At 67.6% G+C, this 113,581-nt stretch carries 108 protein-coding genes (1 of these 108 cut by a window edge); 59 read left to right on the top strand and 49 right to left on the bottom strand.

Annotated features, from left to right (window positions below):
- From RJ1_RS02020 to RJ1_RS02005, 4 genes are all read right to left on the bottom strand, one after another.
- Positions 1–719, bottom strand: partial view of an MlaE family ABC transporter permease gene (locus RJ1_RS02020; RefSeq protein ID WP_073358221.1) — the 5' portion only. It extends 133 nt beyond the left edge of the window; only the first 719 of its 852 coding nucleotides appear in the window; it begins with the start codon at positions 717–719; its stop codon lies beyond the left edge, outside the window.
- Between the two features lie 20 nt (positions 720–739).
- Positions 740–1,504 (bottom strand): MlaE family ABC transporter permease, encoded by a 765-nt coding sequence (locus RJ1_RS02015; RefSeq protein ID WP_015888557.1) that lies wholly within the window; start codon positions 1,502–1,504, stop codon positions 740–742.
- Between the two features lie 618 nt (positions 1,505–2,122).
- Entirely contained in the window at positions 2,123–3,040 is a 918-nt protein-coding gene (locus tag RJ1_RS02010) for a 3-oxoacyl-ACP reductase (protein ID WP_073358355.1), read from the bottom strand.
- 104 nt (positions 3,041–3,144) lie between these two features.
- Positions 3,145–3,336: a ferredoxin gene (locus RJ1_RS02005; protein ID WP_073358220.1), complete on the bottom strand. Its 192-nt coding sequence runs from the start codon at positions 3,334–3,336 to the stop codon at positions 3,145–3,147.
- Positions 3,337–3,583: 247 nt separating this feature from the next.
- On the opposite strand from RJ1_RS02005, the gene RJ1_RS02000 reads away from it, so the two are divergent.
- From RJ1_RS02000 to RJ1_RS01990, 3 genes are read left to right on the top strand one after another with little or no spacing between them, the layout of a single operon-like run.
- Complete coding sequence (locus RJ1_RS02000; RefSeq protein WP_073358219.1) at positions 3,584–4,765, top strand: acyl-CoA dehydrogenase family protein; 1,182 nt, start codon at positions 3,584–3,586, stop codon at positions 4,763–4,765.
- Positions 4,766–4,775: 10 nt separating this feature from the next.
- Complete coding sequence (locus tag RJ1_RS01995; protein ID WP_073358218.1) at positions 4,776–5,897, top strand: acyl-CoA dehydrogenase family protein; 1,122 nt, start codon at positions 4,776–4,778, stop codon at positions 5,895–5,897.
- Positions 5,894–7,465 carry a long-chain-fatty-acid--CoA ligase gene (locus RJ1_RS01990; protein WP_073358217.1) on the top strand — a complete coding sequence of 524 codons (1,572 nt, stop codon included), beginning with the start codon at positions 5,894–5,896 and terminating at the stop codon, positions 7,463–7,465. The genes RJ1_RS01995 and RJ1_RS01990 overlap by 4 nt, the downstream gene beginning before the upstream one ends.
- A gap of 41 nt (positions 7,466–7,506) precedes the next feature.
- Here the strand turns inward: RJ1_RS01990 and RJ1_RS01985 are convergent, their stop codons facing one another.
- Both RJ1_RS01985 and RJ1_RS01980 read right to left on the bottom strand, forming a co-directional pair.
- Positions 7,507–8,622 (bottom strand): NAD(P)H-dependent flavin oxidoreductase, encoded by a 1,116-nt coding sequence (locus RJ1_RS01985; protein ID WP_073358216.1) that lies wholly within the window; start codon positions 8,620–8,622, stop codon positions 7,507–7,509.
- Positions 8,622–10,289: an acyl-CoA synthetase gene (locus RJ1_RS01980; protein ID WP_073358215.1), complete on the bottom strand. Its 1,668-nt coding sequence runs from the start codon at positions 10,287–10,289 to the stop codon at positions 8,622–8,624. Before RJ1_RS01980 ends, RJ1_RS01985 begins: the two co-directional genes overlap by 1 nt.
- 79 nt (positions 10,290–10,368) lie before the next feature.
- Here RJ1_RS01980 and RJ1_RS01975 point away from each other — a divergent pair, with 79 nt between their 5' ends.
- Both RJ1_RS01975 and RJ1_RS01970 read left to right on the top strand, forming a co-directional pair.
- The gene (locus tag RJ1_RS01975) at positions 10,369–11,193 is read left to right on the top strand and encodes a crotonase/enoyl-CoA hydratase family protein (RefSeq protein ID WP_005244558.1); all 825 of its coding nucleotides are present in this window, start codon (positions 10,369–10,371) and stop codon (positions 11,191–11,193) included.
- A 226-nt stretch (positions 11,194–11,419) separates the two neighbouring features.
- Complete coding sequence (locus tag RJ1_RS01970) at positions 11,420–12,322, top strand: hypothetical protein (RefSeq protein ID WP_240319787.1); 903 nt, start codon at positions 11,420–11,422, stop codon at positions 12,320–12,322.
- A 68-nt stretch (positions 12,323–12,390) separates the two neighbouring features.
- Here RJ1_RS01970 and RJ1_RS01965 read toward each other — a convergent pair whose 3' ends face one another.
- Complete coding sequence (locus RJ1_RS01965; protein WP_073358214.1) at positions 12,391–13,428, bottom strand: LLM class F420-dependent oxidoreductase; 1,038 nt, start codon at positions 13,426–13,428, stop codon at positions 12,391–12,393.
- A gap of 79 nt (positions 13,429–13,507) precedes the next feature.
- On the opposite strand from RJ1_RS01965, the gene RJ1_RS01960 reads away from it, so the two are divergent.
- Genes RJ1_RS01960 through RJ1_RS01940 form a run of 5 tightly spaced genes read left to right on the top strand, consistent with a single transcriptional unit; the run spans position 13,508 to position 18,044 of the window.
- On the top strand, positions 13,508–14,488 hold the full coding sequence (locus RJ1_RS01960) for a Zn-ribbon domain-containing OB-fold protein (protein ID WP_073358213.1): 981 nt from the start codon (positions 13,508–13,510) through the stop codon (positions 14,486–14,488).
- Between the two features lie 12 nt (positions 14,489–14,500).
- A complete protein-coding gene (locus tag RJ1_RS01955) occupies positions 14,501–15,565 on the top strand; it encodes a thiolase family protein (protein WP_073358212.1) in 1,065 nt (354 codons plus the stop codon).
- Positions 15,565–16,740: a thiolase family protein gene (locus RJ1_RS01950; RefSeq protein WP_073358211.1), complete on the top strand. Its 1,176-nt coding sequence runs from the start codon at positions 15,565–15,567 to the stop codon at positions 16,738–16,740. Before RJ1_RS01955 ends, RJ1_RS01950 begins: the two co-directional genes overlap by 1 nt.
- Before the next feature lie 16 nt (positions 16,741–16,756).
- Complete coding sequence (locus RJ1_RS01945) at positions 16,757–17,620, top strand: TIGR03619 family F420-dependent LLM class oxidoreductase (protein WP_073358210.1); 864 nt, start codon at positions 16,757–16,759, stop codon at positions 17,618–17,620.
- Between the two features lie 10 nt (positions 17,621–17,630).
- Positions 17,631–18,044: a nuclear transport factor 2 family protein gene (locus RJ1_RS01940; RefSeq protein ID WP_015888542.1), complete on the top strand. Its 414-nt coding sequence runs from the start codon at positions 17,631–17,633 to the stop codon at positions 18,042–18,044.
- Positions 18,045–18,054: 10 nt separating this feature from the next.
- Here the strand turns inward: RJ1_RS01940 and RJ1_RS01935 are convergent, their stop codons facing one another.
- Positions 18,055–19,308 (bottom strand): erythromycin esterase family protein, encoded by a 1,254-nt coding sequence (locus RJ1_RS01935; RefSeq protein WP_073358209.1) that lies wholly within the window; start codon positions 19,306–19,308, stop codon positions 18,055–18,057.
- A gap of 88 nt (positions 19,309–19,396) precedes the next feature.
- Positions 19,397–20,653 carry a cytochrome P450 gene (locus RJ1_RS01930; protein WP_073358208.1) on the bottom strand — a complete coding sequence of 419 codons (1,257 nt, stop codon included), beginning with the start codon at positions 20,651–20,653 and terminating at the stop codon, positions 19,397–19,399.
- Between the two features lie 160 nt (positions 20,654–20,813).
- Here RJ1_RS01930 and RJ1_RS01925 point away from each other — a divergent pair, with 160 nt between their 5' ends.
- The 3 genes from RJ1_RS01925 (at position 20,814) to RJ1_RS01915 (ending at position 23,257) form a co-directional block, all read left to right on the top strand.
- Positions 20,814–21,977 carry a steroid 3-ketoacyl-CoA thiolase gene (locus tag RJ1_RS01925; protein WP_073358207.1) on the top strand — a complete coding sequence of 388 codons (1,164 nt, stop codon included), beginning with the start codon at positions 20,814–20,816 and terminating at the stop codon, positions 21,975–21,977.
- A 9-nt stretch (positions 21,978–21,986) separates the two neighbouring features.
- Positions 21,987–22,472 (top strand): nitroreductase family deazaflavin-dependent oxidoreductase, encoded by a 486-nt coding sequence (locus tag RJ1_RS01920; RefSeq protein ID WP_073358206.1) that lies wholly within the window; start codon positions 21,987–21,989, stop codon positions 22,470–22,472.
- A gap of 119 nt (positions 22,473–22,591) precedes the next feature.
- Complete coding sequence (locus tag RJ1_RS01915; RefSeq protein ID WP_073358205.1) at positions 22,592–23,257, top strand: GNAT family N-acetyltransferase; 666 nt, start codon at positions 22,592–22,594, stop codon at positions 23,255–23,257.
- 43 nt (positions 23,258–23,300) lie between these two features.
- On the opposite strand, the gene RJ1_RS01910 is transcribed toward RJ1_RS01915, so the two are convergent.
- From RJ1_RS01910 to RJ1_RS01870, 9 genes are all read right to left on the bottom strand, one after another.
- Positions 23,301–24,911 (bottom strand): acyl-CoA synthetase, encoded by a 1,611-nt coding sequence (locus tag RJ1_RS01910; protein ID WP_073358204.1) that lies wholly within the window; start codon positions 24,909–24,911, stop codon positions 23,301–23,303.
- A 15-nt stretch (positions 24,912–24,926) separates the two neighbouring features.
- Positions 24,927–26,183 carry a hypothetical protein gene (locus RJ1_RS01905; protein ID WP_073358203.1) on the bottom strand — a complete coding sequence of 419 codons (1,257 nt, stop codon included), beginning with the start codon at positions 26,181–26,183 and terminating at the stop codon, positions 24,927–24,929.
- Positions 26,177–26,725, bottom strand: coding sequence for a nuclear transport factor 2 family protein (locus RJ1_RS01900; RefSeq protein WP_073358202.1), 549 nt, complete (start codon positions 26,723–26,725; stop codon positions 26,177–26,179). The genes RJ1_RS01905 and RJ1_RS01900 overlap by 7 nt, the downstream gene beginning before the upstream one ends.
- Positions 26,725–26,940 carry a ferredoxin gene (locus RJ1_RS01895; protein ID WP_073358201.1) on the bottom strand — a complete coding sequence of 72 codons (216 nt, stop codon included), beginning with the start codon at positions 26,938–26,940 and terminating at the stop codon, positions 26,725–26,727. Before RJ1_RS01895 ends, RJ1_RS01900 begins: the two co-directional genes overlap by 1 nt.
- Positions 26,940–28,292 (bottom strand): lanosterol 14-alpha demethylase, encoded by a 1,353-nt coding sequence (gene cyp51, locus RJ1_RS01890; RefSeq protein WP_073358200.1) that lies wholly within the window; start codon positions 28,290–28,292, stop codon positions 26,940–26,942. Before cyp51 ends, RJ1_RS01895 begins: the two co-directional genes overlap by 1 nt.
- A complete protein-coding gene (locus RJ1_RS01885; RefSeq protein ID WP_073358199.1) occupies positions 28,289–29,074 on the bottom strand; it encodes an SDR family oxidoreductase in 786 nt (261 codons plus the stop codon). The genes cyp51 and RJ1_RS01885 overlap by 4 nt, the downstream gene beginning before the upstream one ends.
- A complete protein-coding gene (locus RJ1_RS01880; protein ID WP_073358198.1) occupies positions 29,067–30,293 on the bottom strand; it encodes a cytochrome P450 in 1,227 nt (408 codons plus the stop codon). Before RJ1_RS01880 ends, RJ1_RS01885 begins: the two co-directional genes overlap by 8 nt.
- A 5-nt stretch (positions 30,294–30,298) precedes the next feature.
- Positions 30,299–30,862 carry a TetR/AcrR family transcriptional regulator gene (locus tag RJ1_RS01875; protein WP_073358197.1) on the bottom strand — a complete coding sequence of 188 codons (564 nt, stop codon included), beginning with the start codon at positions 30,860–30,862 and terminating at the stop codon, positions 30,299–30,301.
- A gap of 63 nt (positions 30,863–30,925) precedes the next feature.
- Positions 30,926–32,143: a cytochrome P450 gene (locus RJ1_RS01870; protein WP_073358196.1), complete on the bottom strand. Its 1,218-nt coding sequence runs from the start codon at positions 32,141–32,143 to the stop codon at positions 30,926–30,928.
- A gap of 84 nt (positions 32,144–32,227) precedes the next feature.
- Here RJ1_RS01870 and RJ1_RS01865 point away from each other — a divergent pair, with 84 nt between their 5' ends.
- Positions 32,228–32,830 (top strand): TetR/AcrR family transcriptional regulator, encoded by a 603-nt coding sequence (locus RJ1_RS01865; RefSeq protein WP_073358195.1) that lies wholly within the window; start codon positions 32,228–32,230, stop codon positions 32,828–32,830.
- A 21-nt stretch (positions 32,831–32,851) separates the two neighbouring features.
- Here the strand turns inward: RJ1_RS01865 and RJ1_RS01860 are convergent, their stop codons facing one another.
- Positions 32,852–33,316 (bottom strand): PAS domain S-box protein, encoded by a 465-nt coding sequence (locus tag RJ1_RS01860; protein WP_240319789.1) that lies wholly within the window; start codon positions 33,314–33,316, stop codon positions 32,852–32,854.
- Between the two features lie 594 nt (positions 33,317–33,910).
- Here RJ1_RS01860 and RJ1_RS01855 point away from each other — a divergent pair.
- Positions 33,911–35,428 (top strand): sensor histidine kinase, encoded by a 1,518-nt coding sequence (locus tag RJ1_RS01855; protein ID WP_073358193.1) that lies wholly within the window; start codon positions 33,911–33,913, stop codon positions 35,426–35,428.
- Here the strand turns inward: RJ1_RS01855 and RJ1_RS01850 are convergent.
- The 3 genes from RJ1_RS01850 to RJ1_RS01840 form a co-directional block, all read right to left on the bottom strand.
- Complete coding sequence (locus RJ1_RS01850; RefSeq protein ID WP_073358192.1) at positions 35,391–36,659, bottom strand: hemerythrin domain-containing protein; 1,269 nt, start codon at positions 36,657–36,659, stop codon at positions 35,391–35,393. The genes RJ1_RS01855 and RJ1_RS01850 overlap by 38 nt on opposite strands.
- Positions 36,660–36,689: 30 nt before the next feature.
- Positions 36,690–37,349 carry a TetR/AcrR family transcriptional regulator gene (locus tag RJ1_RS01845; protein ID WP_073358191.1) on the bottom strand — a complete coding sequence of 220 codons (660 nt, stop codon included), beginning with the start codon at positions 37,347–37,349 and terminating at the stop codon, positions 36,690–36,692.
- A gap of 63 nt (positions 37,350–37,412) precedes the next feature.
- Positions 37,413–38,309 carry an SDR family NAD(P)-dependent oxidoreductase gene (locus tag RJ1_RS01840; protein ID WP_073358190.1) on the bottom strand — a complete coding sequence of 299 codons (897 nt, stop codon included), beginning with the start codon at positions 38,307–38,309 and terminating at the stop codon, positions 37,413–37,415.
- A gap of 114 nt (positions 38,310–38,423) precedes the next feature.
- Between RJ1_RS01840 and RJ1_RS01835 the strand changes: the two genes are divergently transcribed.
- The 5 genes from RJ1_RS01835 to RJ1_RS01815 all read left to right on the top strand — a co-directional run bounded on the left by RJ1_RS01835 (position 38,424) and on the right by RJ1_RS01815 (position 42,632).
- Positions 38,424–39,893, top strand: a complete 1,470-nt coding sequence (locus RJ1_RS01835) for an aldehyde dehydrogenase (RefSeq protein WP_073358189.1) — start codon at positions 38,424–38,426, stop codon at positions 39,891–39,893.
- Positions 39,894–39,959: 66 nt separating this feature from the next.
- Positions 39,960–40,712, top strand: a complete 753-nt coding sequence (locus tag RJ1_RS01830; RefSeq protein ID WP_073358188.1) for an SDR family oxidoreductase — start codon at positions 39,960–39,962, stop codon at positions 40,710–40,712.
- Positions 40,709–41,584, top strand: a complete 876-nt coding sequence (locus RJ1_RS01825) for an NAD(P)-dependent oxidoreductase (RefSeq protein ID WP_073358187.1) — start codon at positions 40,709–40,711, stop codon at positions 41,582–41,584. Before RJ1_RS01830 ends, RJ1_RS01825 begins: the two co-directional genes overlap by 4 nt.
- Positions 41,581–41,973 carry a carboxymuconolactone decarboxylase family protein gene (locus tag RJ1_RS01820; protein ID WP_005244588.1) on the top strand — a complete coding sequence of 131 codons (393 nt, stop codon included), beginning with the start codon at positions 41,581–41,583 and terminating at the stop codon, positions 41,971–41,973. The genes RJ1_RS01825 and RJ1_RS01820 overlap by 4 nt, the downstream gene beginning before the upstream one ends.
- Positions 41,970–42,632 (top strand): class I SAM-dependent methyltransferase, encoded by a 663-nt coding sequence (locus tag RJ1_RS01815; RefSeq protein ID WP_073358186.1) that lies wholly within the window; start codon positions 41,970–41,972, stop codon positions 42,630–42,632. The genes RJ1_RS01820 and RJ1_RS01815 overlap by 4 nt, the downstream gene beginning before the upstream one ends.
- On the opposite strand, the gene RJ1_RS01810 is transcribed toward RJ1_RS01815, so the two are convergent.
- From RJ1_RS01810 to RJ1_RS01785, 6 genes are all read right to left on the bottom strand, one after another.
- Entirely contained in the window at positions 42,608–43,696 is a 1,089-nt protein-coding gene (locus RJ1_RS01810; RefSeq protein ID WP_073358185.1) for a prenyltransferase, read from the bottom strand. The two genes, RJ1_RS01815 and RJ1_RS01810, sit on opposite strands and share 25 nt — an antisense overlap.
- Positions 43,693–44,433: a class I SAM-dependent methyltransferase gene (locus tag RJ1_RS01805; RefSeq protein ID WP_073358184.1), complete on the bottom strand. Its 741-nt coding sequence runs from the start codon at positions 44,431–44,433 to the stop codon at positions 43,693–43,695. Before RJ1_RS01805 ends, RJ1_RS01810 begins: the two co-directional genes overlap by 4 nt.
- The gene (locus RJ1_RS01800; protein ID WP_073358183.1) at positions 44,427–45,674 is read right to left on the bottom strand and encodes a glycosyltransferase family 4 protein; all 1,248 of its coding nucleotides are present in this window, start codon (positions 45,672–45,674) and stop codon (positions 44,427–44,429) included. Before RJ1_RS01800 ends, RJ1_RS01805 begins: the two co-directional genes overlap by 7 nt.
- Positions 45,675–45,763: 89 nt before the next feature.
- A complete protein-coding gene (locus RJ1_RS01795; RefSeq protein WP_378382390.1) occupies positions 45,764–46,660 on the bottom strand; it encodes an LLM class F420-dependent oxidoreductase in 897 nt (298 codons plus the stop codon).
- Between the two features lie 122 nt (positions 46,661–46,782).
- Positions 46,783–47,697: an SDR family oxidoreductase gene (locus RJ1_RS01790; protein WP_073358182.1), complete on the bottom strand. Its 915-nt coding sequence runs from the start codon at positions 47,695–47,697 to the stop codon at positions 46,783–46,785.
- Positions 47,694–48,524 (bottom strand): SDR family oxidoreductase, encoded by an 831-nt coding sequence (locus tag RJ1_RS01785; RefSeq protein WP_073358181.1) that lies wholly within the window; start codon positions 48,522–48,524, stop codon positions 47,694–47,696. The genes RJ1_RS01790 and RJ1_RS01785 overlap by 4 nt, the downstream gene beginning before the upstream one ends.
- A gap of 64 nt (positions 48,525–48,588) precedes the next feature.
- Between RJ1_RS01785 and echA20 the strand changes: the two genes are divergently transcribed.
- The 4 genes from echA20 to ipdC are packed head-to-tail and all read left to right on the top strand — an operon-like array spanning position 48,589 to position 52,080.
- Positions 48,589–49,365 carry a (7aS)-7a-methyl-1,5-dioxo-2,3,5,6,7,7a-hexahydro-1H-indene-carboxyl-CoA hydrolase gene (gene echA20 / locus RJ1_RS01780; RefSeq protein WP_073358180.1) on the top strand — a complete coding sequence of 259 codons (777 nt, stop codon included), beginning with the start codon at positions 48,589–48,591 and terminating at the stop codon, positions 49,363–49,365.
- Between the two features lie 5 nt (positions 49,366–49,370).
- Positions 49,371–50,264: a cholesterol ring-cleaving hydrolase subunit IpdA gene (gene ipdA, locus RJ1_RS01775; RefSeq protein WP_073358179.1), complete on the top strand. Its 894-nt coding sequence runs from the start codon at positions 49,371–49,373 to the stop codon at positions 50,262–50,264.
- Positions 50,261–51,022 carry a cholesterol ring-cleaving hydrolase subunit IpdB gene (ipdB, locus tag RJ1_RS01770; RefSeq protein WP_073358178.1) on the top strand — a complete coding sequence of 254 codons (762 nt, stop codon included), beginning with the start codon at positions 50,261–50,263 and terminating at the stop codon, positions 51,020–51,022. The genes ipdA and ipdB overlap by 4 nt, the downstream gene beginning before the upstream one ends.
- Positions 51,019–52,080, top strand: a complete 1,062-nt coding sequence (ipdC, locus tag RJ1_RS01765) for a (3aS,4S,5R,7aS)-5-hydroxy-7a-methyl-1-oxo-octahydro-1H-indene-4-carboxyl-CoA dehydrogenase (protein WP_073358177.1) — start codon at positions 51,019–51,021, stop codon at positions 52,078–52,080. Before ipdB ends, ipdC begins: the two co-directional genes overlap by 4 nt.
- 48 nt (positions 52,081–52,128) lie before the next feature.
- Here the strand turns inward: ipdC and acmB are convergent, their stop codons facing one another.
- The 4 genes from acmB to RJ1_RS01745 all read right to left on the bottom strand — a co-directional run bounded on the left by acmB (position 52,129) and on the right by RJ1_RS01745 (position 56,238).
- Positions 52,129–53,310: a methyl acetate hydrolase AcmB gene (gene acmB, locus RJ1_RS01760; protein WP_073358352.1), complete on the bottom strand. Its 1,182-nt coding sequence runs from the start codon at positions 53,308–53,310 to the stop codon at positions 52,129–52,131.
- Between the two features lie 117 nt (positions 53,311–53,427).
- Entirely contained in the window at positions 53,428–54,438 is a 1,011-nt protein-coding gene (locus tag RJ1_RS01755; RefSeq protein WP_073358176.1) for an AraC family transcriptional regulator, read from the bottom strand.
- 173 nt (positions 54,439–54,611) lie between these two features.
- Positions 54,612–54,893 carry a DUF2277 domain-containing protein gene (locus tag RJ1_RS01750; RefSeq protein WP_073358175.1) on the bottom strand — a complete coding sequence of 94 codons (282 nt, stop codon included), beginning with the start codon at positions 54,891–54,893 and terminating at the stop codon, positions 54,612–54,614.
- Between the two features lie 118 nt (positions 54,894–55,011).
- Positions 55,012–56,238, bottom strand: a complete 1,227-nt coding sequence (locus RJ1_RS01745) for a glycosyltransferase family 87 protein (RefSeq protein WP_073358174.1) — start codon at positions 56,236–56,238, stop codon at positions 55,012–55,014.
- A 137-nt stretch (positions 56,239–56,375) separates the two neighbouring features.
- Here RJ1_RS01745 and RJ1_RS01740 point away from each other — a divergent pair, with 137 nt between their 5' ends.
- Entirely contained in the window at positions 56,376–56,969 is a 594-nt protein-coding gene (locus RJ1_RS01740) for a PadR family transcriptional regulator (protein WP_073358173.1), read from the top strand.
- A 28-nt stretch (positions 56,970–56,997) separates the two neighbouring features.
- Positions 56,998–57,123, top strand: a complete 126-nt coding sequence (locus RJ1_RS47480) for a hypothetical protein (protein WP_255284864.1) — start codon at positions 56,998–57,000, stop codon at positions 57,121–57,123.
- A 721-nt stretch (positions 57,124–57,844) separates the two neighbouring features.
- On the opposite strand, the gene RJ1_RS01730 is transcribed toward RJ1_RS47480, so the two are convergent.
- The 5 genes from RJ1_RS01730 to RJ1_RS01710 form a co-directional block, all read right to left on the bottom strand.
- Positions 57,845–58,957: a phosphotransferase family protein gene (locus RJ1_RS01730; protein WP_073358172.1), complete on the bottom strand. Its 1,113-nt coding sequence runs from the start codon at positions 58,955–58,957 to the stop codon at positions 57,845–57,847.
- 73 nt (positions 58,958–59,030) lie between these two features.
- The gene (locus RJ1_RS01725; protein WP_073358171.1) at positions 59,031–59,939 is read right to left on the bottom strand and encodes a DUF7064 domain-containing protein; all 909 of its coding nucleotides are present in this window, start codon (positions 59,937–59,939) and stop codon (positions 59,031–59,033) included.
- Positions 59,940–60,170: 231 nt separating this feature from the next.
- A complete protein-coding gene (locus RJ1_RS01720; protein ID WP_073358170.1) occupies positions 60,171–61,436 on the bottom strand; it encodes a helix-turn-helix domain-containing protein in 1,266 nt (421 codons plus the stop codon).
- Between the two features lie 396 nt (positions 61,437–61,832).
- Complete coding sequence (gene hutC, locus RJ1_RS01715; protein WP_073358169.1) at positions 61,833–62,603, bottom strand: histidine utilization transcriptional repressor HutC; 771 nt, start codon at positions 62,601–62,603, stop codon at positions 61,833–61,835.
- A gap of 95 nt (positions 62,604–62,698) precedes the next feature.
- Complete coding sequence (locus RJ1_RS01710; RefSeq protein WP_073358168.1) at positions 62,699–67,378, bottom strand: NAD-glutamate dehydrogenase; 4,680 nt, start codon at positions 67,376–67,378, stop codon at positions 62,699–62,701.
- 226 nt (positions 67,379–67,604) lie between these two features.
- Here RJ1_RS01710 and RJ1_RS01705 point away from each other — a divergent pair, with 226 nt between their 5' ends.
- The 4 genes from RJ1_RS01705 to hutG are packed head-to-tail and all read left to right on the top strand — an operon-like array spanning position 67,605 to position 73,007.
- Entirely contained in the window at positions 67,605–69,041 is a 1,437-nt protein-coding gene (locus RJ1_RS01705; protein WP_073358167.1) for a purine-cytosine permease family protein, read from the top strand.
- Positions 69,042–69,100: 59 nt separating this feature from the next.
- Complete coding sequence (gene hutU / locus RJ1_RS01700; protein WP_073358166.1) at positions 69,101–70,777, top strand: urocanate hydratase; 1,677 nt, start codon at positions 69,101–69,103, stop codon at positions 70,775–70,777.
- 47 nt (positions 70,778–70,824) lie between these two features.
- Positions 70,825–72,048, top strand: coding sequence for an imidazolonepropionase (gene hutI / locus RJ1_RS01695; protein ID WP_073358351.1), 1,224 nt, complete (start codon positions 70,825–70,827; stop codon positions 72,046–72,048).
- Positions 72,045–73,007 (top strand): formimidoylglutamase, encoded by a 963-nt coding sequence (hutG, locus tag RJ1_RS01690; RefSeq protein WP_073358165.1) that lies wholly within the window; start codon positions 72,045–72,047, stop codon positions 73,005–73,007. Before hutI ends, hutG begins: the two co-directional genes overlap by 4 nt.
- A gap of 20 nt (positions 73,008–73,027) precedes the next feature.
- On the opposite strand, the gene RJ1_RS01685 is transcribed toward hutG, so the two are convergent.
- On the bottom strand, positions 73,028–73,861 hold the full coding sequence (locus RJ1_RS01685) for an alpha/beta fold hydrolase (protein ID WP_073358164.1): 834 nt from the start codon (positions 73,859–73,861) through the stop codon (positions 73,028–73,030).
- Positions 73,862–74,087: 226 nt separating this feature from the next.
- Here RJ1_RS01685 and cspE point away from each other — a divergent pair, with 226 nt between their 5' ends.
- A complete protein-coding gene (gene cspE / locus RJ1_RS01680; protein WP_005244612.1) occupies positions 74,088–74,291 on the top strand; it encodes a transcription antiterminator/RNA stability regulator CspE in 204 nt (67 codons plus the stop codon).
- Positions 74,292–74,370: 79 nt separating this feature from the next.
- Here the strand turns inward: cspE and RJ1_RS01675 are convergent, their stop codons facing one another.
- On the bottom strand, positions 74,371–74,820 hold the full coding sequence (locus RJ1_RS01675; RefSeq protein ID WP_240319790.1) for a hypothetical protein: 450 nt from the start codon (positions 74,818–74,820) through the stop codon (positions 74,371–74,373).
- 108 nt (positions 74,821–74,928) lie between these two features.
- Between RJ1_RS01675 and RJ1_RS01670 the strand changes: the two genes are divergently transcribed.
- The 3 genes from RJ1_RS01670 to RJ1_RS01660 are packed head-to-tail and all read left to right on the top strand — an operon-like array spanning position 74,929 to position 77,943.
- Complete coding sequence (locus tag RJ1_RS01670) at positions 74,929–76,080, top strand: acyl-CoA dehydrogenase family protein (protein WP_083400523.1); 1,152 nt, start codon at positions 74,929–74,931, stop codon at positions 76,078–76,080.
- Between the two features lie 15 nt (positions 76,081–76,095).
- The gene (locus tag RJ1_RS01665; protein WP_073358162.1) at positions 76,096–77,244 is read left to right on the top strand and encodes a CaiB/BaiF CoA transferase family protein; all 1,149 of its coding nucleotides are present in this window, start codon (positions 76,096–76,098) and stop codon (positions 77,242–77,244) included.
- 36 nt (positions 77,245–77,280) lie between these two features.
- Entirely contained in the window at positions 77,281–77,943 is a 663-nt protein-coding gene (locus tag RJ1_RS01660; RefSeq protein WP_073358161.1) for an IclR family transcriptional regulator, read from the top strand.
- Between the two features lie 9 nt (positions 77,944–77,952).
- Here the strand turns inward: RJ1_RS01660 and RJ1_RS01655 are convergent, their stop codons facing one another.
- Complete coding sequence (locus RJ1_RS01655) at positions 77,953–78,843, bottom strand: LysR family transcriptional regulator (protein WP_073358160.1); 891 nt, start codon at positions 78,841–78,843, stop codon at positions 77,953–77,955.
- A 180-nt stretch (positions 78,844–79,023) separates the two neighbouring features.
- Here RJ1_RS01655 and RJ1_RS01650 point away from each other — a divergent pair, with 180 nt between their 5' ends.
- From RJ1_RS01650 to RJ1_RS01640, 3 genes are read left to right on the top strand one after another with little or no spacing between them, the layout of a single operon-like run.
- Positions 79,024–80,505, top strand: a complete 1,482-nt coding sequence (locus tag RJ1_RS01650) for a sodium:solute symporter family protein (RefSeq protein ID WP_073358159.1) — start codon at positions 79,024–79,026, stop codon at positions 80,503–80,505.
- Positions 80,506–80,539: 34 nt separating this feature from the next.
- Positions 80,540–81,166 (top strand): TetR/AcrR family transcriptional regulator, encoded by a 627-nt coding sequence (locus RJ1_RS01645; protein ID WP_073358158.1) that lies wholly within the window; start codon positions 80,540–80,542, stop codon positions 81,164–81,166.
- Positions 81,163–82,122 (top strand): C-terminal binding protein, encoded by a 960-nt coding sequence (locus tag RJ1_RS01640; RefSeq protein WP_073358157.1) that lies wholly within the window; start codon positions 81,163–81,165, stop codon positions 82,120–82,122. Before RJ1_RS01645 ends, RJ1_RS01640 begins: the two co-directional genes overlap by 4 nt.
- Positions 82,123–82,131: 9 nt before the next feature.
- Here RJ1_RS01640 and RJ1_RS01635 read toward each other — a convergent pair whose 3' ends face one another.
- Positions 82,132–82,917 carry a class II aldolase/adducin family protein gene (locus RJ1_RS01635; RefSeq protein ID WP_073358156.1) on the bottom strand — a complete coding sequence of 262 codons (786 nt, stop codon included), beginning with the start codon at positions 82,915–82,917 and terminating at the stop codon, positions 82,132–82,134.
- 169 nt (positions 82,918–83,086) lie between these two features.
- Positions 83,087–83,671 carry a TetR/AcrR family transcriptional regulator gene (locus tag RJ1_RS01630; protein ID WP_073358155.1) on the bottom strand — a complete coding sequence of 195 codons (585 nt, stop codon included), beginning with the start codon at positions 83,669–83,671 and terminating at the stop codon, positions 83,087–83,089.
- A gap of 98 nt (positions 83,672–83,769) precedes the next feature.
- Here RJ1_RS01630 and RJ1_RS01625 point away from each other — a divergent pair, with 98 nt between their 5' ends.
- The 3 genes from RJ1_RS01625 (at position 83,770) to RJ1_RS01615 (ending at position 87,375) form a co-directional block, all read left to right on the top strand.
- Entirely contained in the window at positions 83,770–85,167 is a 1,398-nt protein-coding gene (locus RJ1_RS01625) for a cytochrome P450 (protein ID WP_073358154.1), read from the top strand.
- An 80-nt stretch (positions 85,168–85,247) separates the two neighbouring features.
- Positions 85,248–86,789: an MFS transporter gene (locus tag RJ1_RS01620; protein ID WP_073358153.1), complete on the top strand. Its 1,542-nt coding sequence runs from the start codon at positions 85,248–85,250 to the stop codon at positions 86,787–86,789.
- The gene (locus RJ1_RS01615; RefSeq protein ID WP_073358152.1) at positions 86,779–87,375 is read left to right on the top strand and encodes an acyl-CoA-like ligand-binding transcription factor; all 597 of its coding nucleotides are present in this window, start codon (positions 86,779–86,781) and stop codon (positions 87,373–87,375) included. Before RJ1_RS01620 ends, RJ1_RS01615 begins: the two co-directional genes overlap by 11 nt.
- Positions 87,376–87,439: 64 nt before the next feature.
- Here RJ1_RS01615 and lhgD read toward each other — a convergent pair whose 3' ends face one another.
- Positions 87,440–88,645, bottom strand: a complete 1,206-nt coding sequence (gene lhgD / locus RJ1_RS01610; protein ID WP_073358151.1) for an L-2-hydroxyglutarate dehydrogenase — start codon at positions 88,643–88,645, stop codon at positions 87,440–87,442.
- Positions 88,646–88,687: 42 nt separating this feature from the next.
- On the opposite strand from lhgD, the gene RJ1_RS01605 reads away from it, so the two are divergent.
- From RJ1_RS01605 to RJ1_RS01560, 10 genes are all read left to right on the top strand, one after another.
- Positions 88,688–88,960: a helix-turn-helix domain-containing protein gene (locus tag RJ1_RS01605; protein ID WP_073358150.1), complete on the top strand. Its 273-nt coding sequence runs from the start codon at positions 88,688–88,690 to the stop codon at positions 88,958–88,960.
- Complete coding sequence (locus tag RJ1_RS01600; RefSeq protein WP_073358149.1) at positions 88,957–89,610, top strand: ATP-dependent Clp protease proteolytic subunit; 654 nt, start codon at positions 88,957–88,959, stop codon at positions 89,608–89,610. Before RJ1_RS01605 ends, RJ1_RS01600 begins: the two co-directional genes overlap by 4 nt.
- 145 nt (positions 89,611–89,755) lie before the next feature.
- On the top strand, positions 89,756–92,062 hold the full coding sequence (gene hypF, locus RJ1_RS01595; protein ID WP_073358148.1) for a carbamoyltransferase HypF: 2,307 nt from the start codon (positions 89,756–89,758) through the stop codon (positions 92,060–92,062).
- A 44-nt stretch (positions 92,063–92,106) separates the two neighbouring features.
- A complete protein-coding gene (locus RJ1_RS01590; protein WP_073358147.1) occupies positions 92,107–92,856 on the top strand; it encodes a HypC/HybG/HupF family hydrogenase formation chaperone in 750 nt (249 codons plus the stop codon).
- Entirely contained in the window at positions 92,853–93,545 is a 693-nt protein-coding gene (locus RJ1_RS01585; RefSeq protein WP_073358146.1) for a D-sedoheptulose-7-phosphate isomerase, read from the top strand. Before RJ1_RS01590 ends, RJ1_RS01585 begins: the two co-directional genes overlap by 4 nt.
- Positions 93,542–94,642 (top strand): hydrogenase expression/formation protein HypE, encoded by a 1,101-nt coding sequence (hypE, locus tag RJ1_RS01580; protein ID WP_073358145.1) that lies wholly within the window; start codon positions 93,542–93,544, stop codon positions 94,640–94,642. Before RJ1_RS01585 ends, hypE begins: the two co-directional genes overlap by 4 nt.
- Before the next feature lie 25 nt (positions 94,643–94,667).
- The gene (locus RJ1_RS01575) at positions 94,668–94,940 is read left to right on the top strand and encodes a HypC/HybG/HupF family hydrogenase formation chaperone (RefSeq protein WP_005244643.1); all 273 of its coding nucleotides are present in this window, start codon (positions 94,668–94,670) and stop codon (positions 94,938–94,940) included.
- Positions 94,941–94,965: 25 nt separating this feature from the next.
- Entirely contained in the window at positions 94,966–96,093 is a 1,128-nt protein-coding gene (gene hypD, locus RJ1_RS01570) for a hydrogenase formation protein HypD (protein ID WP_061697696.1), read from the top strand.
- A 24-nt stretch (positions 96,094–96,117) separates the two neighbouring features.
- Positions 96,118–96,909, top strand: coding sequence for a DUF6390 family protein (locus RJ1_RS01565; protein ID WP_083400728.1), 792 nt, complete (start codon positions 96,118–96,120; stop codon positions 96,907–96,909).
- A 36-nt stretch (positions 96,910–96,945) separates the two neighbouring features.
- Entirely contained in the window at positions 96,946–97,446 is a 501-nt protein-coding gene (locus tag RJ1_RS01560) for a hypothetical protein (protein WP_073358143.1), read from the top strand.
- A gap of 17 nt (positions 97,447–97,463) precedes the next feature.
- On the opposite strand, the gene RJ1_RS01555 is transcribed toward RJ1_RS01560, so the two are convergent.
- The 5 genes from RJ1_RS01555 to RJ1_RS01535 form a co-directional block, all read right to left on the bottom strand.
- Positions 97,464–98,231, bottom strand: a complete 768-nt coding sequence (locus tag RJ1_RS01555) for a DeoR/GlpR family DNA-binding transcription regulator (protein ID WP_073358142.1) — start codon at positions 98,229–98,231, stop codon at positions 97,464–97,466.
- A gap of 11 nt (positions 98,232–98,242) precedes the next feature.
- Positions 98,243–100,471, bottom strand: a complete 2,229-nt coding sequence (pdxA, locus tag RJ1_RS01550) for a 4-hydroxythreonine-4-phosphate dehydrogenase PdxA (protein WP_073358141.1) — start codon at positions 100,469–100,471, stop codon at positions 98,243–98,245.
- 76 nt (positions 100,472–100,547) lie between these two features.
- Positions 100,548–101,237, bottom strand: coding sequence for an SDR family NAD(P)-dependent oxidoreductase (locus RJ1_RS01545; RefSeq protein WP_073358140.1), 690 nt, complete (start codon positions 101,235–101,237; stop codon positions 100,548–100,550).
- Complete coding sequence (locus tag RJ1_RS01540) at positions 101,234–102,463, bottom strand: sialidase family protein (RefSeq protein ID WP_073358139.1); 1,230 nt, start codon at positions 102,461–102,463, stop codon at positions 101,234–101,236. The genes RJ1_RS01545 and RJ1_RS01540 overlap by 4 nt, the downstream gene beginning before the upstream one ends.
- Positions 102,464–102,518: 55 nt before the next feature.
- On the bottom strand, positions 102,519–104,093 hold the full coding sequence (locus tag RJ1_RS01535) for an ABC transporter substrate-binding protein (protein WP_073358138.1): 1,575 nt from the start codon (positions 104,091–104,093) through the stop codon (positions 102,519–102,521).
- A 289-nt stretch (positions 104,094–104,382) separates the two neighbouring features.
- Between RJ1_RS01535 and RJ1_RS01530 the strand changes: the two genes are divergently transcribed.
- Genes RJ1_RS01530 through RJ1_RS01505 form a run of 6 tightly spaced genes read left to right on the top strand, consistent with a single transcriptional unit; the run spans position 104,383 to position 109,785 of the window.
- Complete coding sequence (locus tag RJ1_RS01530) at positions 104,383–105,435, top strand: ABC transporter permease (RefSeq protein WP_240319791.1); 1,053 nt, start codon at positions 104,383–104,385, stop codon at positions 105,433–105,435.
- Entirely contained in the window at positions 105,432–106,379 is a 948-nt protein-coding gene (locus RJ1_RS01525) for an ABC transporter permease (protein WP_073358137.1), read from the top strand. The genes RJ1_RS01530 and RJ1_RS01525 overlap by 4 nt, the downstream gene beginning before the upstream one ends.
- A gap of 1 nt (position 106,380) precedes the next feature.
- Positions 106,381–107,196, top strand: coding sequence for an ABC transporter ATP-binding protein (locus tag RJ1_RS01520; protein WP_073358136.1), 816 nt, complete (start codon positions 106,381–106,383; stop codon positions 107,194–107,196).
- Complete coding sequence (locus tag RJ1_RS01515) at positions 107,193–108,050, top strand: ATP-binding cassette domain-containing protein (RefSeq protein WP_073358135.1); 858 nt, start codon at positions 107,193–107,195, stop codon at positions 108,048–108,050. The genes RJ1_RS01520 and RJ1_RS01515 overlap by 4 nt, the downstream gene beginning before the upstream one ends.
- On the top strand, positions 108,050–109,006 hold the full coding sequence (locus tag RJ1_RS01510) for an aldo/keto reductase (protein WP_073358134.1): 957 nt from the start codon (positions 108,050–108,052) through the stop codon (positions 109,004–109,006). Before RJ1_RS01515 ends, RJ1_RS01510 begins: the two co-directional genes overlap by 1 nt.
- Before the next feature lie 14 nt (positions 109,007–109,020).
- A complete protein-coding gene (locus RJ1_RS01505) occupies positions 109,021–109,785 on the top strand; it encodes an HpcH/HpaI aldolase family protein (protein WP_073358133.1) in 765 nt (254 codons plus the stop codon).
- A gap of 59 nt (positions 109,786–109,844) precedes the next feature.
- On the opposite strand, the gene RJ1_RS01500 is transcribed toward RJ1_RS01505, so the two are convergent.
- Positions 109,845–111,068: a lipase family protein gene (locus tag RJ1_RS01500; RefSeq protein ID WP_240319792.1), complete on the bottom strand. Its 1,224-nt coding sequence runs from the start codon at positions 111,066–111,068 to the stop codon at positions 109,845–109,847.
- 290 nt (positions 111,069–111,358) lie between these two features.
- Between RJ1_RS01500 and RJ1_RS01495 the strand changes: the two genes are divergently transcribed.
- From RJ1_RS01495 to RJ1_RS01485, 3 genes are all read left to right on the top strand, one after another.
- The gene (locus tag RJ1_RS01495) at positions 111,359–112,681 is read left to right on the top strand and encodes a cytochrome P450 (protein WP_073358132.1); all 1,323 of its coding nucleotides are present in this window, start codon (positions 111,359–111,361) and stop codon (positions 112,679–112,681) included.
- 68 nt (positions 112,682–112,749) lie between these two features.
- Positions 112,750–113,067 (top strand): 2Fe-2S iron-sulfur cluster-binding protein, encoded by a 318-nt coding sequence (locus tag RJ1_RS01490; RefSeq protein ID WP_073358131.1) that lies wholly within the window; start codon positions 112,750–112,752, stop codon positions 113,065–113,067.
- A gap of 1 nt (position 113,068) precedes the next feature.
- Complete coding sequence (locus RJ1_RS01485; protein ID WP_073358130.1) at positions 113,069–113,500, top strand: DUF2834 domain-containing protein; 432 nt, start codon at positions 113,069–113,071, stop codon at positions 113,498–113,500.
- Positions 113,501–113,581: the final 81 nt, after the last annotated feature.

Below are 113,581 nucleotides of genomic sequence, written 5' to 3'. Positions count from 1 at the left end.
GAGGCGTTGAAACCGTAGTAGGTGTGGATGAGCATGATCGCGATCGCCATAACGATGGCCTGGGCGAATGACCACAGGATGTCCGTGGGTATCAGGAACGTCGAGAAGTAGTGGTCGTACACGCCGGACGACTGGTCGTACAGCACCACGGTCGCGAACCGGCTCGCCATGAACGACGCGATCACCGCCAGGGCGTACAGCGGGATGATCGCGATCATTCCCGCCATCACGCGGGTGCTGACGAGGTACGGGATCGACGGGATCGCCATCGTCTCGAGCGCGTCGATCTCCTCGGAGACGCGCATGGCGCCGAGCTGGGCGGTGGAGCCGGCGCCGATGGTGGCGGCCAGCCCGATGCCCGCGATGACCGGGGCCGCGATGCGCACGTTGATGAACGCCGCGAAGAAGCCGGTGAGGGCTTCGACGCCGATGTTGCCGAGCGAGCTGTACCCCTGCACGGCGATGGTGCCGCCGGTGAACAGTGTCAGGAAGCCGACGATGACGACCGTTCCGCCGATGACCGCGAGCGCTCCCGTGCCCATGCTGATCTCGGCGATGAGCCGCAGCGTCTCCCTGGGATAGTGCATGATCGCGCGGGGTGCCGAGCCGATGGCACGCGCGAAGAACAGTGCCTGCTCACCGAGCCGGTCGATCGATCGGGACGCCGACGCGAACCGTTTGCGAGTTCGGGGAAAGCGCCCGGCCGCCGCTAGTGCCATCTACTCCACCACCATGTCGATCACCCTGCCGTCAGCTTGATACCGACGGCGGTGACGAGAACGTTGACCACGAACAGGGCCATGAACGAGAACACGACGGTCTGGTTGACGGCGTCTCCGACGCTCTTCGCGCCACCCTTGACGTTGAGTCCGAGGTAGGCGGCGACGAGACCGGCGATCATGCCGAACAGACCGGCTTTGACTTCCGAGATGACGAGCTCACCGAATCCGGTGAGCAGGGTGATGCCGTTGACGAACGCACCCGGGTTGACGTCCTGGATGTAGACCGAGAAGACGAAACCGCCGAGGATGCCGATGGTGCAGACGAGCCCGTTGAGGAGCAGGGCCACGACTGTCGACGCGAGCACCCGGGGGACGACCAGGCGGTGGATCGGATTGATACCCAGCACGCGCATCGCGTCGATCTCTTCGCGGATGGTGCGGGCGGAGAGGTCTGCGCAGATGGCGGTGGCTCCCGCGCCCGCCACGATGAGCACGGTGACGATGGGGCCGACCTGGGTGACGGTGCCGAGAGCGGCGCCGGCTCCGCTGAGGTCGGCGGCACCGATCTCGCGGAGGAGGATGTTGATCGTGAAGCTCACCAGAACTGTGAACGGGATGGCCACCAGGACCGTGGGCACCATGGAGACTCGGGCGACGAACCATGCCTGGTCCACGAACTCACGACGCTGGAAGGGCCTCGAAAAGACTGCCCTCAACGTTTCGCCCGACATCGTGAAGAACCCGCCGACCGCACGCAACGGCACCTCGAGGAGGTCTACCATCCGTCCTCCTCGTCCATGATCTCGCCCAGCACCGACTGTCAGTTCGAGCCCAGCCCCCCAACGGTCTGTGACTCAGGTCATATTAACTAGAACGTGTTCACCTGTCAAAGGTGGCCGCTCATCAGCATGAATCGTCCCACATTCAGCACGTCCGGAGGGGCTGATTCGGCCGAAATCCAGGGCGTGTCCACACGTTCCCGACGCCCTCTTCGCCACGTCGGGCCGCTCGGCCAGCTGATCCCCTAAGGGCTTATAGCACAAGAACTTTCGATGAACTTTGCGGGGTCCCGACACTGAGGGAACACACCGCCCGCCGGAAGCCTCCGACAGGACCGGGCGGCGACGAGTTCCGCGGCCCACGAACAGCGCCGATCGAGCGGGTCGGCGACGAAAAACTAGAACACGATCTAGTCAAATCCGGCACACCGCTCGAACACCGCACCACGGTCACTCGGCCCCGACACCGCCACTGTCCAGTTGTCCTCAGTATCGCCCATCGCGGGTGCATTACCTGCGGAAACGATACTGAAACCACGTTCGTGTCGGTTCGCGGCCCCGGAGCGGCAGATCAGCCCAGGTCGCGGAGCGGCAGATCAGCCCAGGTCGCGGAGCGGCAGATCAGCCCAGATCGCGTAGCGCCGCGGAGGCCGAGAACATGGCAGCCGGATCGCGGTCGCCGAAGTAGTTCCCGAGTTCGGCCGCGAGCGTGCCGGGCGTCCATCGACCGTCGGCCGCGTCGAAGCGCCGCTCGACGACCGGTGCCGCCATCAGTGCCACCATCGGGCCGTAGACGACGAAGACCTGCCCGTTGATCGAGTCGGCTGCCGGTGATGCGAGATAGGCGACCAATGCCGCCACGTGCTCGGGTGACAACGGGTCCATTCCCTCGGCGGGCGCCTCCCCGAAGACGTTCTCCGTCATCGACGTGCGGGCCCGGGGGCAGATCGCGTTGGCGCGGACGCCGTACCGGGACAGCCCTCGGGCCGCGGACAGCGTCAGCGCTGTGATGCCGGCCTTGGCGGCGCCGTAGTTCGCCTGCCCCTCGGGGCCCAGCAGTCCCGCCTCCGACGACGTGTTGACGATGCGCCCGTACACCGGCGCCCCGGCCTCCTTCGACTTCGCGCGCCAGTACGACGCGGCGGAGCGGCACAGCAGGAAGTGGCCGCGCAGATGAACCTTCAGCACGAGGTCCCAGTCTTCGTCGGACATGTTGAACAGCATGCGATCCCGCGTGATACCCGCGTTGTTGACCAGGATGTCGAGGCTGCCGAGCCGGCTCTGCGCAGCCTCCATGATCGCGTCGGCGGTGGCCCGTTCGCCGATGTCGCCGGCGACGAACTCGACCTTCGCTCCCTGTCCCCGGATCTCCTCGAGCGTCTCTTCCACGGCATCGTCGGCGACCAGGTCGTTGACGACGACGGACGCACCCGCGCGTGCCAGTGCGATCGCCTCGAACTTTCCGAGGCCGGATCCGGCGCCGGTCACGACACCGACCTTGCCGTCCAAGTTCACATCGTGATCGGTCGCAGCATTCATGAACACGCTCTCCTGGTTCTGTGCACTCGCGGCAGGTCGGAGACCACGCACGGCGGTAGGACGGACGTCACTGTAGAACGTGTTCTCATTCCGGGCAACAATCCTCAGGGATGCTCGGTCAGTGCGGCCCTCGGGCACTGGGCGATCGCGGTACGCACGTCTTCCTCCCGGTCAGCGGGAGGAATGGGACTGGAAATGTGCAGCTGATCGTCGTCGTCGAGCTCGAAGATGTCGGGTGCGATACCCACGCAGACACCATTGGCCTCGCAACGGTCGAAATCGACTCTGACCTCCATGGCAACCCTCACTTCTCCTCGTCTCGTTCCTCGGGGACCCGGGTGCAGCCGGACTGCGGCGCACACCGTTCCTGCGATAACACTAGAACCTGTTCCAGTCGTGTGCAATGATTCGTTCCACGACTGCGAGCACGCCCACCGGGCACGCTTCGGGGCCGGCCGGGGCCGACTCCGCCATTGCACCGCAGAGACTGGAACCTGTGCCAGATTTCAGCTGATTTCGCTCTCGGACTGGAGAGGTATTTCGATGCACATCACCTACACACCGCAGCAGCAACAGCTGCGGGAAGAGCTGCGCGCGTACTTCGCGAAGCTGATGACGCCGGAGCGTCGAGAGGCACTGGCCGCCACCACCGGCGAGTACGGCGAGGGCAACGTCTACCGCGACGTCGTGGCTCAGATGGGCAAGGACGGCTGGCTGACCCTCGGGTGGCCCAGGGAGTACGGCGGCCAGGAGCGGTCGGCCATGGAGCAGTTGATCTTCACCGACGAGGCCGCCATCGCGGGTGCGCCCGTTCCGTTCCTCACCATCAACTCGGTGGCGCCGACGATCATGCACTTCGGCACCCCCGAACAGAAATCGTTCTTCCTTCCCAGGATCTCGGCCGGCGAACTGCACTTCTCCATCGGCTACTCCGAGCCCGAAGCGGGCACCGACCTCGCCAGCCTCCGCACCACCGCCGTCAAGGACGGCGACGACTACGTCGTCAACGGCCAGAAGATGTGGACGAGCCTCATCGCGTACGCCGACTACGTGTGGCTGGCCTGCCGCACCGACCCCGACGCCAAGAAGCACAAGGGCATCAGCATGCTGATCGTCCCGACCACCGCCGAAGGGTTCTCCTACACCCCCGTCCACACGATGGCGGGCCCGGACACGAGCGCCACCTACTACCAGGACGTGCGGGTGCCCTCGTCCGCGCTCGTCGGCCCCGAGCACGGCGGCTGGGCGCTGATCACCAACCAGCTCAACCACGAGCGCGTCGCCCTGACCTCCGCCGGACCCGTTCTCACCGCCCAGCGCGAGGTCCGCGAATGGGCGCAGAACACCAAGCTGCCGGACGGGCGCCGCGTCATCGACCAGGAATGGGTCCAGATCAACCTGGCCCGGGTCCACGCCAAGGCCGAGTACCTCAAGCTGATGAACTGGGAGATCGCCTCCTCGACCGACCACGCCCCGGGCCCCGAGGCGGCGTCGGCCAACAAGGTCTACGGCACCGAGTTCGCCACGGAGGCATACCGGCTGCTGATGGAAATCCTCGGACCTTCCGCCACGCTGCGGCAGAACTCCCCCGGCGTCCTGCTGCGCGGGCGGCTCGAACGGATGCACCGGTCGTCGCTGATCCTCACGTTCGGAGGCGGAACCAACGAGGTGCAGCGCGACATCATCGGAATGACCGCACTCGGCCTGCCCCCAGCGAAGCGTTAGGACTACGACCATGGACTTCACCCCCACCGAGGCCCAGCAGGATCTGGCCGGGCTCACCCGAGGAATCGTCTCGGACCTCGTCACCAACGAACGACTGCGTGAACTCGACAAGGCGGAGGATCGCCTCGACCGCCGGCTGTGGTCGGCGCTCGCGTCGTCCGACGTCCTGAGCGCCGCACTGCCGGAATCGGTGGGCGGCGACGGTTTCGGCGTCCTCGAGCAGTGCAGCATCCTCGTCGAACTGGGCCGCGCCGTCGCGCCGGTCCCGTATCTGTCGTCGATCGTGATGGCGGCCGGAGCGATCGCGAAGTACGGGAACGAACAGCAGCGTTCCGATTGGGGCGTCCCCGCCGCGACGGGAGCGAAAATTCTCACGGTCGCCCTCGACGAGGAACTGAACGACACCCCGGCAGCGCCCGTCACGCGCGCCGAACCCGGCTCGGACGGCTGGACACTCGACGGCACCAAGATCGTGGTCGACGCGGCACCCTCCGCCGACCTGTTCCTGGTGCCGGCAACCACCCCGGACGGGGTGGCCGTCTTCCTCGTCCGCCCCGACGACGCCGGCGTGACCGTCACCCGTCAGCAGACCGTCGACCTGGCCAGCACAGGTGAGGTGAGTCTCCGCGGAGTCGCACTCGCCGGAGATCGACTGCTCGGCACCGTCGACCAGGGCACCGAGATCGTGGACTGGCTCGTCGAGCGTGGCTCGCTCGGCGCCTGCGCCTACCAGTACGGCGTGCTCGACGAAGCCCTGAAACTCACCGCGGCCTACGCCCGCGAGCGGGTCCAGTTCGGAAGGCCCATCGGCAGTTTCCAGGCCGTCGCCCAACGACTCGCCGACGGCTACATCGACGTGAAGGGTGTCCGGCTCACGCTCTGGCAGGCGGCGTGGCGACTCAGCGAGGGACTGCCCAGCGAAGGCGACGTCCAGACCGCCAACTTCTGGGCGTCCGACGCGGGCCACCGGGTGGCGCACACCCTCGTCCACGTCCACGGCGGCGTCGGACTCGACGAGGACCACCCCGTGCACCGGTACTTCCTCGCCGCCAAGGCACTCGAGTTCCGACTCGGTTCGGCCACGCAGCAGCTGCGGATCCTCGGCGCCGAACTGGCGACCGTCCCGGCATGACCGCCACGCTCGTCCGCACCGTGTCGGACCTGCTGCTGGGCGTCGCGGACGCCGACACCCAGGGGCTGTACTTCGAGGACCGATTCCTGTCGTGGTCCGAACACGTACGGGCGAGCCTGCGGCGCGCCGCCGTCCTCGAGGATCTGCTCGACGACACCCGTCCCCGCCACTTCGGTGTGCTGATGGACAACGTCCCCGAGTTCTCGCTCCTCGCCGGGGCGGCGGCATTGTCCGGCGCTGTCCTGGTGGGCCTCAACACCACTCGACGCGGCGACGCGCTGGCCCGCGACGTCGCACTGGCCGACTGTCAGGTGGTCTTCACCGAATCGGGCCGCTCCGACCTGCTGGACGATCTCGACCTCGGTGTTCCCGTCGTCGACGTGGATTCGCCGGCATGGTCCACGCTGCTCGCCGAGCCGCGCGCCGAGTTCACGCCGAGGGTCGCCGCAGCCGACGACCTGTTCATGCTCATCTTCACGTCGGGCACCAGCGGCGACCCGAAGGCGGTCCGGTGCACGCACGCGAAGATCACCGGCCCCGGCGTCATGCTCGCCGAGCGGTTCGGGCTGTCCCCGGACGACGTCGTGTACATGTCGATGCCGATGTTCCACTCCAACGCCATGATGGCGGCATGGTCCGTCGCGCTCGCCGGACACAGCTCGATCGCCCTGCGGCGCAAGTTCTCCGCGTCGAACTTCCTGTCCGACGTCCGGAAGTTCGGCGTCACGTACGCCAACTACGTCGGGAAGCCGCTGTCGTACGTGCTGGCGACCCCGGACCTGCCCGACGACGCCGACAACACACTCCGGGTGATGTACGGCAACGAGGGCTCCGCGCCCGCTGTCGCCGCGTTCTCGCGCCGCTTCGGCACCGCGGTGGTCGACGGGTTCGGTTCCACCGAGGGCGGCGTCGCCATCTCCGCCACGCCCGGGGCTCCCGCCGGTTCGCTGGGCAATCTCCCCGAAGGGATAGCCATCCTCGATCCCGCGACCGGAAACGCCTGTCCACCTGCCGAGTTCAATTCCTCCGGCCGGGTGGTCAACGCCGAGGCCGCGACCGGCGAACTCGTCAACCTGGCAGGGTCGGGGGCCTTCGCGGGCTACTACAACAACCCCGAAGCGGACGCCGAACGGATCCGCGACGGCCGGTACTGGAGCGGCGACCTCGCCTACCGGGACGCGGCCGGGTTCGTGTACTTCGCGGGACGCAGTTCCGGATGGTTGCGGGTGGACGGCGAGAACATCGGCGCGGCGCCCATCGAGCGCATCCTGCTGCGTTACGACGGGTTCGCGCAGGTGTCGGTGTATGCGGTATCCGACCCCGAGGTCGGGGACCGGGTGATGGTCGCCGTCGTCCCGACTCGCGACTTCGATCCCGTCGCGTTCGCCGAATTCCTCGACACGCAATCCGATCTGGGGCCGAAACAGCGTCCGAGCCTGATCCGGGTGTGCGCCGAGTTCCCGCGGACCGCCACGTTCAAGGTCCTCACCCGGGTACTGAGCGCCGAGGCGGCGAACTGTGCCGATCCGGTGTGGGTCCGCGAAGGTTCCGGCTACTCCCCCATGTGAGTGGCAAAGTGTGCTGACGCACACTTTGCCACTCACATGGACTAGCGGAAGCTGTCGAGGCGGGACACTGCCGAGTCGAACCCCTTGACAAGTTCGTCCATCACCTCGGCCACCGGACGGATCTCGTTCATCCGGCCCACGATCTGCCCCACCGGCATCGCGACGACATCCGGATTCTCGGACGCCGCGATCCGTTGATGCGCCTCGCTGACCAGAAGATTCTGCAGCGGCATCGGCAGAGGTGCCGGCGCGTCCGGCTTCGACCACGCGTCGGTCCACTTGGTCTTGAGCAGGCGCGCGGGCTTGCCCGAATAGATCCGGGACCGCACCGTGTCGGCGGACGTCGCACCGAGCAGGGCGCGCTGGATCGCGGACGGACCCTCGGACGAGGCGCTGCCGAGTCTGTACTCGGAGGTGGTGAGCCAGTACGACCCCATCCACACCCCGCCCGCCCCCAGCGACAGCGCGGCCGCGACCTGACGTCCACTGCCGATGCCACCGGCCGCGAGAACGGCGGCGGAATCACCGACGGCATCGACGATCTCGGGAACCAGCACCATAGACGCGATCTCACCGGTGTGCCCACCGGCCTCGTACCCCTGGGCGATGACGATGTCGACACCGTTCGCGACGTGCCTGCGCGCGTGCTCGACGGCGCCGGCCAGCGCCGCCACCGGAACACCCTTCTCGTGGGCCTGATCGATGACGTCCTTCGGCGGCGAACCGAGAGCGTTGGCGATCAATGCAATTCGATGATTCAGCGCGACGTCCACATGTGAGCGCGCCACCGAGTGCAGCCAGCCGAGCACACCGGTCGCGTGCTCGGCACCCGAATCCAGCGGCGGCACCCCCAGCTCGGCCAGGGTCCGGTCGACGAACGCCCGATGTTCCGCGGGGATCAGCGACTCGAGGTCCACCGACGTGCCCTCGGTGGGAACCTTGGCGGGCATCACGATGTCGACGCCGTACGGCTTGCCGTCGGTGTTCTCGTCCATCCACGACAGAACGGCCTCGAGCTCCTCCGGGTCGTTGAACCGAACGCAGCCCAGCACACCCAGGCCACCGGCCCGGGAGATCGCCGCGGCCACGTGCTCGGACGGGGTGAACCCGAAGACCGGGTACTCGATGCCGAATTTCTCGCTCAGACTGGTGTGCATCACGCGCCCCGGCTTTCCATCGCAGTGCTTTCGGGCGAGCCGTTGCCGTTGTGGTCGTCGGCCGGCCGGGTCTCGGTCTGTTCCTTGGCCCAGCGGTAGTCGGGTTTGCCTGCGGGCGAACGTTTGATCTCGTCGACGAACCACAGGCTGCGCGGAACCTTGTATCCCGCAATCTCCTTGCGTGCCGCGTCGGCGATCTCATGCAGGCTCGGGCGCGCCCCGCCTCGGGCCTGGATGACGGCGGCAACGCGCTGGCCGAAGCGTTCGTCGGGGATGCCGACCACGATGGCGTCGAAGACGTCGGGATGAGACTTGAGCGCACCCTCGACCTCCTCGGGGAAGATCTTCTCGCCGCCGCTGTTGATGGACACCGAACCGCGGCCGAGCATCGTCACCGTGCCGTCGGCCTCCACCTGCGCGAAGTCGCCGGGAATGGAGTAGCGGATGCCGTTGATCTCCTTGAACGTGGCTTTGGTCTTCTCTTCGTCCTTGTAGTAGCCGATGGGGATGTGCCCCTTGCGCGCCAGGATGCCGATCACGCCGGAGCCGGGTTCGACCGGGTTGCCATCCTCCCCGAGAACGGACGTGGACGCGTCGATCTTCACCGTCGGTCCGCCACCGTGCGAGTCGCCCTTCGCGACCACGCTGAGTCCGCCGAAGCCCGTCTCGGACGAACCGATGGAGTCGGTGATCATCCGGTTGGGCAGCAGTTCGAGGTACTTCTCCTTGATGCTGGGCGAGAACAACGCCGCCGAACTCGCCATCAGGAACAGCGAAGACAAGTCGTACGGTTCACCGCTCGCCGTGTTGCCCTCCACCAGTGCGTCGAGCATCGGTCGCGCCATCGCGTCACCGGTGATGAAGATGAGGTTGACCTTGTGCTGATCGACGATCCGCCACACGTCGTGACCGTCGAATTCGGGGTGCATGACACACTTTCCGCCGCCGAACAGGCTCTGGAACACCGCCCACTGGCTGCCGCCGTGGATCATCGGCGGGATCGGGAAACGGGTCATGCCGGGACTCTCGGCGCCCAGCTTCGCGAGGTCCCACTCGTCCTCGACGTATTCACCCGTCATGAAGTTGATGCCACCGCCGAGCACCCGCCAGACGTCCTCGTGACGCCACATGACGCCCTTGGGTTTTCCGGTGGTGCCGCCCGTGTAGAGCATGTACAGGTCGTCGTTGCTGCGCTCGCCGAAGTCGCGGTCGGGGGAACCCTGCGCCAGTGCGGTCTCGTATTCGACGCCCTCGTACTCGAGATCGGTGCCGTCTTCGACCACGACGGTGGTCTTCAGGAGCGGCGTCTCGGGCAGCACATTCGCCACCTTGTCGGCGTACCGGCGCTCGTGAACGAGCGCAACCATGTCCGAATTGTCGAAGATGTATTGCAACTCGTTCTCGATGTACCGGTAGTTGACGTTCACCATCACGGCACGGATCTTGAACACCGCCACCATGGCCTCGATGGCCTCGAGGGTGTTCCGGCAGTAGATGCCCACTTTGTCGCCGGGCCGGACACCCTGTTCGCGCAGGTAGTGGCCGAGGCGATTGGCCCTCTCCTCCATCTGCGCGTACGTCACTTCCCGGTCGTCGGACACCAACGCGACGCGGTCCGGAACGAGGTCGATTGCATGCTCTACGAGGTCTGCGATATTAAGGGCCACGTCAACAAAGTAGAACGTGTTACCGTTTCTGGCAAGACCCAATTTGAGAGCCAGCTCACACACCCTTCGGGAGACTTCAGTGTCCTCTACAACGACCGAGAAATCCGACATTTCGGCACAGTCGCCGCACTGCCTCGTCGAGAAGCGCGGGCACGTCCTGATCGTCACGATGAACCGCCCCGAGGCGAAGAACGCACTGTCCGGCGAAATGATGGCGATCATGCGGGACGCGTGGGATCAGGTCGACTCCGACCCGGACATCCGGGTCGCCATCCTCACCGGCGCAGGCGGCGCGTTCTGCGCGGGCGCCGACCTCAAGGCCATGACGTCGCAGCACCCCGGCGACTCCTTCTCGGGTGGCGGCTGGGACCTGTCCAAGATCGAGGCGCTCCTCAAGGGACGGCGCCTCACCAAACCGCTCATCGCCGCGGTCGAGGGTCCCGCCATCGCCGGCGGCACCGAGATCCTGCAGGGCACCGACATCCGCGTCGCCGGCGAGAGCGCCAAATTCGGTGTGTCCGAGGCCAAATGGGGACTCTTCCCACTCGGCGGCTCGGCCGTGCGCCTCGTCCGGCAGATCCCGTACACCGTCGCCGCCGACATCCTGCTCACCGGACGTCACATCAAGGCACCCGAAGCCAAGGAGATCGGCCTCATCGGACACGTCGTCCCCGACGGGCAGGCACTCGACAAGGCCCTCGAACTCGCCGACCTCATCTCCGCGAACGGGCCCCTCGCCGTCCAGGCCATCCTGAAGACCATCCGCGACACCGAAGGCATGCACGAGGAAGAGGCCTTCCAGATCGACGCCGCCCTCGGCACCGAGGTCTTCAAGAGCGCCGACGCGAAGGAAGGCCCCCGCGCGTTCTCCGAAAAGCGGGCGCCGAAGTTCGAGGGCCGCTAGCCCCCGGCCCCCGGTCCCTCCCCTTCCCGGGTGAATGTACCTTTCGGCGCATCTGAGGCGCCGAAAGGTACATTCACCCAGGGGTCTGGGGCTTATCCACAGCGCCCGACTTATCCACAGGCTCACCAAAACGCCTGGTGAATGACTCTGTCGCCGACCTTGGGTGGGCAATGATCGACTCCATGCGACGCGGAGAGTGGGGCATCGCCTCGAAGACCTGTACGGAGTGAGCCGATCCGGAATCATCCGCACCGCCGAACTGAGGCAGCGGGGAGTGTCGAATTCGGCGATCGACGCTCGATGCCGTCCGGGTGGGCCGTGGCAACGCATCCTTCCCGGCGTCGTGATGCTCGGCAACGGCCGGCCGACCGCACGTCAGTGTGCAGTGGCCGCGCTCGTGCTCAGTGGCGACAACGCCGTCCTCACCGGGCGGGCAGCGTTGCACGAATACGGGTACGGAACGTCGTACTCCGGCGATGCCCACGTCCTGATCGCCACGCATCGGCGCGTGCAGTCCACGGGTTTCGTCCTCGTCGAACGCACGACGCGGATGCCGACGCCGGTGATGCGCAACGGGCTTCCCTGCGCCCCGCTTCCGCGCGCGTTGCTCGACGCGGCGCGACGATGCCGCACCCTCGACAGCACGCGAGCACTCATCGCCGAGGTGATCCAGCGAGGCGGGGCGAGTGTGCCCGAGCTGATCGCGGAGTTGGACTCGGGTAGTGGCCGCGGTACAGCACTCCCCCGTGCGGTGCTGCGCGAGGTGAGTGCCGACGTCCACTCGGTGTCCGAAGCCGAAGCCCGCAGATTGTGGTTGCGGAGCGGACTACCCCGAATGGTCTTCAACCGCAAGATCGTCGACGCCGACGGGCAGTTCATCGCCATGCCGGACGGCTGGATCGACGAGGTCGCGTTCGCCTGGGACATCGACTCGCTCGACTGGCATCTCGCGCCCAAGGCCTACAAATCGACCGTCGAGCGACGAACCCGGATGCAGAATCACGGCATCATCGTGCTTCCGACGCTCCCGAGTGCCGTCCGTGACGACCCGGACCGCGTGATCGCCGACCTCCGGTCGCACTACCAGCTCGCGTCGTCCCGTCCCCGGCCGGAGGTCCGGATGCTCTGAGCGCCCGGGTGAATGTACCTTTCGGCGCACCTGAGGCGCCGAGAGGTACATTCGCCCGCCGCGGGAGGTCAGCCCAGGACCGCGGAGGACAGTTCGCGGACGTGGTCGGCGTCGCGGCAGGAGACGAGGAGCATGGTGACGCCGGCGTCGGCCCAGCGTTTGACGTCGGCGCGGACTTCGTCGACGTTGCCGATGATCATGGTCTCGGTGACCATGTCGTCGGGGACGACGGCGGCGGCCTCGTCTTTGCGGCCTGCGCGGAAGAGGCAGCCGATTTCCTCGACCTGTTCGCCGTAGCCCATGCGGGTGTAGACCTGGGCGTGGAAGTTGAGTTCGGGGGCGCCCATGCCGCCGACGTACAGCGCGGTGATCGGTTTGAGGCCGGCGATGGCGGCGGCGCGGTCGTCGGTGACGATGACCTGGCAGGTGGCCGCGACTTCGAAGTCTTCTCGGCTGCGACGGGCGCCGGGGCGGGCGAAGCCCTCGTCGAGCCATTCGTTGTACATGGGCGCGAGGCGGGGCGAGTAGTAGATGGCGAGCCAGCCGTCGGCGATCTCGGCCGTGAGCGCGACGTTCTTCGGACCTTCGGCGCCGAGCCAGATGGGGACGTCGGCGCGCAGCGGATGGGTGATCGGCTTGAGCGGTTTGCCCAGTCCGGTGCTGCCGGGTCCGGTGTAGGGCAGCGGGAAGTGCGGGCCGTCGCTGGTGACAGGACCCTCCCGCGACAGCACCTTGCGGACGATAGAGACGTACTCGCGCGTGCGGGCGAGCGGCTTCGTGAACGGCTGCCCGTACCACCCCTCGACGACCTGCGGCCCGGACACGCCGAGGCCGAGGATCGCCCGGCCGCCGCTGAGGTGGTCGAGAGTGAGGGCGTGCATGGCGGTACTGGTGGGTGTGCGGGCGGAGATCTGCACGACGGACGTGCCCAGACGGACGCGGTCGGTGCGCGAACCCCACCAGGCGAGGGGGGTGAAGGCGTCGGAACCCCACGATTCGGCGGCGAAGACGGCGTCGAATCCTTCGGCTTCGGCGGCGGCGATCAACTCCGGGGCGTTTGCCGGTGGCTGTGCGCCCCAGTATCCCAGTTGCAACCCGAGCTTCATCCTGTGCCTCCGCATCGACCGTCGTCAGAAGTGACCCTTGCCACAAACACTAGAACCTGTTCTACTCGAAGTTGTGAGCATGGGAAAGAGCGCAGTGGCCGAAAAATTCTCGAACAAACCGTTGAGCGCCCCGCTGAAACTTCAATTCGACTACACCCGGTCGGTGGGTCCGACCATCGGAGCCTTCGTGACCGCGCTGCGCGACCGCAAGGTCATCGGCGCCCGCGGCTCGGACGGACGCGTCTACGTTCCACCGCCCGAATTCGACCCGAACACCGCCGAACCCCTCACCGACTTCGTCGGGGTGTCCGACGCCGGGACCGTGGTGAGCTGGACGTGGATGCCGGAACCGATTGCCGGACAGCCACTCACCACCCCCTTCGCGTGGGCCCTGATCAAGCTGGACGGCGCCGACACGTCCCTGGTTCACGCCGTGGACGTGCCGTCCCCCGCCGGGATGAGCACGGGTATGCGGGTCCGGGCGCGATGGGCGGAGGAGCGCGTCGGGCGCATCCAGGACATCGTGTGCTTCGAGCCCGGGGAGTCGACCAACGAACCCGAGCCGTCGACGGAGTCGGAACCGGTCACGATGGTCACGACGCCGATCGACCTCGACTACATGCATTCCGCCTCCGCCGAGGAGAGCTACTACCTCCGAGGGTTGAAGGCGGGCAAGCTGATCGGCGGGCGCACCGGACCGGACGGCAAGGTGTACATCCCGCCGCGCAGCGCGAACCCCACCGACGGCATCCCGACGAAGGAGCAGGTGGAACTGCCGGACAGGGGCATCGTCACCACGTTCTGCATCGTCAACGTCCCGTTCCTCGGACAGCGGATCAAGCCGCCGTACGTCGCCGCCTATGTGCTGCTCGACGGCGCGGACATCGCGTTCCTGCATCTGATCCTCGACTGCGACGCCGCCGACGTGCGGATGGGTATGCGCGTGGAGGCCAAGTGGAAGCCCCGCGAGGAGTGGGACTACACCCTCGAGAACATCGAGTACTTCAGGCCGACGGGTGAGCCCGACGCCGAGTACGACACCTTCAAACACCACCTGTAAGGGCGCGGCACAATGACAGATATCGCAGTCGTCGGGTTCGCGCACGCACCACACGTGCGCGAGACCTCCGGCACCACCAACGGCGTCGAGATGCTGGTTCCCTGCTTCCAGCAACTGTACGAGGAGCTCGGGATCACCAAGTCCGACATCGGTTTCTGGTGTTCCGGGTCCTCGGACTACCTGGCGGGCCGTTCGTTCTCCTTCATCTCCGCCGTCGACTCGATCGGCGCGGTGCCGCCGATCAACGAGTCGCACGTCGAGATGGATGCCGCCTGGGCGTTCTACGAGGCCTGGATCAAGATCATGACCGGCGAGGTCGATACCGCGCTGGTCTACGGCTTCGGCAAGTCGTCGGCGGGCAACCTCCGCAAGATCCTTTCGATGCAACTGGACCCCTATCTCGTCACCCCGCTCGCCCTGGACTCGGTGTCGCTCGCCGGACTGCAGGCCCGAATCGGGCTGGACGCCGGGAAGTGGACGTCCGAGGAGATGGCGGCCGTGGCCGCCCGCAGCCGGGCCGCGGCGGAGAGCAATCCGAACACTCAGCTGTCGGGACACGTGGACATCAACGAATTGCTGGCCAGCCCGTTCGTCGCGGACCCGCTGCGCGCCCACGACTGCGCGCCGATCACGGACGGCGCCGCCGCCGTGGTTCTCGCGTCCGGCGACCGTGCGCGTGAACTCTGCGGGCGGCCGGCGTGGATCACCGGCATCGAGCATCGCATCGATTCGCCCAACTTCGGCGCCCGCGACCTGACGGTATCACCGTCGACGACGGCGTCCGCCCGCGCCGCCACCGGAGGGGACGTCGGCGGAATCGACGTAGCCGAACTGCACGGACCGTTCACCCATCAGGAACTGATCCTGCGCGAGGCCATCGGACTGTCCGATGCGACGACGATCAACCCCTCGGGTGGCCCGCTGAGCGGGAACCCGATGTTCGCCGCGGGTCTGGAACGCATAGGTTACGCAGCCAAGGCCATCATGGACGGCAACGCCGGGCGCACGCTGGCGCACGCCACGAGTGGTGCTGTGCTGCAACAGAATCTGGTCGCAGTCTTGGAGGGACGCAACTGATGGCGAATCAATTGGCCGCCGTACTGGGCACCGGTCAGACCCATTACGTGGCGAAACGGCACGACGTGTCCATGGCCGGGTTGGTGCGCGAGGCGATCGACCGCGCCATGGAAGACGCGCGGGTGGGCTGGGACGACATCGACGCGGTCGTGATCGGGAAGGCCCCCGACCTGTTCGAGGGGTCGATGATGCCGGAACTTGCGATGTCCGACGCGCTCGGCGCCAACGGCAAACCGCTGCTGCGCGTGCACACCGCAGGTTCGGTCGGTGGATCGACCGCGGTGGTGGCGTCGAGCCTCGTGAAGTCCGGCGTGCACAAGCGGGTTCTGACGGTGGCGTGGGAGAAGCAGTCCGAGTCGAACGCCATGTGGGCGCTGTCCACCCCCATCCCGTTCCACATGCCGGTCGGCGCAGGCGCGGGCGGATACTTCGCCCCGCACGTCCGCTCCTACATCCGGCGGTCCGGGGCACCCGACCACATCGGTGCGATGGTGGCGGTGAAGGACCGGCTGAACGGCAGCCTCAACCCGTACGCCCACCTCAAGCAGCCCGACATCACCCTCGAATCCGTCCAGGCCTCGCAGATGTTGTGGGACCCCATCCGCTACGACGAGACCTGTCCGTCCTCGGACGGCGCCTGCGCGATGGTGATCGGCAACGAGGAGGCCGCCGAGCAGGTCACCGCCGACGGTCGTGAGGTCGCGTGGATTCATGCCACCGCGATGCGCACCGAACCCACCACCTTCGCCGGACGCGACCAGGTGAATCCCCAGGCGGGCCGGGACGCCTCGGCCGCGTTGTGGAAGGCCGCCGGGATCAGGGATCCGCTCGACGAAATCGACGTGGCCGAAATCTACGTCCCCTTCTCCTGGTTCGAGCCGATGTGGCTCGAGAATCTGGGCTTCGTCGCGGAAGGTGAGGGCTGGAAGCTGACCGAGGCGGGCGAGACGGCCATCGGCGGCCGGCTTCCGCTCAACGCGTCCGGCGGGGTGCTGTCGTCCAATCCCATCGGTGCGTCGGGCATGATCCGATTCGCCGAGTCGGCGATGCAGGTGATGCACCGCGCCGGCGATCACCAGGTGAAGGACGCACGCAAGGCACTCGGCCACGCCTACGGCGGCGGTTCGCAGTACTTCTCGATGTGGGTGGTCGGATCCGACCGGCCGAACAACTAGTAGCGGGGAAATCACCATGAAGTTCACCGTCGGCATCGCCATGAATCCCCTCGACCAACTGCCTGCTCTCGCGAAAACAGCCGAGGAGTGCGGATTCTCGTCCATCGCACTCCCCGACTCGCTGTTCTTCATGGAGAAGCAGAGCGCCGACTATCCGTACACACCGGACGGCTCACGGATGTGGAACGAGGAGACGCCGTGGGTGGATCCGCTGATCGCGGCGGCCGCGATGGGTGCGGTGACGTCGAAGATCGAGTTCTACACCCAGGTCCTCAAACTGGGTTCCCGCAACCCGGTGCTCCTCGCTCGCCAGGTGGGATCGGTGGCCAACCTCATCGGTAACCGGTTCGGCTTCGGCGTCGGGATCGGCTGGGCACCCGAGGAATTCGAATGGTGCGGAGTGCCGTACGCGAAACGCGGCGCCCGCGTCGACGAGATGATCGACGTCATCAAGCTGATTCTCGCCGGCGGGATGGTCGAGTATCACGGTGAGTTCTACGACTTCGACCGCCTGCAGATGAGCCCGGCGCCGACGAAACCGGTGCCGTTCTACGTCGGCGGGCACACCGACGTCGCCCTGCGCCGCGCCGCGCGGGTGGGCGACGGCTGGACGTCCGCGATGATCAAGTTCGACGATCTCGTCCAGGTCATCGCTCGATTGCGGGAACTCCGGAAGGAATACGGCCGGGCCGATCTGCCGTACGAGATCCAGACCGTCTGCATCGACCGTTTCGGGAAGGACGGTTACGCCGAGTTGGCGGGTGCCGGGGTGACCGACACGATCGTGGTCCCGTGGGTGTTCGACGGCATCGGCTTCGACGGACCACTCGAGGCCAAGCAGGATTCGCTGCGCACGTTCGCCGACCAGTACATCGGATAGGGGTGTGGACATGACGACGACCGACCATCCCGCCCGCCTCGCCGGGCAGGCGTCCCGAGAGGCGGCCAGCGGCAGGCGCAAGGACGAGTGGCTGGCCCTGTTCGCCGAGGACGCCTGCGTGGAAGATCCCGTCGGCCCTTCGGGTTTCGACCCCGAAGGCAAGGGTCACCACGGCCTCGACGCGATCTCCCGGTTCTACGACATGACGATCGCGACCACCGAATCGCTCGAGTTCCTCATCACCGATTCACTGGTCTGCGGCAACGAGAACGTGAACATCGGGACCATCCGGTCCACGGTGGCGGGATCGCAGATCGACGCCGAGGGCGTGTTCGTCTACCGAGTGAACGACGAGGGCAAGATCACGTCGCTGCGGGCCTTCTGGGAAGTCGAGCGGGCGATGAAGACCCTGCGCAAGGTCTGAGCGTTTCGGATCACCCGTCGGCATCGTCGATGCGCCGGACGAACAGGACGGCGTCGAGTTCGCCGAGGCCGGGGTCCAGCGGGAAGTACGTGGAGTTGCCCGACGCATCGGCACGCTTCTCCGTTCCTCCGATACTGCGCGCCACCGTCGCGGCCGGCACCAGACAGCTCTCCCCGACCGCGAAGAGCCCGTCCTCGAGGGTGCCGGGTGGCGGGGGTCCGATGCCGTGGCCCGGCGCCTCCCCGACGGCCGAACCGATGACCGTGTAGGCGTCGCCGAACCGCACGTCCAGGTGGGCGCCGGCGCACCACCAGCGCAGATGCAGTCCGGCGAGATCCCAGTGGGTTTCGCCCCTCAGCAGATGACCGTTGTGGGCGAAGACGAACGTCGGGCCCCGGTCGGCCTCCCTCTGCACCAGCGCGGACAGGTTGTCGGCCATGAGAGTGTCGCGGATTCCCAGGAGCCGGGCAATGCGGCGTGGGGAATTCTCTGCCATGCCGGCGTGATAGCCGAGCAGGCGCGTGGCGACGCGACCGTGAAGCTCGGCCTCCCACAAGTCGTCTCGCGCGCCTGCGGCCAGGAGGCGAGGCGCCTGCGCGGCGAGCAGGGTCCGGAGGTCGTCGGCGATGAGACGCAACTCGACGGCCTCGGGGGTGGCACCGACGGCCTGGGTCGGGTCCATGGCGACGGCCGGGTTGCTCCAGCGGCCGTCGTCGCCGATCAGTGCGGAGATCCGGTCCGGAGTGCAGGGCAGATCCTGCTCGTCGAGGTGGGACCGCAGGTAGGTGTCGACGAAGATCAGGGCCTGCCGGGGACTGTCGGCGGACGTCATCTCGATGGGGGCGTCGAATCCGAAGAATCGGAGGTGATCCTCCGGCCCGCGTCGACGGTTGTACTCGGCCATCCACCGGACCAGGTCGCGATTGGCCCGGGACTCTCCGAATCCGTGACTGAAACCGTGGACCATGACGTGGTCGAGCGTGTGATCCGTCCCGCCGCGCACGAAGGCGTCGACGAGCAGCCCCTTCAGGCAACTGCTTTCGAGCGCGATGGACCGGTAGCCCTCGTGTTCGACGAGGTACTGGAACATCTGATTGCGCAGCCGGAGAAATACCTCCTCCCCGTGCATGGGCTCCCCGAAGCCGAGCAGGCGAGGTGCGGGGTCGCGGCGCCGAAGGAACGCGCCCAGGGCCGCGGTCACGGCCGGGTCTCCCGGCGCCGGGAAACCGGCACCCAGGTCGTGGACGGTGGACTGCAATGTCATGATCTGCTCCCACCCTTCCTCGGACCGAAGGAGAACAGCGGCGTCGGAGAGGATGAGGGTGCCCTCCGACGCCGCTGAATCAGGGGGGTCAGTGTCTGACCGGGCAACCGCCTGACGCAGTCTTGTAATCGACCTGAAACTCCTTGATACCGTTGAGCCAGCCCGAGCGCAACCGCCGCGGATCTCCCAGCTTACTGATATCGGGCAGGTGATCCGCAATCGCATTGAAGATCAGGTCGATCTCGAGTCGCGCGAGGTTGGCCCCGAGGCAGAAGTGGGCGCCGGTGCCGCCGAAGCCGACGTGCGGGTTGTTCTCCCGCATGATGTCGAACTTCTCCGGGTTCTCGAACGCGTCCTCGTCGAAATTGGCGGAGCCATAGAGCATTACGACTCGCTGCCCCTTCTTGATCTGCACTCCGCCGAGTTCGGTGTCTTCCAGTGCGGTGCGCTGGAACGAGTTGACAGGGGTCGCCCACCGGACGATCTCGTCGGCCGCCGTCTTGGGACGTTCCTTCTTGTAGAGCTCCCACTGATCGGGATGGTCCAGGAACGCCATCATGCCGTGTGTGATCGCATTGCGGGTGGTCTCGTTGCCGGCGACCGCCAGCAAGATCACGAAGAAGCCGAATTCCTCGGGAGAAAGCTCATTTCCATCGATGTCCGCTTCGATCAGCGTCGTGACGATGTCTTCGGCGGGGCACTTCTTGCGCTCGTCCGCCATCTGATACGCGTAGCCGAGGATCTCCATCGACGCGGCCTGCGGATCGATGTCCAGTTCGGGGTCGTCGTAGCCCGTCATCTGGTTCGACCAGTCGAACACTTTCAGGCGATCTTCCTGCGGCACACCCAGCAGTTCGGCGATCGCCTGCAGCGGAAGTTCACACGCCACCTGGGTGACGAAGTCGCCGGCACCCGATTCGGCGGCGGCCTTCACGATCTTCTCGGCGCGCTCGGTGAGTTCTTCGCGCAGGCTGTTGATCGCACGGGGCGTGAAGCCGCGGGAGACGAGTTTGCGGAGCTTGGTGTGCTCGGGAGCGTCCTTGTTGATGAGGATGAAGCGCTGCATCTCGATGTTCTCGCGCGGAATGTCGTCGGCGAAGCGCACGATCGCGGTGTTCTCGTGTGTGGAGAAGACGTCGCTGCGCCGCGACACCTCCTTGACGTCCTCGAGCTTGCTGACGACCCAGTAGCCGTCGTCGTGGAAGCCACCGATCTCCGGCGGCTGCGGGTTCCACCAGATCGGCGCAGTCTTCCGCAGTTCGGCGAACTCCTGATAGGGGATGCGCTCTGCGTAGATGTCCGGGTCGGTGAAGTCGAAACCCTCTGGAAGATTGGGCTGCGCCACTGCTGTCTCCTGCCCTAAGCCATACACCACTCAGTGATGTGGAACACGTTCTACTAGCATTGAAGCACAAGCCGGGCGACTAGCAAAGGAAAGCTCATTCAGACCTTGCCCGGATGGCAGAACCTGTTCTATTTTCTGAGAACAAGGAAAGGAGCCCACCGTGGGCACACCCGTAATCGTCGAGGCCGTACGCACCCCGATCGGAAAGCGCGGTGGCTGGCTGTCCGGATTGCACGCCGCCGAGATTCTCGGCGCCGCTCAGCGGGGCATCCTCGACCGCGCCGGCATCGACCCCGAACTGGTGGAGCAGGTGATCGGCGGCTGCGTCACCCAGGCCGGTGCGCAGTCGAACAACATCACCCGGACGGCGTGGCTGCATGCCGGGCTGCCCTGGCAGGTCGGCGCCACCACGATCGACTGCCAGTGCGGTTCCGCCCAGCAGGCCAACCACCTGATCGCGGGGTTGATCGCCACCGACGCCATCGACGTCGGAATCGCCTGCGGCATCGAGGCGATGAGCCAGGTACCGCTCGGTGCGAACGTCGGTGAGAACGCCGGGCCGCGACGGCCGGCCGACTGGGACATCGACATGCCCAACCAGTTCGAGGCCGCGGAGCGGATCGCCCGTCGCCGCGGAATCACCCGCGCCGACGTCGAGGCGCTCGGGGTGCGTTCGCAGGCCCGCGCCAAGCAGGCCTGGGACGAGGGCCGATTCGACCGGGAAGTGCTGAAGGTGACCGCGCCCGTCGTGGACAAGGACGGCAACCTCACCGGCGAAACGCAGGTCGTCAGCCGAGATCAGGGTCTGCGCGACACCACCGCGGAATCGCTCGCCAAGCTGAAGCCCGTGCTCGAGGGCGGCATCCACACGGCGGGCACGTCGTCGCAGATCTCCGACGGCGCCGCCGCCGTGATGCTGATGGACGAGGCCCGGGCACGCGCTCTCGGTCTGACACCGCGGGCCCGGATCATCTCCCAGGCGCTCGTCGGCTCCGAACCCGAGTTCCACCTCGACGGACCCGTCCAGGCCACGGCACGCGTCCTCGAACGCAGCGGCATGAAGATCGGCGACCTCGACCTGTTCGAGGTGAACGAGGCCTTCGCGTCGGTGCTGCTGTCGTGGGCGTCGGTGCACGAACCCGACATGGATCGGGTCAACGTCAACGGCGGTGCGCTCGCACTCGGCCATCCCGTGGGCAGCACCGGGTCTCGTCTCATCACCACCGCGCTGCACGAACTCGAACGCACCGACGGGTCGACGGCACTGATCACGATGTGCGCGGGCGGCGCGCTCGCCACCGGCACCATCATCGAGCGGATCTAGGATCCGCTGATGAATGCGCCCACCGCCGCCCGACCGCCCGGCCTCGACTCGAAGTGGACCGTCTCCTTCATCAAGTGGATGTCCAGGATCAACGTCGTGCTGTACCGGCGGACGAGTGGCCTGCTGGGCAGCAAGTGGCGGGTGGGTAGCGCCTTTCCTCGCGGCTTGCCCGTCTGCCTGCTCACCACCACCGGCCGCAAGAGCGGCGAACCGCGAATCAGCCCGCTGTTGTTCCTCGAGGACGGCGACCGCATCGTCCTCGTCGCCTCGCAGGGCGGCCTCCCGAAGCACCCCATGTGGTACCTGAACCTGCGCGCGAATCCCGAGGTGACCGTTCAGGTGAAGTCGCGGGTCCGGCCGATGACCGCCCACGTGGCGGATGCCGAGGAACGCGCGCAGCTGTGGCCGCGGCTCGTCGACATGTACGCCGACTTCGACAACTACCAGGCCTGGACCGACCGGACGATCCCCGTCGTCGTCTGCAGCCCCCGATAGCACTGCCGTCCCCGACAGCACTGTATGTACCGCCGGGTAACGGGTGCCATGTCGGAGGACTTCTTGCAGTATTGACGCGTACGGACTTGTAGGACGGCCGAGGGCGAGGAATTGCAGACATGAGTACACAGGTTCAAGATCGGATACACGACCGTCGCGAGCTCACCGCGGTCCTGCTGCGCGCACTCGAGCAGCGCCACGAGGTTCTCGACGCCATCGTCGACAGCGAGGACCACGCCGAGGCCCTCACCACTGTCGCCGGACTCCTCGACACCACCGAGGCGTACGCGGAGGCCGTCCTCAACCTGACGTTCCGGCGGCTCACCAAGGTCGAGCGGCTGCGCATCCAGACCGAACTGAAAGACCTCGACGCCACGCTGGAGTGGACCGCGAGCGATCGGCCGGCGAGCACTGGCCGGAACTTCCGCCTCCGCCCGTTCACGCAGACCGAGGAGGACGCCGAACTGTTCCGGCGCCGCTGCGTCGAGCAGATCGACGACGCGGGCGCGCAGTGGTCCGAGGATCGGGTCGAGCAGGAGCGCACCGAAGGCCTGAGCCGTGTAGACGACGAGTCCGCGGCGTGGTTCGTGTGTGAGGACACCGAGGCGAACACGGCCGTCGGGATGGTGTTCGGCGAGCTGTCCGGGCGCGAGGTGGACGTCGCGATCTGGATCGACCCCGGCGCCCGGAAGAAGGGCTACGGCACCGCCGCCGTGAAGCACAGCCGTCAGGAGCTGGCCGCGGAGTTCCCGGGAACGGTCCTGGTCGTCCGCGCTCCCGCCTGACCCGCACGTGAGTGGCAATGTGTGCTCCCGCACACATTGCCACTCACGTGCGGTGGTCGGGGTCGCGCTGCTTGGTGACGCCCTGGGCCCACCGGTAGTCGGGTTTGCCGCTGGGTGTGCGCTGGACGGTCTGCTCCACCCACACGAGACGCGGAATCTTGTAGCCGGCCAGGCTCTGCCGCACGTGTTCCTCGAGCCCGGCGAAGTCGACGCCCCGGCCGTCTCGCGCCTGCACGACCGCGGAGACACGGTGCCCCCACCGTTCGTCGGGCACGCCGACGACGATGGCGTCGTACACGTCGCGGTAGGCCTTCACGGCGCTCTCGACCTCTTCGGCGAACACCTTCTCGCCGCCGGTGTTGATCACCATGTTGCCGCGGCCGAGCAGGGTGATCGACCCGTCGGCCTCGATCCGCCCGCGGTCGCCGGTGACGACGACGGTCCGCCCGTCGACCTCCCGGAAGATCTCCCGGGTCTTCTCCGGGTCGTTGTAGTAGCCGACGGGGACGTATCCGCCTTTCGCGAACCAGCCGTCCTTCCCGGAGCCCGGCTCGACGGGAACGTCGTTCTCGTCGATCACCAGGGTGTAGCGTCCGGCGGGCACCCGGGGCCCGCCCACCTGTTTCTCCCCCTTGGTCGCGAAACCGATTCCGCCGAAGCCTGTTTCGGAGGCGCCGATGGAGTCGGAGACCAGCAGTCCCGGGAATGCCTCGAGGAACGCGTCCTTGATCACCGGCGAGAACAACGCCGCCCCGGAGGCGACGACACCGAGGCTCGACGTGTCGGTGCGCGAGGATTGATGCGCCTCGATCAGCGGCCGCCCCATCGCGTCGCCGGTGATGATGAGGATCTGCACCCTGTGCCGTTCGACCAACTCCCACGTCCGGTGGGCATCGAACTTCGATTGCAGCAGCACAGTGTTTCCGCTGAACAGCGCGGTGAACGTCGGCATCATCGCGGCCGCGTGGATCAGCGGCGGCAGCGCGAACCACAGCGTCGGGTCTGCCTGCGACCCGACCCGCGACTGCTGGTATTCGTCCTCGATCGCGTCACCGGTGTAGAAGTCGAGACCGCCCGCGAGGACGCGCCAAATCGCCTCGTGCGTCCACACCACCCCTTTGGGGCGTCCGGTGGTGCCGCCGGTGTACATGATGAACAGGTCTTCGGAGCTGCGTTCGACGAAGTTCCGGTCTCCGCTGCCGGACAGCGCCTCCTCGTACGGCACCGAGTCGCTGGGCAGACCGGCGCCGCCGAGATCGTCCTCGACGACGACGGTGTGCCGGATCCTCGGCAGCGACGGCAGCACCTCCGCGATTCGCGGGGCGTAGACCCGATGGTGGACGACGGCGTCGAGTTCGGCGTTGCCGTACACGTAGGCGAGTTCGTCGCTGGTGTAGCGGTAGTTGATGTTGATGGGGACCGCGCGAATCTTGTACGCCGCCAGCAACGTCTCCATGGTCTCGATGGAGTTGTGCAGGTGCACGCCGATGTGGGAGCCGGTGGTCAGCCCCACGTCCTGGAAGTGGTGGGCCAGCCTGTTGGCCCGGTCTTCCAGTTCCCGGTAGGTGACACGACGGGCGCCGCAGATCAGTGCCACCCGCTCCGGCATCGTGTCGACGGAGTGCTCGAAGAGGTCTGCAAGGTTGTAGGCCACGGTGGGCGTCCTCTCTCAGACGACTGTGAGTGGTAGGGGTATTCCTCGGTCGGTGAACGCGAAGTCGGCTCCGGTGCTGAACCGGGTGAGCGCGACCTCGGGTGCCTCCTTCGCGGGCGGTTCACCGGTGACGACCTCCACGGTGAGTGCCGTGTCCGTCTCCTCGACCACCTGGACGGCGAACTTCGGCGACACTCCCCGGACGAGAGCGTTCAACGGCGCGAGGTGCTCGCCGTCGATCATGGTCGGCCACGCCCCGTCCTCGCCGGCTCCGCAGTCGCGTCCGAGTGTGAGCAGGAGGCGGTCGTCGAGGGAGAGCGTGACGTCCACGTACTGCCGGGGATTGAATACCGGGTGGACGGCGAGGACGGCGGCCAGGCCCTCCAGATCCGCAGGTAGCCCGAGTGCGTTCCGGATCCGCTCCGACGTGAGTCCCGCGATGCCGGTGAGTTGCTTGCGGGCGATGTCGAGGGCTGCCTCGTCGTCGGTGCGTGCGCGCACCGCCAGCAGGAAGCCGAGGGTCAGCAGATGCTGCTGCACGCACACTTCCTCCGCCATCCGGGTGAGGGCCGAGTGGGAGAAGTCCGCGAACCGCAGGTCATCGAGGAGTGCGCCCGCGTAGTCGTGTTTTCCCGGCCCGCCGGTGTCGATCGGCGACAACTCCACCGTCGCCGCCCGCGACCGCCCCAACGTCACCAATCCTTCCGGAACCGGGGGTGGCAGGTTTGTGTCGTCGATGGTGACCGTCCACAGGCAGTGCGGGGTCCGGTCCGCGGGCCGTCGGGGCGGACGGTGCACCGGGCGCACCTGCGCGTGCGGGTTGGTGGCCAGGGCGGTCGCATCGAACGTCGGGTCCTCGATGTCATGGCACATGGCCGTCACGTACTCGTCGCCCATCGGTTCGACATCCATCAGCGCGCCGCAGTGATCGAGCCAGAATTCGCCGTGATCGTGATCGGTGACGCGGTACCGGAAGTCCATGAACTGGGGTGGCGCGCCGATGTCGAGTTGCAGACCCTTGAAGATCGTCACGACGCCGTCACCCTCGAAACCCAGGGCCCGCTGCATCCGCCTCGTGTAGAGCGGGCTCGACGCCATCCACTCCTCGATCGCGACCTGCGTCATCCCCTCGCGTCCGAACGCGCCGATCAGGTGCGGCATCCCGGAGCGGTCGATCAGATGCCCGCACAGGAGCAGTTCCGGAACGAGAATCGCGAGATCCTCGCGGGACAGATCGGCGAACGACACCGGGACCTTCACGGGGCTCACCACAACGAGACCGGGGCCTGCCCGACGGTATACCACCCCGGCAACCGGCCGGACGTCGCGCGCTGGATCCGCGCGTTCATGCCGTCGGACATGGCGTTGTTCGTGATCATCTCGAGGAACAGGCTCGAGACGTTGCCGAAGTCGAAGAAGTCACGCTGCCAGGACCATTGGAAGTTGCCGCCGTACCGGAACCAGCTGCCACCGATCCCGGTGACCTGATAGTGCGTGCCGTCGTCTCGGGTGCGTTCGGACACCTGCTTCCAGAATCCGATGACGTCGCCGCTGCGATCGTCGACGACGAACTGCTGGTACGGATACTCCCAGCCCTCGAGGCCCTCCATTTCCTGCCCCAGCGCCAGGTCGCGGATCTCGTCCCGGCCGACGGCCATGAAGTCGTCTTTCGGTCCGTAATTCCACCCGTAGGTGGCGTCCTCGGTGTACATCTCGGCGAGCGACTTCCAGTCGCCGAGCGACTCGCACCGCTTGTTCTCGTCCACCCAGCGCTGCACCATCTCATCGAGTTCCGCACGATCGAACTGCACCATCAGCTATCTCCTTCAGAGTCGTTGTCCGCGAGGATCCGCAGGGCCTGGGTGGGGCAGAAGCGCACGGCGCTCTCCACCTCGGCGCGCAGGTTCTCGAGTGGGTCGGTGTCGAGGATCTCGACCTTGCCGTGTTTCGGGACGGCGAAGACGTCCGGTGCCTCCATCTCGCACACGGCGTGACCCTGACACAGGTCGAGGTCGGCTTCGACTTTCATCACGTGCTTCGCTTCCGGTACCTCACGGTGCATGGCTGCTGCAGCTGCACCACCATCTTGCTGTGATCGTTGCGGTACGTCTCGGACGGTTGCGCCATCTCGAATTCCCAGTCCTGCAGGAGAATCGAGAAGATCGCCTTCAACTGCATCAGCGCGAACGCGGCCCCGACGCAGCGGTGCCGGCCGGCGCCGAACGGAATCCACGTCCACCGGTTGACGATGTCTTCCTGGTTGGGGTCGATATAGCGCTCGGGATCGAACGTGTCCGGGTTCGGGAAGTCCTCCGCGATCCGGTTGGAGATCGCCGGGGTGGCCGCCACGAGGTCGTTCTCGGCGATCCGGTAGCCACCGACCTCGAATTCGCCGCGCGCGACACGGAGCAGGATGATCAGCGGCGGGTGCAGCCGCAACGTCTCCTTCAGTACCGCTTCGAGTTTCGGGATCTGACGGAGCGCACCGAAACTGATGTCGGAACCGTCCGAATACAGGTCGTCGAGTTCGGCGACCACCTGCTTGGCGTAGTCCGGGTGCCGGAGCAGTTCGATCAGGGTCCAGGCCGCGGTGCCGGACGTAGTGTGGTGCCCGGCGAACATCATCGAAATGAACATGCCGGTGATCTCGTCGGCGGTGAAGCGCTCGTTGCCGTCGTCGTCCTTGATCGAGACGAGCACGTCGAGCATGTCCCGATCCTCCTTGCCCTGAGGCGGGTTCGCGATGCGCCCGTTCATGATCTCCTGGACGAGGGCCACCAGCTGCACCCTCGCCTCGTCCCGCCGGCGGAAGCTCTCGATCGGGGCGTAGGCATCGACGTAGGCAATGGGATCGGTGCCCTGCTCCAGCTCGTGGTACAGGTGCGCGAACCGGCCGTCGAGTTGTTCCCGGAACTTCTTCCCGATCAGGCAGGCCGAGGACGTGTAGATGGTCAGCTCCGCGAAGAATTCGAGGAGATCGATCTCCCCCTCATCGCCCCACTGCGCCACCATCCGGTCGACCTCGTGGGCGATCGTCGCGGCATGGCCCTTCATCTGCTCGCCGCGCAGCGCCTGGTTGTGCAGCATCTCCTTGCGGCGCTCGGGGCTCGCGTCGAATACGACGCCCTCGCCGAAGATCGGTTTCATGAACGGGTAGGCGGCCTGCTGGTCGAGATCCTCGTCGGTGGAGCGGAAGAAGAATTCGTTGGCCTCGGCGCCGGACAGCAGCACCACCTTCTTGTCGGCGAGCTGGAAGACGCCGACGTTTCCGCATTCCTCCCGGACGCGGCGCATCAGCGCGATCGGGTCGGTACGCAGCTCGTCGAGGTGTCCGTGCTCGTGTTCGCCGCCGGACACCCGCTGCGGGGTTGCCAGGTTCATTCTCCCTCCTTTCGCAGGGGCGCCTCGGGCTGTACCTCGATCAGCACCATGTGTGCGCCGCGGGGCGCACTGACGGCAGCGACGACGGCGTCGGCGATCGCGGAGGCGCGCAGGAAGTACGAGTGCCGGGCGAATCCCCATTTCGCCCAGTCTTCGAGGACGGGTCCGATGACCTCCTCGGTGGTGTTCATCCCCATGGATGTCTGCGTCGGGCCCGGGCGCACGACCGACGCCCGGACGCCGGTACCTTCCAACTCCATTCGCATCTGCCGGCCCATCATTTCGACGCCGGACTTGGCGGCGTTGTAGGCGCCCATCCGCGGCCGGGGTGTGTCGGCGCAGTCGGATCCGATCAGGACGAAGTCTCCGCGCCGGCGTTCGATCATGCCGGGGAGGATGCGGTGCGCGAGACGCTGCGCGCCCACCAGATGGACGTTGACCTGAGCGAGGAACTGATCGGGGTCCATCTCGTGCGCGATGGAGAACTCCAGGTCGCCGGCTCCCGACAGCGCGATCTCGATGGGGCCCAGCGCTTTTTCCGCCGCGACGACGAACTCGTCGACGGAGGCGGTGTCGGTGACGTCGAGGTGGTGCGCGAACGCTTCTCCCCCGTTGCTGCGGATCTTCTCCGCGATCTCCTCGCACTCGGCCAGCCGGCGGGCCCCGAGCGCGACGGGATGACCGGCCTCGGCGAGCGCGTAGGCCGTCGCCGTGCCGATTCCCGAGGACGCCCCGGCGACGATCGAGGGTCGCCGCTGCGGGTTGGGCTCGAATCTAGGCATCGCGGACCTGCACTTTCATGGGGAGGGCGGCGAAACCTCGCACGTTGGTCGAATGGACCCGCACGCTGTTCGCCTCGTCGATGTCGTAGTCGTCGATGCGGGAGACGAGTTCGGTGAGGGCGATCCGCGCCTCGAGCCGCGCCATGTGGGCGCCGAGGCAGAAGTGGGTGCCGCCGCCGAAGCTCGCGAGCTTGTTGGAACTGTCCCGGCCGATCCGGTATTCGTCGGCGTCCTCGAACACCGCCGAGTCCCGGTTCGCGGAGCCGATGAGGATCAGCACCTTGTCGCCGGCGGGAATCGTCCGGTCGTGGAAGTGCAGGTCGACGGACGCCGTCCGCGCGACCATCTGACTGGACGTGTCGAAGCGCAGGGTTTCCTCCACCCACGCCGGCACCCGGCTTGCGTCGTCGAACACGTGCCGCGCCTCGTCGGGATAGCGGAAACCCCAGTACAACGCGTTGCCGAGAAGTTTGGTGGTGGTCTCGTTCCCCGCCACCACCATCAGGAACATGAAGGCGATGATCTCGTCGTCGGTGAGCCGGTCGCCGTCGATCTCCGCCTCGAGCAGGGCGGACGTGAGGTCCTCGGTCGGCTTCTTCCGCCGCTCGGCCAGCATGTCGGCGTAGTAGCCGACGAGGTAGAGCGACGCCTCCATCGCGGCGTGGGGCACGTCGAGGACGCCCTCCTCGCGGTGCACCACCAGGTCGGCGAGCCGCCGGAGTTCCCCGCGGTCGGCCTCCGGTACCCCCATCAGCTCGGAGATCACGTCCATCGGGAGCTTGCCGGCGAACTCGGCGATCCAGTCGAACTCGCCGGCCTCGAGAGCGGGGTCGAGGTACTGCCGAGTCAGGTCCACGATCCGCCCCTCGAGTTCGTTCACCCGCCTCGGCGTGAAGCCCCGCGACACCAACTGGCGCATCCGCATGTGCCGCGGATCGTCCAGTGCGAGAAAGGACATCGTCTTGTGGGCGTGCGGGCCGTAGGCCGCCGGGTCGAGCGACACCCCGTTCGCGCTCGACAGACGTTGGTTGTCGCGGAACGCCGCGACGACGTCCTCGTGCCGGGACAGCGCCCAGAAGTCGAGTTCCTCGTTGTAGTAGACCGGCGCTTCTTCCCGCAGTCTTCGATACGTGACGTACGGATCTTCGTGGAAGCCATAGTCGTACGGATTGAACGTCACCGGATTGTGTGACACCCCGGGCATCGAGGCTGCGGTCATGGCATCTACTCCAGAATCAGCTTGGCGGAAGTTTCGAGTCGATCGGCGAATTGTGCGTAGGACCCGTAGCCCATTCCCGCGCGGACCAGGCCGCCGGCGTACAGCAGCTCCAGCGCTTCGAGGACGTCGGGATCGTGGCCGTCTCCCAGCGCCGTGGCGAGGCGCTCACGGATCTCCAGGCCGATGCGGGCGCGGAGGTGCTCCACGTCGGGGTCGCGGCCGAGCAGCGCGTTGGTGACGGCGCCGGCGAGTTCGGGTTCGTCCGCCACCAGGAGAGCGATGTGGCGGAGTACGGCGACCACGCGTCCGGTGCGGTCGAGTCCGTCGTCTGCCGGTTGCGGCGGCGACGCGGCGAGGCGGCGCCAGAAGACCTCGGCGACGAGGTGCTCCTTCGAGGAGAAGTAGGTGTACGCGGTCGCCGGCGCGACACCGGCGATGCCGGCCACCGAGCGAACCGTGAGTCCCGCGAATCCCTCTTCACGCAGCACTTCGACTGCCGCCTTGGTGAGCCGGTCGACGGTGTCGGCCTGCTTCTCGGTCAGACGGCGGCGGGTGGACTCGAAATTCATACTACTGGACACGTGTCTGGACGCTACTACAGTTACCGGCGCCTGGCAATGAAAAGCGGGGTCTCACACCGTGTCGCGCGGGTGAATTCGCACGGGCATCGTCTTGATGCCACTGATGAAATTCGACCGCAGCCGGACGACCGGTCCGGTGGGCTCGACGTGGTCGATCCGCGCGGCGAGGGTTTCGAACAGGATTTTCAGCTCGAGACGCGCCAGGTGGGCGCCAAGGCAGAAATGCACCCCGCTGCCACCGAACGCGATCTGCGGGTTGGGACTCCGGCCGATGTCGAACCGATACGGTTCGTCGAACACGGCCTCGTCCCGATTGGCGCTCGGGTAGTAGATCACCACCTTGTCGCCGGCCCTGACGAGCTGGTCGCCGATGTACGCGTCCCGGACGGCGGTGCGGCGGAAGTCCATCACCGGGGTCACCCACCGCAGGATCTCCTCCACCGCGCGGGGCGCCAGCTCGGGCTCGGACTGCAGTCGCCGCCACTGATCGGGATGATCGATGAACGCCTGCATCCCACCGGCGGTCGCGTTGCGCGTCGTCTCGTTCCCCGCCACCACGAGCAGGACGAAGAACATGTTGAATTCCATCTCGGTGAGCGTGTCGCCGTTCTCATCCGGCTGCACGAGCTTGGTGACGATGTCGTCGCGCGGCTCGATGCGACGCTGCGCCGCAAGCTCGTTCGCGTACAGGAAGATCTCGGCAGCGGCCATCTCGCCGTCGGCCTGGGTGGTGCCATACTCCGGATCGTCGAAGCCGATCATCCGGTTCGACCAGTCGTACAGCTTGTCGACGTCCCCGGCAGGCGCACCCAGCAGCGCCGCGATGACCTCCAGCGGCAGCGGCGCCGCCGCTTCGGGGACGAAGTCGACGTCCCGGTCCTCGAGCAGCCGATCGACGATCCGGGTACAGATGTCGCGGATGTGGGTCTCGAGCACTTTGACTGTGCGCGGGGTGAATCCGCGGCTGACGAGCTGTCGCAGCCGGGTGTGGTCGGGAGGGTCGAGGTTCACGAGCATGGCAGCCTGCTTCGCGCGGGTCTGCTCGTCGAAATCGTCGATCTGGGTGGTGCCCACCGCCGACGAGAACGTCGCACTGTCGCGGGACACGGCGACGACGTCGGCATGCCTGGTCACCGCCCAGAACCCGGTGCCGTTCTCCTCGGGCTGCCAGTAGACGGGTTCACTCGCCCGCAGATGGTCGAAGAACGCGTAGGGCACCCCCTCCGCGAAGACGTCGGGGGATTTGAGATCAATCCGAGACGCGGTCATACACTGCTCCTCGATCGATAAACGAATGGGATGCGTCTTAAACTACACACTCTCATTTATAATGGAAGCCCTTATGCTGGACCCATGGCGAAAGGGCAGAACGGACCGATCCGACGTCGCACACTCACGCGGGACAAGGTCGTGGATGCCGCGATCGAGATCATCGACGAGCACGGCTGGGAACCGCTGTCGATGACGAGCCTCTCCGCCCGGCTGAACGTCGTCACCGCATCCCTCTACAACCACGTCCGCAACCTCGACGACATCCGTGGTGCCGTTCAGGTGCGCACCATGGCGGAACTCGGTGCGCGGCTACGCGAGATCGCCATGGGCCGAAGCGGTCCCGACGGCCTCCGGGCGCTCCTCGACGCGCACCGCGCCTGGGCCACCGACCACCCGCACCGGTACCAGACGCTCACCACCGCGCCGGTCGACCGGGACGCGTTCATCTCCGCCGCACTCGACGCGAACACGGCACTGCGCACGATGCTGGCCTCGTGCGGACTGCCGCCGGAGGACACCCTCGACTCCGCCGTGAGCATCTTCGCCGCCATGCACGGCTTCGTGATGCTGGTGAACACCGACTTCCTCGGCGACGAACTGGACCTCGACGTGATCTACGAATCGGTGCTGCGGGGCGCACTGTCCAGCATCGAGTGGCCGGAGCGAACGGTCACCCCGACCTGAAACGGCCGATGAGGAATTGCATCATTCGAATTCGGGCGCCCGCCCACCGCCCCACAACTGCTCGGTGACGTCCTGGAAGCACACGAAGGTGACAGGATCATCCTCCCGGCGCAGTACCGACCTGCTCACCGCGGCACGCACGACGAAACCGTCCCAATGGGCGAGTTCGATGACCTTTCCCGCACAGTCCCGCAACTGCGCCACCGCCGCGGGTCCGTTCGGAGACGTCTCCGGATCGACCACGTCGGCGACCGAACACCCGGCAAGCCAGTTCTCGGCGTATCCCAGCATCCGCTCGAGCGCCGGGTTGGCATGCACGATCACGCCGTCTTCGTCGACGGCGAGGGCGGGAACCGGAAGCCGCTCGAGCAACCGCAGCGCCGGAAGCTGCTCCAGATACCCGAGCGCGTTGTTGGGGTCCGACCGTCGCCTGTCCCTGTTCGGCCCTGTCGACGCCCACCTCCGCCTCCCCCAGCGGACCACCACATCGATCCACGGCCCCCATCGGGCTGGTCGTCCGCCGATCATCGCCGTGCGTCGCCGGCCAGATCGTCGAGTTATCGCTGCCCGACATCGTCCGTCGCCCGCGCATTCACCGGGACGACACTGTCGAAAATTTCTGGCGTAGAACAACATGAATACTCTCTGTGCGTAATGTCGACACAGAGCGCTCGGCTGTGCGCGGGCCGCTGTGTCTGTTTTCGTCGGACCGCGCCTCACCCATCGACCGCACGAGTCCCTTCTCCGCCGCCGTAGCGATGGGATTCCCGAGAATCTGTGCGCTCGTGTTATTTTCGACGTGGTTCATATGCGTCGTCGCCCCGCGTGCGGCGGGGCGCGGGTTCTGCCGATCAGGCGCCGCGTTCTCTCGTTGTGACGCATTCCACAGTAGCGGCAGTGAGTGCGGATAACGTATCCCTACGGGACGTCGATCTACTCATTCCGGGACATCTCGCCGGGAATCGGACCCCGCAGATCGAGGTAAGGGAAAGGTGCGCTCCGTCGCGACGGTGGCGCAATAAGGTGTAAAGCGGCAGTTGTTCGTCCCGGTCGATGAAGCGCAGTAATTCGAGGTTCGGTATGACACAGTCGGGCGGAAAGACCACGCGGATATCGCTGCGTGCGTTGTTGTGGTTGGCAATCACCATTCTGGTGTCGCTGTTCGCGGTGTCGGTCGTGTTCTCGGTCTACGGCCGGAACGGGGTGCGTGATGCCGTCGACGAACTGGCGCAGGATGCGATGCCCGCCCAGCAGTCTGTGGCGATGTTGCGTACGGCATTCGTCGATCAAGAAACGGGGCAGCGCGGTTTCGTGGTGACTGGCGACCCCCGGTTCCTCGAGCCCTACGATGCGGGCCGCGGCGAGGCCACGAAGTTGCTGGCCGCCCTCGATGCCGACCTCGCCGACGACGGCCCCGCCCGGGCGGCGCTGGAGGCAGTGAAGCAGGCGGCACGGGACTGGACGGCGCAGGCGGCAGAACCCGAGATCGCCGCCTTCCGGGCCGGGCCCGTACCGCCGGACCCAGGCGCTGCCGTGACGACGTCGGACAAGCAACTCTTCGACACCCTGCGGAATCGCCTCGATGCCCTGGACACCCGCACGGACGAACTCGTGGCTGCACAGATCCAGAAGATCCACTCCGCGCAGCGAACGGCGAACATCGCCACCGCTGTCGCGCTGATGCTGGCGGTCGTGACCGTTCTCGTCGCCGGATACTTGACGCAGCGCATGCTGACCAGGCCGATCACGAATCTACTCACGGACATCACCGCGGTCGCAGATGGTGAATACACCCGGCCGATAGGCGGCCACGGACCCCGGGAGGTGGCCGTCATCGCCGATGCCGTCAACAGGATGCGCGTCAGCTTGCTCGCCCAAAGTGATCAACTCGTCCGCGCCGCTCGGGAGCGGACGCGTCACGAGGAGCAAACCCGAGTGGCGACCGATCTCCACGATCTGACGATTCAGCGGGTATTCGGGTTGGGGCTGGCGTTGACGTCGCTGGCACGGCGACACCCTCGACAAGCCGCTGAACTGGACCCGCTGATCGACGAAACCGACAGCATCGTCCGTGGCCTGCGAGCCGTCATCTTCGACCTCAGCCACCACGACGAAGACGACCGCGACCTGAAGGCGACAGTGTCGTCGTTGAGCGGTGCGGTGGGCGAGATCGTCGAGCGCAGCACCGCTGCCCTGGGCTTCACCCCCGACGTGTCGATCGAAGGGCCCGCCGACACCTTTACGCGGGAAGTCGCCGGCGCCGCGCTGGAGGCTGCGCTCACCGAGGCACTCAGCAACATCGCCCGCCACGCCCACGCCACCACGTGCCACGTCCAGGTCACCGCCTCCGGCCACCACCTCGCGATGCGGGTAACCGACAACGGTACGGGGATTTCGCCCGGTGCCCGACGTGGGCGAGGACTGGCGAACATCCGTCACAGAGCTGAAGAGCTCGGCGGCAGCGCCTCCATCCGCACCGAGTCGGGGGCGGGAACCATCGTCGAGTGGGATGTCCCCGCCACGCGTCCCCGAAGCCCGCGACCGGATGATTCCGGCACGATCACGTCGAAAAGCGGTGTGGCCGAGGCGAAACAGTAACCCGGCCGCGGTGCCCAGAACTCCCGCCACCAACGAATCCGAGTGCGGCCTCTCGTCGCAGGGCCTCGAGGTTCTGCAGCATCTGTGGCCGCATGTCCGTGTGCTGCGGCATGATCCGGCAGTAGAGCCACAACAGCGGGCGGGCGGGGAGCGCGGTGATCCGGTAGGAGTGCGTGACCAAGGTTCCTCGCCTCTCGGGCGTGAGCGTGTACGACCAGGTGGTGGAGTCGCGTCGGGTCGGGTCGACGCGCTCGGGGACCGTGCGAAACGCGAACTCGGCGCCGGGAACGGCCGCGACGACCTCGCAGCCCCGGGACCAGCGCAGGTGTCGGGCCTTGTTGTGACCGCGGAACCGCGCACCCACCGTCCCGGGCGGCGGTCCGGGCAGCCAGGTGCAGGTATGGCATTCCGGGCTGCGCTCGCCGGTGCGGGTGACGTCGGCGATGATGTCGTACAGAACGCGCGGCGCGGCATCGATGTGGAGGCTCACCGCTCCCTCTGTGCGGAACGAACGCCCCGCCCGCCGGGCGGCCGTCGCTCGCCTGCGCTTCGTGTGCGGCGCGACATCGACGTCCGGTCCCCACCGCGTGGCACACGCGCGCCGATACGGACGTGCGTATGCGTGCAGCAGGACGAAGCGCAGGGCTGCGGGCACCAGGTGGACGACGACGTCGTACCGTTCCTGATTCACGTTGTCGATGAGCCAGTGACCTTCCAGCGCGAGTTCGTGCCTGGACTTCGGTGCGATGTTCGTCGCCCGGTCCCACTCCTCCCACTCGGCGCGGGTGAGACTGCGCGCGACGATCGGCATCATCTCGTCCTCCTCGCGGCGCAGGTGCGGGAGCAGTTCCACCTCGAGCGCCACGACCGACGACGCCAGCGCCTCCAGCGCCTCTGGTGAGGCGTTCACGCGGTAGTTCGTCGCGGCTGCGGCGACGCGGTCGATCGCCGGTGAGATGCGTGCATGATCGGCCGCCATCCGGTCGAGGAGAACGCCGGCGTCCTGGTTCCGCTGCCGTATCAGCGGCCACAGCTCGTCCTCGGCGCCGTGGTGCATGTGGAGGAACCCGGTCATCCACACGAGGTGGTCGGCGATCGCCACCCGCCGGGCATCGTTCGGTGGCTGCGGGGACCCCAGAGCCGTCATCGTGCGGGTGAGGTCGCGCCGCAACGCGTCGTGCACGATGCCGTTGATCCGGACATCGGCGGGTGCGGGGGAATCGGTCTTCATGGCTTCTGACTTTCGGCGACGCTCGGCGCATCACGCCGGGCGTGAAAACAGTTCTTCGATGCGGTCGGCGAGCCAGATCTCGTACCGGCCCCGGCTCCACCCGGAGTCGCGGACGAGTAGGCCATACACCGCGATGCTCGTGAGCATCCACAGCTCGTCGAATTCGGTGGTGCGGAGTCGGCGGCCCGCAATCAGCCGGCCACCGGCGGCGGTCCCCTCTCGACGACCGCGCTCGAATTCGGCGAGCCGCTCGCCCAGATCGTCCTCGACTGCCGCACCCTGACGTAGTGCAGCGTCGAGCAGGCACGCGCGTTGATTGATGGCGCCCACCAGGCGCGCCGCGGCCCGTGCTCGATCGGCGAGCGTGAGTCCGGCTCCGAGAGCCGCGAATTCGGGCCGGTCGGCCAGCGCCACGGGTTCGTCGTCGCCGGCGACCGCCACGTCCACGGCACTCTTCAGCACCGCGACCTTGGATCCGACCGTGGCATAGACGGTTTCGACGGATACATCCGCCGTACGCGCAATGTCCCGCATGCTGGTACCCACCCAGCCGTGCGCGGCGAACAATTCGTGGGCGGCCTGCAGTATGGCGGCCCGGGTCTGGGCCGCCTGCAACCGTCGCCGCGGGGATCGATAGGTGCGCGTGGGTGGCGTACCCGGCGCCGCGGCGTCATTCTCGGCCGTCGACATACCACCAGATTACAGGGGCTCTGTTTTCAATACAATGCCCTTCAGGTCAATATGTCACTTCGATCACCGATCGCAGCGAGCCGGCCCCACCAACTCCGCCAGCTCGTCGAGCGACCACGGCGGCTCGGTCTCGTGATCGCGGTAGGCCAGCACCGTCGGAGCCGGACGGTCGAATCTGCCGACGAAACATCCTGATCCGGCGAAGATTCCACCGGTGATGCCCGCGGCGAGGTCGCTGGCCAGGAACACGTAGAGCCGGGCGACGTACTCGGCGGGCGCGGGATGCAACGAACCGTACCGTGTTGCGTCGTCGAGCATCCCCCGCCGGTGCAATTCCTCGATGTGCCGCTCGTACTCCGCCCCGACCGACAGCCGCGTCTTCGCGCCGGGACACACGACGTTGGCGCGGACGCCGGATTCGGCCAGTTCGGCCGCGATGGCCAGGGTGACGCTGTTGACCGCCCCCTTGCCTGCCGGATACCCGGTGCCGCCGTAATCGCCGAGGAACGCGAACGAACTCGTGTTGACGATCGCTCCGCTCCCCCGCTCGGCCATCAACGGCGCGACGGCCCGGCACGTGCGGAAGGTCGCCGTCAGGTGGGCGTCGAGGAGTTCACGCCACTGTTCGTCGGTGACGGTGAGGATGGACGATCCGGCGGGCTCCGCGACGCCGGCGCAGTTGACCAGGACGTCCACGTCGCCGAATGCGCATTCCGCGGCGTCGACCAGCGCCTCGGCGACGCCGTCGGCTGCGGCCGATCCACCGACTGCGATCGCCCGGCCACCGGCGAGCACGATCTCGTCGGCCACCGTTTCGGCCGCAGCCAGGTCACGACCGTTGACGACGACACCGGCGCCCTCCGCGGCGAGCGCGTGCGCCACGGCGCGGCCTATTCCCCTGCTCGAGCCGGTGACGACGGCCCCTCGACCGTCCAGCCGCTTCTCCTCGCGTGAAGTCATCGCACCTCCGGGCAACTCGTCATTGCGGCATCCAGTTGTTCAAACTATAGTCCAGACACATGTCCAGTTTTCAGAGATCGCTGTGACACTCACCCGATTCGGAAGCGAAACTCCATGACTCTGCGCCCCACCGACAGCTCTGCTCTCCTGATCGACGGCAAACTGATTCCCGGTTCCGGCGGCACGTTCGACGTGATCAACCCGGCCACCGAGGAGGTGCTGGGACGGGCCGCCGACGCCACCGCCGCCGACATGGACGCCGCGATCGCCGCGGCACGGCAGGCCTTCGACGACACCACGTGGTCCCGCGACCACGCCTTCCGGGCCCAGTGCCTTCGACAACTGCGCGACGTGCTGCAGTCGCACATCGAGGAACTGCGCGACATCACCATCGCCGAGGTCGGCGCCCCCGCCTTCCTCACCCGCGGACCGCAACTCGAAGGCCCGGTGGCCGATCTCGGCTACTTCGCGGACCTCGCCGAAAACTATTCCTGGGAACAGGATCTGGGCATCGCCGAACCGATGGGCATCAGAACCCGACGACGTGTCCTCAGGGAAGCCGTCGGCGTGGTCGGCGCCATCACGCCGTGGAACTTCCCGCACCAGATCAACTTCGCCAAGATCGGCCCCGCCCTGGCGGCCGGCAACACGGTGGTCCTCAAGCCCGCACCCGACACTCCCTGGTGCGCCGCCCTGATCGGGCAGTTGATCGCCGAGGAGACCGACATCCCCGCCGGTGTCGTCAACATCGTCACGTCCAGCGACCACTCCCTCGGCGCGCAACTGTCCACGGATCCCCGCGTGGACCTGGTGTCGTTCACCGGGTCGACCGCCACCGGCAAGGCCGTCATGGCGGCGGCGTCCGAATCGCTGAAGAAGGTGTTCCTCGAACTCGGCGGCAAATCGGCGTTCATCGTGCTCGACGACGCCGACCTCGCCGGTGCCTGCGGGGTCGCCGCGTTCACCGTCTCCACCCATGCGGGGCAGGGGTGCGCCATCACCACCCGACTGCTCGTACCCCGGGAGAAGTACGACGAGGCGGTCGAGGCCACGGCCCGGACCCTCGGCGGATTGAAGGCGGGAGACCCGACGAAACCCGGCACCATCTGCGGGCCACTCATTTCCGAGCGGCAACGGGCCCGCGTCGAGGAGTACCTACGCCTCGCCCGGGAAGAGGGCGGCACGATCGTGATCGGCGGCGGACGCCCCGCCGATCGGGACCGCGGATTCTTCGTCGAACCCACTCTGATCTCCGGGCTCGACAACAACTCCCGGGTGGCGCGCGAAGAGATCTTCGGGCCCGTGCTGGTGATCATTCCGCACGACGGCGACGAGGACGCGATCCGCATCGCCAACGACTCGCCGTACGGTCTGTCCGGGTCGGTGTGGGGCACCGATCCCGCCCGCATCGAGCGGGTCGTCGACGGAGTGCGCACCGGCACGCTCAGCGTCAACGGCGGCGTCTGGTACTCGGCCGACGCCCCGTTCGGCGGATACAAGCAGTCCGGAATCGGCCGCGAGATGGGTGTGGCCGGTTTCGAGGAATACCTGGAGACCAAGCTGGTCGCGGAACCGGCCCGATAACACGCCGGCGAGCCGGCCCGACAATACGCCGGCGAGCCGGCCCGACAATGCAGGGAGTCGATCGATATGGGACGTTTCGACGGTAAGACCGCCATCGTCACCGGTGCGGCACAGGGAATCGGCGAGGGCTACGCGCGGGCGCTCGCCCGCGAAGGCGCCAACGTCGTGGTGGCCGATCTCAACGCGGAACTCGGCGAGACCGTCGCCAAGCAGATCAGCGCCGACGGCGGGACGGCCGTGTTCAAGGACGTCGACGTGGCCGACGAGGAATCGGCGAAGCAACTCGCCGCGTTCACGGTCGAGAAGTTCGGCGGCATAGATCATCTCGTGAACAACGCCGCTATCTACGGTGGAATGAAACTCGACCTCCTCATCACAGTGCCGTGGGACTACTACAAGAAGTTCATGGCCGTGAACTTCGACGGCGCCCTCAACGTGACCCGGGCGGTGTGGCCGCACATGAACGAGCGCGGCGGCGGCTCGATCGTCAACCAGTCGTCCACGGCCGCCTGGCTGTATTCCGGCTTCTACGGCCTCGCGAAGGTCGGGATCAACGGCCTCACCCAGCAGTTGGCCCACGAAGTGGGCGGCATGAACATCCGCGTCAACGCGATCGCGCCCGGACCGATCGACACCGAAGCCACCCGCACCGTCACGCCGGGAAATATGGTGGCAGCCATGGTCAAGACGTTGCCGCTCAAACGGATGGGCACCCCCGACGACCTCGTCGGCGCCTGCCTGTTCCTCCTCTCCGACGAGGCGAGCTGGATCACCGGGCAGATCTTCAACGTCGACGGCGGACAGATTTTTCGGTCATGACCACGACCGAGCAGGTGTCCGTCGGCTACATAGGCCTCGGCAACATGGGTGCGCCCATGGCGAAGCGGCTGCTCGACCGGCCGGGCGGGCTCATCGTGTGCGACACCCGGCCGGAGGCGCTGGAACCGTTCGGCAAGGCGGGCGCGAGGGTGACGTCGAGTCCGCGGGAGGTGGCGGAGAACGCGGACGTCATCTCGGTGACCGTGCTGAACGACGAACAGGTGCGCGCGGTGGTCACCCAGATCCTCGACACCGCGCGGCCGGGCACCGTCGTGGCGGTGCACTCCACCATCAGCGACGTCACCGCCGTCGAACTCGCCGAGCGGTGCCGGGCGCACGGCGTCGACCTGATCGACGCGCCCGTCAGCGGCGGCGCACCCGGCGCGCACAAGGGAAAGCTCGCGGTGATGGTCGGGGCGAGCGACGACGCGTTCGAGAAGGTCCGGGAGCCGTTCGGGCACTGGGCCGAACTCGTCGTGCACGCCGGCGAGGTGGGCGCGGGAACGCGGATGAAGCTGGCCCGCAACCTGTTGCACTTCGTCTCGTTCACGGCCGCTGCCGAGGCGCAGCGGCTGGCCGAGGCTGCCGGTCTCGACATCACCGATCTCGGAAAGGTGGTCCGGCACACCGACGCGATCACCGGCGGCGCCGGAGCGATCATGCTCCGCGACACCACCGCGCCTCTCGACGAGAACGACAACTGGTACCCGATCATGTCCCATGTCCGGGACCTCGGGGAGAAGGACCTGTCGCTGGCGATCGGACTCGGCGAGCGACTCGACGTCGCGCTGCCGCTCGCGCATCTGGCGCTCGCACGCCTCGGTCCGGGGCTCGGCGTCGACAGCACCGTGGACGAGGAGGAGCAGCCATGACCGACGACACCCGCACCCGTGGACTGGCGATGATGGAGAAGGTCTACGGATTCGAGATGCAGGACGGGCCCGGCGCGCATTTCGCCGTCACCGCCGACCACCTGTTCGCCGACATCTGGTCGCGACCCGGACTGAGCATCCGCGACCGCCGGCTTCTCCTCCTCGGCGCGCTCACCGCACAGGGGCTCGTCGACGTCGCCGAGATCCAGGTGGGCGCGGCCCTGCACAACGAGGAACTCGACGAGGACCAACTGCGGGAGATCGCACTCTTCCTCTGTCACTACGTGGGCTGGCCGTTGGGAACGAAACTCGACTCGATGATCGGCGGAGTACTACACAAGCGGAAGAAGGCGGCCAGAGCGGCCGCCCCGGACGCAGAGGCCACATGAGTAACCCACACCTGACAGCCGAGCTTCTCCGACTCGCCGATTCGACCCCCGGGTTCATGCCGGAGGACGAGGGAACGGCCCTGCACGAGGCCGCGATGCAATACCTGACCCACGGTGGTGTGGGCGTCGAAATCGGCACGTACTGCGGCCGCTCGACGATCTACCTCGGGGCGGCAGCGAAGGCGCGGGGCGCCCGCATCGTCACCATCGATCACCATCACGGCTCCGAGGAACATCAACCCGGCTGGGAGTATCACGAACCGGCGTTCGTCGATCCGCACACGGGGCTGCTCGACACGGTCGGCCGATTCCGGCACACGATGGCCGACTCCGGGCTCGAGGAGTATGTCGTGGGGGTGCTCGGCCGGTCGTCGACGGTCGCAACTTTCTGGCGCACCCCCGTGAACTTCGTGTTCATCGACGGCGGACACACATCGGAGGCGGCATCCGCGGACCTCGACGGGTGGGCACCGTGGGTGAACGTCGGCGGCGCCCTGGTGATCCACGACGTGTTCCCGGACCCGGCCGACGGCGGGCGCCCACCGTTCGAGATCTACGAACGTGCCCTGGCGACAGGACAGTTCAAGGAGACATCCGTCACCGGGTCCCTGCGTGTTCTCGAAAGGGTCGGCGGTCAGACGGGCGAACCGCTGGCGTGACAGTAGTCGCCGCAGCGGTCGAGCCCGATCGGTAGTCCCACCGGCAGCGCCGCGTCCCGGAAGATTCCGTGTCCGGGCGTGGTGCGGGACAACGCGTCCGCGGCGAGGATCATCGCGCCGCCCGTCCACGTGGTCTGCTCGACCGGCCACCGTTTGCCGTCGCTGTAGACGAGCCCGGTCCAGTACGAGCCGTCCGGATCCCGCAGGTGCTGCATCGCGGCAAATTGCGCGAGCGCGCGCGAACGCTCCCCGATCGCGTCGAGTGCCAGCACCAACTCGCACGTTTCGGCGCCGGTCACCCACGGCCGGTGGTCCACGCAGCGGATGCCCAGCCCCTCCACCACGAAGTCGTCCCACCGCGACGTGATCCTGTCCGACGCGACCTCACCGCGCACGGCACCTCCGAGGATCGGGTAGTACCAGTCCATGGAGTATTCGTCCTTGATCGCGAACGACTCCGGATGCTGCCGGATCGCGTGGCCGAGAGTGTATTTCGCGAACTCCCATTCGGGCTGCGGGTCGTCGACCAGCCGGGCCAGGAGGAGCCCGCAGTGCAGGCTGTGATGAATGCTGGAGTTGCCGGTCAGCAACGCCTCGGGACAGTCCTGGCCGTTCTCCCCTCGGGCCCACCAGATTTCACCGCTCGGCGCCTGCATGTCGACGACGAAGTCGAGACCACCCTGCACGGACGGCCAGTGAGCGTCGACGAAATTCCGATCACCGGTGACCAGGTAGTGATGCCACACCCCCACCGCGAGGTAGGCGCAGAAATTGCTGTCGGAATCGTGATTCTCCACGGCGCCGTCGCGGAACTTCATCGGCCACGAACCGTCCGGCCGCTGCGTGCGCCGCGACCACGCGTACGCACCTTCCGCCTCGTCGATCAGTCCGGCGGCGGTGAGCGCCATGGCGGATTCGACGTGATCCCACGGGTCGGTGTGCCCACCCGGAAACCACGGCAGCGCCCCCGACGACTCCTGCGCTGCCGCGATCGACCGTGCCGTCTGCCTGACCTGGCTCTCCGACAACACGTCCGGTACCGACGGGACGCCGGCGGCTCTCACCGCGGCGCCTTCACCACGCTCGGTTCCCTCGGCTTCTCGAGGTAGAACACGACGCTCTTGCCGACCACGGGGTTGAGCACCTTCTCGGCGGTGCGGGTGAGCCAGGGGGCTTTCATCATGTCCCACACCAGAACCTGGTGGTAGGCCTTCGCGAGGGGGTTGTCGTTGTTCTCCACCCCCACCGCGCACTTGAGCCACCAGTACGGGGAGTGCAGGGCGTGAGCGTGGTCCCGGCCCCGGACCTCGAGGCCCGCGTCGGTCAGCTTCTCCGCCAATGCGTCGGCGCGGTAGATGCGGACGTGGCCACCCTCCACCTCGTGGTACGCGTCGGACAGCGCCCAGCAGATCTTCTCCGGCAGCCACCGCGGAACGGTCACCGCCGCAACGCCACCGGGCTTGAGGATGCGGGTCAGCTCGGCGATGGCACGGCCGTCGCGGGGCACGTGCTCGAGGACCTCGGAGATGAGGACCACGTCGAACGTCGCGTCCTCGTACGGCAGGTTCAGCGCGTCGCCGACCTCGACGCGGGCCGAGGCGCCCGCGGGGACCTCACCGACCTCGGCCATCGCCACGAACATCTTCTCGACGTCCGCGAGTTCGTCGGCGTTCTGGTCGAAGGCGATGACGTCGGCGCCGCGTCGATACAGCTCGAACGAGTGCCGTCCGGCGCCCGCCCCGATGTCGATGACCTTGTCGCCGGGCTTCACACCCAGCCGGTCGAAGTCCACGGTCAGCACGGTCGGCCTCCTTCACGAGTCTGCGCTATCGCTTCGGCATACGTCTGCGCCGTTCTCGCCGCCACCGCCGCCCAGCTGTAGCGTTCGAGCACCCGTCGCCGGCCACCGTCGCCGAGCCGGGCACGGCGCTGCGGATCGTCGAGCAGCGCGCCGAGGACGTCGGCGAGTTCCTGCGGGTCGCCGGGCGTCACCAGCACGCACGCCTCCTCCTCCGTTCCCACCACCTCGGGAATGGCGCCGGCGCGGCTCGCCACCAGCGGGGTGCCACACGCCATCGCCTCGACGGCGGGCAGCGAGAAGCCCTCGTACAGCGACGGGACGCACGCGACGTCGGCCGACGCCAGCAGCGCGGCCAGTTCGCCGTCGTCGATGCCGGACACCGTGCGGACGACGTCGCCGATGGCCAGCTCCTCGATCAGCTTCTCCGTCACTCCGCCGGGTGCCAGTTTGGTGACCAGCACCAGTTCGACGGCGCGCTCGGTGTGCACCTTCGCGACCGCCTCGAGGAGCGTCGACACCCCCTTGAGTGGCATGTCGGCGCTGGCGACGCACACGATGCGACCCGGAACCCGCGCGGCGGCCGGGGGCCGGAACACCTCGGTGTCCACACCCAGCGGGACGGTCTGCAGGTTCCCGGCCGGAACGTCGAACGCCGCGCTGATGTCGTCGGCGGACGACTGCGACACCGTCAGCAGCGCGGGGATGGCACGCGCCACCCGTTTCTGCATGCGCAGGAAGCCGTACCAGCGCCGGACCGTCACCTTGCGCCACCACTTCGCCGACGCGAGGTCCAGTTCGCGGTCGCGGGTGATCGGGTGGTGGATGGTCGCGACGACGGGAAGTCCGGCCTTCTGGAGTTGCAGCAGCCCGTAGCCGAGGCACTGGTTGTCGTGCACGACGTCGAACTCGTCGGCGCGTTCCTTCAGCAGTCGCGCGGCGCGCAGGCTGAAGGTGAGCGGTTCGGGGAAACCGGCCGTCCACATGGTCGCCACCTCGAGGACGTCGATGGCGTCGCGGAACTCGCGGGGATGCGGCGTTCTGAACGGATCCGGCTCGCGGTACAGGTCGAGGCTGGGGACCTTCGTCAGCGTGACCCGAGGGTCGACGTCCGGGTACGGCTGCCCCGAGAAGACTTCGACCTGATGGCCGAGTTCGACCAGCTCACGGCTGAGATGGCGTACGTACACACCCTGCCCACCGCAGTGGGGCTTGCTTCGATACGACAAGAGCGCGATGCGCACGGACTTCGGCCTCTCCTCGAGCAGCTGGCAAGCAATACTAGAACACGTTCTTACTCGAGTGTGTCCTCGTCCCATCCAACCGCACTCACTCACCCCACCGCGGTCGACTCGCGCAATCCCTCGAGTTTTCCGGCGAGGCGCCCCAGGTAGGCCAGGACCTCCTCCTCGCTCCGGTCGGGCATTCCGTACACCACCTCGGTGACCCCGAGGTCCTTCCACCGCCGCAACTTGTCCACGTCCGGCTTGCCGTCGAGCACGACGATCCTCGGTTCACCGTCCCGGCCCGCCTCGCGCCACATCCGTTGCAACGTCGCGACCCGGTCGTCGATGTCCTGCTCGATCGGCGTGGTCATCCACCCGTCGGCCGATTTCACGATCCACCGGAAGTTCTTGTCGTTGCCGGCGGCGCCGACGATCACCGGGGGTACCCGCACCGGCTTGGGCCACGCCCAACTCGGACCGAAGCTCACGAACTCGCCGTCGTACGACGCCTCCTCCTGCGTCCACAGCGCACGCATGGCCTCGAGGTACTCCCGCAGCATCGTCCGGCGCCGCCCGGGCGGGACGTTGTGATCGGTCAGTTCGTCCAGATTCCACCCGTACCCGACACCGAGAATCACCCGTCCGCCGCTGAGGTGGTCGAGCGAGGCGATCGTCTTGGCCAGGGTGATCGGGTCGTGCTCGACCGGCAGCGCCACCGACGTGCCCAGTTCGATCCGCTCCGTGACCGCCGCCGCCGACGCCAGCGCCACCCACGGGTCCAGGGTGCGCATGTACCGGTCGTCGGGCAGTGACGCGTCGCCGGTCTGCGGATGCGCGGCATCGCGTTTCACCGGAATGTGCGTGTGCTCGGGCACGTAGAAGGAGTCGAATCCGTTGGCCTCTGCACCCCTCGCGGCCGAGGCCGGCCCGATCCCGCGGTCACTCGTAAACAACGTAATGCCGAATTTCACGAATTCTCCTTGGCCGAGAGCCTTTTCCTCCATGCACACTAACTTTTGGACACCTGTTTAGCAACGTGTCCAAACACCATTCCACGTAGGTGGCGAAGCGTGCCCCGGCACGTGAGTGGCGAAGCGTGCCCCGGCACACTTCGCCACTCACGTACTCAGGCGCCGTAGACCGGGACCGGGGGTTCGGCCTTGGCGAGGAGGTCGGCGACGACCGGCCCGATCTCCTTCGGCTCCCAGCGCGCCCCCTTGTCCTCGGTGGGGCCGTGACGCCATCCTTCGGCGACGGTGATCTTGCCTCCCTCGACCTCGAACACGCGGCCGGTGACGTCCTTGGACTCCACGCTGCCCAGCCACACGACGAGCGGGGAGATGTTCTCCGGCGCCATCGCGTCGAAACCATCCTCGGGCGCGGCCATCGCCTCGGCCATCGCGCCGCCCGCGCCGACCGTCATCCGGGTGCGCGCGGCCGGGGCGATCGCGTTGACAGTGACCCCGTAGTTCTTCAGTTCCGCGGCCGCCTGAATGGTCATCTCCGCAATCCCGGCCTTCGCGGCGGCGTAATTGCCCTGCCCGATCGACCCCTGCAGTCCGGCACCGGAACTGGTGTTGACGATCCGGGCGTCGACCGGGTTGCCCGCCTTCGCCTCGGCCCGCCAGTACGCGGCCGCGTGCCGCAGCGTCGCGAAGTGACCCTTGAGATGGACGCGCACCACGGCGTCCCACTCCTGCTCGCTCATCCCGACGAGCATGCGGTCGCGCAGGAACCCGGCGTTGTTCACCAGCACGTCGAGGCGCCCGTAGGTGTCGATCGCGGTCCTGATCAGATTCTCCGCTCCCGCCCAGTCCGCGACGTCGTCGCCGTTGACGACGGCCTCGCCACCCGCGGCGAAGATCTCCGCGACCACCTGTTCGGCCGGACTCTCGCCGGTGGCGGAACCGTCGAGACCTGCGCCGATGTCGTTGACCACGACCTTTGCGCCCTCGGCGGCGAAGGCCAGCGCGTGGGCGCGTCCGATTCCGCGTCCGGCGCCCGTCACGATGACGACGCGACCGTCGACCACTCCACTCATGTGTTCTCCTTTGTCGATGCTGTAGCTGAAGTCGATGCTGTAGCTGTAGCTGGTGTAAATGCTGTTGCCGCCGCCAGGAAGGCGGGGCGTTCGCCGCCGCCGTGGACGGTGAGCGTGGACCCGCTGACGTAGGACGCGAGCGGGGACGCGAGAAAGAGTGCACAGTTCCCGACGTCCTCGGGGACCGCCATCCGGCCCAGCGGGACGGTCTCCCCGACCGCGGCGATCCCGGCGTCGTCGCCGTAGTGCAGGTGCGCGAGTTCCGTCTGCACCAGACCTACGACGACCGCGTTGACCCGGACCTTCGGCGCCCACTCGACCGCGAGGCTGGTGGTCAGGCTGTCGACCCCCGCCTTCGCCGCGCCGTACGCGGCGGTGCCCGGCGACGGTCGTGAGCCGCTGACGCTGGAGATGTTCACGATCGCGCCGCCCGAGTCCTGTGCCTGCATCACCGCGTTCGCGACCTGTGAGACGAGGAGCGGGGCGAGCAGGTTCAGCTCGACGATCTTGGAGTGGAACTTCGGGCTCGCCTCCGCGGCGAGCGCGAAGGGTGCGCCGCCGGCGTTGTTGACCAGGACGTCGAGTCGGCCGTGCCGCTCGACGATCCGGTCGACGAGGTCCTGCACCTGCTCCGGATCGCGGATGTCGCACGGGAGGAACTCGGCGACGCGGCCATCCACCTCGACCGGCTCGTCGCCCGGCCGCCGGGCGCAGGCCACCACCGTCGCGCCCGCCCGCAGGAAGGTGCGACTGATGCCCGCACCCACCCCGCGCACGCCGCCGGTCACCAGCACGACTGCTCCATCCAGATTGAAACGCGTTTCCATCGTGCTACCCTACCAAGCAATTGCTTGGTACGTGAAGTCGTGCGGATGACGAGGGAGAAGAACAGTGGGAATTCGGAGTGCTAGCGAACCGGGGGGCATCACCACGGTCACCGTCGACTACCCGCCCGTGAACGCCATCCCGTCCCGAGGCTGGTTCGAGTTGGCCGACGCCATCCTCGATGCGGGCCGGAATCCGGACACCCACGTGGTGATCCTGCGAGCCGAAGGGCGCGGGTTCAACGCCGGCGTCGACATCAAGGAAATGCAGGCCACCGACGGTTACGGCGCGCTGGTCGACGCCAACCGGGGCTGCGCCGCCGCGTTCGCCGCCGTCTACGACTGCGCCGTCCCCGTCGTCGTCGCGGTCAACGGCTTCTGCGTCGGCGGCGGCATCGGCCTCGTCGGCAACGCCGACGTGATCGTCGCGTCCGACGATGCCGTCTTCGGACTTCCCGAGGTCGACCGCGGCGCACTCGGCGCCGCCACCCACCTCGCCCGGCTCGTCCCGCAGCACATGATGCGCACCCTCTACTACACCGCGCAGAACGTCACGGCCCAGCAGTTGCAGCACTTCGGGTCGGTGTACGAGGTGGTGCCGCGGGAGAAACTCGACGACACCGCCCGCGACATCGCCGCCAAGATCGCGGCCAAGGACACCCGGGTGATCCGCTGCGCCAAGGAAGCCATCAACGGCATCGACCCCGTCGACGTGAAGACCAGTTACCGCCTCGAACAGGGCTACACCTTCGAACTCAACCTCGCCGGTGTCGCGGACAAACACCGCGACGAGTTCGTCGAAACCGGGAAGCCCCGCTCCAACTCGAACAACAGGAAAGGCTGACATCCATGGCGAACAAGCGCGACAAGAGGATGTCGCTCGACGACGCTGTCGGGGAACTCCGCAGCGGAATGACCATCGGCATCGGCGGCTGGGGTTCGCGCCGCAAACCGATGGCGTTGATCCGGGCGCTGCTGCGCTCCGATGTCACCGACCTCACCGTCGTGACCTACGGCGGCCCCGACCTGGGGCTGCTGTGCTCGGCGGGCAAGGTCAAGAAGGCGTACTACGGCTTCGTGTCCCTCGATTCGGCCCCGTTCTACGACCCGTGGTTCGCGAAAGCCCGCACCGCCGGCGAGATCGAGGTCCGCGAGATGGACGAGGGCATGGTCAAGTGCGGCCTCGAGGCCGCCGCCGCCCGGCTGCCGTTCCTGCCGATCCGGGCGGGGCTCGGCTCCGACGTCCGGACCTTCTGGGGCGACGAACTGCGCACCGTCACCTCCCCGTACCCGGACGCGTCCGGCAAGTCGGAGACCCTGATCGCGATGCCGGCACTGAATCTCGATGCGGCACTGGTGCATCTGAACCTCGGCGACAAGAATGGAAACGCCGCCTACACCGGCGTCGACCCTTACTTCGACGACCTGTACTGCGCGGCGGCCGAGAAGCGGTTCGTCTCCGTCGAGCGGGTGGTGGAGACGGAGGAACTGGTGAAAACCGTTCCGCTGCAGAATCTCATCCTCAACCGCATGATGGTCGACGGCGTCGTGGAGGCCCCGAACGGCGCCCACTTCACCCTCGCCGGCGACAGCTACGGCCGCGACGAGAAGTTCCAGCGCCACTACGCCGAAGCGGCGAAGACCCCCGAGACGTGGCAGCAGTTCGTCGACACCTACCTGTCCGGCAGCGAAGACGACTACCAGGCCGCCGTGAAGAAGTTCGCAGAGGAGCAGCAGGCATGACCGAGACGACCACCGAGGTGACGCGGGCCGAGTACTGCGCGATCGCGTGCGCCGACATCTTCTCCGGGGCAGGCGAGATCATGGCCAGCCCGATGGCGACCCTGCCGCTGATCGGCGCCCGGCTCGCGCGACTGACCACCGAACCCGACCTGCTGATCACCGACGGCGAGGCCCTGATCTTCGCCGACACCCCTGCCGTCGGCGCGAAGGCCCCGATCGAGGGCTGGATGCCGTTCCGGAAGGTGTTCGACGTCGTCGCCTCCGGTCGCCGCCATGTGGTGATGGGCGCCAACCAGATCGACCGGCACGGCAACCAGAACCTCTCGGCCTTCGGTCCGCTGCAGCAGCCCACGCGGCAGATGTTCGGTGTCCGCGGCGCACCGGGCAACACGATCAACCACGCCACCAGTTACTGGGTGGGCAGGCACTCGTCGCGGGTGTTCTGCGACAAGGTCGACATCGTCTCGGGCGTCGGCTACGACCAGATCGATCCGGAGAACCCCGCGTACCGCTTCCACCACCTGCACCGGGTGGTGAGCAACCTCGGTGTGTTCGACTTCGGCGGACCCGGGCACACCTTCCGGGCGCTGTCCCTGCACCCCGGCGTGACCGCCGAGCAGGTCGCGGAGAACACCTCGTTCGAGGTGGCGGGATTGGCCGACGCTCCGGTCACCCGGGATCCGTCGGGCGAAGAACTGCGGCTGATCCGCGAGGTTCTCGATCCCCGCAGCCTGCGGGACCGGGAGGTGTCGGAATGAGCACGCTCCGAACGGCCTTGACGGAACTCGTCGGTGTCGAACACCCGGTGGTCCAGACCGGGATGGGCTGGGTCGCCGGACCGCGACTCGTCGCCGGCACGGCCAACGCGGGCGGTCTCGGCATCCTCGCGTCGGCGACGATGACGTACGAGGAACTCGAGGCGGCCGTCGCCAAGACCAAGACGCTCACCGACAAGCCGTTCGGCGTGAACATCCGCGCCGACGCCACCGACGCCCCGCAACGCATCGACCTGCTCATCCGGGAGAACGTGCGCGTCGCCTCGTTCGCGCTGGCACCGAAGCAGGAACTGATCGCGAAGCTGAAAGACGCCGGGGTGGTGGTCATTCCGTCGATCGGTGCCGCCAAACACGCGAAGAAGGTGGCGTCCTGGGGCGCCGACGCCGTCATCGTCCAGGGCGGCGAGGGCGGCGGGCACACCGGCCCGGTGGCCACCACCCTGCTGCTCCCGTCGGTGCTCGACGCCGTCGACATTCCCGTGGTCGCGGCCGGCGGTTTCTACGACGGCCGCGGACTCGCCGCGGCCCTCGCGTACGGCGCCGCCGGGGTGGCCATGGGCACCCGCTTCCTGCTCACCCAGGAATCCACCGTCCCCGACTCCGTCAAGCAGGAATACCTCGCCCGGGGTCTGCAGGACACCACCGTCTCCCGCAAGGTCGACGGCATGCCCCACCGGGTCCTCAACACCGAACTCGTGACCAGCCTCGAGCACTCCGGCAACGTGCGCGGACTGGTCGCGGCCGCCCGCAACGCGTCCAAGTTCAAGGCCATGACCGGCATGAAGTGGTCGACGCTCGTCAGGGACGGCCTCGCCATGAAGAAGTCCAGCGACCGCACCTGGCAGCAGATCATCATGGCCGCCAACACCCCGATGCTACTCAAAGCCGGTCTCGTCGAGGGCAATACCCACGCCGGCGTCCTCGCCTCCGGGCAGGTCGTGGGACTGCTCGACGACCTGCCCACGTGCAAGGACCTCATCGACGGAATCGTCGCCGACGCGATCAAGCGCATCGACGCGCTGGGAGCCCTCCGCGCCTGAACGAACGGGACGCTCGTTCGATCGAACACAACGAGCGTCCCGTTCGTCCTAGTCCAGTGAGCGGTACACCGCGGTCTCGAAGTCGAGGTATCCGCCGAACGAGACGGCGTCGGCGAAGGGCAGGATCTGCGTGGCCCAGAAGCCGGCGATGCCGTTCTCCCGGTCGATCCAGTAGTACAGATTCGCCAGACCCGCCCAGCCGAGAGCACCGGCCGGGCGTCCCGTCGGCGCGGGCTCGTCGTTGACCATGAACGTGTACGCCCAATTCTTGCGCAGGCCGGGGAAGAACTCGGCGTCGTTCGACAGTGCCGGGATCACGCCGGGCAGTGCGGTGACCTCCTGCCCGTCCAGGCCGCCGCGCACCGCCTCTGCGACGGTCGCGGCCGCGAGTAGTCGGCCGCCGGGTGCCTCTCCGTCCCGCAACCACATCCGGAGGAACTTCAGGTAGTCGGGAACGGTGGTGTACATCCCGTGGCCACCCATGTGGACCTCCGGATCCTGCGGCAGCACCATCTCGGGCAACGGCACGAGGGTGCCGTCGTCGGTGCGCTGATGCACGACTGCGAGCCGGTCGCGCATGTCGCCGGTGAGCGTGAAGGCGGTGTCGTTCATCCCCAGCGGTTCGAAGATGCGCTCGCGCATCACCTCTCCCAGACGCTGCCCCCGCACGGCCTCGACGACCAGACCGCACCAGTCGATGTTCGAGCCGTACATCCACCGCTCGCCGGGATCGAACAGCAGCGGCGTGGTCAGGGCCTTCTTCGTGCCGGTGATGACGCTGGGCCAGCCGTGGTCGTCGGCGAGGCGCCGGTACTCCTCACTGAAGAACGGGTAGCCGAAACCGGCGGTGTGCAGCAACAACATCCGGGTGGTGATGTCACGCTTCGGCGCGCGCAGCACCGGTTCTCCGTCGCTCCCGAAGCCGTCGAGAACCTGAAGTTCACCGATCTCCGGGAGGTACCGGGCGGTCGGCGCGTCCAGGTCGAGCAGGCCCTCTTCCACGCATTGGAGCGCCGCCGTTCCGGTCACGGCCTTCGTGGTGGAGAAGGCGGCGAACACCGTGTCGGCCGTCATCGCCACACCCGAGCCGACCGCCCGCTCCCCCGCCACACCCGAATACACGACGCCGTCGCGGTCGGTGAGCATCGCCACCACACCCGGGACACCGGCCTCGTCCTGCGTCAGTTTCTGCAGGTCCGTGTCGGTGATGCTCGCGAAGTCGTCTCTCATGGTTCCTCCTGTGTTCGGTTCCCTCGTCGGCAACGGGCCGAGGATCGGAACGGACACTACGGAGCACACTGTGACGTGGACCACCTCGATTCGGCGGTCGGCTGTCGGATTTCGGCACTACCGCCGACGGGTGCGGCCGAGCGCACGGGACGGGTTCTCCCCGAACCGGCGCCGGTAGGCCGCGGCGAACACGCCCATGTTGACGTAACCCCAGCGCGCGGCGACGGACGACACGGTGCAGTCGGGCGCCGCGGCCGTGAGTTCGTCGTGGATACGCTGCAACCGCACCTCGGTGAGGAAGCGGTTCGGTGTGGTCTCCCGGTAGCGACGGAACGCCCCCGACAGCGCCCGCACACTCACCCCCACCGCCGCGGCGACCTCGGTGACCGTCGGCAGTTCTGCGGCATGGTCACGCATGTAGTGCTCTGCGCGCCCGACGTATCCGGGGGCCACGTCGCTCCCGCCGCCGTCGAGTGCGATCCCCGCCGCCGCAGCCCACTCGGTGAACAGGTGACCGAGAAGCAGCTCCTGAAGGTGAATGCCCGGGCGGCCGTGGGCGATCCGGTCGGGATCGGCGGCCACCGAGCGCACCGCATACGCGAGAAGCGCATTCCACGCAGACTGCTGCCCGGCGCTGATCACGCACTTGTGTTGCCACAGGCGGTCGTCGGGCAGGTATCCGAACCACCGATCGGCGACGTCGGCGACCAGGCGGTGCGGCACCGTCAAATTCAGCTGCAGATCCGACTCGTCGAAATCGACGTAGTGCTCGATCCGGCTGCAGTCCACCAGAAAGGTGCCACCGGAGTCGACCTCGACCTCCGCCGAACCGACCCGGTGCCGGGCACGACCACGGATCGTCGTCAGAACCAGGATGTTGCCGGCGTCGGCGGAGAAGTCGTCGACGGTGACCGGGACCCCGTACCGGAACCGCGTCAGGGTGATCTCGCCGATGGGCGCCGAGTACATGCTCGAACGCGGCTGCAGGAGTCGCCCCGTGGACCGCACACGGTAGGGCATGTACACCTGGTCCGACCAGGTCCGGATCTCGTCCCAGTCCGAAGACACCGCAGCCGACGACACGGCGACATCGGAAAGCGGATCCAGCGAGTGCACGACATCCACCATCCGTAGCGTAGAGCACACCGGCCGATCCCGACACCACCCGAACGAACGTTACGCTCGTTCGATCGAGCGCAACGAGCGTCCCTCTCGTCCTAGGAAGTGGCGGCCTTCGCCGCGCTCAGCTGGATGACGCGGCCTTCGCCGCGCTCAGCTGGATGACGCGGCCTTCGCCGCGCTCAGCTGGATGACGCGGCCTTCGCCGCGATGCGCGCCCGGACCTCCGGTCGTCGCAGCGGGGGCACCGTCTGCGGCGGCTGCTTCCGCGACGGCAGTGCCGCGAGCAGCTTCGTGGTGGCCTCGGTGACCACGGCGACCGCTTCCTCGAAGGGCTCACGGTTGACGTCCGACAGCTTCTGGATTCCGCTGACCTTCCGGACGTACTGACGCGCCGCCGCTTCGATCTCCTCCGCGGTGGCCGCCGGTTCGAGTCCGCGCAGCTCGGTGATGTTTCGGCACATGACTCGACGATAGCGCCGTCCCGGCCACCGCGCGGCTCCTCGGCGCCGGGCGAATGTACCCTTCGGCGCACCTGAGGCGCTCAAAGGTACATTCGCCCGCTGTCGGTAACGCTGAGCCTCAGCTGCGGGCGGGCTCCAGTGCATCTGCGTCCGCGGGCACGTCGTCCGTCGCCGCGTCCGGGAGCGGGGTGCGGGACCGGGCGGCCACCACGGCCGCTCCGAGCAGGACCAGCGCGATGAGGCACTGCGAGCTGCCGATCACCTCGCGGACGGCCGCCTCCACCCAGCCGGACGACGAGGACTGCAGGACGAAGTTCGGGCCGATCAGGAAGATCACGGTCGCGGCGCCGATCAGCGGTCGCCAGCTGCGGTACTGCGGGGCGATCAGGATCGGGACCAGCAGGATGCTGTACGCCCAGTGGTGGGTGACGGCGAACGGAGCGGCGAGCAGGGATGCCAGGGCCACGATCGACAGCGCGATCAGATGCTCACCCGAGCGGGTGAACCGGTACGCCGCCCAGGCCGCGGCGGAGCCGATGACGGCCGCGCTGAGGACCCACAGGACGCTGGCCAGCCGACCTTCCGCCCCGAGCCGGGCGATGACGCCGGTGACGGCCTGGTTGCGGAAGAAGTCGGGCGCACCCGCGCGGCCGGTGGCGAAGAACTCGGTGGTCCAGAACCACACGGACGACTGCGGCAGCAGCCAGAAGCCGAGACCGACGGTGACCAGGATCGTGGTGAGCGACCGTCCGATCGACCGGAAGTCGCGGCGGACGAGCAGGATCAGCAGAAACGCTGCGGGAGTGATCTTGACGGCCGCGGCGAGGCCGATCGTGATTCCGCGGAACCGTTGCGGGATCACACCGGTGCAGTCGGCGACCACGAGCGCCATGAGGATGATGTTGATCTGACCGAAGTCGAAGTTCGAGCGCATCGGTTCGAGGAGCAGCACCGGCCCCATCGACAGCAGAGCGAGGAGTTCGGGGCGTCCGACGTCGAGTTTCGACAGCGCGACCTTCAGCATCCACCACACGAGCCCGAGGTTGAGGGCGCACCACAACGCCTGCAGGACCGCGGGGTCGATCTCCGCCATCGGAGCGAAGAGGATCGCCGCGAAGGGTGCGTAGATGAATCTGAATCCGGAACTGCTCGGGAAGTCCGCGGAGTAGAGCGGCAGGCCACTGAGGAAGGCGTGCCCGGCGTCGCGGAAGACGGAGAGATCCATCAGGTAGCCCGTCGCCGCATCGAACTCTCGGTAGGCCACCACCCCCACGGAGAGGACGCCCACGAGGAGCGCGACGGCGTGGAGACGATAAGCCCTGAACTTCGATTCACTCTGTAACAAGAATTTGTTCTTTCATGATCGGCGTCGTGGTCAACGATCCACCGTAGCGGGCCGTGACCCAATCGTGACAAAGGCGAGGTCGTGACGCCCGAACCACGAAGTTCGTCATAGTTTATTTAGACTGATATATTTCGACTATGCCGGCGCGCGTTCTCGACAATCCGCTCGTCCTGCCGGTGCTCGGCCTGCTCCTCGAATCGCCGATGCACCCGTACCAGCTGGAGGTCACGCTGCGCGACCGCAGCGAGGAGGGACAGTGGCCGCTCAATCGGGGTTCACTGAACAATGTCGTCGCGGCTCTCGCGGCGGCCGGCTGGATCGAGGAACACGAACGTGCGCAACGGGAAGGGCGGCCGGCCCGCACCGTCTACGCCCTCACCGACACCGGCCGCTCGGAACTCGCGCACCGTCTCGACGTCCAGATCCGCAGTGCCGCACGAGAGTTCTCACCGTTCTTCGCGGCGATCAGCTACCTCGGCGCGCTGGGACGGGAGGGTGCGGTCGACGCGCTGACCGAACGCGCCGAACGACTCACCGCGAGAATCGAATCCGACCGAGAACGTCTCGCCCGCGCGCTCGACGACGGGGTGCCCGCGTTGTTCGTCGTCGAAGCGGATTACGCCCTCCATGCCGCGCGCAGCGAACTCGCCTGGATCGCGTCGACGATCGCCGACATCCACGCGGGCCGCCTCACCTGGCCCGCCCTGCAGACGAAGGACATGCAGCCCTGAGCCTGTTGTTCGGTATCCACCGGGCAGCGTGCTGGACGACGACATCGGCGGCTTCGCCTCCGGACCACCGGAGGACCCCGCGGCGATCTCGGCAGCGATCGACGACCTCCGCGGCGGCGCGCCGCAGTTCCTCATCCGAATGTATGCCCGTTGAGTACCTGTGAACCGGGAAGACCAGCGGCGACGTCGGTCAACCACCGCGGCACTGGGCCGGAGAGGGAACCGGCGCTGCGGTGGTGAGTATGGGTCCGTGGCCGGTGAGCGTCATCCACAGGACATGGGCCCTTCCGGGCCGCGAGCCTGCCCGGGCCCTCGCGGCGGGGCGCCGTGCCCGCGCACCTGTTCGCCTCCCAACTCCAACATGGGGTGATTCCGCGGCTGGGGTGGTCCGGTTCCGACGACGCGGTGCTGTGCCACCAGTGCGACTTCGCCGGCGGTCCCAATCCCACACCATTTTCGCCGGGGCACCGACGTCGTCACCCGCACCGAATACACTTGCGGCCGACGGAATCTCGCCAACCCCCGGCCGATGTCCACGAACCTGCCGGCCGCACCCGCGCCATCGCCGCCGCCATTCGCTCCGGTGTGGCGAACCACGACGACGCCGACGGCATCGAGTCCGGGATTCGCGACGCTGAGGCAGCGGGTCTGCCACTCACCTTGTGGTAGCCGTGGTTCACGCCACCCTTTATGGCCGGAGCCTGCCGGAGACAATCCTTCGGGGGTGTTTGTGCGGTCGCATGGCTGGCGGCTGTGGTTGTCGCCGACGTTCGCCGAGCACCGGATGCAGTGTGCATCGCCGTCGAACCGACTGCGGCAGCGTCACCGGAAACCGGTGACGGGCATCATCGTGCTGGTCCACGTGTGGCGCCCGCTCAGCGGTGGCCGATGTAGTTGGCCTCCGCACCTTCGGGGGCTGGAAGGTCGAACAAACGCGCCAGGACCTGGCTGGCAGGGTTGTTCGCCGGCATCGCGCTGTCTTCGGGCAGGGCTCCGCCCGAAATCATCAGACGGCCGATCCGAGCCATGATGATCGCGAGGCGGTAGGCGGCGAATCGTTCGTAGTAGTCGACATCTGCCGCACTGCGGCCCGTGAGCTCGCGATACCGCGCGATCACGGCGTCGCGGGTCGGAAGCCCTTTCAGCAGCGGAACCCCGATGCCTTCCGAGTAGTACCGCACGAAAAGAACGAACCACCCGAGGTCCAGCTGAGGGCTGGCGATGGTCGCCATTTCCCAATCGAGGACCGCCGCTACGGAGTGGTCAGCGCCGAAGATGATGTTCCCCAGCCGGGCGTCGCCCCAACAAAGCACCAGCTCATCGTCGTCGGGACGGTGCTCCTCGAGCCACTCGTATGCCGCCTCGATGTTGGCGATCCGCCCGGACTCTGCCGTCCAGTCGTAGAACTGGCGCCACTCGGCGAGCTGGTGCGCGATCCCGGGCTCGCGGAGCTCACTGTTGTGCAAGAACTCGACCCCGAGGACTTTTGGGTCGGCGTCGTGGAGCTCGGCCAGTGCGCCCAGCGCGTTGTCGAAGAGGCGTCCTCGGTCAGCAGGCGGGAGATCCACAACCCAGCCCTCGGAAACGAATGGCGGATCGTCGCCCGGGACCCGACCATCGACGCGGTCCATCACAAGGAACGGGCCACCCAGCAGCGCCGGATCGTCTTCGAGCCAGCGAACCCGGGGCACCGGGACCGCGGTGTGCTCGGCAACTGCCGTGAGTAGCGCGAATTCTGCCGCCAGGTCGGGCTCCCGGAAGATCCCGGGGGCGGCGGGGGTGACTCGGGCCACAAGATCGAGCTCGCGGCGGCTCCCCTCCGCGTCGTAGCTGACCGAGAACAAGATGGTGGTCATCGACATTCCGGCCGCGGCTGGGATCGAGATCGCCGGGATCTCGATGTTCGACGCGCCGTCGAGCTTTGTCGACAACCAATGCGTCAGGGTTGTCCTGGTCGCGGTCTCATCCAAGTGGTTGAGCACAGCCATGGTGTGGTCCTTTGGTTCGTGCCGCGGCAACGGCGCCGCGGGGAGGGTCAGGGCGTCGCCACGACGCCCCGGATTACTTGGCGGTGATGTGCGCGATGTAGTCGGGCGGCCAGAGGAAGTCGAGGTAGGCGGTGCCCGGTCGACCGCCGACCTCCCCTCGGACCATCGCTTCGACAAGAGTCGCGTTCGGATCTACGGGGAACGCGATGTCAGAGAACGTCTGGCCGGTCACCGTCGTCTTATGACCCGTCTCGTCGACGACGCGCAGCTCCACCGTTTGCTGGACCCAGCGTTCGTCGTAGGTGACCTCCCAATCTGCGGACTGGACTTCGGACCGGACGCCGTCGCGGTACACGTAACCGGCGAGGTGCCGCTCGCCATAAGCCTGAAGATCGAAGACGTGGACCGCCGTGTCCTCCGCTTGGCTTTCGAGCCACTTGTAGTGCTGCACGGCGCCCCAGTCCCGCGTTCCCCACGAATGGTCGTGGTGGCCGAGTGCCTCGAACGGGATCGACCGATCGTCGATTCGAAGCCGGCCGGATACCCGACCGCTCTGCTCCATACGGTCGTCAGCAAAATACGACGGGCATCCGCTCGGGGCCTCGGAGTAGAGGTACCGCTCGTGCATCGGATGGAATTCGATCTCGACGTCGATCCGATCGCCCGCGAAGCTGACCGCCGTCCCCACATTGCTGGGCTGCATCGAGGCGGACAGCGGACCGACCGTCCACGCGTCGAACCCCTGGTCGGCTGGGACCGGGATACCGTCGGCAATCTCGAAGATGGCCGATCCATCGGGGTTTCCGCCGTAGATCCACGCGGCACAGCCCGCGACGCTCTGCGCGTCGACCCAGGTGTAGACGAGGCCGGCCAGTCCTTGATCGGGCAGTTTGACGTTGTAGAGGAACGACTCTCGCGCCACGGCCTCCGGCCGGAGAGTGTGGCGGACGAAGTGCTCGGTCGACGTGACGGTGGACGCCATGGGTCTCCTCGGTTGGTTCGGGATCGTGTCGCCGGCGACGGCGGAAGCGCCATACCGGCCGGGCCTCGTCCGTGTGACGGGGCCCACTCCATCCTTCACACGCGCTCCGCCGTCGACAATCACTCGCCGAGCTAAGAGACCGCTCGCACGTTGGCGTCGCAGCGGCGTGCCGGCTCGCTCAAGCGGGCACGGACCCGCGCCTTACGCTCAACGGGATAACAATCTTTGTCCCTATGGGCCAGCCAGCGCGTGGTCAATCAGCAGCGCCACCTCGACCTCGGTGCGATGCCGATCAACCGGGTGACCGAGCAGTTCCTCGGTTCGCGCGAGCCGATAGGCGACGGTCTTGGCGTGCACGGACAGCCGTGCGGCCGTCTGCTTCTGGCTGCCTCCGGTCGCAAAGAACACGCGAAGCGTCTCGCGGAGCCTGGCGGTCGACTCGTCGCGCGCGCCGAGGAGCCCGAGGTGCTCGGCGGCGTAGCGACGCGACCGATCGGCGTTTCCGGCGACGAGGACGGCGGCCAACTCGATCTCGCAGTGCTGTGTAACCCCCGTCAGGGGGGTGGGACGCAGTTGCACCGTCCGGAGGGTCTCCAATGCCTGCGCATGAGATCGCCGGAACCCCTGAATCCCTGAAGCAGCGGCCCCCATCCCGACGACGACGCCGTCGGTTGCGACGGTGGCGACAGCGCGCAGCACCTGGGGCGTCGGCGTCACATCCCACCCGAGCCACACGAACCACCGACCGTCCCCGCTCGTGTGCGTGAACGTGCGGACCGGACTGGCTGCGGCGACCAGGTCACCGAGCGCCTCACGAACGTTCGCTGACGCCGCGGCCGGAGCTAGTACGAGCGCCACATGGTAGCCGTGGACGTCGTATGCGAGCTCGTCGGCGGCAGCACGCTCGTCGGCCGCCGAGCCATCGAGAAGGGCAGCCAACGCGGCCTGACGCGTTCGCGGTCCTGCCTGCTGATCACCGCGGTTCGGGTAGAGCTCCCGGTGCCGAGTCACGAGTTGTTCGCAGGCACCGTCGATATAGGCGAAGAGCCGCTTCGACGAGTATCCGAGAACACTCGGGACCAGCGCAGACTCGGTCTCCCGCTGAACGTACGTGGACCAACGCTCCCAGACCGCCGCGTGCCCGGCACGGAAGGCTCGCAACACCGTAGCCAGGTCACCTCCTGCCGAGATCGTGCCCTGGAGGGTCCGAAGAGTCGCCGCCGGCGGCTCGATCGCGGTCGGCACCGCGTCGAATGCGAACATCGAGAGAATCGCTCCAATATTGTGCTCGGTGCTCTCCCCCAAAGCTGCGAGGGAATCAGGAATACCAAGGGGGGCCACCTCGGGCACCGCCTCGACCACGCTTTTCGTCACGTCGGCGGCGATCTCGGAGGTGTGCCTCAACAGCGCCCGTGCCAACCGTTGGACCTCGGTGCCCGCCGCCGCGACCGCGAGTTCTGCCGTGTTGACCACATCCGGCATGGCTTCCGACTGCATGTGGACTTCCTCTCGGGCGGACTGGCACGTGCCTTGGCGACTCGAAGTGCGCGATCGCGCGGCCACCAAGGCGAACCTTTCCCTTCACGGCTCGTCGTGGCAACTAGTGGAACCGAAATCCGCGGCATCGCACACTCTCGAGCGAGCCCGCCGCCGGCCGATTTCGCTTAGCGCGAGATCGTGCACATGCAAGCCACGTTATGGCAAAAGGAGCGAATGCGACCTCCACAAGGCCCGCCCGGGCACATCCACGGCGCGGACTCCGCAAGTCGACAACTGAGCGCCAGCAGGCCACCCCTGTCCTGTCTCGTTGATCGCGCGGCATGGTCAAGTCTGAGCTGCAGTGCCTCAGATGTAGGAGAGGGAAGCCCTCGATCCCGCTCTTCAGGGAACAGGTCAGCCCGTCCCGAACGTCCCCTCGAGACGATTCCGCGAACCGGGATGGACGAGCCGGGCGGCGCTGACGAGTCCCCGCGACGACCACGTGCGACGCCGGATCATCAGGCACGGTTCGGCGCGCTCGATGTGGAGGAGCCGGCATTCCTCGGGTGAGGCGAGGATCGCTTCGACGACGTGCTCGCCCCTCGTCAACGGAGCTTCCACGCTCAGATAATGATTGGGCGTCTGCTGGGTGAAATCCTGATCGAGATACCCGGGGGCCTCGGCGGGATTGACGAACCGGTCTTCGAGCTGGATGGGTGTGTCGTCCTCGTAGTGGATCATCAGGGAGTGGAACACCTTGCCGCGGATGGAATCCCGAATGAAGGCGTTCGCCGGATCGGCGTCTTCCTCACGCACGTACACCACTTCGGTTCGGTGGCGGTGTCCGCGCTGCTGGATCTCGTCCGCGATGTTCTTGACCTCGAACAGCGGCGACGCCGTCTTCGTGGCCGCCACGAACGTGCCCACACCCATCAGACGCACCACGAGACCCTCGGCGCTGAGTTCGCGCAGCGCGCGGTTGATGGTCATCCGGGACAGACCCAGCGCGTTCACCAGCTGATTCTCGGAGGGCAGCTGGTCGCCTTCCTGCCAGCGGCCGGCGTTGATCTGCGACACGATCAGGTGCTTGACGCGTTCGTACGCCGGGGCAGACTCCGTCCCCGGTCCGTTGTACAACGCAGCAAGCTCCGCGTCGACTACTGCGATCTCCACCACTGGCACCATTCCTCTGCGACACCGATGAACTTCCCGTGCAGTCGGCCGTTGCAGTCTATCGGCCGACTGCACGGGTAAGCCGTAATCGCGCAGTGCGCGCGATGTCACCTCACCATGCTGCGCAATTGCCGGGTTGCGACGGAGAGGGCAGCCAGGTCGTGCTCGCCCGATTCCGTGACGGCGTCGAGCGTGTGACGTGCCCGCGCCAGCCGGGCCGCATTGCGGTCTTCCCACTCCCCGATCTTCTGCTCTGCGGTGTCGACGGCTTCACTGCCGGCGATCACGTCGAGGCACAGTGCCCGGACTGTGTCGTACAGCTCGTCGCGCAACGACAACCGGGCCAGCGCGTTCCACCGGGTTCCCCGGCCCAGCTGCGAGACCCCCACCAGGAGGTGCACCAACCCGAGGCACTCCCCGAGCCGGTAGTACACCCGCGCCACCTCGCGGGGATCGCGCTGGGTGACGTCGGCGATCTCGACGATGTCCAGCAGCGCGAACCGATCCAGGAGCAGTTGCACGCGTCCGGCCAGGTCCGCGGGGACACCGCCGGCAACCAGCGCGGCGGTGCGGCTCCGGAGATTCTCCGCGTCCTCGCCGCAGAGCCAGCCCGCGACGTGCGGTGTCAGGTCCGCGACGCGGTCACGGAATCGGCTGATCTCCGCCCCGACCGCGAGCGGCTGGGGCCGCCGGGTCAGCATCCACCGCGACGCCCGGTCGAGCAGCCGGCGGGTGAACAACGTCAGTTCGTCCGACAGGGCGGCGTCGAGCCCGGCGTCCCGGATGTCGTCCCAGAGGGACGGCAGGTCGAACACCGCCGAGACCACCGCGAACGCCCGCACCGCGTCGGCGCTGCTCGCGCCGGCCTCCTCCCCCAGCCGGAAGGCGTAGGTGATGCCGCCGTTGTCGACGACGTCGTTGGTGAGGACCGTCGCGACGATCTCCCGGCGCAGCGGATGGTCGCCGATGGCGTCGCCGAACGATTCCCGGAGCCTGCGCGGGAAGTACCCGGCGAGGGCGTCCGCGAAGGCGGGGCTGTCGGGCAGGTCGCAGGACAGGAGATCCGACTTCAGTGCCAGCTTGACGTGCGCCATCAGCGTCGCGAGTTCGGGCGAGCTGAGTCCGGTCTCGGAGCGTTCCCGGGTCGCGATCTCCTTCCGGGACGGCAGGACCTCGATAGTCCGGTCCACCCCGTGGCGACCTTCGAGGTGCGCGATGAGCCGCCCATGCACCGTGATCGACGTGGCGGCGTCGGCGCGGGCCGTGCCCAGGACGTCGTTCTGGGCGACGTTGTCGGCGAGCACGAGTGCCGCCACCTCCCCGGACATGTCGGCGAGCAGTTCCGCGCGATCGTCCGCGGCGAGGCGGCCACCGCTGACCAGGGCGTCGAGCAGGACCTTGATGTTGACCTCGTGGTCGGAGCAGTCGACGCCGGCGGAGTTGTCGAGAGCGTCGGTGTTGATGCGCCCGCCGGCTCGAGAGAACTCGATGCGGCCCAGTTGGGTGAAGCCGAGGTTGCCGCCCTCACCGACCACGCGGGCGCGGAGGTCGGCGCCGTCGACGCGGACGCCGTCGTTGCCCTTGTCTCCTACGTCCAGGTGGGTTTCGGTGCCCGACTTCACGTACGTTCCGATCCCGCCGTTCCACAGCAGGTCGACCGGCGCCCGCAGGATCGCGCGGACCAGGTCGGGCGGGGACAGTTCGATGGTCCCGGTGCTCAGTCCGAGCGCGCGGCGCGCCTCCGCACTGATCGGCACGCTCTTCCTCGACCTCTCCCACACACCGCCGCCGGCGCTGATCAGGCCGGGTGCGTAGTCCGCCCACGACGACCTCGGCATCGCGAAGAGCCGTTCCCGCTCCGCGAACGATGTGGCGGCGTCGGGATTCGGATCGAGGAATACGTGCCGGTGGTCGAACGCGGCGACGAGCCGGATGTGCGGGCTCGCGAGCATGCCGTTGCCGAACACGTCGCCGCTCATGTCGCCGACCCCGACGGCCGTGAACTCCTCCGACTGGGTGTCGACACCCAGTTCCCGGAAGTGCCGCTTCACGCTCTCCCACGCACCCTTGGCGGTGATGCCGAGCGCCTTGTGGTCGTAGCCGACGGATCCGCCCGACGCGAAGGCGTCACCGAGCCAGAATCCGTAGTGTGCGGCAACGTCGTTCGCGATGTCGGAGAACGTCGCCGTGCCCTTGTCGGCGGCGACGACGAGGTACGTGTCGTCGCCGTCGTGCCGCACCACCCGCGGCGCCGGGATCACGGTTCCGCTCGCGAGATCGACGTTGTCGGTGACGTCCAGCAGTCCGCTGATGAAGCTGCGGTAGCAGCGCACTCCCTCGGCGCGCTGCGCGTCCCGATCCCGCTGCGGGTCGCCGGTGGGGGCGGGCGGACGTGCGACGACGAACCCGCCCTTCGCGCCGACGGGCACGATCACCGAGTTCTTCACCGCCTGCGCCTTCACCAGACCGAGCACTTCGGTGCGGAAGTCCTCCTTGCGGTCGGACCACCGCAGGCCTCCCCGCGCCACGGCGCCGAAGCGCATGTGCACGCCCTCGACCCACGGTGAGTAGACGTAGATCTCGAACCGCGGTCGCGGCTGCGGCAGTTCCGGGATCCGCTGCGGATCGAACTTGAACGACAGGATGTCGCGTTCGCTGCCCCGGTTCACGTAGCGGTTCGTGCGCAACGTCGCGAGGACCACGTTCAGGTACGCGCGCAGGATGCGGTCGGCGTCGAGGCCGAGCACGTCGCCGATCGCCGTTTCCAGCGCGGCGATCACCTCGTCGCACTCCGCCGTGCCGTCCGGGTCGAACCTCGCAGCGAACAGCCGGATCAGTTCCTGCGAGATGGCGGGATGATCACCGAGGACGGTCGCGATGTGGTTCTGGCTGTACGGGAATCCGCCCTGCCGGAGGTAGCGTCCGTATGCCCGCAGCACCTCCACCTCACGCCAGTCCAGGCCCGCACGGAGCACCAGTTCGTTGAAGGTGTCCGTCTCGGCCCGCGACTCCCACGCCGCGGCGAACGTCTCGGTGAAACGTCGTGGCAGCCCGTCGTCCACCGCTCCCGACGCCGCATAGCGAATCCCGAATTCGTACATCCAGCAGACCGTTCCGCGACTGTTCGCGACCGTGTACGGGCGTTCGTCGAGCACCGCGACACCGAGACTCTGCAAGATCGGCAGAACGTCGCTGAGGGAGGCCGGGGCGCCGCCGACGAAGAGGGTGAAGCGCCAGTCGGCCTCGTTCGCCTCGAGCCGTGTTTCGCTCGCGCCGTCCGCCAGCCTCTCGAACACCGCCAGATCCGCATGGGCGCGCCGGGCATCGAAGTCGTGCCGGTACCCCTCGGGGAACTGGTCCGCGTAGTGCGCGAGGAGCTTGCGTTCGACCGCGACGGAATGGCCGCGGAACCGGTCTTCCCACGTCCGGCAGGCTCGGGAGATCCGCTGCTGAATGTCCAGGCGACGCGCGTCGGTCACCTCGGTGCCCGCCGGGACCCGCATCGTGAAGTGCACCATGGCCAGCGGGTACTCGGACACATTGGTGGTGTATTCGACGGCGGTGCCGCCCAGTTCGTCCAGGAGCACCTGCTGAGCCGCCAGACGGGTGCGGGTGTTGTACCGGTCGCGGGGAATGAACACCAGCGCCGACATGCTGTCGCCGACCGCGTCCGCGCGCAGGAACAGATGAATGTGCTCGCGCGCGGTGATGCCCGCAACCTCGGTGAGGGCCGAATGCAGCGAGTCGGGGCTCGCCGCGAACAACTCGGTCAGCGGCAACGCCTGCACGACCTGCAGCACGGCCTGCCCTGAGAATGAGCCGAGGTCGAAGCCGGCCCGGTCGAGCAGGGCCCGCACCCGGCGTCCCGCACCCGGAATGTCCAGGACGTTCTCGTGCCTGCCCGCGGGGGTGAATGCGCCGACGAAGCGGTGCTCGACGCCTCCGGCCCGCACTCCGATCACCGACGGATACGACGAGCGGTGCACCGATACCGGTAGGGCGGCCTGCCCGATCGCGAGGACGGGTCCGGATTCCGTGGCCGGCGGTCGATCGCCCTCCCGGTCGTGGAGTACGCCGAGACTTTCCCGGGGTGCGCCGTCGTCGCCGTATCGCGCGTAACCGAGGACGGTGAAGTTGCCCGCCTCGCACCAGCGCAGGAAATCGGCGGCTTCCCGGAGTTCTTCGGACAGCGGGTCCTGCCCCGACTGCGCGTCGAGGTGATCGGCGACCTGGATCTGGAGTTCACGCATGCGCGCCAGATCCACGTCCACCCGGCGCACGTCGGCGAGGACGGAATCCAACGCCTCGACGAGTGCCGCGACGACGGTGTCCGCGGTGTCGGACCGCAGTCCGACGTGGATCCAGGACTCCGTCGTGCCCGAGTCGGCGGCGGGCAGGAGGTCGGTGAGGTCGCCCGATTCCGAGCGGCGGGCGACGAGCACCGGATGCAGAACCTCGTCGATCGGGGCGCCGACCTTGGCGGCGGTCAGGAGCACCGATTCGACGAGCAGGGCCATGTCGTCGGTGACGATCTGCACGGCGGGCCCGATCCCGCTGGGGTCTGCGGCGTCGATGCCGCGCACCACCGCGGCCCCGGGGATCCGGTGCCGCCCGGACTGCAGATGGGTGTTCGCGATGCGCTCGCGGGCCTCCGGATCTGCGTCGTCCGCGGAGGGATGACCGGCGGTGCGGAGGTAGAGGTCTCGGAAACGCTGACGCGCGTCCTGATCGGAAAACGGCTGTTCATCGCCCTCGAGCGAGTGTGAGGACGTCGAAATTACTCTCATGTCAGTACCTTCCGTCGGAAGCATCGACACTCCCGACTGGTGCAGTGGCGGGCCGGCACGCCTCTCGGCTGGGTCCGTGGAGAACGCTTGACAGGGGGTTGTCTATACAGGACTATACATCTAAGGCGATAAAAAACGTGAGTCAGAGCACACTGGATTCAGGACATGGGACAGAGCACCCGGGACCGACCAGCTGCCGGACTCGTCACAGAGAGACATCAGGCCTATGACACACGAGGGACCTCCCGAGATCAGCCTCGCGCCGGAACGACGCACCATCGACGTCGTCCCGGACGACGAGCGCCACGGATCTCCGCGCAGCCAGTTCACGCTCTGGTTCGGCGCCAACATGCAGATCACCGCGATCGTCGACGGCGCCCTCGCGGTCGTCTTCGGCGCCGACGCGCTGTGGGCCATCGTGGGCCTGCTGATCGGCAATCTCTTCGGCGGCGCCGTGATGGCGCTGCACTCCGCTCAGGGACCTCGCCTCGGACTGCCGCAGATGATTTCGAGCCGAGCGCAGTTCGGTGTTCTGGGTGCCGTGCTCCCGTTGGTTCTCGTCGTCCTGATGTACCTCGGGTTCGCCGCGACCGGCAGCGTACTCGCAGGTCAGGCCGTGAACGAGATCCTCCACATCGACAACCCGACCGTCGGAATCCTGATCTTCGGCGCGATGACCGCATTCGTCGCGGTGACGGGATACAAGCTGATCCACGTCGTCGGCAAGATCGCGACCGTCGTCGGCATCCTCGGCTTCACCTACCTCGCGATCCGGTTGTTCGCCGAGTACGACGTGGCCTCGTTCGTCGGAATCAAGGGCTTCGACATCGTCACGTTCCTCCTCGCGATCTCGCTCGGTGCCGGCTGGCAGCTCACGTTCGGCCCGTACGTCGCGGACTACTCCCGCTACCTGCCGCGCTCGACGAGCGAGCGGACGACCTTCTGGTCGACGTTCGCGGGCAGCGTGATCGGCTCGCAGTGGTCGATGACCTTCGGTGCACTCGTCGCCGCCGTCGCCGGCGACGCGTTCCTCAGCGACCAGGTCGGGTGGATCGGCGGCCTCGCCGGACCGGCGGTGATCGCCCTGATGATCTACCTGGTGATCCTGGTCGGGAAGCTCACGATCAACTGCCTCAACGCCTACGGCGGATTCATGTCGATCCTCACCACGGTGACGGCGTTCAACGGGCAGTCCCGCATCTCGTCGCGGGCCCGCACCCTGTACATCATCGGGTTCGTCGCCGTGTCGATGCTGATCGCGATCGGCGCCAGCGCCGACTTCCTCAACAATTTCAAGAACTTCGTCCTCGTGCTGCTGATGGTGTTCACCCCGTGGAGTGCCATCAACCTGATCGACTACTACCTCATCTCCAAGGAGCGCGTGGACATCCCGGCGCTGTACGACCCGGAGGCCCGCTACGGTCGCTGGAACAAGACGGCGATGATCTGTTACACCGTCGGTGTTCTCGCGCAGATCCCGTTCCTCGCCCAGAAGCTCTACACGGGACCGGTCACGGACATGCTGGGCGGCGCGGACATCTCGTGGATCGTCGGCATCGTCTTCACCGGCGCCATCTACTACCCGCTCGCGCGGCGCAACAGCAACCCGCCTCCGGCCATGATCTATCCCGCGCACACCGCCATGGCGGATTCGCGCCTGTGAATCACGCTGACCCCCAGACTCTTCCCTCTCTCTCGTTCGACCATCAAGGAGTACACGACATGACCACCACGACGCCTCCGGTTTCCGGTCCCCGCCACGTGTCGGCGCCCCGCGGCACCGAACTGACGACACTCGGCTGGCAGCAAGAAGGCGCCCTGCGCATGCTGATGAACAACCTCGACCCCGAGGTCGCCGAGCATCCCGACTCCCTCGTCGTCTACGGCGGCACCGGCAAGGCCGCACGCAGCTGGGAGGCGTTCGACGCGATGGTCCGGACGCTGAAGACGCTGAAGTCGGACGAGACGATGCTGGTGCAGTCCGGCAAGCCGGTCGGTGTCTTCCGCACCAGCGAGTGGGCTCCCCGCGTGCTCCTCGCGAACTCGAACCTGGTGGGCGACTGGGCCAACTGGGAGGAGTTCCGCAAGCTCGACGCACTCGGCCTGATCATGTACGGGCAGATGACGGCCGGGTCGTGGATCTACATCGGCACGCAGGGCATCCTGCAGGGCACGTACGAGACGTTCGGCGCGGTCGGCCGCAAGCGCTTCGGCGGCACGCTCGCCGGCACCATCACCCTGACGGCCGGACTCGGCGGCATGGGCGGCGCCCAGCCCCTGGCCGTGACCATGAACGACGGCGTCGCGATCTGCGTCGACTGCGACGTCACCCGCATCGACCGCCGGATCGCGCACAAGTACCTCGACACCAAGGCCACCGACATCCACGACGCGCTGCGCCTCGCGATCGAGGCGCGCGACGCGAAGCGCCCGCTGTCCATCGGCCTGGAGGGCAACGCCGCGGAGATCTTCCCCGAACTGCTGGCCATGAACGCCCCCATCGACATCGTCACCGACCAGACGTCGGCCCACGACCCGCTGTCGTACCTGCCGCTCGGGATCGATTTCGCCGACATGAAGGCGATGGCCGACAAGGACCCGGTGAAGTTCACCGAGGACTCCCGCGCGTCGATGGCCCGCCACGTCGCCGCGATGGTCGGCTTCCTCGACAAGGGCGCCGAGGTGTTCGACTACGGCAACTCCATCCGCGACGAGGCCCGCAAGGCCGGCTACTACCGCGCGTTCGACTTCCCCGGCTTCGTGCCCGCGTACATCCGCCCGCTGTTCGAGGAGGGCCTCGGCCCGTTCCGCTGGGCCGCGCTGTCGGGCGACCCGAAGGACATCGCCGCCACCGACAAGGCGATCCTCGAACTGTTCCCCGAGAACGAGCACCTGAAGCGCTGGATCACGATGGCTGGCGAGAAAGTGGCGTTCGAGGGTCTGCCCGCCCGCATCTGCTGGCTCGGCTACGGCGAACGGCACAAGGCCGGCCTGAAGTTCAACGAGATGGTGGCGTCCGGTGAGCTGTCCGCACCCGTCGCCATCGGCCGCGACCACCTCGACTCCGGATCGGTAGCGTCCCCGTACCGCGAGACCGAGTCGATGCTCGACGGTTCCGACGCGATCGCCGACTGGCCGCTGCTCAACGCACTGGTCAACACCGCGTCCGGGGCGTCGTGGGTGTCCATCCACCAGGGCGGCGGCGTCGGCATGGGACGCTCCATCCACGCCGGTCAGGTGTGCATCGCGGACGGCACCGACCTGGCCGCCGAGAAGCTCGAGCGGGTCTTGACCAACGATCCGGGAATGGGCGTCATCCGGCACGTCGACGCCGGCTACGACCACGCGATCGACGTCGCCAAGGAGCGCGGCGTGCGCGTGCCGATGTCCGAAGGATGACCGCAGGCCCGAGCGACCGCATTTTCGAACCACTGGAAGGAACAGCAGTGACAGCGAACACCTCCCGCTCCACAGCGCTGACCGGCATCGGCACCCTGGTGACCAACGACCCGACAGTGGGGGAAGGTCCGCTCGGGCTGATCCGCGACGCCGCCGTCGTCTTCGACGGCGGCGTGGTGGCCTGGGTCGGCCGCGCCGACTCGGTACCGGCCGCGGACTTCGGGCACGATCTCGACGGCCGGGCGGTGCTGCCGGGCTTCGTGGAGAGCCACTCGCACCTCGTGTTCGGCGGGGAACGGGCGGAGGAATTCGCGGCTCGGATGGCAGGGCAGCCGTACGCGGCCGGTGGTATCCGCAACACGATCGAGGCCACCCGCAACGCGACCGACGAACAGTTGCAGTCGAATACGCGGCGGCTGCTCGACGAATCCCTGCGGTCGGGCAGCACCACCGTGGAATGCAAGACCGGATACGGGCAGTCGGTCGAACACGAACTGCGCAGCACGAGGATCGCGGCGTCTCTCACCGACGAGGTGACGCTGCTCGCCGCGCACGTTCCGCCGCCGGAGTACGCGGGCCGGGCCGACGACTACGTCGCGATGGTGTGCGCGGAGATGATCGATGCGTGTGCACCGCAGGCGAAGTGGATCGACGTGTTCTGCGAGACCGGTGCGTTCGACCGCGACCAGGCGCACGCCGTTCTCACCGCCGGGATGGCGAAGGGGCTGATCCCCCGAGTCCACGGCAACCAGCTCCGCGAAGGTCCCGGCGTCCAGCTCGCTGTCGAGCTGGGGGCCGCGTCCGTCGACCACGTCTGCTACACCACGCAGGCCGACATCGACGCGCTGGCACAGAGTTCGACCGTCGCCACCCTGCTGCCGGGTGCGGACTTCTCCACCCGGAACAAGTACCCGGACGCCCGCGCCCTGCTCGACGCAGGGGTCACGGTGGCGCTGGGGGCAGACTGCAACCCCGGCACCAGCTACACCACCAGCCTGCCGTTCTGTATCGCGATCGCGGTGCGCGACATGCACATGACGCCCGACGAGGCGATCTGGGCGGCAACGGCTGGCGGCGCCCGCGCGCTGCAACGCGAGGACATCGGCGTCCTCCGTCCCGGCGCGCGGGCCGATGTCCTCGCCCTCGACGCGCCGTCCTACCTACACTTGGCCTACCGACCCGGCGTCCCCCTGGTCAGCGATGTGTGGCGCGGAGGCGAACTCGCTTGGTCCGCGCGCACCATCCACGAGAAGGAAAGGGCCCTGCGATGATGGAGAACCTGCTGATTCCCCCACCCCCCTGGATCGGCAGGGAGGACGGCACGTCGACTCACCACCTCCGCTGGCACCAGGCGGTGACGCCGCTTCACGACGACTCCGAGCCCGGCGCCTGCGTGTTCGTCGGCTTCGCGAGCGACGAGGGCGTGGAGCGGAACAAGGGACGCCGCGGAGCGGCCCGCGGTCCGGACGCGTTGCGGGCCGCGCTGTCCTCGATGGCACTGGCCGAACCGCTCCGCGCGTACGACGCCGGCACCGTCGCGGTCACCGACAACCGTCTCGAAGCGGGGCAGATGGCACTCGGCTCCGTGGTTGCCGCCACCCTCGACGCGGGCCAGTTCCCGGTGGTCCTCGGCGGCGGCCACGAGGTTGCCTTCGGAACCTATCTCGGACTGGCGCAGTCGGCCGTCCGCACACCCACGCGGCGGATCGGGATCCTGAACCTGGACGCCCACTTCGACCTGCGGTCCGATCCGGTTCCGAGTTCGGGCACTCCCTTTCGGCAGATCCTCGAACAAGAGCATGCGGCGGGCACCGCCCTGCAGTACTCCGTGCTCGGCATCAGCCAGCCGAGCAACACCACCGCGCTGTTCGACACCGCACGCGGGTACGACGTGCGGTATCTCCTGGACGACGACTGCTCGGTCTCCGACCGGCACCGCGTGGCCGTCTTCGTCAGCGAGTTCCTCTCGGACGTCGATCTGGTCTACCTCACCATCGACCTGGACGTCCTTCCCGCCGCGGTTGCGCCGGGAGTGAGCGCCCCGGCCGCGTTCGGCGTGCCTGCGGAGACGATCCAATTCGTGTGCGACGCCGTCGCCGCCAGCGGCAAGCTCGCCGTGTGCGATGTGGCCGAACTCAATCCGTCGTTCGACGTCGACAACCGCACCGCCCGCACCGCCGCCCGGTTGATCCATCGGATCGTCACGAAGCGGGTTCCGATCGTCCGCTGAGGTCGCCCACGACCGTCCGCTCAGCCCTCCCGCAGCACGGCGCGCAGACGAGGGGCGAACGAGGCCGGATCCTCGGCGAAACCGATGTGTCCGCCGGGGAACAGGGTGGGTTCGATGCCGAGTTCCGCGGCGAGCGCCCGTGAGGTGCGGTCGCAGAGCTGGCCGTCCGATTCCTCACCGAGGCCGACCAGCACACGGGTCGTCACCGAGCGCAGGGCGGCGACGTCCGGGCACCAGCGGGTGGTCGGGCGCAGCATGTGCGCATGCTGGAAGTACTCGTCCGCCTCCGTCTGCGCATCACGCTCGCCCGCGAACATCTGCTGAAACACCTCTTCGGGCAGGTGAATGTTCGCCAGGGCGAGAAACTTCCTCCACGCCCCTACGACGTCGCCGGAGAGGTGCGCGTCGATGATGTCGTCGGTCTTCACCCGCAGTTCCTCACGGTCGTCGAGCAACTCGTCCAGCGGCGGTTCGTGCGCGACCACGGTGTGCACGAGTTCGGGATGCGCCTGCACGAGTGCGAGCGCGCTGACGGCGCCGCCGCTGGAGCCGAAGACGGCGGCCGGTCCGGCGTCGAGGTGCGTCAGGATGCGGGCGAGGTCGTCGGCGCGCATCTCGGGGGTCGAATCCCGCTCGCGGTCGTCGACCGGGCTGCGGTGGATGCCCCGGGGATCCGTGGTGACCACCGTGTAGTCGGAGGCGAGCAGATCGGCCGCCGCTGCGAAGGAATCTGCGTCCATCGGGGCGCCCACGAGCACCACGAGGGGGCCTGCGCCGCGAACCTCGTAGTACAGGCTCGCACCGGGGACCTGCAGGGTTCCTGTGTTGGCGGTGGCGGTCGATATCGGGTTCATCGGGTCTCCTCGGGCTGTGATGTCGGGTCGAACGTAGGACCGCCGTCGACGGGCAGAATCATCGGTCGTGGGGGAAATTTCCTCCACAGACCGGGCCCGACGACCGATATCCGCAGGAATCGTGGGCGTTGCACTGGAAGCACGCGCGCCAGGATGCGAGGATGATATCCACGCGAACGGGATCTCGATGTGAGGTCCCGGGCGGCAACTGCAGGGAGTGAACGGTATGGCGCAGGGTGTTGTGAAGTGGTTCAACAGTGAGAAGGGCTTCGGGTTCATAGCGCCGGACGACGGCAGCGCGGACGTGTTCGTTCATTACTCCGAGATCTCGGGCAGCGGCTACAAGTCGCTGGAGGAGAACCAGCGGGTGGAGTTCGAGGTCGGACAGGGCCAGAAGGGCCCGCAGGCCCAGAATGTCCGGGCCGTCTGACCGACGCCCCGATGACACTGTGACGACGAGGTCGCACCCGAGGGGTGCGGCCTCGTTGTCGTAGTAGGCCTGCTCGGAACTACCTCGACAGGCCGAAACTTCCCACCTGGTTGCCGTTGACGTACACGGCCCCGCTGTAGGTCCCGTCTGCGTTGGGGGAAATCCTGTCGGTCAGGAACCCCAGTCCCGATGGGCTGTAATCGATGACGGTGTTTCCGTTCCCGTCCTGCGAGGTCGTGCCCGCGAGTCCGGTCAGGCCGAACGCGAAGTTGTTGACGACCGTGCCCTCCTGGAAGGTCTTCCCCTTCCAGATCACCTCACCTGCGGGTGCGGTGGTCGTTCCCTGATAGGTGCCGGACGGGATGGGTTCGCCTCCGGCCGTGCCCGCGCCGGCAAGTGCGCCGCCGACAGCGATGCCCGCGGCGACGAGTCCGCCTGTGATCACGCGCATTGTGCCGCCCTCTGCCGTGCCGGACGGGATGTGGAGTGCCCGTCCGTAGTCGAGTACCCGCTCCTTCGCTGTAGACACCCGGCCGCTCCTGGACAAATTCGGCGATCTCCTTCATAGTCGAGATGCCACTAAGTGGCATTGCTATTTCACTAGATGGCAATATTGCCTCTTTCGACAGGAGTTCCCGTGACCGATCAGCTGCTCGATGCCGCCGAGTTCCGCACCACGGTGCGCGCGTTCGCCAACCGCGAGATCCATCCCGGCGCGGCGTTCCGTGACGAGACGCGCGAGTTCCCGGCGGAGCTGGTGAAGCGACTGGGCGAGCAGGACCTCATGGGGATCTCGGTACCCGAGGAGTTCGGCGGACTGGGCCTGTCCACCAAGACGCAGCTGATCGCGATCGAGGAGGTGGCCCGCACCGACGCCGCCCTCGCCTCGATCTACACCGCGCACTACCTGGGGCTCGAGCCGATCCTCGTCGGCGGAACCGAGGAGCAGAAGTGTCGCTGGCTTCCCCGGCTCGCCTCCGGCGAACTGCTCGCCGGGTTCGCCCTCACCGAACCGGACGCCGGCTCCGACATCGCGTCCATGCGCACGACCGCGCGGCGCGAGGACGACGGGTGGCACCTGTCCGGCTCGAAGACGTACATCTCCAATGCCAAGGAGGCCGATCTGGTCGTCCTCTTCGCCAAGACCGATCCGTCCGCAGGCTTCCGCGGCATCACCGCGTTCGTCCTCCCCCGGAACACACCGGGCGTGAGTTACTCGGAGCCGCAGGACAAGCTCGGAATCCGGTCGGCACCCACCTACACCGTCTACCTCGACGACGTGGTGCTCCCCCACGACGCCGTGGTGGGAACCGAGGGTCGCGGCGGCAACATCGCGCTCACCGCCCTCAACCGCGCCCGCATCGACGTGGCCGCGATGGCCAACGGAATCGCGTTGCGTGCTTGGGAACTGGGCCGCTCCTACGCGGCGGAGCGCAAGCAGTTCGGCCACCCCATCGCCGAGTTCCAGGCGATCCAGCTGCTGCTGGGCGCGTGCGACGCGCAACTCGTGGCCTCCCGCGTCACCGCGGACTGGGCGGCGGACGTGAAGGACGCCGGGGCCGACCTGCGCCGCGCCGCGTCCGTGTCGAAGTACGTGGCCACCGAGGCCTGCTTCTCGATCGTCGACCAGACGGTGCAGATTCACGGCGGCGCCGGCTTCATGCGCGAATCCGAGATCGAACGCCTCTACCGCGACTGCCGGATCCTGCGGATCTTCGAGGGAACCTCGCAGATCCAGTTGCTCACCATCGCGTCCAACGCGCCCTCCCCGCGCTCCACCGACTTCTGAGAAGGGCCGACCGCCATGCCTACCCTGCCTCCCCTCGACGGCATCCGCGTCGTCGATCTCTCCCGCGTCCTGGCCGGACCGTACTGCACAGCTCTGCTCGCGGACGCCGGCGCCGACGTGATCAAGATCGAGCCCGCCGCCGGCGAGGACTCGCGGCACCTCGGACCGTTCCGCGACGGCGAGAGCATCTACTTCAACGTGCTCAACCGCGGAAAGCGCTCGCTGGCACTGAACCTCAAGGACGAGGCGGATCGGCAGGTGCTGTTCGATCTCCTCGACACGGCGGATGTTCTGGTCGAGAACTTCCGGCCCGGCGTGACCACCCGGCTCGGCATCGACTACGACGCCGTGCATGCCCGCAACCCCCGTCTCGTCTACGCGTCCATCTCCGGTTTCGGGCAGGACGGGCCGCTCGCGGGTTCGGCCGCTTACGACCTCGTGGTGCAGGCGATGTCCGGGATCATGAGCATCACGGGTTCACCCGAATCCGGGCCGACCCGGCTCGGCGAATCGTTCGGTGACCTCGTTGCCGGACTGTTCGCGGCGTGGGGCATCAGCTCCGCGCTGGTCGGCATCCGGGAATCGGGTGTGGGACAACATCTCGACGTCGCCATGTTCGACAGCATGCTGGCGATGCTCCCCACCGCGCACAGCCAGTTGCAGGCGTCCGGGGTGACGCCGGTGGGGGTGGGCAATCGCCATCCCGTCTCCACCCCGTTCGACACGTACCGGGCGTCGGACGGTCTGTTCGTCCTCGCCGTCGCGAGCCAGGCCGGGTTCGAGAAGCTGGCGCACACCATGGATCGTGCAGACCTGCTCGGCGACAACCGTTTCGCCGACGACACCTCCCGCACCGATCACGAACCGGCCATGCGCGCGGAGATCGAGATCTGGGCGAAGGACAAGACGGTGGCCGAGGTGGTCGCCGTGCTCGGTGCGGCCGGGCTGGCGAGCTCCGAGATCTGGAATGTCGAACAGGCGTTGTCGTCGGAGCAGAGCCGGCATCGCGGGCTGGTGGAGTCGTTCGATCATCCGGTCGCGGGAACCATCGACTACGTCCGGCAGCCGGTCGTGTTCGGCGACAGCGAGCGCCCCGGGGTCCGCCGCAGCCCGCTCCTCGACGAACACCGGCAACCCCTGCTGTCCGAGATCGGCTCACGGTAGATTCACGCCGACACCCGCGACCGTCAGGAGAGACCCATGGCCCCCGGAGATGTGACGCGCAGCGCGAGCCGCACCTTCGAACTGCTCGGCGCGATCACCGAGCAGGGCGGGCTGACCCTGGGCGACGCGGCCAAGGCTGCCGGTCTCGCGACGAGCACGGCGCTGCGCCTCATCCGCAGCATGGAGCAGAGCGAGTTCCTCGTCCGCGGCGACGACAACGTCTACCGGGCCGGGCCGCGGCTCCTGCAGATCGGTGCCCAGGCGATCAGCGACAACCAGTTGCTGTCCCGTGCCCGCCCGGCGATGGTCGCGATCGCGGAGGAGACCCGCGAATCCACCTACCTGTCGACCCACGGCCCGAAAGGCACGGCCCTGTATCTCGCACAGATCGAGGGCACCCACGCCATTCGGCACATGGGCTGGGTGGGCCAGACGGTGCCGCTGGTGGGCACGGCCGTCGGTGCCGCGCTGCGCGGCGACCTGCAGAGTGAGGGGTACGCGATCGCCCACGACACCATCGAGGACCACTCGACCGGTGTGGCGGCCCCGATCTACGACGCGGTGGGACGGATCGTGGGCGCCCTCAGCGTCGTCGGGCCGACTTTCCGCCTCGACGACGCCCTGTGCGCGCAGCACGGACTCGTCCTCGCCGAGCGCTGCCGTGCACTGTCGGCGGAACTGGGCTCCCCCACCGCCTGAGCAGCGAAGTCAGCTGCCCATGCTGGTCCGGACGAACTCGCGGAACGTGAGGACCATCGGTTCGCGGGCCCGACCACGCCGGTAGATCAGCGAGAACGGTGCCTGATAGCCGAACGACGCGGGCAGGATCGGACGCAGCCGGTTCCGGTCGACCCAGTACTCCGCGTAGTGCTCGGGCAGGTAGCCGATGTACGCGCCGGACAGCACGAGAATGAGCTGCGCCTCCATGTTCTCCACCGTCGCCGAGGGCTGGGGAAACCCCTGGCGGGCGAGTTCCTGCTCGGACCAGTAGCCGCGCGTCACCATCCGCTGTTGCGTGATGACTTCGGGCGGCACCCGCTTCCGGCCGAACAGCGGATGCTTGTCGCTGCAGTACAGCCAGTGCTGCTCGCGGTGCAGCGCCTGGGAGACGAGGCCGTTCATCGGTGAGGCGAACGCACCGACCGCGACGTCGATGCGATCGTCGAGCACCCCGACCTGCAGTTCGTGTGGGGTCTGGATCTTCAGGTCGAGGTAGACGGCGGGGTGGTCCTTACTGAAGACCCCGATCACGTCGGCGAGCGGCAGGGTGGCGTCGGTGACGGTGGAATCGAGAACCCCGATGGTGAGCGTTCCCCGCAGTTCACCCTGCAACGCGGCGCCGTAGCGTTCGAAACCCTCGAGTTCGCCGAGGATGCGCAAGCATTCCTTGTGGTAGAGCTCGCCCTTGCTGGTGAGGCCGAACCCGCCGCGGCCGCGGTGGCACAGCACGATGCCGAGGTGCCGTTCGAGCTGGCTCATGTAGGTACTGATCGCCGACGCCGACAGTCCGAGTTCCTGCTGTGCCGGCGCGAACCCCTGGTGGCGGACGACGGACGCGAAGATCTGGAGGAGTTTCAGATCGGGCAACGCGCTGCGCATCGCACTCCTCCGGCGGGTCGAAAACAGGGTGTGAGCTGGCTCGCACCGTTACTTCAGGATTTTCTGAAGTGATTATTTGTATCAAGTGATTTATTTCACGTCAATGTTCTCCTACGGTCTAAGCAACGGTCTGACGAGACCCGCACCGACCGATCCGCTAGGACCACGTGAGGACGCACCATGGACATCACCATCATCCTGATCTACCTGGGCGCGATGCTCGCGTTCGGCTGGTGGGGCAAACGGCGGGCGAGCAACTCCAGCGAGTACCTCGTCGCAGGCCGACGCCTCGGCGGATTCCTGTACACCAGCACCATGGCGGCCGTCGTCATCGGCGGCGCCTCCACCGTCGGCGGCGTCGGCCTCGGCTACAAGTACGGCATCTCCGGAATGTGGCTGGTCGTGTCGATCGCCGCGGGTGTGCTGCTGCTCAGCCTGCTCTTCGCCGCGCGGATCCAGCGACTGAAGGTCTACACCGTCTCCGGCATGCTCAAACTCCGCTACGGCATCGACGCCACCGGAGCATCAGGCCTCGTGATGATGGCGTACACCCTCATGCTCACCGTCACCTCGACGATCGCCTACGCCACCATCTTCAACGTCCTGTTCGGATTCGACCGGACCCTGTCGGTCGTCCTCGGCGGCCTCATCGTCGTCGCCTACTCCGCGATGGGCGGCATGTGGTCGATCACGCTCACCGACGTCGTGCAGTTCGTCATCAAGACCATCGGCGTCTTCGTCCTGCTTCTCCCGTTCACTTGGAGCAAGGCCGGCGGCTACGCCGGCATCAAGGAACGTGTGGGCGAGCAGGCACTCGGGCTCGGCACCATCGGCACCGGCACCATCATCACGTTCTTCGTCGTCTACACCCTCGGCATCCTCATCGGCCAGGACATCTGGCAGCGCGTGTTCACCGCGAAGTCGCCGGAGGTCGCACGCTGGGGCGGCATCACCGCCGGTATCTACTGCCTGCTGTACGGCGTCGCGGGCGCGCTGATCGGCCTGGCCGCGTCGGCCCTCATGCCCGACATCGGTTCGTCCGACGACGTGTACGCCGACGTCGCCGTGCACGTCCTGCCCGTCGGTCTCAGCGGCATCGTTCTCGCCGCCGCGGTCGCCGCGATGATGTCGACCGCGTCCGGCGCCCTGATCGCCACCGCCACGGTGGCCCGGCAGGACGTCCTGCCGCTGATCGCCCAGATCTTCGGCCGGACCCGGCCCGAACTCGACACGTCCGACCCGGAAGCCGACGTGCGCGGCAACCGCCTCTACGTGATCGTGATCGGCCTCGTCAGTATCGTGATCGCGGCACTCATCAACGACATCGTGTCCGCGCTGACCATCGCCTACGACATCCTGGTCGGCGGGCTCCTCGTCCCCATCCTCGGCGGACTGGTCTGGAAGCGCGCCACCGGAACGGCCGCCATGGCCGCGATGGCGGTGGGCACCGTGGCGACCATCGCGACGATGTTCGTCGTCGGCGACGTCATGGCCAACGAGCCCGTGTACGTCGGACTCGTCAGCGCACTGCTGGTGTTCGTGGCGACCAGCCTGTTCACCACACCAACCCCGGCGAACGTCATGTCGGTGTGGAATGCGCGGGTATCGGGAAAAGCCGAGGAGGAGGAAGAGCCGGAGCGGGCCCCGGCACCGATAGCCTGATTGGCGACAGCGCGTACTAACGGGAGGAAAGATCGTGCCGAAGATCGTCGACCACGACGAGCGGAGACTGGCGCTCGCCGACGCCGTTCTCGCGTTGATCGCCCGGGAGGGGATCTCCGCCGTCACCACGCGCGCGGTGGCGGAGGAGAGCGGGTGGTCGACCGGAGTGTTGAACCACTACTTCGGGTCCCGGCACGAACTGCTCCTCGCGGCGCTTCGCCGGGCCGGCGACATCCAGGGCGACCTGTATCGCGCGATCCTCGACGAGGAGGGCGCCGGCCCGATCGAGAAGCTACGGAACATCACCGCCAGCATCCTGCCGCTCGACGAACGCCGACTGGCGATGACCCGCGTGTTCCTGTTCTTCTACGCGGAGGGCGCGGCCGAGGAAACGGCGCGCGGTGAGATCGCCGCCTTCCTCGCCCGGTGGCGGGGCGTCGTGCGCGGGGCGGTCGTCGCCGCACAGCAGGACGGCACCGTCTCCGCCGACCTCGACGCGGACGCCGTCACCGTCGCACTGGTGGCACTGACCGACGGTCTTGCGTTGCAGGCCATCCTGGATCCCGTTGTCATGGACGCGATCAGCACCGGGGATGTGGCCGCCCGCTGCGTCGACGCCGCCGTGCGACGGACCACCGAGGACGCGGGGGCAGTCACGTGACCGACCGCGTCGTCGTCCTCGACGACTTCATACCCTCCCGAGAGCTGTCCGATTCGCTTGCCACCGAGGGCATCTCCGTCGAGGTGGTGCACCAGTCCGAGATCCCGTGCGGCCCCGGCATCATCGCGCTTCTCGTCGGACCGGAGATCACCGGGCTCGAGCCCCGGCACTTGTCGGACCTCCCGGACCTGCGACTGCTGTCGGCCACCTCCGCCGGATACGACCACCTGCCGGTGCCGGCGGCACGCGAACGCGGTCTGTGGGTGACGCGGGCCGTGGACTACTGCACCGAGGAGGTCGCGGACCACGCGCTCGCGCTCACCCTCGGCCTGCTCCGTTCCACCCATACCCTCGACAGGTCGGTGCACGCGGGCGGCTGGGACGTGACCGCCGCCCCGCCGCGGCGAATCGCGGGAACCGTGCTGGGCCTCTACGGTTTCGGCCGGACCGCCGCCGCTTTTGCCGAGCGGGCCCGGGCGGTGGGGATGACCGTGCTCGTCAGCGGCCGCGGTCTGAGCGACCGAGCCGGGGAACTGGCGGCCGAGGGCGTCGAGGTGGTCGGGTTCGAGGATCTGCTGCGCCGCTCCGACGTCCTGAGCCTGCACGTTCCCCTCACGTCCGAGACGCGGGGGCTGATCGACGCGCGCGCCCTGTCCGCGATGACCCGCGGCGCGTATCTGGTGAACGTCTCCCGCGGCGGTCTCGTCGACCACGACGCGCTGGGGGCAGCGCTGTGCGCCGGCCACCTGGCCGGGGCCGCCGTCGACGTGCTGCCGAACGAACCACCCGCACAGGATGATCCGGCCCTGACGATCCCCAACCTCGTGATCACACCGCACGCCGCGTGGTACTCACCGCAGGTCGCGCAGACACTGGCACGGCAGTCCGCGCACAACGTCGCGGCGGTCCTGACGGGCACATCCCCGGTGGGAGTCGTTGCCGCACCGGGGATGTGATCGCTTCCGTCAGTCCTTGTAGTCGGGGGCGGTCCGATCCAGCAACCGCAGCAGAGCCGCCCACGCCATCTCGTAGGCCTGATCGTCGGTGTAGTCGTCCGTGGCCGCCTCGCCGGCGAACTGCCGCGCGGTGCGCTCGGCGATCTCGGGCGAGGGCACCCGCAGTTCCCCCGACGCCTGGGCGGCGATCTGGATGTCGCAGGCCTTCTCCAGATAGAACATTCGCAGAAACGCCTCGGCGGGCGACTCGCCCACGGTGAGCAGTCCGTGATTGCGCAGGATCATCGCGGGGTGGTTCCCGAGGTCCTCGACCAGACGTTCCCGTTCGGCCATGTTGAGCGCGATGCCCTCGTAGTCGTGGTAGCCGACCCGGTTGTAGAACTCCATCGAGATCTGATTCAACGGCAGCAGTCCGTGCTCCTGCGCGGCGACCGCGCACCCGGCCTTCGTGTGCGTGTGCAGCACGCACTGCGCATCCGCCCGGGCCTCGTGGATCGCTCCGTGGATCACGAATCCCGCAGGGTTGACGCGGTATTCGGACGGTTCGACGAGTTCGCCGTCGAGTCCGATCTTCACCAGGTTGGAGGCGGTGATCTCCTCGAAGAGGAGGCCGTACGGGTTGATCAGGAAGTGATGTTCGGGTCCGGGAAGCCGAACCGAGACGTGCGTGAAGATCAGGTCGGTCATCTTGAAATGCGCCAGCAGGCGGTACACCGCCGCGAGTTCACGACGCAGTTCCGCCTCGGTCTTCACCGGCTCCGTCCGGTCCTGCGGCGTAACGGTGGGTGCACTCATGCGGGATCTCCTTGATCACAGAAGGGATTTCAGCTTAAATATATCAACTGATTTATTTCAGTGCTACCCTTTGACTACACGTCATCGACATTCACACCTTCGCCCGGACCGGGAGGCGGCAGCCGTGTCCGGCCCCCTCGGCTGTGGCCGACCGGTAACCGGGGGTGGCTCAGTCGAGCCGCCCACCCAGCATGCCCCGGAGCGAGCGGAGGCAGAGTTCACGTAGCTCGCTCTCCGCGATCGACGGGTGGTCGAGCCAGTCCATGCAGACGGCGCGGACGAAGGCGATCCATCCACGCACCGCGACGCCGACGAGTTCCCGCTCACTGTCGGGGGGATCGAGCGCGTCGACGATGCGCCGCTGCTGGGCGTCGAGTTCCCGCTCGACGATGGCCCGGATGTCGGCGTCGGCCGACAGCGCCCCGTGGTTGATGGCCCGGACGCCGTGCCGGTGTCCGGCGACGTGCTCGAAGTACGCGTCGAGGCCGGCCGCGACCTGTTCCTCGACGGGGAGTGTGGAGTCGGGTGCCGTCACCTCGAGCAACCTGTCGGATTCGCGTTCGACGATCGCGGCGAAGAAATCCCGCTTCGTCGGGAAGTAGTGGTACATCAAACCGCGCGACACCTCGGCGAGTTCCGCGACCTCCTCGATCCAGACGTCCTCGTACGGGCGGTCCGCGAACAGCCGCGCGCCGATGTCGAGCAGTTGCGCGCGGCGCTGCTCGGGAGCGAGGCGACGACGGGCGCTGGTCATGCCAGTCACGGTACTGCTTGACACCGGTTCAGTAAGGCGTACCTTGCGTACTAGACACCAATTCAGTAACGCAGCCCACATCGACACGGGGGTCGACAATGAGCGTCGGATCACTGCACACCACGGCGGAGGCGACCATCCCGCATCCTCGATGGCGGCTTCCCGTCGTCGGCGACGTCTTCGGGATCAGCATCCGCACTCCCCTGCAGAATTCGATGGAGATCGGCAGCAGGCTCGGGCCCATCTTCGAGCGCAACGTCCTCGGCAACCGGTTCGTGTTCGCGTCCGGTGCAGACATGGCGGCGGAACTCTCCGACGAATCCCGGTTCGCGAAGCACCTGGCGCCCGGCGTCGCGTCGCTGCGCGAGGTCGGCGGCGACGGACTGTTCACCGCGTACAACCACGAGCCGAACTGGAGCAAGGCGCACAACCTGCTCGCCCCGGCGTTCACGAAATCCGCGATGCGCTCGTATCACCGCACGATGCTGGATGTCGCGGGCGAACTGACGGAACACTGGGACCTCCGCGCGGACGGCACCCCCGTCGACGTGTCGTCCGACATGACGAAGCTGACGCTCGAGACCATCGGACGCACCGGCTTCAGTTACTCGTTCGACTCGTTCACCCGGGAGCGTCCGCACCCGTTCGTGCAGGCGATGGTCGGGGCGCTGAGCCATTCGCAGCGCACCACTTTCGTGAAGTCCTCGGCGCTCGGACGACTGCTGGCGCGACGGTCGGATCGCCGCAACGTCGCCAACCTGGAGCACATGGCCGAGGTCGTCGACGAGGTGATCCGCGCCCGCCGGGACAGCGCCGAGGCGGGCCCCGAGGACCTGCTCGAACTCATGCTGCGGGCTGCCCGGGAGGACGACCCCAACCGGATCGACGAGTTGAACATCCGCCACCAGGTGGTCACGTTCCTGGTGGCGGGACACGAGACCACTTCGGGCGCACTGTCGTTCGCCCTCTACTACCTGTCGCGGCACCCAGAGGTGCTCGCGAGGGCGCAGGCGGAGGTCGACGCCGTCTGGGGTGACGACGAACCGGCGTTCGAGCAGATCGCCAAGCTCCGCTACGTGCGCCGGGTGCTGGACGAATCGTTGCGGCTGTGGCCGACCGCTCCCGCGTACGGCAGGGAGGCGACCGTCGACACCACCCTCGTGGGCAAGTACCCGATGAAGGTCGGCGACTGGGTCCTCGTCCTCATCCCCGCCCTGCACCGCGACCCAGTGTGGGGCGAGAACCCCGAGGCGTTCGACCCCGACAATTTCCTGCCCGAGCGCATCCGGTCCCGTCCCGCGCACGTGTACAAGCCGTTCGGGACGGGCGAGCGCGCCTGCATCGGAAGACAGTTCGCTCTCCACGAGGCGGTGCTGGTTCTCGGGACGATCCTGCGCCGCTACGACATCGTGGGCGACCCCGACTACCGGTTGAAGGTCGCCGAACGGCTCACCCTCATGCCCGAGGGCTTCACCCTGCAGATGCGCCGGCGCTGACCCAGCAGTCCCAGCCCTTGACAGCCACAAAGTGAAAGCTACTATCAAAATATAGTAACTTCCTTTCGAGTGGAGCTGTCATGAGTGAAACGACGGTAATCGAGGTCGTCCCTCGCCGCTGGTGGGCGCTCGGAGCCCTGTCCGTGGCCATGCTGACCATCGGCCTCGACATCACGGTGCTGACGGTGGCGCTGCCGACGCTGGCAGTCGATCTCGGCGCGGACAACTCGCAACTGCAATGGTTCAGCTCGGCGTACACGCTGGTGCTCGCCGCAGCGCTCCTGCCGGCCGGGGCGCTCGGTGACCGCTACGGCCGCAAGAAACTGCTGCTCGGCGCCCTCGTTCTGTTCGGAATCGCGTCGCTGCTCTGCAGCTACGCGAGCACGTCGGGTCAGCTGATCGCCGGACGCACGCTGCTCGGGCTGGGAGCCGCCGTGATGATGCCGCTGTCGATGGCGGTGCTGCCCGTCCTGTTCCCCGACGCGGACGAACGGTCGCGGGCATTGACGATCTGGGTGACGTCGACCGCGATCGGCCTGCCCCTCGGGCCGATCCTCGGCGGCTGGCTGCTCGAGAACTTCTGGTGGGGATCGGTGTTCCTGATCAACGTGCCGCTCGTCGTCGTCGGCGCGATCGCCGTCGCGGCCCTGGTACCGGAATCGCGCAGCGAAGTGCGATCGACCACCGACTATCTCGGCGCCGCACTGTCTTCGCTCGGATTGCTCAGCCTCACTTACGGTTTCATCAAGTCCGGTCAGGACGGCTGGGGTGACGCACTGGCCTTGACGTCGATCGCGTCGGGCGTGGTGGTGCTCGGACTGTTCGCGATGTGGGAACGGCGGTCGGGTCACCCGCTGATCGACATGTCGTTGTTCGCCAGCCCCGGGTTCCGCTGGGGCACCATCTTCACTACCCTGGTCAACTTCGGGATGTTCGGGCTGTTCTTCACGGTGCCGCAGTACTTCCAGGCGGTGCTCGGGGTCGACGCGCTCGGTAGCGGCCTCCGTCTGCTGCCGTTGATCGGCGGACTGCTGGTCGGCACCCGGCTCTGCGATCAACTCCTTCGGCGGGCCGGGGCCCGGCCGGTCATCGTCATCGGGTTCGTCCTCCTCACGGCGGGTCTCGCGGCCGGCGCGCTGACCTCCGTCGATTCCGCGTACTGGTTCACGGCGGCGTGGATCGCACTCGTCGGCGCGGGAATGGGTTTCGTGATGCCGGCGGCGATGGGTGCGGCGCTGGGTGCGTTGTCGGCCGAACGTTCCGGTTCCGGCTCCGCCCTGATCCAGGCGCTGCGGCAGGCGGGCGGAACAATCGGGGTCGCGGTGCTGGGCACCGTCCTCGCCACCCGCTACCGGTCCGAACTGGGAGACCTGGACGTGGATCCGGTTCGCGACGGAGTCAACGCCGGGGTCGCGGTGGCCAAGACGACCGGCGACCCGTCGGTACTCGCGCACGTCCAGGCGTCGTTCGTGTCGGGGATGGGCCTCATGCTGTGGATCTGCGCGGGCATCTGCGCCGTCGCGGTCGTGCTCGCAGCACGATTCACACCCCGCGACACCCCGGCCGCCGAGCAGGATGGAGCCCAGGAACCGGATGAGTCAGAATCGGAACATGTCCATTGATGCTCGACCCGGCCTGCGGGAGCGGAAGAAGGCGCGCACCCGGCTGACGATCCGCTCCGAGGCGTTTCGGTTGTTCCGGGAGCAGGGCTACGCCGAGACGACGATCGAGCAGATCGCGGAGGCCGCCGACGTGTCGCCGAGCACGTTCTTCCGGTACTTCCCCACCAAGGAACAACTGGTCCTCGCCGACGACCTCGATCCGCTCATGATCGAGGCCATCGAGGCGCAACCGGCGGACGTCCCGCTGATCACCGCGTTCCGCAAGGCCGCCGAATCCGTGTTCGCCGGTCTGTCCGAGGCAGACATGGAGTTCGAGCAGAACCGTCAGGAACTGCTGTACTCGGTCCCGGAACTTCGACGCGCCCTCATGCAGGAGATGGTGCGCAGCCTCGACATGATCGCGGGCGTCATGGCACGCAGGGTCGGGCGCACCGCCGACGATTTCGAGGTCCGCGCGCTCGCCGGGGCGATCGTCGGCGTCGTCCTCGGAGTTGTCGATCAGCTTCCGGGGGATCTGCCCCTCGCCCTGCGCGCCATCGAATTCCTCGAGAACGGACTGCCGCTCGGTCGGGACGCCCCGTCGTAGACCTTCGCCCGATGTCACGGTGGTCTCCTTCGACTGCACCGGTGTGACATTGGGCGACGGGACGTCAGGCCGAAGAGCGGGCGAGCGCTTCCGTCACGACGTGTTCGGCGATGGCGAGGGACGATGTCGCACCCGGCGACGGCGCGTTCCGGACGTGGATCACGCGGTCGGTCCCGGTGATGACGAAGTCGTCCTCGAGGCTGCCGTCGGCGTTCATCGCCTGAGCGCGTATCCCGCGGGGCCCGCGGGTGACGTCGGACCGGCGCACGTCGGGCACGTACTTCTGCGCCTCCTTCACGAATTCGCCGGTGCTGAGGACGGTGCGGGCCTCGCGGACCGCCGCCGCCGTGTTCTGCACCGCGAAACGCCAGAATCCGGGGAACCCGACCGCCGCCATCACGTCCGACGCCGACCATCCCCGGCGGTCGTAGGCCTCCCGCCCGAAGGAGAGAAACGCGTTCGGGCCGAGCATGATCCGACCGTCGATCCGCTTGGTGAGGTGGACTCCGAGGAACGGGTACCGCGGGTCCGGCACCGGGTAGATCAGCCCCTTCACGAGTGAGGACCGCTCGGGTTCGAGCAGGAAGTAGTCGCCGAAGAAGGGCACCACCCGCGGTGAGCGCGGTTCACCCGACATCAGGGCGACCCGGTCGGACTGGAGTCCGGCACACGTGACCACCAGGTCGAAGACCTCGCTGCCGTGCCGGGTGGCGACCACCGTTTCCGCGGTCCGGCGGTACAGGCCCACCACCTCCCGGCCGAGGAGCACGCGTCCGCCCGCGGCGGCGATGTCCGCGGCGAGAGCCTCTGCGACCGCGACGTAGTCGATGATCGCGGTGTGCGGCGAATACACAGCGGCGACGCCCTGCGCGTGGGGTTCGATCTCGGGGATCTCCTCCCCCGGCAGCTTTCGGATACCGGGAACCCCGTTGGCGATCGCCCGCTCGTAGATGGCGTCCATCCGCGCGACTTCGGACGGGTCGCAGGCGACCACCACTTTGCCGCACTCCTCGTAAGCCACGCCCTTGTCCTCGGCGTACTGCTGCAGCAGCGTGACTCCGCGCCTGCAGAGGCGCGCCTTCAGGCTGTCCGGCGGGTAGTACAGGCCGGCGTGGACGACACCGCTGTTGTGGCCGGTCTGGTGGGCCGCGACCCGCGTCTCCTTCTCGAACAGGGTGACCTCGACGCCGTCCATACGGTGCAGGAGTTCCCGGGCGACCGCCAGACCGATGATGCCGCCACCGATGACGGCCGCACGAACCTTCGCCATGAGCACCCCTCCATATACCGTTTTCGAGATATCATCGATGGTATGTCGACCCCACCTCGACGCACGTCCTTTCCCGGATTGGAACACCTGTCCGATCGACGTCGAGCGCTGCTGGACGAGTTGGTCACCACTCGACGCGAGCGCGGTCTGACCCAGACGGAGATCGCCGCCCACATGGGCACCTCCCAGTCGGCCGTGGCACGACTCGAACGCGGCGACGTCGACCCCCGCCTGTCGACGCTCGAACGGTACGCGGACGCCGTGGGCCGGACGGTCGACTGGACGATCTCAGCGCACCGGGAGTCACCATCATGATCTGGCCACCACCCACACCACCGTCGGTCCCGCCGTTCCACACACCGTGGCAGCCGGATCCCCGGCAGCCGTGCGAACCCGTCCACGTCACCTCGATCAGCGCGCCGGGCACCGACTGGCTGGCCGAGCGGCTGTTCGACAAACGGATCGTGTCGCTGACCGGCCGACTCGACGAAGACGCCACCAACCGTGCGGCGGCGTCGCTGGCGTTGCTCGACGCCTCGGGCGACGGGGAGGTCCAGCTGTGGCTGCACGGGGTCGACGCCGACGTCGACGCGGCCGCCACGCTCCTCGACACGCTGGACCTGATGGGGGTGCCTCTGCACGTCCACTGCCGGGGTGACGTCCGGGGAATGGCGGTGACTCTGCTCGCGCCGGCCGACCGGCGCACGGCGGCGGCACATGCCGGCTTCCACCTGCGCGAACCGCAGACATCCTGCGCCGGCCCGGCGTCCGACATCGCGACGGCCGCCGAACATCACGAACAGCAACTGCGGCGACTGCAGCAGCGCATCGCCGACTCGTGCCGACAGCCCCTCGACGCGGTGATCGACGACATGCGCGGGCACCGGATCCTCACCGCGGACGAGGCGCGCGACTACGGGCTGATCGACACCGTCACGGGCGCGCGCTCCGCCGAAGGGGAGTAATCCGGCAGACGCACTCGCTTTCGGGTCGCGCGCACGAATTAGGGCGCAATGTCGAGTGCGCCAACCGAGAAAGGGTGCGTCTGTGGGGCGGGACGCCCATGGAGGGCTCTTGCGCCCCGCACCTCGACGGGGGGAACATCCGAGGATGACGGTCGAACGATCGCGCATCACGGTTCACGGGGTGGTGCAGGGGGTCGGCTTCCGCCCGTTCGTCGCGCGACTGGCCGAGAGTCTCGGCCTGCACGGTCACTGCGGCAACGACGACGTCAGCGTGTTCATCGAGATCGAAGGCAAACCGGCCGCGGTGTCGGAATTCGTGCGCAGGCTCCGGACGGATGCGCCGCCGATGGCGGTGATCGTCGACGCGACGGCCCAGCCGGTTCCGGTGCGCGGGGACGAGTCGTTCCGGATCATCGACAGCCGCCACGTTCCCGGCGCGCGGACGCTGGTGTCGCCGGACGTGGCGACGTGCGCCGACTGCCTGCGCGAACTGGCCGATCCGCAGGATCGCCGGTATCGGCATCCGTTCGTCAACTGCACCAACTGCGGGCCGCGGTTCACGGTAATCACCGACCTGCCCTACGACCGGCCCAACACGACGATGACCGAGTTCCCGCTGTGCGAGGCGTGCCTCGCCGAGTACCGGGATCCCGCGGACCGCCGGTTCCACGCCCAGCCGGTGTGCTGCCCGGACTGCGGTCCGCACCTGTTCGCCGAGATCGACGGGCGCCGGGTCGAGGGCGACGACGCCGTCCTCACCGCGGTGCAGGAGGCGCTGCGGGACGGCAGGGTCGTGGCGGTCAAGGGTCTCGGCGGGTACCACCTCGTGTGCGATGCCGCCGACGCCACCGCCGTCGCGACGCTCCGGGCGCGCAAGCACCGCCCGGACAAACCGTTCGCGGTGATGACGGCGGACCTGAACGCCGCCGCCGACCTGTGCGACATCTCCGCATCCGAGAGCGCGCTGCTGCAGCATCCCGCCAGACCGATCCTGCTGCTGCGCAAAAGAAATACGACGTCGGTCAGCGACGGAATCGCACCTGGGATCGACGACCTCGGCGTGATGCTCCCCTACACCCCGCTGCACCATCTCCTCTTCACCCGGACACCCGGCAGCGACGTCGACCCACCGCGAGTGCTGGTCATGACGTCCGGCAACCTCAGCGGCGAACCCCTGTGCTTCGACAACGACGACGCCCGCACCCGGCTGCGGGACATCGCCGACGTGTTCCTGATGCACGACCGCCGCATCGCGGTGCCCTGTGAGGATTCCGTGCTCGCGGTGGAGGACGAGACGGTGCTGCCGATCCGCCGCTCCCGCGGGTTCGCGCCCCTGCCGGTGGTGCTCCCCGCGCACGGCCCGGAGATCCTCGCGGTGGGCGCGGAAATCAAGAACACCTTCTGCCTGACCCGGCAGGACTACGCGTTCTGTTCGGCGCACCTCGGCGACATGGGCAGCCTGGAAAGTCAGCGCGCCTTCGAGACGTCGGTGCGGCAGTTGACGCATCTGCACGGCATCGCACCGGAGGCCGTGGTCGCCGACCGGCACCCCGGCTACTCGACGCATCACTGGGCCCGGCGCTACAGCGAGCGAACCGGCATCCCCCTGCTCACCGTGCAGCATCACCACGCGCACGTCGCGTCGTTGATGGCCGAGCACGGACTGGTCGGGACGACGGTGCTCGGTGTCGCGTTCGACGGGACCGGGTACGGCTGCGACACGACCGTGTGGGGCGGCGAACTCCTGCTCGTCGGCCCGGACATCCTCGACTCGAGGCGAGTCGGACACGTGCAGCCGTTTTCCCTGCCGGGTGGTGACGCCGCCGTCCGCAATCCGGTGCGGGTGGCGCTGGCCCTGCTGCACGAGTGCGGGATCACCGACGTCGACGGACTGCCGTGCGTGGCGGCGGTCCCGGCCGCGGAGCGTGCGGCCGTGGAGTCGCAACTCGTCTCGGGTCTCGGCTGTATCAGGACGACGAGCGCCGGCCGCCTGTTCGACGGGGTCGCCTCCCTGCTCGGGGTCCGGCACCGGATCACCTACGAGGCGCAGGCCGCCATCGAACTCGAGGCCCTCGCCCGGACCGCGCCGCACCCTGCCGCGCTGATCATGGAGGTGGAGAACGACCAGCTCAGGCTGTCCCGCCTGGTGTCCGGGTTGGTTGCCGGACTTCGCGACGGGATCCCACCGGCGGCGCTCGCGCTGAGCTTCCACCATGCCCTCGCGGCCGCGACCGCGACGCTCGTCGACCGGGTCGCCACCGCCACCGGCGCGACCACGATCGGACTGACCGGAGGAGTCTTCCAAAACCGTTTATTCCTCGCACTGGTGAGAGCACACTGGGAGAGCAGCGGTTATCGAGTCCTCACCCACCACCGGGTGCCTCCCAACGACGGAGGACTCTCCCTCGGCCAGGCGGTGATCGGTGCCGCGGCAACCATGCGCGGACCGTGACGTCGGCAGCCCCCGACCGGCCGGCGCGGGACGGGAGCTAGCGAATGACCACCACCGCAGAGGCGGGCGGGCACCTCGTAGACACGGACCTGTCTGCGGATCTGGCCGCCGCAGCGTTGTCACTCGCCCGCAGATTCCATGAGGGCGCCACGCTCTGGGTGATCTCACCGCAGTGGGAACCGCATGCCCATCACGTGGCCGTCGAGTTCGTCCATCCCGTGATCATGGGCAAACGGGCGTTGCCCTCGGTAGCGCTCGTCGAACCCGATCCGGTGGCACAGGCACGCGTGGCGAGCCGACCCGGCGACATCCTGCTGGCGGTGGCGTCGGCGAACGAGCCCGCCGTGGTCGATGCGATGCGCCGCGCGCCGGCCTGGGGCGCGATGACGCTGTGGATCGGGGCGGGCCCCCGACCACCGGCGGGCGCGGCGAACCACATTCTCTGGGTCGACTCGGACGACCCGATGGTCCCGGCCACGGGGCGGTTCGTGCTCATGTACCACCTGCTGTGGGAACTCACCCACGTCTGCTTCGAACATTCGGGGCTGCTGAAGCCCGACACCGAGGAGTGCGACGAAGCGGTCTGCGTCACGTGCAGCGACGAGGGCCGGCTGGGCGAGGTGGTGATCGAGCCCGCCGAACCCCTCGGTCCGGCCCTGGTCCGCACCGCCGCGGGCGAGGAGTGGGTGGACGTCAGCATTCTGGGCGACGTCCGGCCGAACGATCTCGTCCTGGTCCACGCGGGTGCGGCGATCACGCGACTCGACGACACGGGCGCGGAGGCGAACCGATGACCACACACGACTCGGAAAGCACCAGCTTCCTGTACCCGTTCATCGATGCGGAGGAGACCGACGCGCAGAGCCTCCTCGACGACCTCGCCGCCTCCGCCCGCGGGAAGGCCTCCGAAAGCGCGCGACTGCAGAAGGAGTCCCTCGACGAATACGGGGACGGCCTCACCGCGGCCGGGATCGACATGGCCGACAGGTTCCGCCGGGGCGGCCGCCTGTACACGTTCGGCAACGGCGGCAGTTCCACCGACGCCGCCACGCTGGCCTCGCTGTTCAGCCGTCCCGCCCGCGGGCGTCCGGTCGCCGCGTGGTCGCTGGCCGCCGATCAGGCCGTGGTGACGGCCCTGGGCAACGACGTGGGGTTCGATCTGATCTTCAAGCGGCAGATCATCGCCCATGCGCGGGACCGGGACGTCGCCATCGCGCTGTCGACGTCCGGCAACTCGGACGATCTGATGACCGCGCTCACCGAAGCGAAGCAGCGGGGTCTGCTCACCATCGGATTCGCCGGGCACGAGGGCGGCCGGATGGCGGCGATGGCGTCCGCCGGCGAACTCGACTTCTGCTACACCGTCCACTCGCAGAGCATCCACCGGATCCAGGAGAGCCACGCGATGCTCGGGTACCGGCTGTGGTCGGTGGCCCAGGAACACATGACGCGGCCCGCTCCCAACTCCGTGGAGGCTTCATGAGCACAACCGGACCGGCCACCTCGGCGGAACGCGAAGACCGCGTCCTCGAGCGGATCGACAAGTTCCGGCAACGCCGGCCCCGGCTGCTGGACGAGGTGGTGACACTCGCCCACGGTGCGGGCGGAAAGTCGTCGGCCGCGCTGGTGGACGCGGTATTCGTCGAGGCGTTCCGTAACGACGAGCTCGAGCAGCTCGGTGACGCGGCCGCGCTCACCATGCCCTCGGGTGAGCGGCTCGCGTTCTCCACGGACTCGTACGTGGTTCAGCCACTGCGTTTTCCCGGCGGTTCCATCGGGCACCTCGCGGTGCACGGAACCGTCAACGATCTCGCCGTGTCCGGCGCGCGCCCGCGGTGGTTGTCGGCGGCGTTCGTCATCGAGGAGGGTTTCCCGATCGCCGAACTGCGGGAGATCGTCGCCGACATGAGCGAGGCGGCCGTCCTGTCCGGCGTGCAGATCGTCACCGGCGACACCAAGGTCGTCGGCAAGGGCGCCGCCGACGGCGTCTACATCTCCACCGCCGGTGTCGGTGTCATCCCGGAGGGCAGACGGCTGTCACCCGACCTCGTGCGCGCGGGCGACAAGGTTCTGTTGTCGGGGACCATCGGCGAACACGGGATGGCGGTCATGCTCGCCCGCGGCGATCTGGCCATCGAAGCCGACATCGCCTCCGACACGGCGCCGCTGAATTCCCTGGTGGAGACGCTGTTGGAGGCGGCACCGTCGACACGGTGGATGCGGGACGCGACCCGCGGCGGCGTCGGCACCGTGTGCAACGAACTGGCCCACGCCTCGCAGCTCGCCGTGATCATCGACGAGCAGTCCCTGCCCATCGAGCCTCAGGTGCTGGGTGCCTGCGACATGCTCGGCATCGACCCGCTGTACGTCGCGAACGAGGGCAAGTTCGTCGCCATCGTCGCGGCGGAGGAGGCGGACGCGGCCGTCGCGGCGATGCGGGCCCACCCGCGGGGGGCCAATGCGACTGCGGTGGGCGAGATCCTGGCCCAACCGCCGGGGATCGTCGCACTGCGAACGTCGTTCGGCGGCAGCCGGATCGTCGACATGCTCGTCGGCGACCCGCTCCCCCGAATCTGCTGAGGAACGGCCCGAGAGGAGAACCACGATGTGTCTGGGGATACCCGGTCAGGTGGTCGACATCGTCGACGCCGAACAGCATCTGGCCAAGGTGGACGTCAACGGCGTCCAGAGAACGATCAGTGTGCGACTGCTCGCCGAAGAAGGTCTCGTCGTCGGTGACTGGGTGCTCGTACACGTCGGATTCGCGATGGCGAAGATCGACGAGATCGAGGCGCAGCTGACGTTGGATCAGGTGCAGAAGATGGGCGCCGACTACGTGAACGAGATCGACGCGTTCAACTCGTCCGAAATCGCGTGACTACAGCAAGAACGAGGTAACAGGGATGAAGTTCGTCGACGAATTCCGGGACCCGGCGGCGGCGCGCGCGCTGGTCAAGTCCATCACCGAACTGGCACGCGGCGACGAGTTCAAGTTCATGGAGGTGTGCGGCGGCCATACCCACACCATCTACCGTCACGGCATCGAGCATCTGCTTCCGGAATCGGTGGAGTTGGTGCACGGCCCCGGATGTCCGGTGTGCGTCATCCCGATGGGCCGGGTCGACGACGCCATGTGGCTCGCCGAGCAGCCCGGCGTCATCTTCACGACGTTCGGCGACATGATGCGGGTGCCCGGCTCCAAGGGCAATCTCATCGAGGCCAAGGCCCGGGGCGCGGATGTCCGCTTCGTGTATTCGCCGCTGGACGCGCTCAAGGTCGCCCTCGACAACCCGGACCGCCAGGTGGTGTTCTTCGCCGTCGGTTTCGAGACCACGGCCCCGTCGACCGCGGTGACGCTGGTGCGCGCGCGGGCGCTGGGCGTCACGAACTTCAGCGTGTTCTGCAATCACGTCACGATCGTTCCGCCGATCAAGGCGATCCTCGAATCCCCCGACCTGCGGTTGTCGGGTTTCCTCGGCCCGGGCCACGTGTCCACCGTGGTGGGGTTGCGCCCGTACCGGTTCGTGAACGAGGTGTACGGGAAACCGATGGTGGTCGCGGGCTTCGAGCCGCTCGACATCCTCGCGTCGGTGCACATGCTGCTCCAGCAGATCCGTGAGGGTCGCTGCGAGATCGAGAACCAGTACAAGCGGGTGGTCCGCGCTGAGGGCAACGTGCAGGCGCTGAAGCTGATGGCCGAGACGTTCGAACTGCGACCGCACTTCGAGTGGCGCGGGCTCGGTTTCATCTCGCACAGCGCGCTCAAGGTCCACCGCAATTACGCCGAGTTCGACGCCGAGGAGAAGTTCTCGATGCCGGGTGTGCGCGTCGCGGATCCGAAGGCCTGCCAGTGCGGCGAGGTCCTCAAAGGCGTCATCAAACCGTGGGAGTGCAAGGTGTTCGGCACGGCCTGCACACCGGAGACACCGATCGGCACGTGCATGGTCTCCCCCGAGGGTGCGTGCGCCGCGTACTACAACTTCGGCAGGCTGCACCGCGAGACGGCTCAATTGCTCGGTCAGCGAGGCTGACCGGTGATGTCGCGCGAACACAGGATGCCGTCCGGGCACCGTGTGTTCGCGCAGTACGCGCACGCCCCGAACGCCCTGGGCTACTGCGGCCCACCCGGTTCGGAGCGACTGCAGGCCGTCGCGTGTGGAGGCGCACCGGACACGGACGTGGTGGCGTTGGCGAAGCAGTTCAGCGGCGCCTGGCCGTACCAGGAGGTGATCGCCCGGCTCGCCGGAATCCCGGACCCTGTGGACGAGAGAGTCGTTCGGGCCTACTGGACCGCGGACGAGCTTTCCGACGGCATCGACCGCGCCGAGTTCGGGGCCGCACTGCTGGCCCGGCTGGCGCCGCAGGCCGGCCACTACTGGAAGCACCTCACCGCGGACCTGCTCGGGGAGGCATCGCCCACCCACAACTTTCACGTGTTCGGCGTGTATCCGTGGTCGCGGCTGCTGGGCACCGGAATGCCGCAGCCGTTGCAGGTCCTCGACTCGTGCCGCATTCGCTGGGGTGAGGTGGTCGGCATCGACGCCGATCGTGCCGTCGTCCGGTCCCGGCGACTGCACTGGGACGGAACCCGGCTGTCCCTCGGGCCGGAACAGGACGACCCGGCCGACTATCAGGTGCCCGAGGGGGCTTTCGTCGACGGTCTCGCGGTCGGCGATCACGTCGCGGTGCACTGGGACTTCGTGTGCGACCGCCTCGACCCGGAACGGGTCGGCAGGTTACGCAGACAGACGGAATGGCAACTTGCACAGACCAATCAGCGTCTGGCCGGGGAGGTGTCCTCGACCTCGCCGAAACGGACCGACGCGAACGTTTCCCAGTTACCATGACTACACCTCACAGCCTGTGGCCGGATCGGAGCCGACATGAAGAAGATTCTCAACTCGCTGTCCGAGGACGAGTACGTGCTGATCCGCGAAACCAAGAAGTCGCAGATGGCCGACCTCGACGAGGACAAGCTGATCAAGCTGCACACCCGCGTTCGCCGCGCCCGCAACAAGCACGTCACGCTGTACCGCCAGGAAGGCGCAGCGAAGGTCGAGGACAAGGGTGCGCGGGGGGCCGGTAAGGCGGCCAACGTACGCAACTCCGACAAGGCGGAAGTCTTCGAAGCGGCACTGAGCCGGGTGAGCCGCCAGTTGGCGACGGCGGCACGCGCCAGCGCTCGGGACTTGAAGGACGAACGACTCGCCCGCGCCCGCAGCGACTCCCCCTCCTTCAGCGAACTCGGCGACAGCGACGGCAAGGTCGCCTCGTCCGGCAAGGCACGCGTCGACGCCACCCGGAAGTCGTCCGGCCGCAAGAAGTTCGAGGCCTCCAGCATCGCCGCCGGTGCAAGACGGCAAGCCAAGAAGGACAAGAGGTAGGGCCCCGTCGTCCTGCGTCAGACCCGCACGACCCGCATCCCGGCGGCTTCGAAGGGTGCCGTCTCTCCGGGGACGGCCGAGTTGTCGGTGACGATCGTCGTTCCCGGCGGAATTGGCGCCCACGCGTGGAACGGACGCCGCCCGAGTTTGGCCGCGTGCGCCAGCACGTACACCTCGTCGGCGCGTTCGATCATGATCTCCTTGAGGCGGGTCTGTTCCAGTTCGGCCTCGCAGATGCCCAGATCCGCGGTGACGGCGTCGGCACCGAGAAACGCGCGGTCGAACGTGACGCGCTGCAGTGTGGCCTCGGCCAGCGGGCCGACGAACCCCTGGCTGAGGTGGCGGAGGGTGCCGCCGATGCACTCGACGCGCACGGAGTCTGCGTCGGCGAGCGATTCGAGGGCGGTGAGGCCGGCCGCGATGACGGTGACGTCCTCGATCTCGCGCAGGAACTCCCCCATCGCCCCCACAGTGGTGCCGGCGTCGAGAAGGATCGTCTCGCCCGGACGCACCTGGTTCGCGGCCCATTCCGCGATCGCCCGCTTCGCGTCGAATCCTTCGAGCGCACGCTGGCGGAGTGACGACTCCTGCTGGGGGTCGAGCGCAATCGCACCGCCGTAGGTTCGGGCGATCAGACCCTGGGACGTGAGCTGGCTCAGGTCGCGCCGGATGGTGGAGGCCGTGACGCCGAACTGCGCCGACAGGTCGTCGACACTGGCCAACCCGCTCGACCGGGCCAGTCGCACGATCTCGGATCGGCGTGCGTCCGACTCACGAACCGCCATGTTTCGTCCCCCTACTTCACAACCGCTGTGCTGGTTGCCAATTCGGCAGCCTGACGAAGAGCTTCGACCATACTACCGGCCTCCGCAATACCCTTGCCCGCGATGTCGAAGGCGGTGCCGTGGTCGACGGACGTCCGGATGACGGGCAACCCCACCGTGATGTTGACGCCGGCCTCGATGCCGAGGACCTTTACCGGCCCGTGGCCCTGGTCGTGATACATCGCGACGATGAGGTCGTAGTCGCCGCGTCCCGCGAGGAAGAACGCCGTGTCCGCCGGCAACGGGCCGTGGACGTCGATGCCGTCCGCCTTCAGCACCTCGACCGCGGGAATGATCTTCTGCTCTTCCTCGCCGTAGCCGAACAGTCCGTGCTCGCCGGCGTGTGGGTTGATGCCGCACACCCCGATCTTCGGTTCCGCGATCCCGGAGCGCACCAGCGCCTCGTGTCCACGTCGGATGGTGCGTTCGACGAGTCCGGGTTCGATCTTGGCGACGGCGTCGAGGAGGCCGATGTGGGTGGTCACGTGGATCACCTTGAGCTTCGGCGTCGACAGCATCATGGACACTTCCTCGGTGCCGGTGAGATGCGCGAGGAGTTCGGTGTGCCCGGGGAAGATGTGGCCGGCGGCGTGCAGCGCCTCCTTGTTGAGCGGGGCGGTGCAGATGGCCTGCACCTCTCCGCGGACGGCCAGTTCGCTGGCGACGCGGATGTACTCGTATGCGGCGTGACCGGCGACCGGCGACAGTTCGCCCCACGGCAGGTCGTCGGGAAGGAGGTCGAGATCGATCACGTTGACGCGTCCGGGCACCGACTGCGCGTCCGCGACCGACTCGACGGTCACGATGTCGGCGTCGATGCCGAGGACGTTCGCCGCGAGCCGCAGCCGCTTGGCGTCGCCGATAACGACGGGGTTGCACCAGGATCGAGTGGCCTCGTCCAGCAGGGCGGGGACGATCACCTCGGGGCCGATTCCGGCGCCGTCGCCCATGGTGACGGCGACGGCGGGAAGGTTCGCGGTATCGGTTGACGCTGTCATGTGGGGTCCTCGCTGTGTGGGAGTGTGGGTGGGCGGCTGATCGCCGCGCAGGTAGGCCGCGATCGCGGAGAGGCTGGTGGTGTCGCCGAAGCTGCCGGGTCTCGTGACGACCCGCCGTCCGTCGGAGGCGACGGAGGCGACGGCGCCGTGGTGCACTTCGTGGATCGGCCGCAGCGACGTGATGCCCAATGCGTCGACGACGGCCCGCGCCGTCTCCCCGCCTGTCAGCACGAGATCGGATCTGCGGTCGTTCTGCAGGACGGCGACCAGTCGGCCGAGCGCTGCCGACACCGTCCGCGCATTCGACGGGTCCACCTCTCCGGCCACCGTCACGACGGCGTGACCGGTGTCGAGCGCGCGACGCAGGGGTGCGGTGTCCACATCGCCGAGGAGAAGCGTGCGGGCGTCGACGGGCACGTGCCGGGCGCCGTCGGCGACGAGAGACGTCACCTGGTGCACGGCAACGGGTTCCGCTGTCCCGACGACGGTCAGCACGGATTCCGGGTGGGTGATCGCAGGAGCGGGTACGTCGCGACGGGGCAGTGTGCGCGCCACGGCGGCGGCGAGCGCCGACGTCCCGACCAGTCGCACTCCGGGAAGTGCGCGGCAGGCCAGGACGATCGAGTCGAGGTCCGCATCGGTCTCGACGTCGCAGATCGCGATGGCGCCGTCGGACGCCGCGCGGGCCAGCGCCTGTTCGACACCGGGTCCGCGGTGCACGCACCGGGTGGGACGGCCAGGAAAGAGCGCGGCGATCGACTCCGGCGGCGTCGTGGATTCGGCCGACCAGGCCCCGGCTGCGTGAAGCGGTGTCGCACCGATGTGCACGACGCCGCCGCGCACGGTCCGGTCGAGTGCGGGCAGACCGGCCGCGACGACCACCGGACCGCCGTCGGCGAGGATTCCCACCTCGGCGCCGATGTTGCCGCGCAGGAGCGAGTCGATCTTCTTCACCACGAGGATGCCGGACGGAATGCCGGCGAGCGCATGCCGCATCGTCCGGGCCGCATCGTCCGGGCTCATCGACCGCGTGTCGAGATCCGCGATGACGACCCCACCCGGTTCGTGCGCCTCGGCGGCGCCGAGAAGGAGCGAGACGGGTGCGCTCCGGTCGAGGAAGGCGCTGGCCACTTCCGCCGCACCGGACAGGTCGTCGGCGAAGACCGCGACGGCCGGAACGGATCCGATCGATTTCGGTCTCATGATGCCGCCTTTGCCCGATTATCTGCGTGTTTCGTGCATTCTATGCTAGCAGTTCTGCGCGTTACGCGCAGCGCATTCACAGGGAAGCCCCCGCACACTGCACGATCGCCTGACCCGTGATGCTCCCGCCGTGCGGTCCGACGAGGAAGCCGATCAGGCCTGCCACCTCGTCCGGTGCGATGAAACGACCGAGCGGCGGAACCTTCGGCGGCGTCGACGTGCGTGCCGGATCGTTCAGCATCGGGGTGTCCGTCGGACCCGGGGCGACCACGTTGACCGTGATCGCCCGGTCCACCAACTCGGCCGCCCAGGAACGCGACATCCCCACGAGGGCCGACTTGGTGGCGGCGTACTGACTCTTCCCCGCCGCACCCGACATCGTGCGGCTCCCGACCAGGACCACCCGGCCGCCGTTGCGTATCGACGGCGCGAGCGCATTGACGAGCACCTCCGCGGCTGCGACGTGAATCCGCCACATCTCCAGGCCGTCCTCCACCCGCAGTTTCCCCAGCGGCGCGGAGGACTGCAGACCGGCGGCATGCACGACGGCGTCCACCGCACCGACCGCCGTCGCCTGCTCGGCCACCACGTCGAGGTTGCCGAGATCGACGGCCACCCAGTCGAATCGGTCGTGTTCGATGCCGGGGTCGCGCCGGCTGAATCCGGTGACCGACCATCCGTCGTCCAGAAGCCGACGCGCGGTGGCGGCGCCGATGCCGGAACTGACCCCGGTCACCAGCGCCCGCTTCGATTCGCTCGGTGTCACGACCGGCTCCCGTCGGCAATCCAGCCCGCCTCGAGTTCGACGTATTCGATTGCCTGACGGAACCGGGTGAACGCCACGTGCAGGCGACCGTCGTTCCCGGTGGTGATGCTGGGGTACGAGTACTCGCGATTCAGGCCGTCGCGGGAGTTGTTGGACAGGCAGTAGCCGTCCCCGGTCTCGATGTCCCGGCGAAGCGGCCACGTCCTGCCGCCGTCCTCGGACATCGCCAGCGTCATCGGCGCCCGGGGCGCACCCCAGAACGCGCTGCGACTGTCGCCGTCGTCGAGGGGCTCCGGTTCCGCCTCCGCCGCTGCGGGTACCGCGTCGGCGAGTCCGTCGTCGTCGATCTCGTCGTAGAGCGACGTCCGCCGCGCGGTGGCGTCGGCGGCGCTGGACTCGTTGAACACCAGAGCGAGGCGGTCGTCCGGCAGCACGACGAACTGGATGGACGAATTGTTGTTGGGAAGCTCCGTGGCCTCCGGCTCGGTCCAGGTGTCGCCGTCGTCGGTGGAGGTGCTGCGGTAGATCGAGTCGGCCCAGCGGCTGCGGTAGAGGGCCACGAGCGTGCCGTCGGCGAGGCGGCCGATGTTCATGTGCACGCAGCCGACGCTGCCGGGCACGACCACTTCCCGCCAGGAGTCGCCGTCGTCGTCGGAGAGCATCACACTGCTGTAGTCACGATCGCCCACCCACTTGCGGCCCTCGATGCGGACGCAGTGGAACACTGGGAGCAGGAGCCGTCCGGTGGGGAGTGTGATCACCGGTTGGCGCACGAACACGCCCCCGGCCTCGGTTTCCGGCAGCAGCGTGTGCGCCTCACCCCACGTGCGGCCGCCGTCGGCGGAGATGCGCCGCATGACCCGTGCCGTGTCCTGGTTGCCGGCGTGCTGGGACGTCCACAACAACCACACCGTTCCCGTGTCGGCTACGTGGAGAACGGGATTCTGCTCCGACCGCGTCGAATCGTGGGACAGCTGAACGGGCTCCGACCAGGTATCCGTGCCCGGTTCGAGCCGGGAGAACCAGACGCTGATGTCCGGCACACCCTCCTGGGTGCCGGCGAACCACACACAGCCGAGGGAACCGTCCGGGAAAACCGTCAGATTGGCCGCGTGATTCTGCACCTGAGGTGCGGGGAGCAGCGCGTCGCGGCGGCCCGCCTCGACGGCGGGACGAACGACGCCGTCGGCGGCTCGGGTATCGGTTGCGGGACTCGGTGTGGTCATCTGCGTCTCCTGTGCGTCGAGAGGATGGGACGAGCTGTCGGTGCGGTGGCCACGTCTAGGTGTGCAGGGCCGCGACGCTCAGGTCGTAGGAGTTGGTGGGGCGCAGCCCGACGCCGTCGATCCGCGAGCGCCGCGCGAGAACGGCTTTCGGGACGAACGACCACAGGCACGGGCACGTGTCCCAGATCTGACGTTGCGCGTCCGCGAGGAGTTCGGCACGCCGGGTGGCGTCGGCCTCCTCCGAGGCCTGGGTGATGATTCGGGTGATCTCGGGAAAGATGTACCCGTGGTAGGTGTCCCGGGTCGCTTCCTTCTCCGCGGTGCCGGCGTACATGCCCTGCATGATGGTGAGTGCCAGACCCGTCGGGCTCGGGAAGCCGTTGCCCAGCACGTCCCAGTCACCGGCCTTGCCCTGACGCCACTGCGAGATGTCGCCGCCGGGTTCGAACTGCTGCAGGCTGGTCCGCACGCCGACCGCGGACAGCATCTGCAGCACCGACTCCATGATGTCGGTGTCGGCGGCGAATTCGCCGGTCTCCCAGATGATCTTCAGCTCGAGGTCGCGTACCCCGAGGGCGTCGAGTTCGCCGCGGGCCCGGGCCGGGTCGTAGGTGTACTCGCCGGTCTCGACGGCGCCGTCGAGGGTGAGGGGGATGACCCCGCGCGAGGGAGTGGCGGAACCCTGGAGCACCTGGTCGGCGAGGGCGTGTCCGTCGATGGCGTAGGTCAGTGCCCGGCGCACCCGGGCGTCGGCCAACGGGTGCCCCTGCGGTTTCCGGAAATTGAAGAAGAGCTGATTCAACCGGACTCCGTCGATCCGGTCGATCGAGACGCCCGACAGTCCGGCGAGCTGGTCTGCCGCGTCCGGGGTGATGGAGTCGATCACGTCGACCTCGCCGCTGCGCAGCGTCACGACCCGGTTCGACTCGTCCGGCACGAAGCGGACCCGCACCGATTCGATCTGCGCCGGGGTTCCCCAGTACTTCTCGTTGCGCACCAGTGTGTAGTTTCCGGTGCCGCGGTCGCTTTCCGTCACCACGTACGGTCCGGTCCCCACACCGGACTGCAGCTCTTCGGGAACGTTCGCGGCCGCCGGGGTGACGAGGATGTTCGACATGAGGTAGTCGAGCACCGGGACCGGACGCTCGGTGTTCAGGGTGAAGCTGGTGTCGTCGATCTGGTCGACGGTCGGCCACTCGGGGAAGAACCCGCCGACGAAGGACCCGTCGACCTGGCTGTACATCTGCAACGCTGTCGCAACATCCTGCACCTGCACCGGGCTGCCGTCCGAATAGCGGATTCCGGGCCGCAGGTGCACGTACCACTGGGTGGGCGAGACGAGTTCGAACCGATCGGCCAGAACCAGCTGGGGCCGCAGGTTCCGGTCGATCTCGGTGAGGGCCTGCCGCACGCCGCGCTGCACGGTGAGTGCGGCATCGAACTGGTTCAGCTTGTTGTCGAGGCTCACGAGCGATCGGTTCAGGGCAAGGCTCACGGTCCTCGGTCCGGGGGTTCCCGTCGGTGTCGCGCATCCAGCGGCGGATCCGAGCGTGAGTCCGGCACCGAGGAGGAGACCCGACCGGAGCAGCGTTCTCCTCGAAAAACGCTGTTCGAAAAGAGAATTGGTCATCGTCGACCTCTCGGGACTAAGGGTGTGGGGCGCGGCGATCCGGCACGGCGCGAGATGGTTGACCACCACGCGATGTGATCGCCGGCACATCCGAACTCTACTCAAAGTTGCTTGAGATGCGCAAGATGGACGCGAGACTTGCGCACAACGCGCATTAGTGCGATTGTGAGCTGAGTTACAAACGAAGCTGCTGTACCCGACACGCCGCGGTGTCGACACCTCCCATCGCCGGCGTTATCGAAAGGTCGACGATGACCCCTCACGCAGACACCGAACGGCCGGTGACCGAATGACGCAGCACGCCGCCGAGACGGCATTAGCAGCCCAGCCCAGCGGCTCGGCATCCTCGGCACCCCGCCGGAACCAGACCTCCCGCACAGCTGTCCCGAGGGTGCTGACGGCGGCCATGCCCCGCTACGTCGCAAAACGCCTCGCACAGAGCGCGCTGACCGTCTTCCTGACCCTGACCACCGTGTTCGTCCTCATCCGGATGGCGCCCGGCGACCCCGCCTACTCGATGGCCGGGCCGCTCGCCACCACCGAGGACCTTGCCCGCATCCGGGCGGACATGGGCCTCGACCAATCCGTGTTCACCCAGTACCTGCTGTATCTGCGCGGCTTGCTCCACCTCGATCTCGGCACCTCGTACTCGTTCCAGGCACCCGCCTTCGACGTCGTCCTCGCCCGGCTTCCCTACACGATCACCCTCGCCGTCTCGGCGATCCTGCTCACCACGCTGGTCGCGATTCCGCTGGGTGTGTGGATGGCGCGCCGCGCCGACACGAGGCGCGAACTCGGTGCCAACGTCGTCACGATCGCCGGTCAGTCCATGCCCGACTTCTGGACCGGGCTCATGCTCATCACCCTGTTCGCGGTCCTGATCCCGGTGTTTCCCGCCGCCGGCTTCACGACGTGGTCGAGCCTGGTGCTGCCGACCGTGACCGTGGCCGTGCTGCAGATCGCCCTCATCTCCCGCATGGTGCGCCGGGAAATGGTCGGCGCGTTCTCCTCCCCGTACATGACCGTGGCCCGTGCGCGCGGCGTCTCGGAGCGCGAGCTCATCTGGCGGTATGCCCTGCGGAACTCGGCGATCCCGGTCCTGACCGCGCTGGGCACCCGGTTCGCGTCCATGCTCAACGGCGTCGTCGTGGTCGAGGTCGTCTTCGCGTGGCCCGGCGTCGGATCGCTGGTCGTGCGGGCACTCGAGACGAGGGACTATCCCCTCATCCAGGCCACCGTTCTCGTGACCGCGGTGCTCGCCGTCCTCGTCCAGCTCGCCGTCGATCTCTGCTATCCCCTTCTCGACCCGCGCGTCCGACTCGGAAAGGGAACGAACACATGACCACCGTCATCGATCCCCCGGCCCAGGAGCGGCCGAGCGCCGTCACCACCCGGGACATCGCCCGGGCCGGCGCCACCCGCCGCGCCCGCGACAGCCGCGTGAAGATCTGGGTGGGCAGCATCTGCGCCCTGGCCGTCATCGCGCCCGTCGCACTCGCGCAACTGCTGCCGCTGCCCTCGCCGGACGCCACCGACCTCGCCCAGCGCCGCCTTCCCCCGCTGACGGACGGTCATCTCTTCGGCACCGACCAGCTGGGCCGCGATCTCCTCTCCCGCGTCCTCTACGGCGGACAGGTGTCGCTGACCATCGGTATCCTCGCGGTCGTCGTCTCCGGGCTGATCGGCCTGTGTCTCGGCGCCCTCGCCGGGTATCTCGGCGGCTGGACCGACACGGTCGTGAGCAGGCTCCTCGAGGCCCAGCTGTCGCTGCCGCTCCTCATGATGCTGCTGCTCGTCGTGGCCCTGTTCGGCCCGTCGATTCCCGTCATCACATTCGTCATCGCGATCGCCCAGTGGCCGGAGATCGCCCGGCTGACCCGCTCCCTCGTCCTCGTCGAACGCGAGAAGCCGTACGTGGCGGCGTCCCGGGTGCTCGGGCTCGGTCGCACGGCCATCCTGTTGCGCCACGTCGTCCCCAACGTCATCAAGCAGGCCTCGCTCGTCGTCTTGCTGCTGCTCGCGCAGGCCGTGCTCCTCGAGAGCGCGCTGAGCTACCTCGGCGCCGGACCGCAACGCCCGTTCGCCACCTGGGGCCGGATCATCTCCGACGGCCAGGACTACATCACCACCTCCTGGTGGCTCGTCACCCTCCCCGGCCTCGTCATCGTGGTGCTCGTGATCGGGGTGAACCTGCTCGGCGACGGGCTCCGCGACCGCCCGGCGAAATCCCCCGGGAAGCGCCGCGGCCTCCTCCACCGGATCTCGCTGCGAAAGGAAGAGGCCTGACATGGGGAATCTCCTCACAGTCGACGAACTGCAGATCGAACTCATCACCGCCCGGGGCGTCATCCGCGCCGTCGACGGCGTGTCCTTCTGCATCGACGCCGGCGAAACCGTGACGATCATCGGCGAATCGGGGTCGGGCAAGTCGACCACCGCGATGGGCATCCTCGGCCTGCTCCCCGACGACCTGGCCGTCCTCTCGGGTTCCGCGCGTTTCAAGGACTGCGACATCCTCGGGAAGCCGAAGGCGCTCGCCAAGGTCCGGGGACGGCACATCGCCCTGATCCCGCAGGACCCGATGACCGCGCTGAGCCCGGTGCACACCATCGGATCCCAGTTGCGGGAGGCCGTGCGCCACAGCGGAATCACCGGCAGGTCGAAGGAAACCGCGCGCTCCGTGGAACTGCTCGAACAGGTGCGGATCCAAAATCCGGCAGGACAACTCGGGAAGTACCCGCACCAACTGTCCGGCGGGATGCTGCAGCGCGTGCTGATCGCCTGCTCGCTCGCGTCGGGCCCGGAACTGATCGTCGCCGACGAACCCACCAGCGCCCTCGACGTGACCGTGCAGGCGAGCATCCTCGACCTGCTCCTCGAACTACAGGAGCGCACCGGCGTCGGAATGCTCGTCATCACCCACGATCTCGGCGTCGCCCGACTGATGTCGGACCGCATCTACGTCATGAAGGACGGCCGGTTCGTCGAGAACGGTGACGCCGAAGACCTGGTCCTCCATCCCCGCAGCGCCTACACCAGGAAACTGCTCGACGCCGTCCCCCGGCTCGGCGACTACACCACGACCGTAGGAGCGTCGACATGAGTGCACCTCTGCTGTCCGTCGAAGATCTCGTCGTCGAATACCCGGTCCCCGACGGAGTGTTCCGTGCGGTCGACACCGTCAGCTTCGCGGTGGACAAGGGGGCGACCCTGGCCGTCGTCGGTGAGTCCGGGTGCGGCAAGTCGACCATCGCGAAGTCGATCGTCCGGCTGCTCACCCCCACGTCCGGCCGCATCCTGGTGGACGGGGTCGACATCGCGCAGCTGTCGGAGAAGGCACTGCGCCCCTTCCGGTCTCGCGTGCAGATGGTCTTCCAGGATCCGTACGGGTCGCTGGACCCGCACCTGACGGCCGTCGACATCGTCGGCGAACCGCTGCGCCTGCACGGCGTCCGGAGCAAGTCCGAGCGGGCGCGCCGGGCGGCGGCGCTGATCGATCGGGTCGGGCTGCCCGCCACCGCGCTCCACCGCCGGCCCACCGAGTTCTCCGGAGGTCAGCGGCAACGCATCGGCATCGCCCGGGCGCTGGCCAGCGGGCCGGAACTCCTCGTGTGCGACGAGGCCACCAGCGCACTCGACGTGTCCGTGCAGGCGCAGGTCCTGGACCTCCTCCGCGAGATCCAGCAGGACACCGGTCTGACCTACGTCTTCATCTCCCACAACCTCGGCGTGGTCCGCGAGATCAGCGACACCGTGATCGTCATGTCCCGCGGACAGGTGGTCGAAAGTGGGTCCACCACCGACGTTCTCGAACGTCCCGCCGAGCCGTACACCCAGGCCCTGCGCGCCGCCGCGCTCGACCCCACCACCATGGTCGGGATCAAACCCCGCCACCTCGTCTCGCGTCCGCCCGGCGCGACCGAGGTTCCCCGCACCGTATCCCGAGGAGTAGCTTGATGCCCGAACTCGACCTGACCTCACTCGTGCTCGGCACGATGACCTTCGGCGACACCGTCGACTTCGACGGTGCCGCAGCGATGGTCGATGCCGCGCTCGACGCCGGAATCACCCACATCGACACGGCCAACGGCTACGCCGGCGGAGAATCCGAGCGCATCCTCGCCCGGCTGCTGGCCACCCGGCGCGACCGCGTCACCCTCGCCACCAAGGCGGGAATGCCCCACCCGGACGCCGGCGACCACTCACCGCTGTCGCCTGCCGGTCTCCGGTCGAGCGTCGAGGCGAGCCTGAAGAGGCTGGACACCGATTACGTCGACCTGTTCTATCTCCACCAGCCCGACCGGGCCACACCGCTCGCCGACACCCTGTCCACCGTTGCGGACCTCGTGTCGGAGGGCAAGATCCGCGCCCTCGGTGTCTCCAATTTCGCGGCCTGGCAGATCGCAGAACTGAACCACACCGCCGACGCCGTCGGCGCACCCCGCCCGATCGTGGCCCAGCAGCTCTACAACCTCCTCGCCCGGCGGATCGAGGAGGAGTACGTCGAATTCGCGGCGGTCACCGGTCTGATCACAATGGTCTACAACCCACTCGGTGGCGGTCTGCTCACCGGCCGGCACTCGTTCGACGCCCAGCCCGCCGACGGCCGCTTCGGTGATTCGCGACTGGCGCAGATGTACAAGGAGCGGTACTGGAACACCGCGATCTTCGACGCCATCACCCAACTGTCCGTGATAGCCGACAAGGCCGGCATCCCCCTCACCGAACTCGCCCTCCGCTGGCTCGTGTCCAAGCCCGCCGCCGGGCCGATCCTCCTCGGCGGATCGAAGGTCGCGCACCTGCAGTCGAACATCGCCGCCGTCGCGAAAGGCACACTCGACGACGAACTGATCGACGCGTGCGACGAAGTGGGCAGCGCCCTGCGCGGACCCATGCCCAACTACAACCGCTAGGAGACAATCCCCTCATGAGCGCCCAGGAATTCGCCGCCCGACTCCGCGGCCGGGAACGGATCGTCGGCTACTGGTCCGTCATCGACAGCCCGGTCTCGACCGAATGGCTCGCCCACGTCGGCTGGGACTACATCGCCCTCGACCTCCAGCACGGCCTGATCGGGTACTCCGGGATGGTCGCGGGACTCACCGCCATCGACGCGTCCGGCTCCGCCGTCGGCATGGTCCGCGTCGAGTCGAACGATCCGACACCGATCGGCCGAGCTCTCGACGCCGGCGCGGCGGGAGTGATCGTCCCGCTGGTGAACACGGCCGAGGAAGCCGCCCGCGCCGTCGCGGCGGCGACCTACCCGCCGGCCGGAGTCCGCTCGTACGGGCCGATGCGCTCCCAACTGCGGATCGGCCCCACACCGGCGGACGCCAACCGCGACACCGTTCTCGTCGTGATGATCGAAACCCCACAGGGACTCGCCAACGTCGAGGAGATCTGCGCCGTCCCCGGACTCGACGGCGTCTACGTCGGACCGTCCGACCTGCGCCTCGCCGTCGGCGGCGCCCACCCGAACGACCCGAGCGTCGACGACGAATTCGAGGCGGCCCTCGTCCGCGTCCGAGACGCTGCCGCAGCAGCCGGCATCGCCGCGGGCATCCACACCCCCGACGGGGCGGTCGCGGCGCGGCGCCTCGCGGAGGGCTACACCTTCGCCACCGTCGCGTCCGACCTCACTCACCTCAAAGCGGTCTCCACGGCTCATTTGAAGGCGGCGACCGGGGAGTAGAGCATGAACGACTGCGCTGACGCGGGTGTTCCGAGACCGGTTCCGTCTCCGGGACAGCGTCAGCCGCAGTCGTCCACGGCTGGCACACCGGCGAATCGTGCTGCGAGGAAGTCGATCGCACCCTGCGCGCCGGTGATCAGCGTGGTGTTGTGGCTTCCACCGGGGTAGCGCACCACCTGCACCGTATTGCCCGCGGCACAGAACTGACGGACGAACTCGTCGTGGACCGCGACGGGCACCAGTTCGTCTGCTTCCGCGTGATAGCTGTAGACCGGTGCGCTGGTTCCTGTTGCGGTCGGGCTGTTCTCGGCGAGAGTCTCGCGCAGCGGGGGAAGATCGAACGGCCGAGGGTCGATCGTGTAGTCGTGTAACGACCGAAACGCGTAGGTCGCGATCAGATCGACGGTGCACGCGGCGCCGCTCGCGTGCATGGCCGCTCGGCCCTCAGCCGTGAAGAGCTCGCTCAGCCCCTTCTCGGGGTACGCGCGATCGATCCCGGTTACTCCGCCGAAGGTGAGTCCGAAACCGTACCCGCCGTCGACGTTCCGCATGGTCGCCTCGAGGTCGGCGGGTAACCCGCCCAGTGCAATCCCCTTCAGGCCCAGCTCGGGAGCGTGGAACTGCTGAAGTTCGGCGGCCCACGCCGTCGCGAAGGCGCCACCGGAGTATCCCCACACACCGGTAGGCGCGTTCACGTCGAGTCCGGCCGGCTCGAAATGCCGTGCGGCGCGGATCCCATCGAGAACCGCGTAGCCCGACTGCGGTCCGGCGAGGAACTCGGACTCCGGGCCCTCGTAGTCCGCGGTGACGACCGCCCACCCCCGGGACAGTAGGTTGGCGATCATCAGCGTCTCGGACGCCGCGTTCGACGTCACGGCCCCCAGGCCCGCCGTGAGCGCATACGACGGGGCGCACCGAGATCCGAGACTGTCCTCCGCGGTCTGATAGGAGACGAGCGGCCGAGGGCCGTCGCCCGTCCACGGTGCTCTCGGGACCAGAACCGTGGCGACGTCGGCCACCGGATCTCGGTGCGAGTCGAGCGACGTGTAGAGCAGCTGCCACGAATCGACCGGGAGCGGCACACTCAGCGCCGTCGCGGTCACCGGCCGCGACCGCAGGATCGTCCCGTCGGGCTGCGACTCGTAACCGGGCGGAGCGCGGTAGAACGGATCCTCGGACGGAGCCGGGATGTCGGCCACCGCAGGACCGCCCACCGCGATCAGACTCAGGCCCACCGCCGCCACGACCGCTGCCAGGGAGAACGACCACCGTCTCGTCCGCACGGGTGCTCCTTTCGTGTGGCAACCCATACGCGCCATCGTCAGTATTCTGCCACCAACTTAGGTCGAAGTATAGATATTGTCTGACCAAATTGAGTGGCGGCCTCCAATCCCCGGTCGAGCCGACCGTACCCAGCGCCACTCACCCCTCCGAAGCGGGATCAAAACCCCTCATCCGGGTGACGTACCCGCTCCCGCCATGCATGAGACTCGAGTCACAGCACATGAGGACACGGGGCGCGATACCCGGACGTCCCGGCGCTGTTCAGCCCACACCAGAGAGAAGGTTGATCATGACGACGGTCGAATCCGCCGACACCACAACAATTCCCGACGAAATAGCACGACAGATCGTCCTCCCCGAAGGGCACAGCGATGACGCGAAGCTGTACGAGGCCTACCGGTGGCTCCGCGAGAATCAGCCCTTGGCGCAGGCGCGGGTCGAGGGATACGACCCACTCTGGCTCGTCAGCAAGCACGCCGACCTGATGGAGATCGAGCGACAGCCACAGATTTTCAGCGCCGGCGGTGGGGAGAACAAGGGCTCGCACAACCCGATCCTCAGCAACCAGGCAGGCGACGAGTTCACGAAGACACTCACCGGAGGGAGTCTTCGCATCCTCGACGCGCTGCCCTACCTCGACCCCCCGGAGCACACCACGATCAAGGACGTTGCGTTCGACTGGTTCCGGCCCGCCAACCTCAAGAAGTGGGAAGACCGCATTCGCGAGACCGCGCGAGAATCCGTCGCTCGTCTCGTTTCCGGAAACCGAGACCTGGATGCCGTTCACGAGTTCGCAGTGTTCTTCCCGCTGCACGTCATCATGTCGCTCTTCGGCGTTCCGGTGGAAGACGAACCGCGCATGATGGCACTGACGCAGGACCTCTTCGGCGTCGCCGACCCGGATGCGGCGCGCGATGACGTCGAGAGCCTGTCGCCCGATGCCGCAGCGCAGCAGTGGGCCGCGGCGATCGCGGACTTCTACGCCTACTTCGACGTTCTCGTCGAGAGCAGGCGGGCAGAGCCGCAGGACGACCTGGCAACTCTCATCGCGGTCGCGAAGGATGCGAGCGGGGAGTACTTCCCCAAGACGTTCGCGTACGGGTGGTTCGTCGCCATCGCCACTGCCGGGCACGACACCACAGCGAGTACGCTCGCGGGTTGCTTGCAGCAGTTGGCCGCCCGCCCCGACATTCTCGACCGTGTGCGGGGCGATCTCAGCCTGGTGCCTCACGTGGTGAACGAGGCATTGCGCATCGTGTCCCCGGTCAAGCAGTTCACCCGTGTCGCCCTCGCCGACTACGAACTGCGGGGACGCACAATCAAGGCGGGCGACCGTCTGATGTTGCTGTTCCAGTCCGGAAACCGCGACGCCGAGGTGTTCGACAACCCGGACACGTTCGACATCGACCGTCGGCCGAACAAGCAGATCGCTTTCGGGTACGGGCCGCACATGTGCATCGGTCAGCATCTCGCGAAGCTCGAAATGAAGGTCATGCTCGAAGAGCTGCTACCCGAGCTCCGGCGCGTCGAGGTGTCCGGTGAACCCAAGATGATCCAGACGAACTTCGTCGGCGGACTGCGGCATCTCCCTGTCCACCTGACGTTTGCCTGACCCGGTGGTGCGCCGGCACGCAGCGGCTTCGGCGCACCACCCTTCGAACGAGAGAGCGCCATCAGCACATGACGAAAGTGACCTATCATCTGCCCGACGGGACCACGGAGCAGGTCGATGTCGAACCCGGAGAAACGCTCATGAATGCGTCGGTCCGCAACAATCTCCCCGGCATCGTCGCCGAATGCGCCGGCAGTTGCGCTTGCGCTACGTGTCACGTTCATCTCCCGACGGAATACACCCACTTCTTCGCAGAACCGACCGACGAGGAGACCGATCTGATCGCATATCTGGACGCGGCGGACGGCAATTCCCGTCTGTCCTGCCAACTCGTCGTCGGTGACAGCGACGACGAGATCCATGTCCGAGTCGCAGACAGCAGGTGAGATGGTGAGGACTCGACTACACGGCAACACGGCAATGAACGTCCGGCATGCCTGCTACATCCTCGCCGGGATCACGGCTCTACTCCTGACGTGGCCGTTCGCGTTCGACTGGATGGGCAACGGCGGCAACATTCTCAACCCGATCGAGTTCTTCGGTGACGGCATCGAACCGGGCGGCACAGCAGCCTTCCTGAGCATCGACATGCTGATCGCGTGGGCGGTCTTCATCGTGTGGGTTCTCACGGACACCGTGCGGATCGGGATGGGCCGCAAATGGGGCGTCGTCTTCGTTCTGTTGTCCTACATCGGCGTCTCGATGGCGTTTCCGCTCTACCTCGTTGCACGCGAACGATTTCTGGCAGGAAGTCCTACCAGATCTGAAGTGGCGCCGTCATCGGACGGCCACGAATCGAACGCCGCGCAGAGCGTTTAGCAATCGGCGAGGTACCCGACGGCCACGAGTGCGCCAAGCCCGAGTCCATGACTCGGTCCTGGCGCACTGCGTGTTCCGTGG

The sequence above is a fragment of the Rhodococcus jostii NBRC 16295 genome, from assembly GCF_001894825.1.
In the GTDB taxonomy this organism is placed as follows: domain Bacteria; phylum Actinomycetota; class Actinomycetes; order Mycobacteriales; family Mycobacteriaceae; genus Rhodococcus_F; species Rhodococcus_F jostii.
Note: the sequence above shows the minus strand (reverse complement) of the source record. Positions and strands in the feature narration are given on the sequence as shown.

Excerpts from the sequence above, each read along its gene's own strand:
- RJ1_RS02015 (WP_015888557.1), bottom strand. The coding sequence starts at position 1,504 with ATGGTAGACCTCCTCGAGGTGCCGTTGCGTGCGGTCGGCGGGTTCTTC.
- RJ1_RS01625 (WP_073358154.1), top strand. The coding sequence starts at position 83,770 with ATGAGCGTCGGATCACTGCACACCACGGCGGAGGCGACCATCCCGCAT.
- RJ1_RS01635 (WP_073358156.1), bottom strand. The coding sequence starts at position 82,917 with ATGAGTGCACCCACCGTTACGCCGCAGGACCGGACGGAGCCGGTGAAG.
- hutC (WP_073358169.1), bottom strand. The coding sequence starts at position 62,603 with ATGGTGCCAGTGGTGGAGATCGCAGTAGTCGACGCGGAGCTTGCTGCG.
- RJ1_RS01870 (WP_073358196.1), bottom strand. The coding sequence starts at position 32,143 with ATGACCGCGTCTCGGATTGATCTCAAATCCCCCGACGTCTTCGCGGAG.
- RJ1_RS01590 (WP_073358147.1), top strand. The coding sequence starts at position 92,107 with ATGACCACCACCGCAGAGGCGGGCGGGCACCTCGTAGACACGGACCTG.
- RJ1_RS01585 (WP_073358146.1), top strand. The coding sequence starts at position 92,853 with ATGACCACACACGACTCGGAAAGCACCAGCTTCCTGTACCCGTTCATC.
- RJ1_RS01530 (WP_240319791.1), top strand. The coding sequence starts at position 104,383 with ATGACGCAGCACGCCGCCGAGACGGCATTAGCAGCCCAGCCCAGCGGC.
- RJ1_RS01850 (WP_073358192.1), bottom strand. The coding sequence starts at position 36,659 with ATGAAGACCGATTCCCCCGCACCCGCCGATGTCCGGATCAACGGCATC.
- ipdA (WP_073358179.1), top strand. The coding sequence starts at position 49,371 with ATGGCGAACAAGCGCGACAAGAGGATGTCGCTCGACGACGCTGTCGGG.
- RJ1_RS01485 (WP_073358130.1), top strand. The coding sequence starts at position 113,069 with ATGGTGAGGACTCGACTACACGGCAACACGGCAATGAACGTCCGGCAT.
- RJ1_RS01655 (WP_073358160.1), bottom strand. The coding sequence starts at position 78,843 with ATGCGCAGCGCGTTGCCCGATCTGAAACTCCTCCAGATCTTCGCGTCC.
- RJ1_RS02005 (WP_073358220.1), bottom strand. The coding sequence starts at position 3,336 with ATGGAGGTCAGAGTCGATTTCGACCGTTGCGAGGCCAATGGTGTCTGC.
- RJ1_RS01725 (WP_073358171.1), bottom strand. The coding sequence starts at position 59,939 with ATGGCGTCCACCGTCACGTCGACCGAGCACTTCGTCCGCCACACTCTC.
- RJ1_RS01895 (WP_073358201.1), bottom strand. The coding sequence starts at position 26,940 with ATGAAAGTCGAAGCCGACCTCGACCTGTGTCAGGGTCACGCCGTGTGC.
- RJ1_RS01630 (WP_073358155.1), bottom strand. The coding sequence starts at position 83,671 with ATGACCAGCGCCCGTCGTCGCCTCGCTCCCGAGCAGCGCCGCGCGCAA.
- RJ1_RS01750 (WP_073358175.1), bottom strand. The coding sequence starts at position 54,893 with ATGTGCCGAAACATCACCGAGCTGCGCGGACTCGAACCGGCGGCCACC.
- RJ1_RS01575 (WP_005244643.1), top strand. The coding sequence starts at position 94,668 with ATGTGTCTGGGGATACCCGGTCAGGTGGTCGACATCGTCGACGCCGAA.
- RJ1_RS01755 (WP_073358176.1), bottom strand. The coding sequence starts at position 54,438 with ATGGTGGATGTCGTGCACTCGCTGGATCCGCTTTCCGATGTCGCCGTG.
- RJ1_RS01565 (WP_083400728.1), top strand. The coding sequence starts at position 96,118 with ATGCCGTCCGGGCACCGTGTGTTCGCGCAGTACGCGCACGCCCCGAAC.
- RJ1_RS01795 (WP_378382390.1), bottom strand. The coding sequence starts at position 46,660 with ATGGAGGAAAAGGCTCTCGGCCAAGGAGAATTCGTGAAATTCGGCATT.
- RJ1_RS01520 (WP_073358136.1), top strand. The coding sequence starts at position 106,381 with ATGGGGAATCTCCTCACAGTCGACGAACTGCAGATCGAACTCATCACC.
- RJ1_RS01960 (WP_073358213.1), top strand. The coding sequence starts at position 13,508 with ATGGGAAAGAGCGCAGTGGCCGAAAAATTCTCGAACAAACCGTTGAGC.
- RJ1_RS01835 (WP_073358189.1), top strand. The coding sequence starts at position 38,424 with ATGACTCTGCGCCCCACCGACAGCTCTGCTCTCCTGATCGACGGCAAA.
- RJ1_RS01785 (WP_073358181.1), bottom strand. The coding sequence starts at position 48,524 with ATGGAAACGCGTTTCAATCTGGATGGAGCAGTCGTGCTGGTGACCGGC.
- hypD (WP_061697696.1), top strand. The coding sequence starts at position 94,966 with ATGAAGTTCGTCGACGAATTCCGGGACCCGGCGGCGGCGCGCGCGCTG.
- RJ1_RS01900 (WP_073358202.1), bottom strand. The coding sequence starts at position 26,725 with ATGGTGCAGTTCGATCGTGCGGAACTCGATGAGATGGTGCAGCGCTGG.
- hutG (WP_073358165.1), top strand. The coding sequence starts at position 72,045 with ATGATGGAGAACCTGCTGATTCCCCCACCCCCCTGGATCGGCAGGGAG.
- hypF (WP_073358148.1), top strand. The coding sequence starts at position 89,756 with ATGACGGTCGAACGATCGCGCATCACGGTTCACGGGGTGGTGCAGGGG.
- RJ1_RS01650 (WP_073358159.1), top strand. The coding sequence starts at position 79,024 with ATGGACATCACCATCATCCTGATCTACCTGGGCGCGATGCTCGCGTTC.
- RJ1_RS01705 (WP_073358167.1), top strand. The coding sequence starts at position 67,605 with ATGACACACGAGGGACCTCCCGAGATCAGCCTCGCGCCGGAACGACGC.
- RJ1_RS01865 (WP_073358195.1), top strand. The coding sequence starts at position 32,228 with ATGGCGAAAGGGCAGAACGGACCGATCCGACGTCGCACACTCACGCGG.
- RJ1_RS01720 (WP_073358170.1), bottom strand. The coding sequence starts at position 61,436 with ATGCAGTCGGAAGCCATGCCGGATGTGGTCAACACGGCAGAACTCGCG.
- RJ1_RS01880 (WP_073358198.1), bottom strand. The coding sequence starts at position 30,293 with ATGACCGCAGCCTCGATGCCCGGGGTGTCACACAATCCGGTGACGTTC.
- RJ1_RS01845 (WP_073358191.1), bottom strand. The coding sequence starts at position 37,349 with ATGTCGACGGCCGAGAATGACGCCGCGGCGCCGGGTACGCCACCCACG.
- RJ1_RS01945 (WP_073358210.1), top strand. The coding sequence starts at position 16,757 with ATGAAGTTCACCGTCGGCATCGCCATGAATCCCCTCGACCAACTGCCT.
- RJ1_RS01965 (WP_073358214.1), bottom strand. The coding sequence starts at position 13,428 with ATGAAGCTCGGGTTGCAACTGGGATACTGGGGCGCACAGCCACCGGCA.
- RJ1_RS01825 (WP_073358187.1), top strand. The coding sequence starts at position 40,709 with ATGACCACGACCGAGCAGGTGTCCGTCGGCTACATAGGCCTCGGCAAC.
- RJ1_RS01840 (WP_073358190.1), bottom strand. The coding sequence starts at position 38,309 with ATGACTTCACGCGAGGAGAAGCGGCTGGACGGTCGAGGGGCCGTCGTC.
- acmB (WP_073358352.1), bottom strand. The coding sequence starts at position 53,310 with ATGAGAGACGACTTCGCGAGCATCACCGACACGGACCTGCAGAAACTG.
- RJ1_RS01820 (WP_005244588.1), top strand. The coding sequence starts at position 41,581 with ATGACCGACGACACCCGCACCCGTGGACTGGCGATGATGGAGAAGGTC.
- RJ1_RS01950 (WP_073358211.1), top strand. The coding sequence starts at position 15,565 with ATGGCGAATCAATTGGCCGCCGTACTGGGCACCGGTCAGACCCATTAC.
- RJ1_RS01940 (WP_015888542.1), top strand. The coding sequence starts at position 17,631 with ATGACGACGACCGACCATCCCGCCCGCCTCGCCGGGCAGGCGTCCCGA.
- RJ1_RS01660 (WP_073358161.1), top strand. The coding sequence starts at position 77,281 with ATGGCCCCCGGAGATGTGACGCGCAGCGCGAGCCGCACCTTCGAACTG.
- RJ1_RS01620 (WP_073358153.1), top strand. The coding sequence starts at position 85,248 with ATGAGTGAAACGACGGTAATCGAGGTCGTCCCTCGCCGCTGGTGGGCG.
- RJ1_RS01995 (WP_073358218.1), top strand. The coding sequence starts at position 4,776 with ATGGACTTCACCCCCACCGAGGCCCAGCAGGATCTGGCCGGGCTCACC.
- pdxA (WP_073358141.1), bottom strand. The coding sequence starts at position 100,471 with ATGAGACCGAAATCGATCGGATCCGTTCCGGCCGTCGCGGTCTTCGCC.
- RJ1_RS01535 (WP_073358138.1), bottom strand. The coding sequence starts at position 104,093 with ATGACCAATTCTCTTTTCGAACAGCGTTTTTCGAGGAGAACGCTGCTC.
- RJ1_RS01990 (WP_073358217.1), top strand. The coding sequence starts at position 5,894 with ATGACCGCCACGCTCGTCCGCACCGTGTCGGACCTGCTGCTGGGCGTC.
- RJ1_RS01600 (WP_073358149.1), top strand. The coding sequence starts at position 88,957 with ATGATCTGGCCACCACCCACACCACCGTCGGTCCCGCCGTTCCACACA.
- RJ1_RS01885 (WP_073358199.1), bottom strand. The coding sequence starts at position 29,074 with ATGCCTAGATTCGAGCCCAACCCGCAGCGGCGACCCTCGATCGTCGCC.
- RJ1_RS01790 (WP_073358182.1), bottom strand. The coding sequence starts at position 47,697 with ATGAGTGGAGTGGTCGACGGTCGCGTCGTCATCGTGACGGGCGCCGGA.
- RJ1_RS01935 (WP_073358209.1), bottom strand. The coding sequence starts at position 19,308 with ATGACATTGCAGTCCACCGTCCACGACCTGGGTGCCGGTTTCCCGGCG.
- RJ1_RS01510 (WP_073358134.1), top strand. The coding sequence starts at position 108,050 with ATGCCCGAACTCGACCTGACCTCACTCGTGCTCGGCACGATGACCTTC.
- RJ1_RS02000 (WP_073358219.1), top strand. The coding sequence starts at position 3,584 with ATGCACATCACCTACACACCGCAGCAGCAACAGCTGCGGGAAGAGCTG.
- RJ1_RS01740 (WP_073358173.1), top strand. The coding sequence starts at position 56,376 with ATGCCGGCGCGCGTTCTCGACAATCCGCTCGTCCTGCCGGTGCTCGGC.
- RJ1_RS01555 (WP_073358142.1), bottom strand. The coding sequence starts at position 98,231 with ATGGCGGTTCGTGAGTCGGACGCACGCCGATCCGAGATCGTGCGACTG.
- RJ1_RS01915 (WP_073358205.1), top strand. The coding sequence starts at position 22,592 with ATGAGTACACAGGTTCAAGATCGGATACACGACCGTCGCGAGCTCACC.
- RJ1_RS01855 (WP_073358193.1), top strand. The coding sequence starts at position 33,911 with ATGACACAGTCGGGCGGAAAGACCACGCGGATATCGCTGCGTGCGTTG.
- RJ1_RS01665 (WP_073358162.1), top strand. The coding sequence starts at position 76,096 with ATGCCTACCCTGCCTCCCCTCGACGGCATCCGCGTCGTCGATCTCTCC.
- ipdC (WP_073358177.1), top strand. The coding sequence starts at position 51,019 with ATGAGCACGCTCCGAACGGCCTTGACGGAACTCGTCGGTGTCGAACAC.
- RJ1_RS01515 (WP_073358135.1), top strand. The coding sequence starts at position 107,193 with ATGAGTGCACCTCTGCTGTCCGTCGAAGATCTCGTCGTCGAATACCCG.
- cspE (WP_005244612.1), top strand. The coding sequence starts at position 74,088 with ATGGCGCAGGGTGTTGTGAAGTGGTTCAACAGTGAGAAGGGCTTCGGG.
- lhgD (WP_073358151.1), bottom strand. The coding sequence starts at position 88,645 with ATGGCGAAGGTTCGTGCGGCCGTCATCGGTGGCGGCATCATCGGTCTG.
- RJ1_RS01710 (WP_073358168.1), bottom strand. The coding sequence starts at position 67,378 with ATGAGAGTAATTTCGACGTCCTCACACTCGCTCGAGGGCGATGAACAG.
- RJ1_RS02010 (WP_073358355.1), bottom strand. The coding sequence starts at position 3,040 with ATGAATGCTGCGACCGATCACGATGTGAACTTGGACGGCAAGGTCGGT.
- RJ1_RS01615 (WP_073358152.1), top strand. The coding sequence starts at position 86,779 with ATGTCCATTGATGCTCGACCCGGCCTGCGGGAGCGGAAGAAGGCGCGC.
- RJ1_RS01490 (WP_073358131.1), top strand. The coding sequence starts at position 112,750 with ATGACGAAAGTGACCTATCATCTGCCCGACGGGACCACGGAGCAGGTC.
- RJ1_RS01605 (WP_073358150.1), top strand. The coding sequence starts at position 88,688 with ATGTCGACCCCACCTCGACGCACGTCCTTTCCCGGATTGGAACACCTG.
- RJ1_RS01875 (WP_073358197.1), bottom strand. The coding sequence starts at position 30,862 with ATGAATTTCGAGTCCACCCGCCGCCGTCTGACCGAGAAGCAGGCCGAC.
- hypE (WP_073358145.1), top strand. The coding sequence starts at position 93,542 with ATGAGCACAACCGGACCGGCCACCTCGGCGGAACGCGAAGACCGCGTC.
- RJ1_RS01920 (WP_073358206.1), top strand. The coding sequence starts at position 21,987 with ATGAATGCGCCCACCGCCGCCCGACCGCCCGGCCTCGACTCGAAGTGG.
- RJ1_RS01830 (WP_073358188.1), top strand. The coding sequence starts at position 39,960 with ATGGGACGTTTCGACGGTAAGACCGCCATCGTCACCGGTGCGGCACAG.
- RJ1_RS01985 (WP_073358216.1), bottom strand. The coding sequence starts at position 8,622 with ATGCACACCAGTCTGAGCGAGAAATTCGGCATCGAGTACCCGGTCTTC.
- RJ1_RS01955 (WP_073358212.1), top strand. The coding sequence starts at position 14,501 with ATGACAGATATCGCAGTCGTCGGGTTCGCGCACGCACCACACGTGCGC.
- hutU (WP_073358166.1), top strand. The coding sequence starts at position 69,101 with ATGACCACCACGACGCCTCCGGTTTCCGGTCCCCGCCACGTGTCGGCG.
- RJ1_RS01685 (WP_073358164.1), bottom strand. The coding sequence starts at position 73,861 with ATGAACCCGATATCGACCGCCACCGCCAACACAGGAACCCTGCAGGTC.
- RJ1_RS01730 (WP_073358172.1), bottom strand. The coding sequence starts at position 58,957 with ATGGCTGTGCTCAACCACTTGGATGAGACCGCGACCAGGACAACCCTG.
- RJ1_RS01505 (WP_073358133.1), top strand. The coding sequence starts at position 109,021 with ATGAGCGCCCAGGAATTCGCCGCCCGACTCCGCGGCCGGGAACGGATC.
- RJ1_RS01560 (WP_073358143.1), top strand. The coding sequence starts at position 96,946 with ATGAAGAAGATTCTCAACTCGCTGTCCGAGGACGAGTACGTGCTGATC.
- RJ1_RS01525 (WP_073358137.1), top strand. The coding sequence starts at position 105,432 with ATGACCACCGTCATCGATCCCCCGGCCCAGGAGCGGCCGAGCGCCGTC.
- cyp51 (WP_073358200.1), bottom strand. The coding sequence starts at position 28,292 with ATGAACCTGGCAACCCCGCAGCGGGTGTCCGGCGGCGAACACGAGCAC.
- RJ1_RS01540 (WP_073358139.1), bottom strand. The coding sequence starts at position 102,463 with ATGACCACACCGAGTCCCGCAACCGATACCCGAGCCGCCGACGGCGTC.
- RJ1_RS01815 (WP_073358186.1), top strand. The coding sequence starts at position 41,970 with ATGAGTAACCCACACCTGACAGCCGAGCTTCTCCGACTCGCCGATTCG.
- RJ1_RS01495 (WP_073358132.1), top strand. The coding sequence starts at position 111,359 with ATGACGACGGTCGAATCCGCCGACACCACAACAATTCCCGACGAAATA.
- ipdB (WP_073358178.1), top strand. The coding sequence starts at position 50,261 with ATGACCGAGACGACCACCGAGGTGACGCGGGCCGAGTACTGCGCGATC.